This is a genomic window from Mucilaginibacter sp. SG538B, assembly GCF_013376065.1.
GTDB lineage: Bacteria > Bacteroidota > Bacteroidia > Sphingobacteriales > Sphingobacteriaceae > Mucilaginibacter > Mucilaginibacter rubeus.
Genome location: NZ_JABMJI010000005.1, coordinates 1 through 115,343 on the forward strand (window position 1 = coordinate 1; position 115,343 = coordinate 115,343).

General features: G+C 41.8%; 97 protein-coding genes and 2 pseudogenes (1 of these 99 running past the window's edge). 69 read left to right on the forward strand and 30 right to left on the reverse strand.

Annotated elements, in window-relative coordinates; genetic code table 11:
- The first annotated feature begins 281 nt into the window (after nucleotides 1–281).
- Complete coding sequence (locus FHW88_RS23500; RefSeq protein WP_176628104.1) at nucleotides 282–3,692, forward strand: ABC transporter permease; 3,411 nt, start codon at nucleotides 282–284, stop codon at nucleotides 3,690–3,692.
- A 725-nt stretch (nucleotides 3,693–4,417) separates the two neighbouring features.
- On the opposite strand, the gene FHW88_RS23505 is transcribed toward FHW88_RS23500, so the two are convergent.
- Nucleotides 4,418–4,816 carry a helix-turn-helix domain-containing protein gene (locus FHW88_RS23505; RefSeq protein ID WP_176628105.1) on the reverse strand — a complete coding sequence of 133 codons (399 nt, stop codon included), beginning with the start codon at nucleotides 4,814–4,816 and terminating at the stop codon, nucleotides 4,418–4,420.
- 839 nt (nucleotides 4,817–5,655) lie between these two features.
- On the opposite strand from FHW88_RS23505, the gene FHW88_RS23510 reads away from it, so the two are divergent.
- Complete coding sequence (locus FHW88_RS23510; RefSeq protein ID WP_176628106.1) at nucleotides 5,656–6,777, forward strand: hypothetical protein; 1,122 nt, start codon at nucleotides 5,656–5,658, stop codon at nucleotides 6,775–6,777.
- Nucleotides 6,778–7,140: 363 nt separating this feature from the next.
- Here the strand turns inward: FHW88_RS23510 and FHW88_RS23515 are convergent, their stop codons facing one another.
- Nucleotides 7,141–7,500, reverse strand: a complete 360-nt coding sequence (locus FHW88_RS23515) for a hypothetical protein (RefSeq protein ID WP_176628107.1) — start codon at nucleotides 7,498–7,500, stop codon at nucleotides 7,141–7,143.
- A gap of 492 nt (nucleotides 7,501–7,992) precedes the next feature.
- Here FHW88_RS23515 and FHW88_RS23520 point away from each other — a divergent pair, with 492 nt between their 5' ends.
- Nucleotides 7,993–8,448 carry a hypothetical protein gene (locus FHW88_RS23520; protein ID WP_176628108.1) on the forward strand — a complete coding sequence of 152 codons (456 nt, stop codon included), beginning with the start codon at nucleotides 7,993–7,995 and terminating at the stop codon, nucleotides 8,446–8,448.
- Nucleotides 8,449–8,634: 186 nt separating this feature from the next.
- Here the strand turns inward: FHW88_RS23520 and FHW88_RS23525 are convergent, their stop codons facing one another.
- Both FHW88_RS23525 and FHW88_RS23530 read right to left on the reverse strand, forming a co-directional pair.
- Nucleotides 8,635–8,904: a hypothetical protein gene (locus tag FHW88_RS23525; protein WP_317171382.1), complete on the reverse strand. Its 270-nt coding sequence runs from the start codon at nucleotides 8,902–8,904 to the stop codon at nucleotides 8,635–8,637.
- Between the two features lie 150 nt (nucleotides 8,905–9,054).
- Nucleotides 9,055–9,597 (reverse strand): UpxY family transcription antiterminator, encoded by a 543-nt coding sequence (locus FHW88_RS23530; protein ID WP_176628110.1) that lies wholly within the window; start codon nucleotides 9,595–9,597, stop codon nucleotides 9,055–9,057.
- A 439-nt stretch (nucleotides 9,598–10,036) separates the two neighbouring features.
- Between FHW88_RS23530 and FHW88_RS23535 the strand changes: the two genes are divergently transcribed.
- The 17 genes from FHW88_RS23535 to FHW88_RS23615 all read left to right on the forward strand — a co-directional run bounded on the left by FHW88_RS23535 (nucleotide 10,037) and on the right by FHW88_RS23615 (nucleotide 38,197).
- Complete coding sequence (locus FHW88_RS23535; RefSeq protein ID WP_176628111.1) at nucleotides 10,037–14,503, forward strand: Ig-like domain-containing protein; 4,467 nt, start codon at nucleotides 10,037–10,039, stop codon at nucleotides 14,501–14,503.
- 48 nt (nucleotides 14,504–14,551) lie between these two features.
- On the forward strand, nucleotides 14,552–17,392 hold the full coding sequence (locus FHW88_RS23540; protein ID WP_176628112.1) for an Ig-like domain-containing protein: 2,841 nt from the start codon (nucleotides 14,552–14,554) through the stop codon (nucleotides 17,390–17,392).
- Between the two features lie 94 nt (nucleotides 17,393–17,486).
- Nucleotides 17,487–21,335 carry a malectin domain-containing carbohydrate-binding protein gene (locus FHW88_RS23545; protein WP_176628113.1) on the forward strand — a complete coding sequence of 1,283 codons (3,849 nt, stop codon included), beginning with the start codon at nucleotides 17,487–17,489 and terminating at the stop codon, nucleotides 21,333–21,335.
- Nucleotides 21,336–21,734: 399 nt separating this feature from the next.
- Entirely contained in the window at nucleotides 21,735–22,529 is a 795-nt protein-coding gene (locus tag FHW88_RS23550) for a polysaccharide biosynthesis/export family protein (protein WP_176628114.1), read from the forward strand.
- A gap of 52 nt (nucleotides 22,530–22,581) precedes the next feature.
- Complete coding sequence (locus FHW88_RS23555; RefSeq protein ID WP_176628115.1) at nucleotides 22,582–24,876, forward strand: GumC family protein; 2,295 nt, start codon at nucleotides 22,582–22,584, stop codon at nucleotides 24,874–24,876.
- 61 nt (nucleotides 24,877–24,937) lie between these two features.
- Nucleotides 24,938–25,924: a glycosyl hydrolase gene (locus FHW88_RS23560; RefSeq protein WP_176628116.1), complete on the forward strand. Its 987-nt coding sequence runs from the start codon at nucleotides 24,938–24,940 to the stop codon at nucleotides 25,922–25,924.
- A gap of 105 nt (nucleotides 25,925–26,029) precedes the next feature.
- On the forward strand, nucleotides 26,030–27,199 hold the full coding sequence (locus tag FHW88_RS23565; protein ID WP_218117282.1) for a glycosyltransferase: 1,170 nt from the start codon (nucleotides 26,030–26,032) through the stop codon (nucleotides 27,197–27,199).
- Nucleotides 27,196–28,401 (forward strand): glycosyltransferase family 4 protein, encoded by a 1,206-nt coding sequence (locus FHW88_RS23570; RefSeq protein ID WP_176628117.1) that lies wholly within the window; start codon nucleotides 27,196–27,198, stop codon nucleotides 28,399–28,401. Before FHW88_RS23565 ends, FHW88_RS23570 begins: the two co-directional genes overlap by 4 nt.
- A gap of 43 nt (nucleotides 28,402–28,444) precedes the next feature.
- Nucleotides 28,445–29,947, forward strand: a complete 1,503-nt coding sequence (locus FHW88_RS23575) for a lipopolysaccharide biosynthesis protein (RefSeq protein WP_176628118.1) — start codon at nucleotides 28,445–28,447, stop codon at nucleotides 29,945–29,947.
- Between the two features lie 7 nt (nucleotides 29,948–29,954).
- Nucleotides 29,955–30,872: a glycosyltransferase family 2 protein gene (locus FHW88_RS23580; RefSeq protein ID WP_176628119.1), complete on the forward strand. Its 918-nt coding sequence runs from the start codon at nucleotides 29,955–29,957 to the stop codon at nucleotides 30,870–30,872.
- Nucleotides 30,873–30,895: 23 nt separating this feature from the next.
- Nucleotides 30,896–31,789 (forward strand): glycosyltransferase, encoded by an 894-nt coding sequence (locus FHW88_RS23585; protein WP_176628120.1) that lies wholly within the window; start codon nucleotides 30,896–30,898, stop codon nucleotides 31,787–31,789.
- 43 nt (nucleotides 31,790–31,832) lie between these two features.
- Complete coding sequence (locus FHW88_RS23590) at nucleotides 31,833–33,164, forward strand: UDP-glucose dehydrogenase family protein (RefSeq protein ID WP_176628121.1); 1,332 nt, start codon at nucleotides 31,833–31,835, stop codon at nucleotides 33,162–33,164.
- Nucleotides 33,165–33,423: 259 nt separating this feature from the next.
- Nucleotides 33,424–34,800, forward strand: a complete 1,377-nt coding sequence (locus FHW88_RS23595) for an undecaprenyl-phosphate glucose phosphotransferase (protein ID WP_176628122.1) — start codon at nucleotides 33,424–33,426, stop codon at nucleotides 34,798–34,800.
- 29 nt (nucleotides 34,801–34,829) lie between these two features.
- Nucleotides 34,830–35,834, forward strand: a complete 1,005-nt coding sequence (rfaE1, locus tag FHW88_RS23600; RefSeq protein WP_176628123.1) for a D-glycero-beta-D-manno-heptose-7-phosphate kinase — start codon at nucleotides 34,830–34,832, stop codon at nucleotides 35,832–35,834.
- A gap of 35 nt (nucleotides 35,835–35,869) precedes the next feature.
- The gene (locus FHW88_RS23605) at nucleotides 35,870–36,427 is read left to right on the forward strand and encodes a D-sedoheptulose 7-phosphate isomerase (RefSeq protein WP_176628124.1); all 558 of its coding nucleotides are present in this window, start codon (nucleotides 35,870–35,872) and stop codon (nucleotides 36,425–36,427) included.
- Nucleotides 36,428–36,440: 13 nt separating this feature from the next.
- A complete protein-coding gene (gene rfaE2 / locus FHW88_RS23610; protein ID WP_176628125.1) occupies nucleotides 36,441–36,947 on the forward strand; it encodes a D-glycero-beta-D-manno-heptose 1-phosphate adenylyltransferase in 507 nt (168 codons plus the stop codon).
- Nucleotides 36,948–37,033: 86 nt separating this feature from the next.
- Nucleotides 37,034–38,197 (forward strand): glycosyltransferase family 9 protein, encoded by a 1,164-nt coding sequence (locus FHW88_RS23615; protein ID WP_176628126.1) that lies wholly within the window; start codon nucleotides 37,034–37,036, stop codon nucleotides 38,195–38,197.
- On the opposite strand, the gene FHW88_RS23620 is transcribed toward FHW88_RS23615, so the two are convergent.
- Nucleotides 38,194–38,544, reverse strand: coding sequence for a hypothetical protein (locus FHW88_RS23620; RefSeq protein ID WP_176628127.1), 351 nt, complete (start codon nucleotides 38,542–38,544; stop codon nucleotides 38,194–38,196). The two genes, FHW88_RS23615 and FHW88_RS23620, sit on opposite strands and share 4 nt — an antisense overlap.
- Nucleotides 38,545–39,586: 1,042 nt before the next feature.
- Between FHW88_RS23620 and FHW88_RS23625 the strand changes: the two genes are divergently transcribed.
- The 3 genes from FHW88_RS23625 to FHW88_RS23635 all read left to right on the forward strand — a co-directional run bounded on the left by FHW88_RS23625 (nucleotide 39,587) and on the right by FHW88_RS23635 (nucleotide 42,691).
- A complete protein-coding gene (locus FHW88_RS23625) occupies nucleotides 39,587–40,087 on the forward strand; it encodes a response regulator (protein ID WP_176628128.1) in 501 nt (166 codons plus the stop codon).
- 417 nt (nucleotides 40,088–40,504) lie between these two features.
- The gene (locus FHW88_RS23630) at nucleotides 40,505–41,749 is read left to right on the forward strand and encodes an MBOAT family O-acyltransferase (RefSeq protein WP_255485415.1); all 1,245 of its coding nucleotides are present in this window, start codon (nucleotides 40,505–40,507) and stop codon (nucleotides 41,747–41,749) included.
- A 3-nt stretch (nucleotides 41,750–41,752) separates the two neighbouring features.
- A complete protein-coding gene (locus FHW88_RS23635; RefSeq protein ID WP_176628130.1) occupies nucleotides 41,753–42,691 on the forward strand; it encodes a hypothetical protein in 939 nt (312 codons plus the stop codon).
- Nucleotides 42,692–42,773: 82 nt separating this feature from the next.
- On the opposite strand, the gene FHW88_RS23640 is transcribed toward FHW88_RS23635, so the two are convergent.
- Together FHW88_RS23640 and FHW88_RS23645 are read right to left on the reverse strand one after the other, a co-directional pair.
- Nucleotides 42,774–43,757: a UDP-glucuronic acid decarboxylase family protein gene (locus tag FHW88_RS23640; RefSeq protein ID WP_176628131.1), complete on the reverse strand. Its 984-nt coding sequence runs from the start codon at nucleotides 43,755–43,757 to the stop codon at nucleotides 42,774–42,776.
- Between the two features lie 313 nt (nucleotides 43,758–44,070).
- Complete coding sequence (locus FHW88_RS23645; RefSeq protein ID WP_176628132.1) at nucleotides 44,071–44,439, reverse strand: helix-turn-helix domain-containing protein; 369 nt, start codon at nucleotides 44,437–44,439, stop codon at nucleotides 44,071–44,073.
- Nucleotides 44,440–44,839: 400 nt separating this feature from the next.
- Here FHW88_RS23645 and FHW88_RS23650 point away from each other — a divergent pair, with 400 nt between their 5' ends.
- Nucleotides 44,840–45,235, forward strand: coding sequence for a response regulator (locus FHW88_RS23650; protein ID WP_176628133.1), 396 nt, complete (start codon nucleotides 44,840–44,842; stop codon nucleotides 45,233–45,235).
- Between the two features lie 168 nt (nucleotides 45,236–45,403).
- The gene (locus FHW88_RS23655; protein ID WP_176628134.1) at nucleotides 45,404–46,498 is read left to right on the forward strand and encodes an acyltransferase family protein; all 1,095 of its coding nucleotides are present in this window, start codon (nucleotides 45,404–45,406) and stop codon (nucleotides 46,496–46,498) included.
- Nucleotides 46,499–46,754: 256 nt separating this feature from the next.
- Here the strand turns inward: FHW88_RS23655 and FHW88_RS23660 are convergent, their stop codons facing one another.
- On the reverse strand, nucleotides 46,755–47,018 hold the full coding sequence (locus tag FHW88_RS23660; RefSeq protein ID WP_176628135.1) for a hypothetical protein: 264 nt from the start codon (nucleotides 47,016–47,018) through the stop codon (nucleotides 46,755–46,757).
- Nucleotides 47,019–47,043: 25 nt separating this feature from the next.
- On the opposite strand from FHW88_RS23660, the gene FHW88_RS23665 reads away from it, so the two are divergent.
- Nucleotides 47,044–48,105, forward strand: coding sequence for a hypothetical protein (locus FHW88_RS23665; RefSeq protein ID WP_176628136.1), 1,062 nt, complete (start codon nucleotides 47,044–47,046; stop codon nucleotides 48,103–48,105).
- Between the two features lie 71 nt (nucleotides 48,106–48,176).
- On the opposite strand, the gene FHW88_RS23670 is transcribed toward FHW88_RS23665, so the two are convergent.
- Nucleotides 48,177–49,268, reverse strand: a complete 1,092-nt coding sequence (locus FHW88_RS23670; protein ID WP_176628137.1) for a glycosyl hydrolase — start codon at nucleotides 49,266–49,268, stop codon at nucleotides 48,177–48,179.
- A gap of 1,243 nt (nucleotides 49,269–50,511) precedes the next feature.
- Here FHW88_RS23670 and FHW88_RS23675 point away from each other — a divergent pair.
- Nucleotides 50,512–51,564 (forward strand): hypothetical protein, encoded by a 1,053-nt coding sequence (locus tag FHW88_RS23675; RefSeq protein WP_176628138.1) that lies wholly within the window; start codon nucleotides 50,512–50,514, stop codon nucleotides 51,562–51,564.
- A 233-nt stretch (nucleotides 51,565–51,797) separates the two neighbouring features.
- Here the strand turns inward: FHW88_RS23675 and FHW88_RS23680 are convergent, their stop codons facing one another.
- Nucleotides 51,798–52,217 (reverse strand): helix-turn-helix domain-containing protein, encoded by a 420-nt coding sequence (locus FHW88_RS23680; RefSeq protein WP_176628139.1) that lies wholly within the window; start codon nucleotides 52,215–52,217, stop codon nucleotides 51,798–51,800.
- A gap of 246 nt (nucleotides 52,218–52,463) precedes the next feature.
- On the opposite strand from FHW88_RS23680, the gene FHW88_RS23685 reads away from it, so the two are divergent.
- Complete coding sequence (locus FHW88_RS23685) at nucleotides 52,464–52,619, forward strand: Na+/H+ antiporter NhaA (RefSeq protein ID WP_255485434.1); 156 nt, start codon at nucleotides 52,464–52,466, stop codon at nucleotides 52,617–52,619.
- Nucleotides 52,620–52,780: 161 nt separating this feature from the next.
- Here the strand turns inward: FHW88_RS23685 and FHW88_RS23690 are convergent, their stop codons facing one another.
- On the reverse strand, nucleotides 52,781–53,245 hold the full coding sequence (locus tag FHW88_RS23690) for an alpha/beta hydrolase (protein WP_218117283.1): 465 nt from the start codon (nucleotides 53,243–53,245) through the stop codon (nucleotides 52,781–52,783).
- Between the two features lie 394 nt (nucleotides 53,246–53,639).
- Between FHW88_RS23690 and FHW88_RS23695 the strand changes: the two genes are divergently transcribed.
- From FHW88_RS23695 to FHW88_RS23710, 4 genes are all read left to right on the forward strand, one after another.
- The gene (locus tag FHW88_RS23695; protein WP_176628140.1) at nucleotides 53,640–53,783 is read left to right on the forward strand and encodes a hypothetical protein; all 144 of its coding nucleotides are present in this window, start codon (nucleotides 53,640–53,642) and stop codon (nucleotides 53,781–53,783) included.
- 458 nt (nucleotides 53,784–54,241) lie between these two features.
- Entirely contained in the window at nucleotides 54,242–58,477 is a 4,236-nt protein-coding gene (locus tag FHW88_RS23700) for a hybrid sensor histidine kinase/response regulator (RefSeq protein ID WP_176628141.1), read from the forward strand.
- A gap of 426 nt (nucleotides 58,478–58,903) precedes the next feature.
- Nucleotides 58,904–59,104 (forward strand): DUF72 domain-containing protein, encoded by a 201-nt coding sequence (locus FHW88_RS23705; protein WP_410505725.1) that lies wholly within the window; start codon nucleotides 58,904–58,906, stop codon nucleotides 59,102–59,104.
- Nucleotides 59,105–59,153: 49 nt separating this feature from the next.
- Nucleotides 59,154–60,047: an alpha/beta hydrolase gene (locus tag FHW88_RS23710; protein ID WP_176628143.1), complete on the forward strand. Its 894-nt coding sequence runs from the start codon at nucleotides 59,154–59,156 to the stop codon at nucleotides 60,045–60,047.
- A gap of 245 nt (nucleotides 60,048–60,292) precedes the next feature.
- Here the strand turns inward: FHW88_RS23710 and FHW88_RS23715 are convergent, their stop codons facing one another.
- The 5 genes from FHW88_RS23715 to FHW88_RS23735 all read right to left on the reverse strand — a co-directional run bounded on the left by FHW88_RS23715 (nucleotide 60,293) and on the right by FHW88_RS23735 (nucleotide 63,126).
- The gene (locus FHW88_RS23715) at nucleotides 60,293–60,826 is read right to left on the reverse strand and encodes an SDR family oxidoreductase (protein ID WP_317171387.1); all 534 of its coding nucleotides are present in this window, start codon (nucleotides 60,824–60,826) and stop codon (nucleotides 60,293–60,295) included.
- Nucleotides 60,827–60,829: 3 nt separating this feature from the next.
- Nucleotides 60,830–61,483 carry a hypothetical protein gene (locus FHW88_RS23720; protein ID WP_176628144.1) on the reverse strand — a complete coding sequence of 218 codons (654 nt, stop codon included), beginning with the start codon at nucleotides 61,481–61,483 and terminating at the stop codon, nucleotides 60,830–60,832.
- A 31-nt stretch (nucleotides 61,484–61,514) separates the two neighbouring features.
- Nucleotides 61,515–62,051, reverse strand: coding sequence for a hypothetical protein (locus tag FHW88_RS23725; protein ID WP_255485417.1), 537 nt, complete (start codon nucleotides 62,049–62,051; stop codon nucleotides 61,515–61,517).
- 91 nt (nucleotides 62,052–62,142) lie between these two features.
- Complete coding sequence (locus FHW88_RS23730) at nucleotides 62,143–62,592, reverse strand: hypothetical protein (RefSeq protein WP_176628145.1); 450 nt, start codon at nucleotides 62,590–62,592, stop codon at nucleotides 62,143–62,145.
- 57 nt (nucleotides 62,593–62,649) lie between these two features.
- Nucleotides 62,650–63,126, reverse strand: a complete 477-nt coding sequence (locus FHW88_RS23735) for a hypothetical protein (protein WP_176628146.1) — start codon at nucleotides 63,124–63,126, stop codon at nucleotides 62,650–62,652.
- A 198-nt stretch (nucleotides 63,127–63,324) separates the two neighbouring features.
- Between FHW88_RS23735 and FHW88_RS23740 the strand changes: the two genes are divergently transcribed.
- Both FHW88_RS23740 and FHW88_RS23745 read left to right on the forward strand, forming a co-directional pair.
- Entirely contained in the window at nucleotides 63,325–65,328 is a 2,004-nt protein-coding gene (locus FHW88_RS23740; RefSeq protein ID WP_176628147.1) for a sensor histidine kinase, read from the forward strand.
- Nucleotides 65,321–65,950: a response regulator gene (locus FHW88_RS23745; RefSeq protein WP_176628148.1), complete on the forward strand. Its 630-nt coding sequence runs from the start codon at nucleotides 65,321–65,323 to the stop codon at nucleotides 65,948–65,950. Before FHW88_RS23740 ends, FHW88_RS23745 begins: the two co-directional genes overlap by 8 nt.
- A 101-nt stretch (nucleotides 65,951–66,051) precedes the next feature.
- Here FHW88_RS23745 and FHW88_RS23750 read toward each other — a convergent pair whose 3' ends face one another.
- Together FHW88_RS23750 and FHW88_RS23755 are read right to left on the reverse strand one after the other, a co-directional pair.
- Entirely contained in the window at nucleotides 66,052–66,846 is a 795-nt protein-coding gene (locus FHW88_RS23750; RefSeq protein WP_176628149.1) for a hypothetical protein, read from the reverse strand.
- Nucleotides 66,771–67,292: a hypothetical protein gene (locus FHW88_RS23755; RefSeq protein WP_176628150.1), complete on the reverse strand. Its 522-nt coding sequence runs from the start codon at nucleotides 67,290–67,292 to the stop codon at nucleotides 66,771–66,773. Before FHW88_RS23755 ends, FHW88_RS23750 begins: the two co-directional genes overlap by 76 nt.
- Nucleotides 67,293–67,402: 110 nt before the next feature.
- On the opposite strand from FHW88_RS23755, the gene FHW88_RS23760 reads away from it, so the two are divergent.
- The 4 genes from FHW88_RS23760 (at nucleotide 67,403) to FHW88_RS23775 (ending at nucleotide 71,153) form a co-directional block, all read left to right on the forward strand.
- The gene (locus FHW88_RS23760) at nucleotides 67,403–68,404 is read left to right on the forward strand and encodes a sensor histidine kinase (protein WP_176628151.1); all 1,002 of its coding nucleotides are present in this window, start codon (nucleotides 67,403–67,405) and stop codon (nucleotides 68,402–68,404) included.
- A 91-nt stretch (nucleotides 68,405–68,495) separates the two neighbouring features.
- Nucleotides 68,496–69,107 (forward strand): LytR/AlgR family response regulator transcription factor, encoded by a 612-nt coding sequence (locus tag FHW88_RS23765; RefSeq protein WP_176628152.1) that lies wholly within the window; start codon nucleotides 68,496–68,498, stop codon nucleotides 69,105–69,107.
- Between the two features lie 191 nt (nucleotides 69,108–69,298).
- A complete protein-coding gene (locus tag FHW88_RS23770) occupies nucleotides 69,299–70,399 on the forward strand; it encodes a helix-turn-helix domain-containing protein (RefSeq protein ID WP_176628153.1) in 1,101 nt (366 codons plus the stop codon).
- Nucleotides 70,400–70,439: 40 nt separating this feature from the next.
- On the forward strand, nucleotides 70,440–71,153 hold the full coding sequence (locus FHW88_RS23775) for a DUF2306 domain-containing protein (RefSeq protein ID WP_255485418.1): 714 nt from the start codon (nucleotides 70,440–70,442) through the stop codon (nucleotides 71,151–71,153).
- 382 nt (nucleotides 71,154–71,535) lie between these two features.
- Here the strand turns inward: FHW88_RS23775 and FHW88_RS23780 are convergent, their stop codons facing one another.
- Complete coding sequence (locus tag FHW88_RS23780) at nucleotides 71,536–72,132, reverse strand: hypothetical protein (protein WP_176628154.1); 597 nt, start codon at nucleotides 72,130–72,132, stop codon at nucleotides 71,536–71,538.
- Nucleotides 72,133–72,348: 216 nt separating this feature from the next.
- Between FHW88_RS23780 and FHW88_RS23785 the strand changes: the two genes are divergently transcribed.
- The 5 genes and pseudogenes from FHW88_RS23785 (at nucleotide 72,349) to FHW88_RS23805 (ending at nucleotide 74,349) form a co-directional block, all read left to right on the forward strand.
- Entirely contained in the window at nucleotides 72,349–72,633 is a 285-nt protein-coding gene (locus FHW88_RS23785) for a hypothetical protein (RefSeq protein ID WP_176628155.1), read from the forward strand.
- Nucleotides 72,630–73,031, forward strand: a complete 402-nt coding sequence (locus FHW88_RS23790; RefSeq protein WP_176628156.1) for a hypothetical protein — start codon at nucleotides 72,630–72,632, stop codon at nucleotides 73,029–73,031. The genes FHW88_RS23785 and FHW88_RS23790 overlap by 4 nt, the downstream gene beginning before the upstream one ends.
- A gap of 13 nt (nucleotides 73,032–73,044) precedes the next feature.
- A pseudogene (locus FHW88_RS30035) lies at nucleotides 73,045–73,391 on the forward strand (glycoside hydrolase family 97 C-terminal domain-containing protein).
- A gap of 135 nt (nucleotides 73,392–73,526) precedes the next feature.
- Complete coding sequence (locus tag FHW88_RS23800; RefSeq protein ID WP_176628157.1) at nucleotides 73,527–74,060, forward strand: hypothetical protein; 534 nt, start codon at nucleotides 73,527–73,529, stop codon at nucleotides 74,058–74,060.
- Nucleotides 74,044–74,349 (forward strand): hypothetical protein, encoded by a 306-nt coding sequence (locus FHW88_RS23805; protein WP_176628158.1) that lies wholly within the window; start codon nucleotides 74,044–74,046, stop codon nucleotides 74,347–74,349. Before FHW88_RS23800 ends, FHW88_RS23805 begins: the two co-directional genes overlap by 17 nt.
- Before the next feature lie 214 nt (nucleotides 74,350–74,563).
- On the opposite strand, the gene FHW88_RS23810 is transcribed toward FHW88_RS23805, so the two are convergent.
- Nucleotides 74,564–77,347 (reverse strand): glycoside hydrolase family 2 protein, encoded by a 2,784-nt coding sequence (locus FHW88_RS23810; protein ID WP_218117287.1) that lies wholly within the window; start codon nucleotides 77,345–77,347, stop codon nucleotides 74,564–74,566.
- Nucleotides 77,348–78,210: 863 nt separating this feature from the next.
- On the opposite strand from FHW88_RS23810, the gene FHW88_RS23815 reads away from it, so the two are divergent.
- The gene (locus tag FHW88_RS23815) at nucleotides 78,211–78,462 is read left to right on the forward strand and encodes a hypothetical protein (RefSeq protein WP_176628159.1); all 252 of its coding nucleotides are present in this window, start codon (nucleotides 78,211–78,213) and stop codon (nucleotides 78,460–78,462) included.
- A gap of 187 nt (nucleotides 78,463–78,649) precedes the next feature.
- Here the strand turns inward: FHW88_RS23815 and FHW88_RS23820 are convergent, their stop codons facing one another.
- Both FHW88_RS23820 and FHW88_RS23825 read right to left on the reverse strand, forming a co-directional pair.
- Nucleotides 78,650–79,000, reverse strand: a complete 351-nt coding sequence (locus FHW88_RS23820; RefSeq protein WP_176628160.1) for a hypothetical protein — start codon at nucleotides 78,998–79,000, stop codon at nucleotides 78,650–78,652.
- A gap of 76 nt (nucleotides 79,001–79,076) precedes the next feature.
- Nucleotides 79,077–79,364 carry a hypothetical protein gene (locus FHW88_RS23825; RefSeq protein ID WP_176628161.1) on the reverse strand — a complete coding sequence of 96 codons (288 nt, stop codon included), beginning with the start codon at nucleotides 79,362–79,364 and terminating at the stop codon, nucleotides 79,077–79,079.
- 160 nt (nucleotides 79,365–79,524) lie between these two features.
- Between FHW88_RS23825 and FHW88_RS23830 the strand changes: the two genes are divergently transcribed.
- A complete protein-coding gene (locus FHW88_RS23830; RefSeq protein ID WP_176628162.1) occupies nucleotides 79,525–80,724 on the forward strand; it encodes a winged helix-turn-helix domain-containing protein in 1,200 nt (399 codons plus the stop codon).
- A gap of 77 nt (nucleotides 80,725–80,801) precedes the next feature.
- Here FHW88_RS23830 and FHW88_RS23835 read toward each other — a convergent pair whose 3' ends face one another.
- A complete protein-coding gene (locus FHW88_RS23835; RefSeq protein WP_176628163.1) occupies nucleotides 80,802–81,095 on the reverse strand; it encodes a hypothetical protein in 294 nt (97 codons plus the stop codon).
- A 728-nt stretch (nucleotides 81,096–81,823) separates the two neighbouring features.
- Between FHW88_RS23835 and FHW88_RS23840 the strand changes: the two genes are divergently transcribed.
- On the forward strand, nucleotides 81,824–84,841 hold the full coding sequence (locus FHW88_RS23840; RefSeq protein ID WP_176628164.1) for a right-handed parallel beta-helix repeat-containing protein: 3,018 nt from the start codon (nucleotides 81,824–81,826) through the stop codon (nucleotides 84,839–84,841).
- A 332-nt stretch (nucleotides 84,842–85,173) separates the two neighbouring features.
- Here FHW88_RS23840 and FHW88_RS23845 read toward each other — a convergent pair.
- A pseudogene (locus tag FHW88_RS23845) lies at nucleotides 85,174–86,041 on the reverse strand (DDE-type integrase/transposase/recombinase).
- Here FHW88_RS23845 and FHW88_RS30445 point away from each other — a divergent pair.
- Together FHW88_RS30445 and FHW88_RS30040 are read left to right on the forward strand one after the other, a co-directional pair.
- A complete protein-coding gene (locus tag FHW88_RS30445; protein ID WP_176628165.1) occupies nucleotides 86,034–86,297 on the forward strand; it encodes a transposase in 264 nt (87 codons plus the stop codon). The pseudogene FHW88_RS23845 and the gene FHW88_RS30445 sit on opposite strands and share 8 nt — an antisense overlap.
- Before the next feature lie 85 nt (nucleotides 86,298–86,382).
- Entirely contained in the window at nucleotides 86,383–86,886 is a 504-nt protein-coding gene (locus FHW88_RS30040) for a hypothetical protein (protein ID WP_218117302.1), read from the forward strand.
- Between the two features lie 6 nt (nucleotides 86,887–86,892).
- On the opposite strand, the gene FHW88_RS23860 is transcribed toward FHW88_RS30040, so the two are convergent.
- The 3 genes from FHW88_RS23860 to FHW88_RS23870 all read right to left on the reverse strand — a co-directional run bounded on the left by FHW88_RS23860 (nucleotide 86,893) and on the right by FHW88_RS23870 (nucleotide 89,695).
- A complete protein-coding gene (locus tag FHW88_RS23860; RefSeq protein ID WP_176628166.1) occupies nucleotides 86,893–88,260 on the reverse strand; it encodes an MFS transporter in 1,368 nt (455 codons plus the stop codon).
- Entirely contained in the window at nucleotides 88,250–88,753 is a 504-nt protein-coding gene (locus FHW88_RS23865) for a DUF2938 family protein (RefSeq protein ID WP_176628167.1), read from the reverse strand. Before FHW88_RS23865 ends, FHW88_RS23860 begins: the two co-directional genes overlap by 11 nt.
- A 78-nt stretch (nucleotides 88,754–88,831) precedes the next feature.
- Nucleotides 88,832–89,695 (reverse strand): helix-turn-helix domain-containing protein, encoded by an 864-nt coding sequence (locus FHW88_RS23870; RefSeq protein ID WP_176628168.1) that lies wholly within the window; start codon nucleotides 89,693–89,695, stop codon nucleotides 88,832–88,834.
- Between the two features lie 602 nt (nucleotides 89,696–90,297).
- Between FHW88_RS23870 and FHW88_RS23875 the strand changes: the two genes are divergently transcribed.
- From FHW88_RS23875 to FHW88_RS23895, 5 genes are all read left to right on the forward strand, one after another.
- On the forward strand, nucleotides 90,298–90,753 hold the full coding sequence (locus FHW88_RS23875) for a ferritin-like domain-containing protein (RefSeq protein WP_176628169.1): 456 nt from the start codon (nucleotides 90,298–90,300) through the stop codon (nucleotides 90,751–90,753).
- A 137-nt stretch (nucleotides 90,754–90,890) separates the two neighbouring features.
- Nucleotides 90,891–91,049: a lmo0937 family membrane protein gene (locus FHW88_RS23880; RefSeq protein ID WP_143020773.1), complete on the forward strand. Its 159-nt coding sequence runs from the start codon at nucleotides 90,891–90,893 to the stop codon at nucleotides 91,047–91,049.
- Nucleotides 91,050–91,104: 55 nt separating this feature from the next.
- On the forward strand, nucleotides 91,105–91,383 hold the full coding sequence (locus FHW88_RS23885; protein WP_176628170.1) for a hypothetical protein: 279 nt from the start codon (nucleotides 91,105–91,107) through the stop codon (nucleotides 91,381–91,383).
- Nucleotides 91,380–92,150, forward strand: a complete 771-nt coding sequence (locus FHW88_RS23890) for a Ku protein (RefSeq protein ID WP_176628171.1) — start codon at nucleotides 91,380–91,382, stop codon at nucleotides 92,148–92,150. The genes FHW88_RS23885 and FHW88_RS23890 overlap by 4 nt, the downstream gene beginning before the upstream one ends.
- A gap of 1 nt (nucleotide 92,151) precedes the next feature.
- The gene (locus FHW88_RS23895; protein WP_176628172.1) at nucleotides 92,152–92,481 is read left to right on the forward strand and encodes a cupin domain-containing protein; all 330 of its coding nucleotides are present in this window, start codon (nucleotides 92,152–92,154) and stop codon (nucleotides 92,479–92,481) included.
- An 85-nt stretch (nucleotides 92,482–92,566) separates the two neighbouring features.
- Here the strand turns inward: FHW88_RS23895 and FHW88_RS23900 are convergent, their stop codons facing one another.
- The 3 genes from FHW88_RS23900 to FHW88_RS23910 all read right to left on the reverse strand — a co-directional run bounded on the left by FHW88_RS23900 (nucleotide 92,567) and on the right by FHW88_RS23910 (nucleotide 95,233).
- A complete protein-coding gene (locus FHW88_RS23900; RefSeq protein WP_176628173.1) occupies nucleotides 92,567–93,682 on the reverse strand; it encodes a S1/P1 nuclease in 1,116 nt (371 codons plus the stop codon).
- 305 nt (nucleotides 93,683–93,987) lie between these two features.
- Entirely contained in the window at nucleotides 93,988–94,179 is a 192-nt protein-coding gene (locus tag FHW88_RS23905; RefSeq protein WP_176628174.1) for a hypothetical protein, read from the reverse strand.
- 193 nt (nucleotides 94,180–94,372) lie between these two features.
- On the reverse strand, nucleotides 94,373–95,233 hold the full coding sequence (locus FHW88_RS23910; protein ID WP_176628175.1) for a hypothetical protein: 861 nt from the start codon (nucleotides 95,231–95,233) through the stop codon (nucleotides 94,373–94,375).
- A gap of 481 nt (nucleotides 95,234–95,714) precedes the next feature.
- On the opposite strand from FHW88_RS23910, the gene FHW88_RS23915 reads away from it, so the two are divergent.
- The 16 genes from FHW88_RS23915 to FHW88_RS23990 all read left to right on the forward strand — a co-directional run.
- Nucleotides 95,715–95,873, forward strand: a complete 159-nt coding sequence (locus tag FHW88_RS23915) for a hypothetical protein (protein WP_176628176.1) — start codon at nucleotides 95,715–95,717, stop codon at nucleotides 95,871–95,873.
- 87 nt (nucleotides 95,874–95,960) lie between these two features.
- Nucleotides 95,961–97,640: a tetratricopeptide repeat protein gene (locus FHW88_RS23920; RefSeq protein ID WP_176628177.1), complete on the forward strand. Its 1,680-nt coding sequence runs from the start codon at nucleotides 95,961–95,963 to the stop codon at nucleotides 97,638–97,640.
- Between the two features lie 10 nt (nucleotides 97,641–97,650).
- Nucleotides 97,651–98,316, forward strand: a complete 666-nt coding sequence (locus FHW88_RS23925) for a response regulator transcription factor (RefSeq protein WP_176628178.1) — start codon at nucleotides 97,651–97,653, stop codon at nucleotides 98,314–98,316.
- A gap of 412 nt (nucleotides 98,317–98,728) precedes the next feature.
- Nucleotides 98,729–98,935, forward strand: a complete 207-nt coding sequence (locus FHW88_RS23930; RefSeq protein WP_176628179.1) for a hypothetical protein — start codon at nucleotides 98,729–98,731, stop codon at nucleotides 98,933–98,935.
- Between the two features lie 320 nt (nucleotides 98,936–99,255).
- Nucleotides 99,256–101,253, forward strand: a complete 1,998-nt coding sequence (locus FHW88_RS23935; RefSeq protein ID WP_176628180.1) for a phospholipase D-like domain-containing protein — start codon at nucleotides 99,256–99,258, stop codon at nucleotides 101,251–101,253.
- Nucleotides 101,246–102,247: a hypothetical protein gene (locus FHW88_RS23940; RefSeq protein WP_176628181.1), complete on the forward strand. Its 1,002-nt coding sequence runs from the start codon at nucleotides 101,246–101,248 to the stop codon at nucleotides 102,245–102,247. The genes FHW88_RS23935 and FHW88_RS23940 overlap by 8 nt, the downstream gene beginning before the upstream one ends.
- Before the next feature lie 33 nt (nucleotides 102,248–102,280).
- Entirely contained in the window at nucleotides 102,281–103,651 is a 1,371-nt protein-coding gene (locus FHW88_RS23945) for a DUF4236 domain-containing protein (RefSeq protein ID WP_176628182.1), read from the forward strand.
- Between the two features lie 85 nt (nucleotides 103,652–103,736).
- Nucleotides 103,737–104,810, forward strand: coding sequence for a type I restriction endonuclease (locus FHW88_RS23950; protein WP_176628183.1), 1,074 nt, complete (start codon nucleotides 103,737–103,739; stop codon nucleotides 104,808–104,810).
- An 11-nt stretch (nucleotides 104,811–104,821) separates the two neighbouring features.
- The gene (locus tag FHW88_RS30045) at nucleotides 104,822–105,517 is read left to right on the forward strand and encodes a hypothetical protein (protein WP_218117288.1); all 696 of its coding nucleotides are present in this window, start codon (nucleotides 104,822–104,824) and stop codon (nucleotides 105,515–105,517) included.
- A 129-nt stretch (nucleotides 105,518–105,646) separates the two neighbouring features.
- Nucleotides 105,647–106,198, forward strand: coding sequence for a hypothetical protein (locus FHW88_RS23960; protein ID WP_176628184.1), 552 nt, complete (start codon nucleotides 105,647–105,649; stop codon nucleotides 106,196–106,198).
- A gap of 70 nt (nucleotides 106,199–106,268) precedes the next feature.
- Complete coding sequence (locus tag FHW88_RS23965) at nucleotides 106,269–108,032, forward strand: ATP-dependent nuclease (RefSeq protein ID WP_176628185.1); 1,764 nt, start codon at nucleotides 106,269–106,271, stop codon at nucleotides 108,030–108,032.
- Between the two features lie 221 nt (nucleotides 108,033–108,253).
- Nucleotides 108,254–109,069: a DNA adenine methylase gene (locus FHW88_RS23970; protein WP_176628186.1), complete on the forward strand. Its 816-nt coding sequence runs from the start codon at nucleotides 108,254–108,256 to the stop codon at nucleotides 109,067–109,069.
- A 2-nt stretch (nucleotides 109,070–109,071) separates the two neighbouring features.
- Entirely contained in the window at nucleotides 109,072–111,033 is a 1,962-nt protein-coding gene (locus FHW88_RS23975) for an ATP-binding protein (protein WP_176628187.1), read from the forward strand.
- A 2-nt stretch (nucleotides 111,034–111,035) separates the two neighbouring features.
- Nucleotides 111,036–112,358, forward strand: a complete 1,323-nt coding sequence (locus tag FHW88_RS23980) for a hypothetical protein (RefSeq protein ID WP_176628188.1) — start codon at nucleotides 111,036–111,038, stop codon at nucleotides 112,356–112,358.
- The gene (locus tag FHW88_RS23985) at nucleotides 112,355–114,526 is read left to right on the forward strand and encodes an AAA family ATPase (protein ID WP_176628189.1); all 2,172 of its coding nucleotides are present in this window, start codon (nucleotides 112,355–112,357) and stop codon (nucleotides 114,524–114,526) included. The genes FHW88_RS23980 and FHW88_RS23985 overlap by 4 nt, the downstream gene beginning before the upstream one ends.
- Nucleotides 114,527–114,528: 2 nt before the next feature.
- A protein-coding gene (locus FHW88_RS23990) for a retron system putative HNH endonuclease (RefSeq protein ID WP_176628190.1) crosses the window boundary here: on the forward strand, nucleotides 114,529–115,343 show its 5' portion. 52 nt of this gene lie beyond the right edge of the window; the window shows 815 of its 867 coding nt (coding positions 1–815); its start codon is at nucleotides 114,529–114,531; the stop codon falls past the right edge of the window.

Consider the following 115,343-nt stretch of genomic DNA (forward strand, 5'->3'; position numbering starts at 1 on the left):
GGTGAATATTATTGAAAATTAATTATTTATGATAAGGTAGCAAAAACAGGTTGTAACGAAAACGGACGATTTGTGTTCGATTCCGGCAACTTCTGGATTTACTCTCAAATCTGTATAGCTATTTCAGGACGGGTCAATCATCCTATTTCAACGAACACCTATTGTGCGATTTCGTTACATTTGTCCTGAATTCATTTAATTTAAAATACTATTGATCAGGTTCTTATTAGTTTGGAATATGTCTTGACGCGAGAAAAGGAATGAACGGATACCAGTTGCATATGAATTTAGATGACATGTTGCTGGTCGGCCTGGTATTTATCGGGCTGGCTTTTGCAGCGTTGTTATGGCTGATTAAGGGGCCCGAGACAAAAGCCAACAGGTTTCTGGGGTTGGCACTTCTTGGTGTAAGCTTTTGGCTGATCCGGGTCATGGGCGGACAGCTATGGCCGCTCAAACTTTCACTGGCAATCGGGCCGCTGCTCTACTTTTATGTGCGTCAGCTAACCCAGCCGGATCAACAGAATCGCTACAAGGATTTTCTGCATTTCGTTCCTGCGCTGGCGGAACTGTCCTTGCAACTTGCAGGCCGGGACCTGAGCCCGGGCTTTACCATTTGTTCTGCCGGCGTTTATTTATACCTGTCGAGCCGTGCCGTGACTTGGTTTTATAATGCCCAGCAATTTCAGGAAGGTGACCGTTATCGTAACTGCTTGAAAAACGTTCAGATCTCGTTGGGCCTATTAGGAATTGCTGTACTATTAGCGTTAGGTTACGGTATGGTCAACCTGTTTTTTTACCGGTTAAACTTAACTTATACGCCTTGCTACCTATTACCAGCGGCAATGCTGATCCGCATGGCAGGGATGTCAATCATTAAACCGGTGACCCGGCCGGTAGCGACGGTTGTACCAGTTACCCAGCGCCGGTCGGAACTGAAGCGTGAGGCGGCCTGGTTAAAAAGGTCGGTACAAAGCGGTCACTATCACCGGAACCCGGAACTGACACTGAACAGCCTTGCCGAAAAGTTGCTGCTGACCACGCATGAACTTTCCCGGCTGATCAATCAGGGGTTGAAAAAGAGCTTTAACGATTTTATCAATGAACGCCGGGTAGCCGAAGTTATCCAAAAAATGCAGGATCCGGCTTTTGATGAGTTTACCCTGGAGGGCATAGCCTTCGATTCTGGTTTTAACTCGCCCAGCACCTTTCATCGCGCATTCAAGCAGGTGACCGGAAAAACCCCTGCGGCGTATAAAAAACAACTGTCATCTTATAACTTGACATATGGTTCCCGGCCTGCAGTGGTAATTTCGGACCAGGTAAACCGCAATCATATGTTTAAAAATTATTTGAAAATTGCCTGGCGAAATACGACCAGGAACAAAGTTTCTTCCTTCATCAATATCAGCGGCCTTGCCGTAGGGATGACTGTGGCCATGCTGATCGGTTTATGGATCTGGGACGAAGTGTCGTTCAACAAATTTAACACGAATTATAAACGAATCGTGCAAGTGCTGGCCAACAAGAACGTCAGCAGCGGCCTGGCAACGCAGGCTTCACAGCCCTTTCCGCTTTCAGCAGCATTGCGTGACCAGTATGGCAGCGACTTTAAAGCTGTCGCCGCCGCAGTGACCTACGAACAGAATATCAATTACCAAAACCACGCCTTTTCCCGTACCGGCTGTTTCGCAGAGCCTGCAATGACCGATATTATTACGCTGAATGTGGTGAAGGGATCGAAAACAGCGTTTAAGCGACCGGGTATCATACTCATCAGTGAATCGCTTGCCCGCTCGGTGTTCGGAAACGCCGATCCCATTGGCAAAATCTTAAAGATCAGCAATAATTACCTGGTCCAGATAGGTGGAGTGTATCAGGACTTGCCTCAGAATACGCAGTTTGGCAATGTTGAGTTTATAGCGCCAATCCGTCTGCTGTTTAATAGTACCAATGACATGAATAACTGGTACGACAGCTCATACCAGATTTTTGCCTTGCTGAATGAGGGAAGCCAGTTGCAGCAAGTAACACATAAAATACAATACCTCCTCAATGAACGCAGGAAAGATCCTACGAAGCCCGCGCTGACTTTATTTCCGATGCGGGCTTGGCATCTTTATGAGTTTAAGGACGGCGTTGCCGTGCCGGGAAGGCTGCAGTTCTTATGGCTTTTTGGCATTATTGGCTTATTTGTTCTGCTGCTGGCCTGCATCAATTTTATGAACCTGAGCACAGCGCGAAGCGAAAAGCGCGCAAAAGAGGTGGGCATACGCAAAGCCATTGGCTCCCTGCGCGGTCAGTTGGTGGCGCAGTTCCTAAGCGAATCCTTTTTGATTGTTGCCGTGTCATTTCTGTTCGCCATCCTGCTCGCGTGGCTCAGCCTGCCCTTGTTTAATGATATTTCGGGTAAGCGGCTGCATCTGATCTGGACAAACCCGCTGGTCTGGCTGATCTGCTTTTGTTTCTGCCTTTGTACAGGGCTTATCGCAGGCAGTTACCCGGCGCTTTACTTATCTTCATTTAACGCGGTAAAAGTATTAAAGGGCACTTTCAAAGCGGGGCCCGCTGCCGCCATGCCCCGAAAAATATTAGTGGTCATTCAATTCGCTGTGTCAGTCACCATTATCATCGGCACCATCGTAGTTTTCAAACAAATTGAATTCGCAAAAGACAGGCCGGTAGGTTATGACCGGGACCACCTGGTATCGATTCCTTATAATGCAATCAAGGAGTATAGCGCTTTCCGTCAGGAACTGATGAACACAGGCGCGGTGTCCGGCGTATCCCCATCGGGCAATCCGACGACAGGGGTCTGGTCGAGCGCGGATAACCTGAGCTGGCGAGGAAAAGACCCCAACCGACAGGAGGTATTCGGCACGGTGCTGATCGATCCGGATTTTGGCAGTGTGGTTGGCTGGAAAATGAAGGAAGGCCGGGATTTCTCCAGGCAGTTCCTGAGTGATTCCTCGGGCTTTATATTTAATGAAGCGGCCATCAGGCAAATGGGTCTAAAAGAACCGATAGGTGAAATCATCAAATGGCACGGTAAAGACTGGAAGGTACTGGGTGTGGTGAAAGACATGGTGATGAATTCGCCCTTCGACCCGGTGACACCCGTTGTATTTTTGATGGATGACCGGGAACGGTCATTCAATGTGATCAATTTAAAACTCAGGGCGGGCATGCCCGTTGCCGGTGCATTGGCCAGGATCGAAGCGGTGTTTAAAAAATTTGCGCCGGAAGCGCCTTTCAATTACAAATTCGTGGATAGTGAATATGCGCAAAAATTCTTAGCGGAAGAACGTACCGGTAAACTCGCTTCTGTCTTCGCTGTGCTAGCTATTTTCATATCCTGCCTTGGATTATTCGGTGTGGCATCATTTGTAGCCGAGCAGCGGATCAAAGAGATCGGTATCCGCAAGGTACTGGGCGCATCGGCAATGAGCATCTGGGGCTCATTGTCAAAAGAGTTTGTCATGTTGGTAGGAATCGCCCTGCTCATCGCCGGTCCGTTCTCCTGGTATTTCATGCATCAGTGGCTTCAGCGTTATACATATCGTGCCGGGTTGTCGTGGTGGGTTTGTGCATTGACCGGTGCCGGGGCGTTACTGATCACTTTGCTCACCGTTAGTTATCACAGCATCAAAGCCGCATTGACCAACCCGGTGAAAAGCCTCCGGTCGGAGTAATGATGCCACAAAGCACTTAGCGGAGGCCGGGATCTAGTTGAATCTGATGTGGTCCTGAGTGAGATACATTATTAGTGGTATACAATTTGGTAAACAGGTATTTACCAGATTGCCTACTGACAAGTTCTCATACGGCAATCCAGGCTACGACAGGGATTTATGAAAATAAAAAGCATTTGATATTTATTCAATATGAATTCACCTGGCAAATGCAATTAAGCCAGAATGCTATCTTTAGCAGGTTTTGCAGGGTCAGATAGGAAACCAAACTCACCAAAATGAAGATCATACTTGAAAAACCATAGCCTAACCAGGAATGGCTGCTAAAAGGGTGAACATTTTCAGCGTTTTCATAAGCTCGAATTTTGGTGAATGATGCATCAAAATTAGCTGGCTGAAGAAGACGCCTCAATAGAACAACGATAGAATCCTAATAGATTTTCGCGCTGTAAATGCTATCATGGACGATAACAATTTTCCAATCATTTCATAAAGTGTTGGTGCTTTTTTTGAGCAAATGCGATTTTACCCAATAAAAGTATGAATGCGATTAATAAAGATTGTTTCATGTCGGATTAATGTTGGCAAGGGTTTGCGGGGGATTATAAGAAAGTACTGGCGGAGACAGTTGCAGAAACCGAAGGTTATGACATTAATAAGCTTTTAACTCAACTAAAACATCAAATTATTCGGGGAACAAGTGATTTGTGAAACCTGTAATTTATTTATTTAAAGTCGTCCCGGGGTTTATCTGCCCCCTCATCTGCTAATTCATTAAATTCGATAGAACGCAGGTAGCTATTGAAATCGTTTAATAGCGTCTGATATTTTTTTTGCCAGTTATTTATCCTATCCGCACCATTGCAACAATTATTATTGATAAATAAATCAGATTGTTCTGAAATAACGAAGTCAGCGGGAACAAAATATTCGGGAAATTCTTTCGAAAAGTCGTGTCTTATAACAAGACCTATCTTCCGGATATTTGGCGGAGGGAGATTTTTTTGTTGAAACCAATTGTAACAAGAGCGGCGATTTATCTGTAATGCCCGTGCCAGGTCACTGATATTATAACCGTTCTTCCGTACTATGTACTCCGTAATTTGCCCGTTATGTTTCTCCATAATTATAAGTTGCATTTTTACAATACAAAATTCCGACCGAAAATGAAGAAATACCGTTTTTAAAAGCTAATGGTTTAAGATTTTTCCGTTCATTGTGTTTATTTTCTTAAAACGAAAATAAAGTTTAGTGTTTTAACGATTACCGGATCTGGTGAATGTTTTATGATACAAAAATGCCCACAAAAAAAGACTTTCCCATACATGGCGTTTTGTATATATAATATTTTGTTAATCAGTCTTTTATCTTATTTAAATAAGGAATTGACGCAAAGTAAACTGTGGGTTAATAGCTGTTTTTAACTGGGAGTTAAAAAAATAATGAATACAAACGATTCAGCTACTGGGTGTTTGCTGAATTTCATTTAACGATAATTAATTTGTTATTACTTTATTGATGTCAGGGATATTTTTAATCAAAAGATTATAAAAAAGCATACATTGAAAAAAAAAGCCTGTTATTAAAGAAAACTTACAGCAATTATATAAAATGATGTAAATTAAGTCAATTCATTTGAAACATGGAAAGACCCCGATACCAAAGCGTTACAATCCCAATAATATTGTCTTTCCTCTTGATAATTATAACGTTTTCCTATGGCATTTGCACTGCTATTGACGTCGAACAAGACGAATTGGGCGCTTTAATAAATACATTTGTTCCCCTTGTTCTTGGAGGGGTAAGTTTGGTTATTATGGCAATAGTGTTAATTTTTTCGAGGAAGGAAAGAATTGCCTTTTACACGCTGATATTTTTAGCTGCAGTTAACTTAGCTACAGCAGTTTTTCTTAAGTTCAATTTTAAAGATTTCTCACCGCTAAATTCTGATCACGGCTTAACTATGTCAAAAATTCTGCTCTCTTCGGTTTTAACACCAGTTAACGAGCGTAGCAAAATTATAATTGAAAATCTAGACGGCTTGCCTGATAATGATGTTCTCGCATTTTCATTTGTGCATAAATCCGGTATTGCCGGTAGTGATATCCGCAAAAAAACCTTCGACCATCAGGAAGTAACGGTCTGTTTAACCAATAATGCGTCTTCTGATTTGATAATCAGCAGTATGGCGCTATCTGACGATGAACTTTGGCATATTAAATCAATAAAAAAGGATGACAAAATACAAAGTACTTATCCTTTAGTAATCACGCCTTCAGGCCATGTATACATAACAGTCGAATTCACCGCAGCTAAGATCGAACAGCGCATCAAAGCCCCGTGGTGGAAATATCTGCTTAAAGCTCAAAATTTTTTGGCTGTACAATCAAGAAATTTCAATTATCAGAAATTGAGAGGCGCTACCTGTATCAATACAAACGGGCTTTTGGTTTTAAAAACCGACAGTAAAACGGAGCCATACCGTAATATTCATCTAAATGGTTTATGGCAATATAAAGTAGAGGGAGATTGGGAACCAGATTTGCAAAGAGTGGTTAATACGTTAGGCTTCGGGACCGTAATAGGCTTTAAAAATTTCGACAACGGTTTAAATGGGGATAAGCTTGTTCCTTTTTCTGACGAGGTTACAGGTAGCTGTTTCACTGTTGCCGACCAGAATAAATCCGTAAGGGTAACTAAGATAGCCGCCTATCACGGCTGTTGTTCTGTCGAGGCTCTGGATTCTGCCTGTTACTATTATCCTGCAAAAAATAAAATGTTCCCTTTGTTTGTGTCAATGCCGCGCACCGGGCAAATGCTGTTTCCTAATGGCTATAATATGGGTGTAAATTCAGTTTGTTTTAAACCGGATTATCCGTTTGTTTTAAAAGTTGGCAAATCTGATATGGAGAGAAAACGAAACTTTCAGAGTAAAATTGGATTGAGGATATGGAAAGCCCGCGATTTAAACGGCTCACCTATTTCAAACGCCTTTATTTTAGGTGCTGATCATTTAGGTGCAAAAGGCACCAATTATGATTATCAGGATGAGGTTCTTTATATAGAAAATGTTAAAATTAAGTGACGCTCTTTGTAATGGCATTGCCGGTAAAATAAAGATACTAAAGACATCAACCTCCCATAAATTAATGATTTAATAATTTATTTTACCTGACTCAATGTGTCCTCCTGGCCTTTAAACTGTTAAGTACATCGTCTGTTATAATTCTGAAATTTTTGACTGATATATTTCCTTTACAATGTTAAGCATTTTGAATTGTCTAACTTAAACATATAGCTGTCTGATGTTAGAATTATCGTAAAATTTAAAAACATTTAACACGCGTTTTACTGCTTTTTTTAACAGTTGCATACGTACTACGCAGGTTGTAATGTTACGGCTAAGCCTATCGAAAAAAACGACATTTAACTATAAATACATCGGAAACTACAGGTAAGCACGGTCTTGCAGGATCAGGTCATTGAATTCTTGTAGTAAGTGTAAATATTTCTCTTTCCAAAAATCATTTTGGCTTTGTGTAAAATTACTGATATAAATTACCGGGGCATCCTGCATTTGATGGATAGATTTAAAATCATCCCTATTGAAAAATTCCGGAAACTCGTGCGAGAAATCATGCTTTATTGTTAATCCTATCCTGAGAATGATTTCTTCCTTTAGGCGTTTAGAATTAAACCAATTGTATACTGATCTCCGATTTATGTTGCATGCTTTGGCTAAATCACTAATACAATAAGCATTTTTTCTTACTCTATATTCCACAATTTGCCCGTGATGCTTTTCCATAAATTTAAGATATTGATAGTTGGCTATAATTTGTTGTTTATAAATGGTCAAAAAAGATTTACATTACTGGTGGTTCGATAGCTAATTAAAAAATATTGGCAGACATTACGGCACATCCCTGTGTTGTTTATTATAGACATAGACAATTATATTTAATAATACTAATGATGTAACTAATGCCTCCATAAGGGTAGCGTAAAAGGTTAAAATATCAATGGAAGTCAAATTTAACTAACGCGACAACGAAAATCTACAATTTACTACCTCGCAATTTGATACAATAATATGCTCATAAATGACCCTTTTTTGTGGTGGTTTCTCGTTTTCTAAGCGGGAAGCAAGTACTAAAACTCATTATTGGTCTTCATTTATAAATACAATTAAGATATGCTGGGTTGGATTTACAATTATTCTCATAATGTTATACACTTTTGTGTATGAGGTACTTCGTTGGTTTTGATGTACTATTTTTACTAAAAAAAGATCAAGATTATGGAAATTTTAGACAAAAAATTAAAGTTAGGGATGTTAAGCCAAGGGAGTGCAAATGCTTTAAATGTAACTACATTTATTAAACGAGTGGGATGTTTATTTTTAGCGGCCGTATCGTTTTTTGCAAATTCAGGATGTAGAAAGTTATCAGATGAGGATATACAAAATAAAGGCAGCTATTATGGTTACGGCAAACTTGTAGTAACTTGCGGCGGAGAATGTAACGTGTCGTTTGGAGAAGTTGGAAAAATGAATGTCTATACTGTTAGCTCAACAACAGCTACATATAGCTTCAGGTATCAAACCAAATACCAGCTCGGAATTTCTATCACTCCGACAGATAAGGACCAAAGCATAAAAATGGATGTATATAGCAGGGAAGAGAAGCAAATTTTTCACAACACCGTCAATCAAAAGGTTAATGTTCCATGGCAATCACAGATTCTGGTACCATAATACTAAACATGGTGCTGATACCCCGAGAGTTTAATTGAAGTTTAAAATATTTTTAATAAGGTTTAATTGAATCCGCCTCCAAAGGGCCTGGTGCACAAGTATCAGGCCTTTAGAGCCTAATTAGTTGGATGGCTATAAAAAAAGGGACCCTATAAGGGTAATTGCAATTGAAATGATTATGACCGGTTAAGAATGCCGGTTACTTTCAACCCTGCTTCTCAATAGGGTATTGTATTTCTCAAGTAATTCAATGTATTTGTCCTTCCAGATAGCGTTTGCATTTTCGGACGGATAATCGCTATGAAAACCACCCAGTGTTTGCATAAAATCGCTTTTTCTAAATAATTCAGGAAACTCTGCGGAAAAATCATGCGAAATTAATATACCTATTTCATGAATAATTTCCTGCTTTAAATATTTTTGGTTGAACCAATTATAAACAGATCTTCTGTTCATGTTTGTCATTCTGGCCAGTTGGCTTATACTGACCCCTTTTTTTCTGATGACTAATTCAACTATTTGCCCATAATGCTTGTCCATGCCGGTAGAAATTTGGAGGTTAGGTTATACAAATTACTCAAATGAGTATATAAATAAAAACGCAGATCAAACTTGTTGATATGCACGGAGGTTTTGCAACGGTTCGCCAACCCGAGACAGATGCTCCGGCTTGATTTTAACAGTTAATGCAAATCCCAGACTTTTAATCGTCAAAATAACCAACCTACCGTTGTAAGCTGTTACAATACCCTGGTGATGGGATAACAAACCATCTTTAACTTTTATTTGCTCGCCTAATCTATAAGGCTGCACTGAAACAACCTCAATATCTGTATAAGTGCGTATTGTTGATTTTATATTTTCAATTTCCTGAATTGTAATAACCACCGGATTGCCGCAGTGCTTCACCACGTGTAACACACCTGATATCTGCATAATTTTAGCGATATCATAATTATTGGCTAAAACAAAGGTATAAGATGGAAAAAGTGGTATTTCCACAGATTTTAAGCGGTCTGCCCATTTTCTGGTAACGCGTAACAAGGGGCAGAATGATTTGAAGCTATGATCTTTTAAAGCCTGGTCGATTTTTTTTTCCCACCTCGGTCGTGTGTATAAAACAAGCCATTTCTTTTCAATCTGATCCATTTTTGTAAAAGATTTTATCTTTTTAAGCGATTTCCGGTTGGTTTCAAATGTGTGTTCAACTAATTCTTCACAACAATTGTTTCTAAAGATAAACGAAAACTGGTACGGGATTGTGCAAGATGGGAAATTTGTGTATGAACATGAGAAATGGTGAGAAGCAGAATAGAAAATATGTTACAGTCTATTACAAACAAAGCATTTACTACATTTCTTGTCCGGGTCGCTGTTGCTTATTAGTTTCTCACATTTATACAATTCAGCATCAACGATGCTTAATATCGGCTTTTTATGTCATTTTATAGGTAAAATTGCTATCGAGGGTATTACAAATAAAATGATTTAGCCAAGGCGGTGAAGTTATCTCTTATGCTATTGTAAAAGGTAGTTATCAATAACAACTCAAATGGGTATTAATGATCGACCATAAAAAACAGAACATATGACCAGATTTTTCCCCATATTGTTTTTGCTGCTTATAAACTTTATTCATCTCAGCGCGGCTACCGGTATTATTAATCATAAAGTTTTGCGCGGCGGGATAAAGACAAAACCGGATACCTGCAGCAGTATCAGCACATTGCCCTGTAGTGCCCTTACCGTTACCCTTCCTTTCAAATTATCATTCGATGCCTCAGTCCCCAATACTATTATTGATAGAAATGGCCAGGGAACAGGTTTTACAACGGTAAACAAGTACTCTGGTGTAAGATTGGCGGCTGATGGTAATCCGTCAAACCCAGTCATGCCTGGTTATGAAGCATCAAGAATAACCGTAATGGGCGGAATTTTACAGCTGGTTACCAATAAGGGCATTGATATATTAACTAATAACAACCAACTAAATGTTTTGGGTGTAAAGGTTAATCCGGTAAAAAAACTACAGATAGATGTGAAGGTTATCAACCCTGTGAATGGAGCACAGGCCCAGCAGGCAGGTATTTGGTTCGGATTAAATGATAAAACATATCTTAAACTGGATGTAAGCAATAATAAAATTGAATTAAGAAAAGAGATTAATGATGTTACCAGTTCAATATCTGGTATTGCTAACCCGGATCAACGTATTACGCCAACTATCACGGCTTTAAGTGCCAAAACAGTAAGCCTGAGGTTAGTGATCGATTCTGTAGCCAAAACAGCAGAAGGCTTTTATTCAACCGACGGGGTAAATTTTTTAAGCACTGGGACGGGCTATGCGGCGCCCTATATCAGTATTGATAGTACTGGTATAATTAACCATGCAAATTACGCAGGCATTTTTGGAACGCACCGTAACGCCAGCGGGGCGGTAACCTATAGTTTTGACGACTTCTCGATCACCGATATAGGTTCAAATTCAAAAGTGCTTTCCTTTTCTCAAAACATACTCAATATATCAATAATCAAAAAAGGGCTGGTATATCCGCAAACAGTGAATATTACTTCAAACGTTGCTTTGCCGGCAGCTTACACGCTAACTAAAACAGATGCAAATTGGTTGAATTTACCACAACCTAAAAATAACCTGTTAACCTTTGGTGCCAACGCAATCGATTCAAATACAAATGCAGGTAGTTATCAGGCTGTCGTTACCTGCGCCGCCACCGGTTACAAATCTGCAACATTACTGGTAAACCTTAACGTAGTTGACGGTCAATTCTCACAACCGATAAATGTTAATTTTCAAGACCCGGCAACAGTTCCGCCTGTAAATTATATGAGAGATTATGGCCAGGGCTATGCCCTGCGTACAGCGCCATTACAGGGGAGTGGGTTGGAATTTGGTTGGCGACGAAAATCTGATGGCTCGGCGATAAATATAACCGGTAATGGCCGGAATAGAAATAACCCCGAAGACGTATTGTTGGCCACCTTAATTCATATGCAAGCCAATACCATCAGCGGATCGTTTAGCGGCACCAAGGTCGAATCGTTTTGGGAAATTAAGGTTCCCAATGGTATTTATGATGTAACGGCATCTGTTGGTGATGGTTATGTGGGTTCGGCACCCGAGTTTCATTCGTTAAATATTGAAGGCGTTAATGTGATAAACCGCTTCTCGCCGATTGGTAAGGAAGGCTCGATAGGGCGATTTAAGGCCGTAACCAGCCGCATAACCGTTAATGACGAAAAACTAACTATAACAGCAGATGGCGGTACAAATACCAAAATAAACTATATTAATATAGTGCCATATTCTTTGAGTTCGTATTTGTTTTGGGGCAAGGGCAATCAAAATTTGATTGTGAATGCAGGAGCAAAAGATGTAAGCACATTCTCCATACCGTTAGGCAGCTCAAATAACCAGGCAACATCGTACACCGTTAGCGCAAGTTATACAGGCGTGAATAATAACTGGCTTACTTTTACTCCCTCGCAAACGGGCGTGCAACCCGAAGTTTTCTTTAACTATACTGCCACAAAAAACTTACCAATAGGTAATTACAAAGCCGTGATTACGGCGAAAGCGCCACAGTTTACGAGCAGTACACTTATTGTGCAGGTAAATGTTGTTGATAGTTTAAGGCCCTATGTGATATCATCATCGCCGGCCAACGGGGCAACGAAAGTGCCGTTAAATTTGGTTAGTATAGCCGCGAATAATTTACATGTGCCTGTGGCTGCCGGGTATCACGGCGGTGTGGATAACAGCACCATCACTAATAATACTGTTAAATTATTTAAACTTGTTGATACATCATATATTGAAGTGCCGGGTGTTGTGCAAGGTACCGGTGGGGGCGACGCTATCAGTATTTCGCCTTCGGCATCCTTAGATCCTAATGCCATTTATAAGTTTGTTATAACTTCGGGAGTAAAATCGTACGCAAACATCCCTTTTGTGCCTTATGAGATGACGTTTACTACCGATGCTGCGCAGGTAGATTCGTCGGCTCTTTTAAACGCTCAGTTTACCAAGGTGCCCATTGCAGGAACACAGAATAAAAAGTATAGTTCGTTAGCTATCGCCCCCGACGGTAAATTTTATGCTCTGCGCCTGGATGGAACGATCGAGCGTTATTTAATGAACCACACCGACGGATCCCTTACGCTGGATAAAACAATGAGCACCTTGGTAACCAAATATGGCGAGCGGACAGCTATTGGCTTAACCTTTGATCCTATGTCTACCTCAAGCAACGTAATTGTATGGGTTTCTCATTCTTCAGGCGGATTGACTGCGGCCCCGTCATATGATGGAAACATATCTAAATTATGGGGAGATAGTTTACAATTTGAACAGTTGGTAATAACAAAGCTGCCTCGGTCAACCCGCGACCACATGGTAAACAGCTTGGCATTCGGACCTGATCACGCACTTTATATATGCCAGGGCAGTAACAGTTCGGCCGGATCTTACGATAATGACTGGCAGCGTAATGAAACATTATTATCAGGGGCTATATTACGATTGGATTTAAACAAGCTTAATAGTTTTGTTTTACCACTAAACGTGCAAACTACCTCTAACCAAACGGTGATAAACGCCGCTCCCGGCAACACTGCTGCCATGTCTGACGGAACGTATAATCCTTATAGCACGGTTTCGCCGCTAACTATTTATGCTTCAGGGGTGCGCAACGCTTTTGATATGGTTTGGCATAGCAACGGGCAGTTGTATTTGCCAACCAATGGCTCGGGCGGTGGAGGTAATTCGCCGGCATCCGTTGCCGGTACCCGCAGACCTGACGGCAGTTTTTATCACGGGCCGGCAGTTGCCGCTACCGTTGGTGTAAAAGTACAAAACGACTGGCTGTTCAGGGTAAATCCCGATTTGCCTGTTGGTTTTTTTGGTCATCCCAATCCGTTGCGCGGCGAATATGTTATCAATAGGGGATATCCCGATAACCCGCTTTATTCACCTACGGTTAATCCCGATTCCAATTACAGGGCGGCATATAGCTTTGGTTTAAATAACTCGCCGGATGGTGCTTTGGAATATAAAAGCAACACTTTTAACGGCGCTTTAAAAGGGAAATTATTAGTATGCAGGTTTAGCGGCGGTGGTGATATCATTGTGATGGAGCCCGGCGCGATGACTAAAACTACTTACTCCGAAACTAATGATCATATCTATGATATAGTAAAAGTTACCACCGGATCAAGTAACAGTGGCTTAATAGGTATGTCGGGCTTTGCAAATCCTCTTGATATAGTGGAAGATGCAGTAAATGGGAATTTGTATGTAAACGAATTTAACTGGAATAACAATACAAATCTTATTTCGCAGATAACCTTATTAAAGGTTTCAAGCCCTGCTCCGCCAATGCCGGTTTTGGCGGTTAGTGCCGTGTCCCGCTCATCTGTTAATGATAACGATGATAAAGAATACCAGATAACACTGACTAATAAAGGAGATGGGGTATTAATGATCAAGGATATACGGCTATCGGGGCGTGATGCCGGACGTTTTGCGATCAGCAATATTCAACTGCCATCTGAACGGTCACTACTTGTGCTTAATAAAAACAGATCTTTAAGTTTCAAGGTTAACTCCAAAACTAAGCTCGATGGCAGCTTAAATGCCTTACTAAAAGTAACGAGCATTGACGATACCACTAAAACAGTTCAAATAGATAATTCTGCGCATGTAGATTCGGTTATCATCAAAAAAAGTACTGATGAATTTAAATCGGTGGCTGCAAGTGGCGACGAACGTGTGTTGCAGGCTTATCCTAACCCCATAACAAACGGAATAGCGAACGTTAAGCTATCTCATTTCAAGCCAAATGAGCCTGTATCGATTTATGTTTTTGATATGACGGGCAAGAAACTCAAAACAAACAAAGCCCAGGTAGATGAAAAAGGGTCTTTAAATACAAAATTCGAGTTGGAACAGCGGGGGCTTAATAAATTCTACATTATCAGGGCCGTATACAAATCCGGTTACAAGTATGCCAAAATAATTGTTGATGGTGGCAATTAATAAAACAGCTGCCAAATGGCAGCTATATAACTATAAAGATTGTTTTAGATGAGGCGGTTTTTAAAAAAAAGTTTAAGAGTTTATTTAATTTATTTAACAGCGTTTGGCTGTATCGTATTCCTGTTTTGCAGTAATTATGAAACAGTAATTAAGCCTTCAATTTATAAACATGATGAAAAACTTGTTTCATCACTGCTTTGCATAGCCGAGAACCCCGTTATAGAGCCTGTTAAGATAAATTTTCAGGATGAAAAAACCGTACCGCCTCCGGGGTGGCTTAAAGATTTTGGCGGCCAGTTTGAAAACAGGCCGGGTGTGTATGAGGGATCGCAGTTAATGTATGGCTGGAAACGTGTTGATAACGGGCAACCGGTAGACATAACCGGTAACGGACGTGCGAGAAATGAACCAGAAGATGTTCTGCTGTCAACCTTTGTACATATGCAGGCCAATGATATTAATACGCTGTTTTATGGAATTTTTAAGGGGAAAAAAATAGATAGCTACTGGGAGCTTAAACTGCTAAATGGAGTTTACAAAGTTACCGTAGCGGTTGGAGATGGAGAAGTTGGCAGGGCTGCCGAAAAGGATTGTATAAATGTTGAAGGCGTAAAAACGATTTATAATTTCACGCCGATGGGACGCGTTCGAAGCCCCGGGAGATTTAAAACCTCTACCGTAACTGTTACCGTAAGTGATGGCGCATTAACGATAGATGCGATAGGAGGTACCAATACCAAGATCTGTTATGTAGAAGTTGATCCCGTTAGCATATCACCATATGTTTATTTATCAGCAGGTTCTCAAAACCTTCTGGTTGATAAAAATAATAAAGACAGTAATACGATAGACGTCAATATCCATAATTCATTAAACACTAACATAAAGTACGAAGTATCAACAAGCTATGACAAGGAAAGCAATGGGGTAGGCTGGTTAAACAAATTAAAAAATGTTAAAGAGAGAGATTCAGTTATAACTTTTGATTATTCGGCAGCAAGAGCAATGCCTACAGGTACTTATACAGCCTCTGTACACGTTTCGGCCAATGGATACAGTAATGCCGTTATAAATTTAGCCTTGCGGGTTGTAGATCATAAACGGCCGTATGTTATATCCGCTACACCAATAAATGGCTCAAGCGTAACCTACAATAATATCACTATAGCGGCCAACAACCTGTTTATACCTGTTGCCAAAGGAGTAAAAGGAGGGGTTAATAATTCAACAATAACCAACGAAACCGTAAAACTCCTGAAAATAAGCAACGGTGAAAGTATAGAAGTGGCTGGAAATGTGCAAGGTACGGGTGGCGGCGATGCGATCAGTTTTGCGCCTGCAAAGCCGCTTGAACCCAACACCATTTATAAGTTTGTTATCACAAGCGGCGTAAAGTCATATGCGGGAACATCTTTTATGCCTTTTGAAACTGCTTTTTCAACTGCTTCAGCGCCCGTTGATTCTGCCAATCTTCTGAATGCTTCTTTTACCAAAATTTCTATCCCCGGCACACAGAATAAAAAATACACCTCGCTAACTTTTGGGCCCGACGGGAAGTTTTACGCCTTGAAAATGGACGGAAGCATAGAGCGGTTTGACGTAGACCATACAAGTGGAATGTTAACCAACATGACACTCATCAATACGCTTGTCGCAAAATATGGTGAAATAACCGCCATCGGATTAACATTCGATCCGGGTTCAACGTCATCAAACCTTGTAGCTTGGGTTTCTTTTTCCTCATCGGGCCTTACGGCAGCCCCGGTTTTTGATGGTAACATAACCAGGCTAAGCGGTAATGCTCTGAAAGATGAGCAGCTTATGGTTACCAGGTTGCCACGCTCAACACGTGATCATATGGTAAATAGTATGGCTTTTGGTCCGGATGGCGCTTTGTATATATCAGTAGGCAGCAATAGTTCGGCCGGCGAATATGACAAGGGATGGCAAAGGGATGAAACGTTGCTGGCCGGAGCAATTTTAAGGCTTGATTTAAAAAAAATAAGAGATGTAAAGTTGCCGCTTAATGTACAAACAACTGCTAATCAGGGCCTGATAAACCAGGCATCTGATCTGGCCTTGAAGTTACCAGACGGTACTTATAATCCTTATTGCTTAACAGCGCCGCTTACAATCTTTGCTTCAGGCATACGTAACGCGTATGATATGGTTTGGCATACCAACGGCCAGTTATATGTCCCGGCGAATGGGTCAGGCGGTGGTGGTAATTCACCAGCATCTGTAAAAGGAACCAGGAGACCGGATGGTACATACTACACCGGTGCCGAAATACCTTCTACCAGGAGCGTGCCGGTTCAGCATGATTGGTTATTCAGGGTAAATCCTAACAAACCGGTTGGTTTCTTCGGGCATCCTAACCCTTTAAGAGGCGAATATGTAATTAACCGTGGTTCGGTGGATAATCCTAATTACCAGTCAAACACAAAGCCTGATATCAATTACAGGGGTGCTGCATACGATTTTGGGTTTAATAAATCGCCAAATGGTGTGATCGAATACCGGAGCAACAATTTTAACGGGGCCCTTAAAGGTAAATTATTGGTTTGCAGGTTTAGCGGTGGTGGCGATATTATGGTTTTAGAGCCGGGATCGATGCTAAAGCAAAATAACAAAGGGGCATCTAACGATGATCACATTTATGACATAACTCATGCTGCAACCGGTGCAAGTAACTATGGGCTTGAAGGGATGAACGGATTTGCCAATCCGTTGGATTTAGTAGAAGATACCATAACCGGCAATTTATATATCAGTGAGTTTAACTGGAATGAGAACCCAAACTCTATTTCACAAATAACTCTGTTAAAAGCTAATAAAAAAGATATAGAACAATCCAAACCCACTGTGTATGCGTCGGGTAAGCGTTGATCTTGTGGCGTGTGGATAGCATTAAAGCAATTTGTAATGTTTTTTAGTCAATAATTATCATAAGATACGCTAATAAATTTAAATCTCCTTTTTCATGGAAAAACACAGGTACATTTTAATTGACAGCTCAATAAGTAAGCGGTGTTACAGTGTTTTAATTTTATTATGCCTCGGGATAGGCATTGCTTATGGAGCAGATAGAACAGCAGTGAAAGACTCTGTCAAAGGTATTACCGATCGCGTTTTGATTCAGGCAGCTGATGGGTGCATACCTATTAGTACGCTGCCATGTTCGGCAATTACAGTGAGTTTGCCATATAGCTTGTCATTTACCAGCAGCGTAGCCTCCTCCATTGTTGATAAAAATGGTTTAGGTACAGGCTTTACTACGGTTAATAGTTATTCAGGTACACGATTATCTGAAGATGGTACACCTACTGATCCATCGGTTCCGGGCTATGTACCTTCAAAGATAACTGTAACAGGAGGCAGGCTTCAACTGGTTACCAATAAAGGCATAGACATGCTTACTAACAATAACCAGTTGAATGTACTTGGGGTTAAAATTGTTGCAGTATCAAAATTGCGATTAGACGTAAAAATAATAAATCCCGCAAATGGTACCCAATCACAACAGGCGGGGTTGTGGTATGGGCTAAATGATAAAACCTATCTCAAACTGGATATTAGCGGCAATAAAATAGAGTTAAGAAAAGAATTTAACGATGTTTCCAGTTCAGTATCCGGCACCACTAACCCGGACCAACGGATCACGTCAGTAATTAGCGGATTGAACACTCAAACTGTTAGCTTAAGGCTAATAATCGATTCGACAACCAATACGGCGGAGGGCTTTTACTCTGTAGACGGCGTAAATTATTTAAGCACGGGCGCCGCTTATTCAATTGCAGGGTTAAATATTGCCGGAACAGGCTTAACAACAGGGGAGCAATTTGCAGGCGTTTTTGCAACCCATCGTAATTCATCAACGGCACTTACATATACTTTTGACGATTTTGCAGTGAGTAGCATTGCGGTTCCAATCACCACTAATATTGATTTTTTACCTGCCGGTTCAACTGCTCCGGCAGGTTTCACTGCAGATAATGGCTTGCCTTATGATGCGACAAGAAAATACGGGTGGGTTAACCCGGTAACAAAGGTTCCTATAGATCTAAGTGCCAATATGCGCTTGCGTACAGGCACAACCGATGCAAAACTGCGGTCTGTAGTTCAGATGCAAGCCAGCACCAACGGGCAAAATCCGGGTACCTGGGAATATGTTGTTCCAAACGGAAAGTATAATGTAACAGTAAGCGCGGGCGATGATGGCTATTACGACAGCAACCATCAAATTAATGTAGAAGGTTTACCTACAATAAGCGACTTCACGCCTTCAGCTTCAAATAAGTACAAATCAGGAAATGCAACTGTGCAGGTAAGCGATGGGAAATTGACTATCGATGCCAATGGCGGTACTAATACCAAAATGAACTATCTGACATTTGCTCCATTTAGTGCCGTAACGGATAACACGGCGCCTACAGCCAGTGTCAGAACGGTTGGTTCGCTAAAGTCAACCGGCGTTTACTATGACCTGGTGCGGGTTTACATCACAGCGGGCGATGTTGGTGGATCGGGCTTAAGTTCATTGCAATATTCAATAAATAATGGTGCCTATGTTAATTATACGGTGCCATTTTTCTTAACAGCTACCGGTGCCTACAAAATACAGGTAAAAGCTACGGATGGTAACAATAACCAGGTAATTACAAACGCCTACAACTTTAGTATCGTCCCTTCTTCGGGTGCATTTATGGTATTGAACAACCCGGATGCTTTTCCAAGCAATGATCGTTTGGTGTTTTCACGTATTCAAACGCCATGGAGAAGAACCAGCCCGGATACCACTGCTTATAATGCCAATCACGATAAAGTGAAGTTACGGATAAACAATAAAGGTACAGGCAACCTGGTGTTAAGTAACCTTACTTTATCAAATAGTACAGCCTGGAAAATAGCATCTGTTAATACAGATACAAACAGTGTTGTCCCTATAAGTATAGCGCCTTTATCGTATGCGGATGTTACTGTGCAATTCATAGCCCAAAATGCGGCCACAAGGCTTAAAGTATTTAATGATACTTTAACTATAGCGAGTAATGATAGTATCAGTCCGCAAAAAAAGGTTGTCTTAGGTGGGATATGGCAAGTGGCAGGGGAGAGTACTAACGAACCCTATGCGCAGCAAATAATAACGGCGTTTGGTTTTAATACCAGTACAGGCTATGGGCATGATGACGGCGATATAGACGGCACAACAAGGGTTCCTAATTCGAGCGAAGTAAACGCGGGGTATTTTGTAATTGCAGATCCAAGTAAGCCGATAACGGTTCATCAACTTGCTGCTTATCACGGTTGCTGCTCGGCGGTAGAAACTTTTGCCTATTACAAAAAAGGATCGAACACGCTTACCACATTGTTTACGCATAGTAATTTGGATGGGCAATCTGTTTTGCCGCGATTAACAAATACAACAAAAGGGTCGGCACAAGGTTCGTTCACCATATCGGGATCTTTTGGAATTAAAGTTGGTACATCATATTCTGATCGTACTAAAAATTTCAACGGCCTTATAGGCATAAGATTTTTAAAGGTATATGGACCTGATGGTAACATTGTTCCGGATGCCTATATTTTAGATTGCGATTATTTAGGTACATCTGCCACCAATTATGATTACCAGGACAATGTTTATTACGTTGATAATATTAAACCGGATTCTGGTTCGCTGCATCATTCTGAATTGGCGGCCTTACCCAACACGGCTGTTAATTTCGACCCCATTAAAACCGGTACATCTTCATCATTTGTAGTAACGATAAAAAATCAGGGTATTACCTATCCGGACGGCACCGGCGATTCGCCAATTACATTAAAAAGCGCGGTTATATCAGGGCCGGATGCTTCGGAGTTTACTGTAAGTGCATTAAAAACTGCTACTTTGGCCGAGCAGGCGACTACCACGCTTACCGTTAAATACACACCTGCTTCTGTTGGTATTAAAAATGCTGCCTTGCTTGTAAATTATAATAGTAATGCTTCACCATTGAGGGTGCCATTATACGCTATAGCCAATAATGCAAATAGCACGGTTAGTATTGTAAAACGCATTAAAGGGGGCTCTGACGTAAACCTGACTATCGGCAATCAGGTTTATGAAGCTGACAAAAATTATCGTTCCGGATCGATCAAATTTGATTCCCAACAGGTACTTACCGGGGTTGCCGGAACTGATATCGATTCATTGTATATAAGTTATTTGTCGGCAGCGGCAGATCAAGCACAAACGAGATATGAGATCCCGGTAACAAATGGGGATTACTTACTAAGGTTACATTTTGTAGAGAACTTTTGGACGGCACCCGGCTCACGGATCTTTAATACGACAATAGAAAATAAAGTAGGATTGCAAAATTTTGATATTTTTAGTGAGGTTGGATACCGTACGGCATTGGTTAAAGATTTTACTACCACTGTAACCGACGGTTCATTAAGTGTAAAATTTGACCCGACCGCAAATAGGGTTGCGTTGGCCGGTCTTGAGCTGTTTAAGGTGAGCACACAGGCTGCCTCATTGGCATCCACATTTATCGCGCCTGCGGGACCACCTATCACCACCAAAAAAATTGTTGTGTTCCCTAACCCAAATTTCGGAGCATCATTTAGTCTTAACGCTGCAAATTTCCCCGTGAATGAACCAGTTCAATTATCGATAAGTAATATAAGCGGTAAATTGATCCAAACACAAACGTTTACGACCGATAAGTTTGGCGCTGCGGGGATACAAGTTACTTTTAATAATAAGTTGGAACGGGGTGTATATATAATTAATACACATTCTTCTTCCGGAAATCTTTATTCGAAATTGCTGGTTCAATAGCCAGGTGATTTTTAATAATCATCGAGTTGAATTTGGCAGGAAACCTGTCAGATTCAACTTTTTTTTTTTGAGGATTTTCAATTAAAAAGATGCCAATAAAACCGCTGTGCTACCTGTACATTATCGCTGGTTTTCACACCTATTCTCACAATTCTACATTAAAGTATCAATGCTCAAAACCAGGCCTTAATAATTGATATTTTGATAATATTTGTTGGAGATCAATGAGGAAATGCTTCAATAACTCATGAAATATTAAATTGATCGTAACTGATAGCCAAAACCTTACACGCTGTAAGCGAGATGGCAACGCTGTATCGAATCAATAACAATATATATATTTTACAAAACTATACAGATTAATAAGTAAAACGAGAAATGATTATAAAATACCTATACATGAAAAATAACCGTTACTTCCTTGCTTCAATAGTTGCACTTGTTGGCTTCATGTTATGTTCATGCGGAAGCACAAAAAAGCTAATTTACGCGCAAGACGTTTCACAGGCGTCTACGCCAACTTCCCTGGCACTTGGTAACTATACAGAGCCTGTAATTCAGCCGGATGATATCCTGGCGATAAATATAAATACAACCGACCCAAATGCGACCTTGAGCATCAATAATAAAAATGGTGTTTATGCAAACGGCGGCACCTCAACCAATGGCTCTTCAAATCCGCTCGCGGGTTATTTGGTAGCAAAGGATGGAAATGTTGATATCCCGGTTCTGGGAACAGTGAAACTTGCCGGTTTAACAACGTTTGAAGCTCGTAAGACGCTAAAGGCTGTTGCTAAAAAATCCTTTGAGAACCCAACCGTTGATGTTAGGTTTTCGAACTTTAAGATCACTGTTTTAGGCGAAGTGAATCATCCTGCGGCTTATATCGTGCCTAACGAGCAAGTGACAATTTTAGATGCCTTAGGATATGCCGGTGACTTGACAATTTACGGACGCCGCACAAACGTATTGCTTATACGCAAAAACCCCAATGGCAATGACTTTTCTGTAAGGCTGGATATGACGAGAAAGGAATTTTTGAACTCGCCATACTACTACCTGAAGCAAAACGATGTATTATACGTGGAACCGCTTAAAACAAAGGTTCTTAACAATGATAATAATCTGGTTAAATACTTGTCGTTGGCAGCTACCTTACTTACTGCTGCAATATTTGCAAAACGCTATTTGTAGGAACTGTTTAACGCAAGTTAATTCTCTATCTATAATTCACCCCAGGAAACAAATGAAAACAAGATATTTAAACGGGAACGATAAAAATGACAATAAGTTACTGTCGCAACTAAAGTCCTATTGGTATTTATTCTTACTATGCCCGATACTATTTGTGGCATTGGCATATTTTTTTACCATTTATGCCACTCAACAGTACCTTGTAAGCAGTTCGATGTTATTGCAGCAGCAGCCTAATAATCCAGATGCCAGCTCCGCATATGCAAACGGCGGCGCAACATCTGCATTAAACCTGAATGAGATTATAAAAAATGAAGGTGATGTGCTCCGGTCACGCAACCTGATTCAGGAAGTGGAGCAAAAGCTGCACCTCAACATTAAACTGTTAGCTAATAGTGGATTGTTCGCAACAGAGATCTATGAAGAATCGCCTTTTGAGGTAAAAATAGCCAAAACTAAAGTCGACTCTTTGAAAAGGCGGGAGTACGTAATTACTCCGGTGGATGGTACCCATTTAAACATTGCCAACTCAAAAGAGAACGTAAACTTAAATGTAAGCTACGGAGCTGCTATCAAATTGCCCCAGTATGACCTGATAGTTAACAAGAAACCGAACGTGCCGGTTTTGTTAAGCGAATATTCTACACAAATTGTATCTGATGATGACGCCATAGCGGATATTACCCGCAACTACGACGCGGAGTTTATCGATAAAGGTACTACCACCGTTGCGCTAACGCTATATTATCCAAATTCAAAGAAAGGTGAAGTGATATTGCAATCTTTAATGAATCAATATCTTGAGGATAATCTTACACAGAAAAAAGCATCTATCGATAGTACTATTAACTTTATTAACTCTCGCCTGGGGGTTGTGGAAGATGAGTTAACTAACGTTGAGAAAAACTATCAAAACTACCGTAGCAGTAATAATATCGCGGATCTTGATGAACAGTCGAAAGTTTTGGTTGGCTCCGCAAGCGAAAACACCAATAAATACCAGCAACAACAAATTCAGTTATCTATAATTAAGGATATAAAAAGCAGGCTCGACGATCCTAACAATAAGCAGGTTATTCCAAGCTCGTTGAATATCCAAAATGCTTCGTTTGCAGCAAGCTTATCCCAGTACAACAATTTGTTGAATGAAAGGATAAAACAGCGTTTATCCTTCACAGAAACCAATCCGGTTATCGTTAATATAGATCAACAGATACAAACAGTACGGCATAATTTGTTGCAAAGCATTGACAGTTACAAAAATGAAATGGTTTTGAACAGCTCAGGAATTAATGCTCAAACTAATATACTGAGTAACAACATCAAACAGGTTCCGGGCAAGCAACGTACTATTATGGATTTTAACAGGCAGCAGGAGCTTAAACAGCAACTATATGTATACCTGTTACAAAAAAGAGAAGAAACTTCGATGGCCAAGGCCGCCAATATATCTTATTCCAGGGTAATTGATAACGCGAAAAGTTCAAAAGATCCTGTTAAACCTATCAAGCCGCTTATTTACGCCATGGGCTTTTTTTTGGGGCTGATAGTGCCTTTCGGTATAGTTAATTCTAAAAAGCTGATACAGTCAAAAGTTGTTTCTGAGGGAGATATAGAGCAACAAACCGATGTTGCGATTATAGGTAAAATTGGGCATCAATCGCTAAAACTCAATTCAAAATCAGATCAATTGGCCCGGACACAGGTTACAGAAAGCATGCGCACATTGCGAACTAAGCTTAGGAATATATTGGATAGCGGCCAGTCCAGTGTGATAATGGTTACCTCGAGTGTAAACGGCGAAGGGAAAACTTTTCTGACCAAGAACCTGGGTGGCACTTTTGCAATGGCCGGGAAAAAAGTATTACTGATGGAATTAGACCTCCGGAAACCGAAGCTCTCATCCGTATTGAATGTTGATAACGCAGACCTCGGTTTTTCCAACTACGTTTTAGAAAACATCAATGCCGATGATCTTATCAAGCCCAGCGGATTTGATGATAACTGCTTTGTAATAACATCGGGACCGGTTGTTTCAAATGCCAGTGAACTTTTGTTGACAGATAAATTGGGTGAACTTATAACCGAAATGAGAAATAAGTTTGATTACGTTATTATCGATAGTTCGCCGGTAGGGCTGGTATCAGATGCCCTTGTGATCCAAAAGCATGTTGATATGACCATTTATGTTTGCCGTCATAATTACACAAATAAATCCCAGATTGAAATCATAAACGAAATTAAGGAGAAGGATAACGTGGATAACCTGTACCTGGTTATTAATGACGTTAATTTTTCGAAAGCAGGTTATTTCGGGTATGGATACGGTATTGGCTACGGCGATTGATCTACTGATATAGTCTCATTAATATAAAAAGCTTCAATACATCTTTTAAAAGCTCGTTTTTATGATGAAAGTATCATTTGTGGTTACCACGTGCGTGTTGCTGTTTTACACATGCCGTGCGCAAAGCCCTAAATCTCAGTTTGTATGGGGTATAAATGGGCATCCCTTAACACAAAAGGACTATAGTAATAATTTAGATGACCAAATAACAGCTTTAAAAGATTTGAATGTTTCCAGCTATCGTTTTGACGTAATCCTCACCAAGGATGGTTATGCAAAAAATCAGCCGGCGTTCATAAAATTGCTTCAAGCGCTTAAGCAAAACAATATTTTGCCTTTTGCCGCCGTGATGCAAACAGGTGTTGGCGGGATGCTACCAGATTCCGTCTATCAAATCGCGTTTTCACAGGGGAAGAATTTTGGTGTAGCCTACGGTGATTATTTTACCGTGCTTGAAGTAAACAACGAAGTTGATAACAAGATCAGGGTAAGAAATGTACCGGACGGAGTTAGTCCTGATGCCGGGTATGATATCGAAAAAAGTAAGCGTTTCATGGCGCAGATATCAGGCTTTATAGATGGTGTCAAAACGGTTAAGCCCTCTATAAAGATCTCGCTGTCAGTTAGCTTTACCCATTTTTACTATCTGGAGCTATTGAAGGAAAACAAAGTGAACTATGATATAATTGGCTGCCATTGGTATTCCAACATGGGAGACATGCTTGCTCAAAAACTACCAATAGCAAATGTGCTTTCCTATATACAAGGGCATTTCAATAAACCGATCTGGATTACGGAGTTTAATAAGTTTAAAGGCACAGGGGCAGTGAGTTTTGCTATGCAAAGCCAATACATAACCGATAATATCCCTAAGCTGATAGCGCAGAAGAAAATAGGTGCATTTTTCGTTTACGAGCTTTTTGATGAACAGTCTTTATCCGCAAAATTCCCGTTAGAAGCAAACTATGGTATCATGTATAAGGATGCTTCGGGTAATTATGTAAAAAAAGATTCTTACTATGGTTATAAAGGATTGATATATAAGTAAATAAATAGAGTGTTGAAAGTGGTTGACTGCGGCTCTGATATCACCAGGCTGCTAACCACCTCCCAATAATTTAAGTATTGCGTTAAAATTACAAATCTCACAGCTATGAAAATCGCAATTGTACATGATGACTTGGTGCGTAAAGGTGGCGCAGAACAGGTGGCTTTAAGTTTTCACCATGCATACCCGTCGGCACCAATTTATACGCTTTCTTATGATGCCGCCAATACTTATCCGGAGTTCAGATCTTGTGATATCAGGACAAGCTGGTTTGGTAAGTTCATAAAAAAAGAAAAAAACATGAAGCGTTTTTTCTATCCTCTTGGGGTGATGGCCATGCAAAGACTGGATTTAACTGACTATGACGTTATACTTCAATCAACAACACATTGCGCTAAATATGTCAAAGCGGGTGCTAATACACTGGTAATTACCTATTGCCACAATCCCTTCAGATTGGTTTGGAGCCCAGATTCTTACGAAAAAGTTAGAGAATCAGGCAACCTAAAAAGGAGGTTATTAAACAAGGTGCTGGCCACTTTGAAAAGCATCGATATTGAGGCGGCCGATCGTACAGACTGGTTTATCACAAATGCAAGGGAGGTTGTATCAAGAATTGAGAAAGCTTACCACCCAAAAAATCCAATAGTGGTTATCAACCCTCCCGTGCGGATTGAGAATTTCTATGTTTCAAATTCCGTGAGCGATTATTTTTTGGTGGTTTCCCGTTTCGAGTCCTATAAAAAAGTAGACCTGGTAATTGAGACATTCAACCAGATGCCAAACAAAAAACTTTTGATTGTAGGCAAAGGCTCAAGAGAAAAGGAACTAAAGGAAATAGCCAATAGTAATATAACATTTTTGAGCGGGCTTGATGCCCGCAACCTTGCCAAGCTTTATGCTAATTGTAAAGCGTTCATTTTTCCACAATTGGAAGATTATGGTATAACCCCCTTAGAAGCAAATGCATCGGGCAGGCCCGTTATAGCTTATAACAAGGGGGGAGTATTGGATACAATGATCCCCTATACCGATAATCCGAAGAAATCAACAGCAATTTTCTTTGAACACCAGACTGTCGAATCGTTAAAAGAAGCCATTTTATTATTTGAGCAATTGGAGTTTGATACCGCCTTTATAAGCGCGCACGCGCGCGGTTTTGATGAAAATCATTTTATTGAAAAAATAAGGGCCTTTGTTTCAGAAAAATATAGCGGCAGCACTGGTGAACCAAGCTTCAAAGAGACGATAAAAGTGGAGAAAGTTCGTATATGAGAGTTTTGCTAACAAACAGTTTTTATTACCCTGCTTTTGTGGGCGGTGCCGAAGTTTCTGTTAAAATTCTGGCAGAAGGTCTTGTAAATGCCGGTCACCAGGTATATGTATTAACAACCGGATTGGATGATCAGGTTTACCGGGTAAATGGAGTAATTGTAATCAGCCTGAAACAACGAAATATTTTCTCAATATATGGCGGTACTGACGGCGTCTCTAATCTGAAGAAAAGCATTTGGCATTTAATTGATTCTTGTAACCTGTTTTATCACACCCGGATCACCTCTATATTAAAAAGGATCTCGCCCGATATAGTAAATACAAATACCATACAGGGTTTTTCACCGGTCTTGTGGCCTACAATCAAAAAGCTCAAAATCCCGCTGGTACACACCATGCGCGATTATTATTTATTGTGTCACAAATGCAGCATGTTTAACAACGGTAATTGTGCCACTTTATGTGCACCATGCAAGGTTACCCATCAGGTAAAAAAAAACTTTTTATCATACCCAGACCATTACATTGCTATCAGTGATTTCATTTTGAGAAAGCACCGTCAGTTTTTCAATATAGCAGATGGCCACGCTACTACAATTTACAATGCGGTATTAAAGGCTGGAAACACTAAGCACAACACCGAAACCGGAAAGTTCAGGTTAGGCTATATAGGAAGGGTGGCAGCTGATAAAGGGGTGAGATACCTTGTTGATGAGTTGTTAAAGCTTCCTGATGACAAAAAAGATATGCTAAAAATTATTTTCGCCGGAAAAGGCGACCCCGAATTTGTAGCACAATTACAAATTGAACTTACAGGAATTGAACATGCGTTTCTGGGCGTTATAAGTCCAGCCGATTTTTATGGGCGTATTGATACCCTGATCGTCCCGGCGCTTTGGAACGAGCCTTTCGGCCGTACGGTAATTGAGTCCCTATCTTTTGGCGTGCCAGTATGCCAAAGCGACAGGGGAGGCCTGGAGGAGATTTTTAGTGCTGATTGCTCCTGGCTGTTTTCACCGGATGAGGGTAACCTTTTAGACTTACTTCAGTATGTTTTAGATAACCGTGATGAGGTAGAGCGAAAAAAGCAAAATTGCATCCGTCGGTCACGTGATTTTTCGGCAGATAACTATATCAAAAATTACCTGGAATTATATCATAAAATACTTGTACCCTCGGCCTTACTCCAATCTGCAAATTGATTTACTGCCGGCGATAAAACACCGTCCTATTTTTTTAACTTATATGGATAATGCAATTCTATCAAACGAAAACACACAAGAACTCAATATCAAAAAAACAGGATCTGACAAAAAAGTTGTAGTGTCCGGTATCTTTTGGAATTTTGTTCAGTTAGTCGTTAATCAATCCTTCAATTTTCTGCTAAAACTGGTATTAGCAAAATTGCTTTTTCCCGGCGAGTTTGGAATAGTAGGCATGGCAACCGTGTTTACGGGCTTTGTACAGGTATTGAATGATTTGGGCGTTGGTGCAGCGTTGGTACAGAAAAAAGAAGACACTTTACGCGCGGAGCATTATCATACCGCCTTTTGGACCGGGGTTGGCTGGTCGCTGTTTTTGTTTCTGGTGATGAGTTTTGCGGTAGCGCCCCTGGCTGCAATATTTTATAACAAACCTATTCTCGAATCAGTAATACCGGTACTTAGTATAGGTATTTTAATAAGCCCGGTTAATTTAGTTCATAAGGCCCAGCTTACAAAGCAAATGGCTTTTAAAAAGCTGGCTTATATTGATAATGTATCAAATATTGTAGTTGGTTTGATAGCCCTGGTAATGGCGTTTAAAGGGGCCGGGGTTTGGGCTTTGGTTTTTAACTCAGTTGGTAATGTGTTTTTTGCCATGCCTTTGTTTTTCAGGGCAACCAGGTGGAAACCGGCCTTCATTTGCGAAAAAAAAGCATTTAAGGAAATATTTGGATTTGGTGTTTACACAACCGGCTCCAATATCTTAAACTATTTATACAATAACATTGATTATTTGTTAATCGGCAAGCTTTTAGGCGCATCTGCCCTGGGTTTGTATACGTTGGCTTTTGTGCTTACAGATACTTTTCGCGGAAGGTTGATGGCTGTTATCAATAACGTGATGTATCCTATTTATGGAAAAAAGCAAAACGATCTGGTGGCAATTAAAAAGTATTATCTAAAAGTAGTTTTATTCAATTGTTTACTGGTTTTTCCGGTAATGATCTTTTTTATCGTAAATGGTGAGCCCTTTATTATCCATGTTTTTGGTGCCAAATGGCACGACACCGTAGCTCCTTTACAGATTTTATCGGGTTCTGTCATGCTGCATATTCTCGTTAGCGGGAACACTTCTTTGTTGAGAGGTTTAGGACGGCCAGGCATGGAGATGAAGCAGCAGCTTCTAAAAGCCGCGATATTTCTCCCTTCTCTGGCATTTGGGATATACTACGATGGACTTGTTGGAGCAGCCTGGGCAATTTTAATCAATAAACTTTTTGTAGTGCTTATAGCACAATATGGGTTTAGCTTTTTATTGACGGTTAAAATTTCTGTAAAAGACTTTTTTACAGAATTAAAGGTTCCGTTCATCGCGGCGGCGGTTTCATTCATCACCATTTATTTGTTAAAAATGGTTGGGGTAAACTTTATTATAAACGGTATTTGCCTTTGCATAGTGTACTTCGGCCTGGTTTATTTGCTGATGGGCGATGAGTTAAAGAGACTTTATCAAGGATTTAAAACGAAGAGGACACAATCTTAAATTTATAATGATATCTGTTATAATACCATGTCATAATGCTGCAAGGTTTGTTGAACGGGCCATTAGGAGTGTATTGGTTCAAAGTTATAAACACATCGAAATTATCCTGGTAAATAATAATTCGACGGATAATACTTTGCAGATATTAGAGCGTTATGCTGCCTCTTATCCCGGTAAAGTATGGGTTTTAGACGAGAAGAAACCAGGTGCACCGGCAGCGCGCAATACCGGCCTTAAAAAAGCTCGTGGTGAATGGATTCAGTACTTGGACGCGGATGATGAACTGATGCCCAGTAAACTCAGCCATCAGTTCAATATTACCGCACTACACCCGGAGGCGGGTGTTATTGCAGGTGGGTGCATACTGAATTATTATAATACCGGTAATCCGGAGGAAATCATGAGGACTGTTGATCACCACATTTGGCGGGGGCTGATCAACTCTAACTTGGGTATCACCAGTTCCAACCTTTGGAACAGGGCAGCTTTAAATGACGCAGGCGGCTGGGATGAGAATATTACATCGTCGCAAGAATATGATTTACTGTTTAGATTGCTAAAAAATGGAGTTGTAATAATTACAGATCCTGGTGTTAATACGATAATACATTTTTCAGATAATTCCATCTCTAAAAGCAAGGACAAAGAAAAAATCAAAAGGATTTTAGATAACCGTATCAACTTCCGGATCCGGATCCGAACAGAACTTAAGTCGATTGGTATGTTAACTGCCGAATTAGAGGAATGCATTGACAACTACATCTACATGGAAATTATGCGCAATTACTTTGATGTGCCTGCTTACGCTAAAGTTTTGCTTAAGAAATTCCCTTATAGAATACCTTTTCACCGTGCCGCTTTACTTAAATCAAAAATGCAGGTTAAGCGGCTGCGAACACGAATTAGAAATTACATCATCCGCTAATATCTCAATCACATTTTGCCTGTATGAACAATAAAAAAGTTACGATAATAATTCCAACTTATAAAGACTGGAGTAGATTGTCGTTGTGCTTAAACGCCCTTGAGGCACAAACCTATGATCACGATTTATTTGAAATCATTGTTGTTAATAATTACCCAAACGACAAAATACCTGCTGATTATTTTATACCTCAGAATTGCAAGATCATTGTTGAAGGCAAGCCAGGCTCATACGCTGCCCGGAATGCCGGAATCGCAATGTCTACCGGCAATATCATCGGTTTTACTGACTCTGACTGTATCCCCGATATAAACTGGGTAAAAAATGCTGTTACCTTTATGGAAGCAAATCCCGATTGCGATAGAATAGCCGGCAGTATAAAGCTATACTACCATTCAAATAAACTTACAGAAGCCGAATTGTACGAGAAAATTTATGCCTTTAACCAGGACATCTATGTCCATAGGGATGGAACCGGTGTTACAGGAAACATGTATAGCTATCGCCATGTATTTGATGCTGTTGGCATTTTTAAGGATGATTTAATGTCGGGTGGCGATTATGAGTGGTCGATAAGGGCAAGGGATGCCGGGTATAAAATCAAATACGCCGAGGATGTTATAGTAAATCATCCGGCAAGGAAAAATATATCTGAACTGATAAATAAGGCCAAGCGAGTTGGTGGAGGACAATCCGGGTTTAATTCGACCTCTGGCAAAAACAAGTTCAAAACCATTGTTAGCTTCCTTTATGATCTGAGGCCTCCAATTAAAAGCATAAAACTGATAGTGAAGAAAGGCAAAGATCTTCATTTAACACAAAAGCTTACCGTGTTTTATATCCGTTATTACCTTTCAATTATCACTGCACGCGAAAAATTTATGGTAAGCCTCGGCAAAAGTGCCCAACGCCAATAAATATTATAACTCATTTAAATAATAACCTTAAAAAAACATCATTATGAAAATTGCTATTGTCGGAACCGGCTATGTTGGATTAGTAACCGGAACATGTTTATCAGAAACTGGAAATGATGTAACCTGCGTTGATATAAACAAACAAAAGGTTATGATGATGCAGCAAGGTCAGCTGCCAATTTATGAGCCCGGATTAGAGGCATTGTTCCAAAGAAACATCATTCATGAAAGATTACGTTTTACAGACAACCTGAACGAAGCGATAGAACACGCCGAGGTAATATTTCTCGCGTTGCCAACCCCTCCGGGCGGAGACGGATCAGCAGATTTAAGCTATGTGCTGGGCGCAGCTAAAGATATTGCTAATTTGATAACCGATTACAAAGTAATAGTCACAAAATCAACGGTGCCGGTTGGCACAGCCGATAAAGTAAGGGCCGTTTTCAAACAGCATACTGATATTGAAGTCGCTGTGGTATCTAATCCGGAATTTTTAAGGGAGGGCGTTGCCGTTGAAGACTTTATGAAGCCTGACCGCGTTGTCGTTGGCACGACGGATGAAAGGGCCAGAAAATTGATGGCGGAATTATACGCGCCATATGTAAGGCAAGGTAACCCCATAATTTTCATGGATGAGAGATCATCTGAATTAACAAAATATGCAGCTAATTCATTTTTAGCCACAAAAATCACTTTCATGAATGAAATAGCCAATTTGTGCGAGCTTGTTGGTGCCAACGTGGATATGGTACGATTGGGGGTTGGCTCGGATGATCGTATTGGCAAGCGCTTTTTATTTCCGGGTATAGGATACGGCGGTAGCTGCTTTCCAAAAGACGTTCAGGCGCTTGCAAAGTCGGCAGAAGACAATGATTATCATTTCCGGATATTGAATGCCGTTATGGAAACGAATACCATACAGAAAAAAGTTATGGTTGAGAAGTTAAAAAAGTACTATAACGATGATTTGAAAGGCAGAAAGTTTGCTATCTGGGGGCTTGCTTTTAAACCCGAGACTGACGATATCAGAGAAGCTCCAGCCCTGGAAATTATTGGCGAATTGCTTCATGAAGGCGCTCAAATTGTAGCGTTCGACCCGGAAGCCGCCAATAACGTAAAATACCTGCTTGGTGATAAGATCGAATATGTTTATGACCATTATGATGCACTGGCAGATGCAGACGCCTTGTTAATATTAACTGAGTGGAGTATTTTCAGGAACCCGGACTTTGCGCTAATCCAAAAAAGCTTGAAAGCGAAAGTGATTTTCGATGGCCGGAATCTCTACGACCTTGATAAAATGACCGAATTAGGATTCTATTATAACAGTATTGGGCGGAAAACTATTAACGATTCTGTGCCTTCTGTTGCGTAATGGCAGCGTGGTGATTATACCTTCATTCAACCACGATTTACCGTAACAATTTGAGATTGCACAGTTTTATACATATTAGTGCCAGAATCATAATTTGCCTGAAAGAGTAGCGTGTATATTGTATTATTGTTAAAGAATTCGCCATTAGTTTGTTAACTTTTTCTATTTGAGTTGTTAAGCTTATTATTTTTTTATTTTAAATATTTAGGCGAAGTTAATTTGAAAGCATTCTAAACATGGTATTTTAAAAAACACTCCTATGAAGACACGCTACCTTTTTTTAATTTATTTTGTGATGGCCGCCACCGATCTTGCTGTAATTAACCTGTCATTTTTGCTGGTCGTTGATTTGCTGGGTTATGATAAGACAGGTGTTGATATTGGATCGATGATGAGTGCAAACTACCTGTGGTTGCTCGCAGCCCTGTTGTCCGGCCTTTATACGAGTAAATCAATTCATCGTCTTGACAATATTTACCGGTTAACAGTAAAGAGCTTCATTGTATTTTCTGTGCTGTTTTCGTCATTCATCGTATTGTCAAAAGCGCATCAATTCTCCTTCACTTTAATTTTCCTGTTTTATTTACTGGTTCTGGTAGGCCTCGCGTTGAGCCGGGTTTTAGGAGCCGCTTTTGAACGGACACTTAAAAAGAATTTCAACATCACGCGATCTGTCGCTGTAATAGGTTTGAATTCGATGGGGCTTCGGTTGGCCGGCTTTTTTCAAGATACTGATAATCACTTTTCCTTTCAGGGATTTTTAAACCAGGAGGATAACTCAATACTTGATAAAGGCGGTGAGCTGTTGGAATCTGTTAAAGAGCAGATTGTTAGCGCAGCAAATTCTGGCATAAGAGATGTTTACGTGTCCCTATCCCCAGAGCGTATCACTGAATATAATAAACTACAAGAGGAGGCGGATAAATCCTGCCTTAGGTTAAAACTTGTACCGGATATATCAAATTCAACTGTGAATAGCTTGAAACTAAGTTACATGGGGGATTTTGCGGTATTAAGTAATCGTAACGAGCCATTGGAAGAGATTGAAAACCGTTTTAAAAAGAGGGTTTTTGATATTTTGTTCAGTTTGTTGGTCATTGTCTTTTTGTTAAGTTGGTTATACCCACTTATCGGGCTGCTGATCAAGCTTGAAAGCCGCGGTCCGGTGATGTTTAAACAGTTAAGAAGCGGCAGGGACAACAAGTCATTTTTGTGTTATAAGTTCAGGAGCATGAAAGTGAATAACCAGGCAGATTTACAAGCCACTAAAAATGATAGCCGGGTTACGAAAATAGGAACTTTCCTGCGGCGTACCAGCCTCGATGAGTTACCACAGTTTTTTAATGTATTGCTTGGCGATATGAGCGTTGTTGGCCCGCGTCCGCATCCGCTTAACATGACAAAGCAATATAGCCAGATCATTGATAAATATATGGTAAGGCATTTTCTAAAAGCTGGGATAACCGGCTGGGCCCAGGTAAATGGTTTCAGAGGTGAAACCCACGATCCTGCCCTGATGGAACAGCGAGTTAAACACGATATCTGGTACCTGGAAAATTGGTCGATGTGGCTCGAGTTGAAAATAGTTTATAAAACCGTTTACAACATTATAAAAGGCGAGGAAAACGCCTACTAACAAAATTTTTAACTTAAAAGCCAAGCTTTATGTTAACACAAAAACTATCAGAGATACAATTCAAACAAAAACCTAAAATATTGGTAGTTGGCGATTTGATGATTGACCGTTACATATATGGTAGTTCGAGCCGGTTATCGCCCGAGGCACCCGTTCCAATTGTTAATGTTCAAAATGAATCGATTACACTGGGCGGTGCTGCTAATGTGATCCAAAACCTGGTTAGTTTAGGCGCAAATGTTAGCGTAGCCGGAATGATTGGGAATGATAATGCCGGTGTTCAGTTAATTGACCGTTTAAAGATCGATTTTTTAGAAACAGACCTTATAGTAAAAGATAACACCAGGGTTACCACGTTAAAAACGAGGGTTTTGGTTGGAAACCATCAGTTGCTCAGGCTTGACAACGAAGTTGTCCATCCGATTTCCACAGCGCTTGAGAATGAATTGATAGACAAAATCAATGATGCGGTTCAGGAAACCGATCTGGTCGTGCTATCCGATTATAATAAGGGATTGTTTACAGAATCTTTCACAAACCGCGTTGTTGCATTGGCCACACAGCATGGCAAACGAGTTATTGTTGATCCCAAAGGCCTTGATTACAAAAAGTACAAAGGGGCCTTCCTTATAAAACCAAATAGAAAAGAACTTGCTGAAGCTTCAAAATCTGAAAATATTAATTCAATTGAAAAGCTGAAGAATGCAGCTAACGTTATATTCGATCAAACCGAAGTGCCTTACCTGGTAGTTACACTATCAGAACAGGGGATGGTTCTCCTCTCGCCCGACTCGCATGTTGAGCTGCCGGTAAAAGCTACAGAAGTTTTTGATGTTACCGGTGCCGGAGATACCGTAATTGCCTGTATAGCTTACTTCATTTCATTAGGCATGGATTTGGCGGATGCCTGCGAACTTGCCAATCATGCGGCTGCTATTGTAATTCGTCGTTTAGGCGCGGTTACTACTACGGTTGAGGAGATCCTGGCAAATCTTACCCAAAGAGGAGTGCAAGGCGTTCAGCTGGTACCTTAAATCTTTACATTATAACATCTACAACTTAAATTATCATGATTTCTGATGAATTAAAAGATCACGGTGACGTTATCACGAAGGTGATTGACAACCTTGTTCCTGATATTGAAGCCGCCTGTGCCATAATTTGTGAAGTTATTAAGGCCGGTAATAAAGTTTTACTTGCCGGAAATGGCGGAAGTGCTGCCGATGCGCAGCACATTGCCGCCGAACTTACAGGCCGGTTTGTTAAAGAGCGAAAACCATTACCCGGTATAGCACTTACTACCGATACTTCTGCACTCACAGCTATAGCCAATGATTACGGTTATGATCAGGTTTTTTCCAGGCAATTAGAAGGCTTGGCGTCTGCAGGTGATTTATTTATTGGCATATCAACGAGTGGTAACAGTGCTGGTATTATTAAGGCTTTTGACGTAGCCAGGGCTTTAAATTGTAAAACCTTAGGCTTATCTGGCCGTGATGGAGGAAAAATGAATGATTGTTGTGACCTGAATATCATTGTCCCTTCAGTCGTTACTGCCAGAATACAGGAAATGCACATTTTAATTGGGCATATTTTATGCAAAGCAGTCGATAATTTATTCGAATAATATCCTGTAAACAATGGAAAACAGCCTTTCTGCATTATTAAGCAAAAAAGTATATAATTTACCGGCATTACTGCAGCAGGTAACAAACTGGAAAGATGAAGGTCAACAAATTGTTTTTACAAACGGAGTTTTTGATGTTCTACATATTGGACATGTTAGTTACTTGCTCAAGGCTAAGGAATTAGGAGATAAACTTATTATCGGCCTTAATTCTGATACCTCTGTTAGCCGGCTGAAAGGGCCTAATCGCCCTATAAACAACCAGCACGACAGGGCGGCTCTGTTATCCGCATTATATTTTGTTGATGCCATAGTTGGATTTGAAGATGATACCCCACTTAACCTGATCACCAATATCAATCCTGATATACTTGTAAAAGGAGGGGATTACACTGTGGAAAACATAGTTGGAAGCCAGGAAGTGCAAGCCAGGGGGGGGCGGGTAGAAACAATCATTTTTGTTGAGGGCGTTTCATCAACGAAAATTATTGAAAAACTTCAGGCCCAGGCTTCTGAATGACAATCGAGGCCACACAATTTCCTGCTTACCTGGGAATGTGACAATACCGTTTCTTTATTAAATATTTTAAAAGCGAAAACACAACAATGAAAACGCCGGTTAATTATCGATTCTATCCTGATTCGTCAGAAAGATCTATCAAGATCATTAAGTTGATCGACCGGATAACCTATTTTTTTAAAAGCGAAAACGATCATAGATTTAAGGGTGATGAAAAAGAAGAGATCACACTTGTACAGTTAGCTCATATTGGTGATATGATATTAATGCTACCCGCCATAAAGGCTTTAAAAATTATGACGGGGGCCAAAATAAGCCTGGTAGTTAGCAGCGGAAATTTTAAAATAGCTACCAAAGTGCCTTTTATAGATGCGGTGTATGTTGCCGACGCCCCTTATTTTTCAAGAGACAAAAAAATATCCTATCTGAAATTTTTGGATCAACTACGCAGAATAAAGACAGGGATACTGTTTGACGTGAGAGGGGATCTAAGAAATAATTTATTTTTAAAGCTTTTTGCAAAAAAAAAAATATTTGCCGGTTATAACGTTGGGGGCGGCGGTGCTTTACTGGATGCAGAATTACCTTATGTGCACCGAGGGCATGTATCAAAAAGGATTAATCCGCTTTTTAACTATCTGAATTTGCCCGATCCCGTGTTTTCAGAATACTGGGAACCGAACGATTTACCCTGTGTTCCCATTGAAGACGTAACATTACCCGAAAAATTTGTGTTGGTGCATTTAGGCACTGGAGCACAGGCGCGGAAATGGCCGGTCCAAAATTTTATTCAGGTAATTAAAGGGATAGCGTTATACTTTCCAGTATATGTGATGGGAACAGAGGCTGATTTATCGCCAGATGAAATGACGGAGATTTCCCTGCTTAATAATGTCACCAACTGTGTTGGCAAATTTTCAATGTTACAGTCAATTTCCATCGTTAAAAGATGCACATTGTTTTTAGGTTTAGATTCGGGCTTTTCACATATAGCAGCGTTGCTTTATCGAAAAATAGTTTTAATATTTAGCGGGACGGTTAATGTCGATGAGTGGAAACCAATATCCTTATACAAGGATCAGGTAACTATTATAAAAGAAACTGTTGATTGTGATTTTACTACCGGCTGCGGGAAATTAAAATGCAGCCATAATATATGTATGACTCGTATATCGCCACATAGGGTTGGTGAAGCAGTACTACGTAATGCACACGAAGCACCTGCTATAAATAAACGTGAAATAAATTAACCAGTCCGCTGATCTGTATTGAAAGAACCGGTATCCACGTCGCTGCTACTGTCTACCTTCTTAATAAGAAGGTCTAACTCTTGATGATAATTATCGAGGCTCATTTTTGCCTTGCCCATCTTATCAAACAATGATTCCAACTCAATTTTGAGTAGCTCATTTTTATTGAGGCCGTCAATTACTTTAAGCGTACCCATGGAGTAAGAAATGAATTCAGGTTCCTGGAAAAAATTAAGTTCTTTTTTAAGGTATTCAATTTTTTCTTTTTCGAGCTTAACCAAGTTCAAAACCGCTAAGTTTTTTTTGGTTCGGATAATGTTCAAAGCGCGTTTTCGTTGGTTGCTCATTTTATAATGTCTAAAAGGAGGTGCATTTTTTGATAAACATCGTGAGTTTCTTGCTGTATGTATTTATACGCAATCAATTGGTGTTTGTTGTGTTTATTTAAAAATAATCAGTAATAATAACTAAAAAAAAGCACTAATTTTCAATGAAAAAAAATGGACAAACTGCAGGCAAATGACCTTCGCAATACACTCTTGCAAAGCTGGTTTATAATCATGAAGAATGAATGAATTCATTGTTTACTTGTTGGCAACCTCCCGAACAATTTCTAATTTAAATTCGGCCCGATTTTTTCCTCATCGCGGCGGTTTTACCGGAATTCTTAAATAAATTAGCCCTTCGATCGGGCAAGCGCCGGGCCGCCTGCGCAGGTACCGATAGAATCCGCAGGCCTCCGTATCGCTGATGCGTAATTTCCAGGCAACATTCACCAGGCTAATTGGACTAACCGTTCTCTATTTTCATAGATTTACCCTATGTCCGGGTGATCAAGAAAATATATTGAAACAAAAAGGCATGTTAAAATGAGTTTATCTTTCGTGATATCAGCAATTGGATACTATTCAAAGTAATTAGCATTCGAGGTGCTTTGATTTAGAGGTATCTTGTTTGTATATTAGTTTTAGTATTTAAGCTGGATTTGTATAGGGCTATGTTAAATTTGTTGCTTTTTAAAGTTGGATAAATGCAAAAAAACATATATCGCCTGGGGCTAATAAAGAAAACAATCAGTAATCCAATAACTCAATAAATTAATATAAAGAAATGAGCATATGTGTGTAATATATTGTGTACCAGTGAGAAGGTTATTGCCGCCCCCTTTTATTACTTTTGAAAGTGGATTTTTAAATTGTGATTTATACGATATAGAATAGGCCCTGAAGGGCTTATTCTATTTTTTAAGTAAAGAGATAGGAAAAACCCTGGTTTGAGCTTTTACTCAGATAAGTTGTTGTGATGAAAAATTCGACATTTACAATTTGTTATTGCTTTAATAAAGACTGTCCGAATTCGGTATACGGTTACCAATGTGTGCCCGTTAAATTGAGTGAGGAAGCGGTGCTTACTCAATCGTTCGGTTGTGCTACTTGTGGTTCCGAACTTTTATCTTCTGTCACGCTCGATTTGCAAATTAAGCTTTTTTCGATGCTAAATCACAGGCCAATAAAATCAATAGCGATAGTCGATGACGACCTGATCTATCATTATTCTGTTAAGAACCTGCTTCGAAATGCGCCTTTTATCAAAGCAGATTTTTATAAAAATGGAAAAATGCTTCTCCATGACCTGGAAATTAATTTAAAAAACAAAAGTGGTTTACCCGCGATTATATTTTTAGATATACACATGCCGGTTATGGATGGTTGGGAGTTTCTTGAACATTTTGAAAAAATTAATAACAATTTAGTTGTTCCTATACACGTTCATCTCGTTTCAAATTCAATTGAACCTTTAGATAATATTATAAATCAGCGTTACCCTTTTATTAAAAGCTATATACCCAAACCTTTAACAATGCAATTGTTAACACAAGTGTTAACCTGAAGCATTAAAATCCGTGCCACATCTCTTACTATTATATGCGCTTGGTTTTTGCGCATAATTGCTCACAATTTGTGCATTAAACTGTCGCTTCAAAAAAGCTTTTTGTTAATATAATCCTACTATTTTTATCGATAGCAAAAGGAGCTAAAATGAATTCGATTTTCGATGCAATCAATTTATATTTAGCTACTTAGCTGGTTGTATTTAAAATAATAGCCTATGCTTTTTAATTCACTTAACTTCGCCTTTTTTTTACCAATCATTTTCTGTTTATACTGGTTAACAAATAAAAATGGATTAAAAATTCAAAATATACTTTTGTTAGCAGCCAGCTATTATTTTTATTCTTGCTGGGACTACAGGTTTCTTTTTTTACTGATCTTTTCAACCTTACTTGATTATTTCACCGGGTTGAAAATGGAGGACGCAAAGAGCTTAAAACTAAAGCGGTTTTGGTTTTGGCTAAGTGTAACCGTTAACCTTGGTTTTTTAGGTGTATTTAAATACTATAACTTTTTCGCTGAATCGTTGATTTCAAGTTTCAGCCATTTCGGAATAAAGCTTCATGCTTCTACAATTAATGTAATTCTACCGGTAGGTATTTCGTTTTACACATTTCATGGACTATCCTATGTTATCGATATATATAAAGGACGGATCAAACCGGAGCGTAATTTTGTAGATTATTCCTTATTCGTGAGTTTTTTCCCACTGCTGGTAGCAGGCCCAATTGAAAGGGCGACTCATTTATTACCGCAAATAAAGCAGAAAAGGGTTTTTGATTACAGTAAGGCAATAGACGGATGCCGGCAAATTTTGTGGGGACTTTTCAAGAAAGTGATTATCGCCGACAATTGCGCCGAATATGCCAATATGGTTTTTAATCATTCTTCAAATTATACAGGCAGTACGTTAGCATTAGGGGCCTTGATGTTTACGTTTCAAATATATGGCGATTTTTCAGGCTACTCAGATATCGCTATCGGAACGGCTAAGCTCTTTGGCATTGACCTGCTTCGGAATTTTGCGTTTCCTTACTTTTCGCGCGATATGGCAGAATTCTGGAGACGATGGCATATCTCGTTATCAAGCTGGTTTAAGGATTATTTGTATATCCCTTTAGGCGGAAGCAAAGGAAACCTTTGGATGCGGATAAGAAACACTTTTATCATATTTATAGTAAGTGGTTTCTGGCATGGCGCAAACTGGACATTTATAATCTGGGGTTTTTTAAACGCGTTGTTTATCATACCATCCATAGTGATGAAAACAAACCGGAGCAATCTCGAAATCGTAGCCCAGGGTCGTTTGCTACCATCATTTAAGGAATTAATGCAAATGGTTGCCACATTTTCGTTAACTGTAATTGCGTGGATATTTTTCCGATCAGCCAGTATTGGCCAGGCTTTTCAAATTATAAGAGACCTTTTTAACCGCACCTTGTTCACTGCTCCCCATAATCCTCCCCGCCCGGTAATGTTATTGATCCTGGTTGTTTTTATGGCGATTGAATGGATTGGAAGGGAGGGTAGATATGCTATAGAGAATGTTGGTTTGAGATGGCCACCCATTTTGCGTTGGAGCTTTTATTCAATTATCATAGTTTTTATAGGAATGTACATGCAAACGGGTGGTTCTGATTTTATTTATTTTCAGTTTTAGATCATGAAAAAATTTGTATTCAGATTTTTCTTTTTTTCTGTGTTTTGCAGTTTATTTTATGTTGTACTAATACTATTATATGGCACGATAGTGCCTGCATCATTTGCAGTGAATTTTAATTATTTCGGTGGGATGGGGTTTACCAGGCAACGATTTGATGAAGTTTCGAAAATAAAAAATGTTGATTTGGTGGTAGCCGGGTCGTCGCACGCTTATCGCGGGTACGATCCCAGGATATTCAAAAAATCGGGGATATCAATGTTTAATTTAGGGTCAAGCTCGCAATCGCCCTTACAAACGCGTTATGTTTTAGGTAAGTACGTAACAAAATTAAAACCTAAATTGGTTATTGTTGATGTTTATCCGGTTTTGTTCGGCGTTGATGGGCTTGAATCGCAAATAGACCTCATATCAAGCGGGCTAATAGATAAAGATATTGTTGCTTTATCCTTTAAAATTAACAACATCAAATTATACAATACCTTACTGTTTGGTGCTTTCAACAATGAATTTCACATAAAAAAGCAGAAGCTATCAGACAATCAAGGAGATACCTACATACCCGGAGGATATGTCCAATCTTTCAGGCATTTGCAATTCAAAAAAACAAGATTTAAACAAAACGTTAATATCTCTGCCACACAGTTGGAAGCTTTTAAAGCAGGCTTAAATGAGTTGCGGTCGCAACAAATAAAATTCGTAATTATCCAGGCACCCTTTTCAAGAAGCAATTATGCTTCATATCAAAATAATGATGAAATAGATAGGGTATTTTCCAGCCTTGGTGAATACTATAATTTCAATAAAATATTAAACCTTCCGGATAGCATGTACTATGATGATAGCCATCTAAACCAACGGGGGGTAAATATTTACAATGCTAAACTTATTGATACACTGTCAAAAAGAGGGCACTTTCGAAAGTTGTCAATGAATAATTAGCCGTCGTACGATGATATAATGCAGGGACTTCATAAATAGCATAATGCCGGTAAGCCAAAAGCACACCGGCATTGTTATTTTGTTATTTGTTATAGTAGTAAAAATCCTTATGCTCAATCTCCATTTTTGAAAGAGATTTGAAATACTCAAGCGTTATTTTTAATCCTTCGCTTCGTGAAACCTGCGGCTCCCATCCCAATATAGCTTTAGCTTTTGTAATATCGGGCCTGCGTTGTTTCGGATCATCGGTCGGCAATGGTAAACAAATGAGTTCCTGGTCGCTCCCCGTTAATTTAAGTATTTCTTCTCCAAACTGGCGTATCGTTATTTCATCGGGGTTACCGATATTCATGGGTTGAACATAGCTGCTATGCAGGAGGCGATATATTCCTTCAATCAAATCATCGACATAGCAAAAAGAACGGGTTTGCGAACCATCGCCAAATATAGTTAAAGGCTCTTCCCGTAAAGCCTGCCCAATAAAGGCTGGCAGCACGCGGCCGTCATTTAATCTCATCCTTGGCCCATATGTGTTAAATATCCTCACAATTCTTGTTTCCACACCATGAAATGTATGGTACGCCATTGTAATGGCCTCCTGAAAACGTTTCGCTTCATCATAAACGCCTCTTGGTCCCACAGGATTTACATTGCCCCAATATTCTTCGGGCTGGGGGTTAACGGAAGGATCTCCATATACCTCAGAGGTTGAAGCTATAAGAATCCTGGCATTTTTAGCCCGGGCTAATCCCAATAAATTGTGAGTGCCCAGCGAGCCCACTTTTAAAGTCTGTATGGGGATTTTTAAGTAATCAATAGGACTTGCTGGTGATGCAAAATGTAAAATATAATCTAATTCTCCCGGAACGAAAATGAATTTAGATACGTCATGGTGATAAAATTCAAAGTTTTCCAGTTTGAACAGGTGTTCTATGTTGCGGAGTTCCCCGGTAATTAAATTGTCCATCCCTATAACATGATAATCCTCCAGGATAAATCTATCACAGAGATGAGAGCCTAAAAAACCTGCGGCTCCGGTGATCAAAATTCTTTTTTGTTTTCCCATTTTGCTGAATTTCCAGCTATTTTAACAAAAAAAAATGCCGTTACAGCTGCTGAAATGAGATTGCGGTTTTATTGAGAATAATTGAGCAAATGTGTACAACAGCGCGTGGTGATTTAAAATCAGTCTCTTTTATATTGTGTGGGGGGGTATCGTAGCATTTATAAAATACTATAATAGAGGTATTTATTCGGCCTGAAACGCGCAGTTATGAGGCGGAAAGTTTCTCAGTTATGTGTATTTAGCATAAAATTATACACAATAACTTTAATAATAAAGTTGATGGAAGAGCTATTTGTCGGCGAAAAAAGAAAATTTATTTTACGTTCACTAATCGCTTTTTGTCGGCAATTAGTACTGCGGTATCATATTCTTCTAGCAGGCGTAAATATTTTTCCTTCCAATCCGTTAACTGTTGTGGAGTGGTTGAAACCAAGATGTTATCAGCATAACGTTGATCGATAAACTTAAAATCATCTTTAGTAAACATATCAGGAAATTCAATTGAAAAATCATGCCGTATAACATTTCCAATTTTAAAGATATGTGCGGCACTCAGGTCCTTTTGATTAAACCAGTTATACAACGATCTTCTGTTGATGTCTAAACTTCGGGCCAGATCGCTTATATTAAAGCCTTTTTTCCTGATAACGTATTCAATTATTTGTCCGTAATGTTTTTCCATATGTCAATAAAGTTTAGTTGTTTAATATCCAAGTTAGAAGTAGGTTAACAAGTGAATATATTCTCCAAGATAAGCTATTTTTTTCTTAATGTGAAAAAGATTATGAACAATTTGCGAGTTTCGTAGTCAAATAGTTACCGGCAGAGGTAAATTTTAACCCAAATCGAGATTATTTTATAAAAATTTAGCAATTAAAGAATGAAAAAACCTCTTAATATCAGATTGGCATTGATTCGGTAAATGTTGCTATAAAAAGCGGCGTTATTATCACAATATTTAGCCAATTATTTCACTAAAAATGAGCATTTTATGGTTTTTAGAAGTAGCAGCATTAAACATTTCGGATAAATTGATAGGTTAGTATCGTTGAAGATTAGGGTGTTGTACAGGCTTTTAATATATGTTGAAAAATGTCTTATATATTGATGATAATCAGTTGGATCTTTATATTCTGACACTTCTGCAAAGAAAGTATCATTTATTTAAATCCTGTATAACAACAGCAGATGCGGTTGGCGCACTTCGGGAATTAAAAGAATGTGCTACTGATAAAGATCATTTGCCTGAAATTATATTTTTGGACTTGTACATGCCTAAGTTTAATGGCTATCAATTTTTGGATAAGTTTGAGCAGATTTATCCCTTGTTTACAAAAAATATTGAAGTTCATATATTATCATCGTCAATGAGTCCTAAGGATATGCAACGATGTATGCTGTACCCGCATGTTTGCGCATATCATGTAAAACCCATAACCATCGAACAGCTTTTAAGTGTTATCGGAAGTAAACCATAACTGTTTCTATAAAATAATGTTAAGCAGATCCCGAAAGTGAGTGGCTGTATTCTGTTTATTAATTCTTAATATCTCATAAATACACATTTTAGTATCAATTGTATTTAAGTGAGATTAACTTTAGTTAAAACCCGTTAGTTTAGTTTTTTCGCAAACAGAAAATTTTATATGCAGAGCTACATCCAAGCACGAACACCAGGGGTAACTAAGCTCCATAACCTAAGCGATAGATTGTTGTGGGTTGATTATGCTAAAGGAGTGGGGATTGTGTTGGTTGTTTACGGCCATGTGTTGCGCGAGATCAGGCCGGTAAAAGGATTGTTTAATCAATATGCAAGCTTCTTTGAGTTGTCTGATAAATTTATCTATAGCTTTCATATGCCTTTGTTTTTTATGTTGTCCGGATACTTTTTCATGTCGTCGTTATACAAAAAGGATTTTCTGTTCGACAAAATTAGGGGATTGGTTTATCCGTTTATTATCTGGTCTATACTGCAAACATCGGCCGAGATCCTAATTTCTACCATGAGCCCCTATACCAATACGCAAACACCCTTAACCGAATTAATTACCTGCGTTATAATACCAAGGGATCAGTTCTGGTTTTTATATGCATTGTTTTTCATAACAATGATTAATTATTTTTTATTCCGGATAAACGCTGCGGCCGGGATCTATTTTTCGACAGCATTATGGGTTGCATATGTTTTATTCAGGCAGTTTGTGCCCGAAACATTTAATAACACTTTTCAATTTTTAATATTTTTCAATATAGGGATATTATTTTCTCAAAGCCGGAGGTTTATTTTAATAATAGGGCAGTGGAGTTTTTTGTTGGTAGGGATAATTGCTTTTGCGACAACGGAATACTTTTATTTATCCGGAATTTCTCCTTTCCATTCAACAATCTTGTCGAAATTTTTAGTGGGTGTCGCAGGATCGGTGTTGGTAGTTCAGCTTTCAAGGCTTGCAATAGCAGCAAATTTTCTTTCGATACTTAGTTATATCGGAAAACGGTCACTGCCTATTTACCTTGCCCATATGCTTGTTGCAAGTGGAACGCGCATTTTTTTATTGAAAATTTTAAAAGTAGATAATCTTGCTGTTAATTGTGTTGCAGGTACATTAGCGGGCATATTTATACCTCTGTTTTTGTATAAGGTAACAGTGAAAAACGAGTACACCGCCTGGTTATTTATATTCCCCAAAAAAATCGACAAAAAGCGCGAGTCAATAAGGCAAACTATTATAAAAACCGCCTGAATCTATGGGTTTGGTGTTTTTGTAATTGCCGGTACCATCAAAGGCGGTAAGGGCTAACAGTAGGAGGGAATTTAAATTTAGCACACTGTTATACAATGTTTCACATAAAGCGCCCAATCAATCAAGTCCGGTTATTAATGGATAAAACTTTGCAATATTTGCTTAAATACTTATTTAACAAGTATTGCGCAATGAGACAAATGCTTCGGCTGATTCAATTATAGCACATGAGGAACTTAATGATAAATGGGCCAACCTATATGTTGGATACCGATGCTGATGCAGCTTTTGTAAAGAGATGCGTTAATTTTTTGATGCTTTTTTTTCCGATTACAACCTTCGTGCTTGTACCCTCAATACCTGGTACTACTATTATAACAGTTTTTGCGGGTTTGCTATTTCCGTTTATTCCGCTGTTGCCATCAGTAGCAAGTAAAAGGCGTTTTTTCCGGGAATTCGCCTGTTTTTTTTGCGTAATATTAATATTCGCCTTTTCATCACAATTGATCAACTTGCTCATAAATTTAAAATTAACTAACGACCTGTTGCTGATCAACAAAAATAATTTTACTAAAACTTTCTTTCGTACCTCGTTAATTACCCAATCGCTATCATTAATAGTCGGGTTTGTTATTTATTTGTACGTCAAGAATTTTTCTAATGATAAGATAATCAATTTTATATACTTCGGATTAAGATTGTTGTGTTTTTATGCGTTATATGAATTTGTGCTTTATGCGGCAACAGGTATAAATGGTGATTTTATGGTTAATCGAACTTTTGGAGACGACGCCTCATCGGGTTCCTTGTTTCAAACAGTTAGCCTTGGCGGCATAGGGCTGATGAGGTTAAAAGGCTATACCGGTGAGCCCTCTATGTTTGTTTATACCGTCTTCCCGTTTTGGGTGTTAGCGTTTGGCTTAAAAAGGAATTACGATATCTGGCTCCTATTTACTTGCTTGCTATTTACCTTTTCAACAACCGCATATGCATCAATGCTATTGTTTTTGGTTTTTTGGGTATTGTATAAAAGAAATTTTCAAATATTCTTCTATGCATGTGGTCTTATGGTTATAGTATGCGCGGTACTGCAAATGGACAGATTTCAGCACCTTTTGGATAGTCTATATGATTTTACATTTGGAAACAAATTGGGCGGTCAAAGTTCGTCTTCTGAATCAAGAGGTAAGGATTTTGTTAATCATATTTCGTTTTGGGCTAACCTCAACGGTTGGAGCCAGGCTTTAGGTATCGGCTTTGGTTATGTTCGCTCCGGAGACTATTTTTCAACCTTAATGCTTAATAATGGCATTATAGGGTTTTTAGTATTTAGCTGGTTTGTTCTAAGGAATATGTTTCTGTCGATTCCGATTAAGTTGGTTTCAATTGGATATAAATTAGGTTTGGTGATGGTTTTCCTGATCTTAATGACCACGGTACCTGAATTTGCCTACCCATCCTTTTGGATATATTTAGCCTTGGGCTTTGTGTTGGAGCGTCTGGATGTACCGCGTAAAACAAGCGGTAAACAAACAACCGTGCACCCATCAAAAAGTGTTACACTTGTAATAGCTAACAATGAAAAAGTGGCTGTTTCTACCGTATGAGATCAGCCACTTTTTCTGTTCTTTTATTTTGGCCTAACCTTCAAAATGTTTGAAAGCGGATAATGGCCATCTTAGTAAATGGTTAAGTTGCTCGCTACCAGTTTCTTTGCCCAGCTGGTATAAGGAGTGGTCCATTTCAAAAATCCGTAGCTACCTTCCTGCGCGCTTTTTAAAGGCTCATCAAATAATTCGTAAAACATCAACACTTTAACCTGGGGGTTGGCTTTACATTTGGCTACAAAGTTGGCTACGAAAGTATTTTGATTTTGCTCTTTTTCGCTTTGTGTCTGGGTGCTGCTGTACCTGATGTTAGATTCTGTGATCCAGATTGGTTTTTTAGGGAATAAACTTCCAAGCTTCACTGTAATGTCGTTTATCTTGTAGTTAGGAGCAAGCCTTTCCATTTCTGAGTACCAATGGTAAGCTACCACGTTAAATTTTACGCCATAGGTGTCGCACATTCTTAAAAACGCGTATTGTAACCAACCAGCAGAAATCATAGTTTTTGCATTAGGGTCTTGAGATTTTAAACCCTCATCCATACCTTTTAGATATGCTGCCGTTCTGTTAAATTTCGTCCTGTCAAAATCGTACTGACTCCAGCCTACTTTACCTGGAAGCAACAAATCTAAGGTAAGGTCGTTTCCAAGGTCATAGTACTCAAAGTTTTGCGCATACTTGGCACCAAAATTAGTCCCCAGTTTTTTGCCAGCCTCGTAATTGTAGCTTTGGCTTTTGGTTAGATCCATGGTTCTGGTGTAAAGCATTGGTAAAATGTTTACTTTACCGGCTGCGGCGGCATCTAACAAAGGGCTTAACAGGTGTGGTACGGTAATCGTACCGTCAGATTGTGCCATGCAATCTATCCTGTACCAGTTCATACCCATCCCCTTTAAAATTGAAATTTGTTTGGTAGCGGGAGTTTGGATGTAAGGCTGATCGCCAAGCGGGTGGCCGTTGATGCCTAATTGGAGTGTTGAGCCGGCAACGGTAATTTTTGATGAAACCGTGGTAGTTGCCGTGCTTGCGAAAACCGTTGATTGATTTTCAGGGATTGTAGCCATGTGGGCGGGTTGTACGTCATCTTTAATTGAACAAGATGTCAGACAACATCCGGCCGTGACGCCAATTGCCCATAGTTTTGTACGATCGAACTTTAACATAATATGGGATTTAATTAATAGTTAGGGGTCAAACGGTGATTTTGTTATAGATGTTGCATTGATTCTGGTAATTATTTGAAAAAAATGAATTAATTGGAACCTTAATGATAATTGTTTGCTTTTTTATTAGTTGTTATTGCTTGTTTTTGAGTTAGTTATATTGTTACATAGTGTAATGGAATTGTTGCAAACAAAAAATAAAAAATTCATATTTTTTTTGCATTAAATGATGATGTTAACTAGTGGGCAATAGTTTTTCAGGGAATTTATCCCCAAAAACTTAATTGTCAGCATTGACGCCGGCATGTCTTTCAAACATAATGCATTCAAGTCAGGCTGCGAGCTTAGCCTATGACCGGTATCGGCTTGGATGCGCCCGTATAGTGTTATAACTACACAAAGATAGGCCGAAACCCTAAAAACATAATGTGGCTTTTTGACCAAAAAAAACACATTTTTTGGTCAAGAATAATGAAATTGTGAAATTTTCTGTGTATTTGAAAGGTTTTGCTCCTTTTTCCAAAATGGTGTTAAACGTTAAATGACGCTTTGGTTTTTTAAAAAACACATGATGTCCACAATATATCTTGTGTGTGGATTAGGCCATAGAAAAATGGCGCTTCGAATTTAGGTTATTTCTCATTGATACACAAATTGTTATACGTTTGTAACCTACATGCAATCGCCTGTTAAATACTTTGTAATATTGCCGCATGTAAACCTACAATTCGGCTATAGGTAAGAAAAAAAATAATGTTATTGCGTTTGGTTGCGTTTTGCTGGTTGTAGAACAGGCCGTGTTAAGACCGTAACTCCCCCTGATATTAATGCGTCACTGGCTGTAAAGAAATCCCTGTGTACCAGAAATTAAGGTGGGAGTCATAGCCGGAAATTTATTTCAGTAGGCAGGTGCCCATTTAATTAAACAGGTCGGACCCGACGCTAAATTTTGGAATCATTTGCCACATGAATAGGTATTGATGGAAGCATATACACAGCCGACTTTTTGGACGGCTAATAAGAATAGAGATATCAGTACCAACAACGTATCAACCACGGCGGTACCTAATGCCTTTCCACCGTTACGAGAAAATAGTGAATTGGGGGTGATGGCATCTTTTATATTGTATCGGCAGGGCAGGCGGTCGGGATTTACAACGGAAAATCGAATTGATTTAACAAAAGTATTGGCAATGCTAATTCGGATTTGGATATTAAATGGATGACAATTAATTGAATATAAATGAGGTATTTAACCATTTGCTTGACGTTTTGCATGTTGCTTTGCGTTATCGTTTCCTGTAAAAAGAATTCGGAGTATGCTCCGGGCAATTTAGCATTAACTAACACCGCCGAGGCCGTTTTTACGTCAAAAACCAGTAATACACTTGCTGTTACGACAATTGCCGGCACATTTAATACAGAAGGATATCGGGACGGTGTGGGGAAGAACGCGTTATTTATGTCGACGGTTGGGATTGAACTGGCAAATGATGGAAGCCTTTTGGTGGCTGATACAAGAAACAATAAAATCAGGAAGATCACGCAAGAAGGGGATGTATCTACCTTGGGTGTGCCGCACGCTAGAGACGGATCAAGATTAATTAATCCCTATTTTGTTAAACAGGCAAATGATGGAACAATTACAATTTTTGCCAAGCAAGTTGATTTGGATTTAAAATATAAATTTTGGGTATGGAAACCAGGAGGCTTGACTATAGCTGTTAAGGCAAATAAAAATGCTGATTACGGTGGCTGGTCAAGTGACCCGTTTAATGACTATTACTGGACTTGCGGTTTGGAGTATACCGAGGCCGGGTTTAAAGGATTTATTGAACAGTTTCTGCCTGGCGGAAGGCAGGGTGTAAATCCATATTATTTAGCTGAATCTTTGCTACTCCCCGCCGATCAAAAATTTCCGGTTGTTTCTAAAATCTTTTCTGCCTATAATGGTGTAAAATATTTGGTGGTTAATAACACGCATATTTACAAATATACTTCATCCGGCGAATTGACCCGACTTGCCACGCCCGTTGCTTTTGGTATAATAGACGATATTATAGCAAATAAAGATAGCAGAACCATATACTTTACATCTGGAGGCCGAATTTATGGCCTTTTTAACGGTGAGGTACATTACCTGGTGGGGCCACATATGCCGGAGGATGGGCATGACGGCATTGGTAATGGTGCAGACGTGCACGCGTTTAACCTGGCGCTATCCAAAGATGAAAATACGCTTTATTTTACTGATAATAGAACTGTTCGTAAATTGATCCTCAAAGCAATCCGATGATGTCAATAAAAAGAGTGGGTGAAGTGGATGTTCGTTGATTCGCTGGGTGTAGTAGATGAGTAAGTTGGCTATTAGTTGTTTAGTTGGCAAAGATGATTCAGCCGGTCTGTATTATACTGCAAGCTACGTGAATTGTGATACCATTGATTGAACGATGTAACCTGCCATATCTAAAGTTAACCTATCCACCTTTGCCAGACATCCTTCCATGCAGCTAACCAAAGCGATTGGCTTCAATCCATTTTACAATTTAGAGTTTCGTTATATCTCTCCAGCAAGCGAATATATTTTTCCATCCAGTAATATACCGCCTCCTGTTCTTTATCAGTGTAAAAAGCTTTAGTTCCCTGGATTTTCAAGCCTGATAGGCTTTTCTCATTGATCTCAGAAGGAAATTCTTTTAAAAAGTTGTGATTTTTAGCAAGGCCGGCCTTCATCATATTGCTCGTCTCAAGGTCTTCTTTTTCAAACCAGTTATACAATGTCCCCCGGCTGACGCCGACTTTTCGCGAGATTTCGCTCAAACCCATTGATTGACGACGTATAGTAAGTTCTACAATTTTACCGCGGTGGGGATTCCGCTCTTTCCTTGTTTCAGCCTGCTTTGTTAATCTGCCAGGCGTGCTAATCATTAGACTGACCACTTTTGCCATATCACTACTTGTTTTTAAATTAACTAAAACTACCGGTTAATAAAGATGCTAATTCAGTAGCCATTTCGTTCTGTTACTTCCTTACACAGAATGGAGCTTTAAATAATTATTTGTTAATATTTTGACTGCTAATTTAAATGTCATCAAAGATGATGCTTGCTGGATAGTATGATTGTATACCGAAATGTATATCAGTTGGGAAGTTTTTGCGAGCCACGTACGTTAGCGCCAATTATCATCCGCATGATGATAAAGGCCAGGAGCATCCGGCCGGTAAGCAAATTTATTCACTTGGAGTATACAAGTGGGATGGTTTTATTCTTGGCGGTAGTGCTTGCTATCATCTGGGTTAATTCCCCTTTTGCGGATGCTTACCATCACAAGCTCAAGTTTCACGCTTAACCTTTATGATCTTCCTTAAAGTCCGGTAGCACCGAAAATAGCCAGCTGCTAATCGCCTGGTGAAGGGTCAGTATCTTTTCCGCGTACGTCCACCTGCTCCTAAATGTTCGGGGGGGGATAAAATGACCTTCAGCTAATGCACGCTCGATGCCGAACCGTTTTCATGAAATTATTTGTTTTGTATCTGTAGCAGCTGCAATAATCAACTGAGCTACCTCTTTAGCGTGCGAAATGTAAACGGAATGGCCGGCTCCTTCTATTTCCACAACATGACTTTTTGCACGTTTTGCGTACATCCGTTCAAGATCCGGGTTGATGATACGGTCTGACTTAGCTACCATATACCAGCTTGGCTTCATTTTCCCGGCAGGATTGCGGATGATCGCATGGAATACGGTATCTGCTGTTGGCGGTTGCGAGTTAGCCAAAAAATTAGCTCTTGAAGCTGGCAGATCCCCTGAAAAGTCAGCTGCGAAAAATTTTGGGTCGATATAATCCCAGCCGGCCTTGCCCTTGATCAGCGACCTGTAAGCGGAAGGATGCATCTTACCGTGATTTGCCTCCGACTCCCCATCATCAGGGGGCATGCGCAGCGATATATACCAAGCCGGCCACTTTGGGGTCATTGCCGGCTACAGTGATAACGGCTCCCCCGTAGCTATGGCCAACCAGGATACAGTGACATTTTGGGTATCATTCAGTTGTTTTTTTATTTTGGGGCTGCTGGGATGATGTAAGGACTAAAGCATAGCAAGTCATTGTCTTTCTCCGTCGCTGCTGCTACCCCAACAGGTCCTGCCGTTTGCGGGGTTCAGCCCAGCTTTCGAAGAACCAGCCATCCAGCCAGGCGATACCTTCCACTGGCAACAGTTCAAGCGGGCAAGCCGGCATGCTCGAATTCGGAGATCAGCGCGGACGACGATGATAAAATGTTGCAGGCTGCATGCCGGGAACACCCGGAGCCGGCCGATGAATTCCTGATACTAACTATGCTCTGCACATAGCTGACACATCTGGGTTATGGATCAGGCTGCTTTGCAACGCCGCTACCAGGGATGCGGAATGGGTGATAGCAGACTTCAGCAGAACACCGTTACTTTTCAATATCCTACCGGCTTCCCACAGGTGAGCAATACGGTCTGCTTATTGCTGCAAATGGTATAAGGACATGCAGGCCATCAGGTCCTGGCTTTTATCCGCTAAAGGCAGATTATATATCGACAGTATATATGGGTACCCAAAAGGCAAATCATCCTCATATGAGCAGCCCCGGAAGTTGTAACCCTTTTTGTTTGTTTTTCGTTATAGGATAAAAACAGCGCATGGAAAAAACAGCGTTGATGTAAATTGTTATTTTCCTGTTAATTAATTCCGGGATTGACAGTATATCTGCGCTTGTCTGCCTGGTATTGTTCGGGGCACTGACGGCAAATTTATACAGCAGGGCCTGCTTACCGGTGTTTACATCAAACAGTTAATTCAGGATTGCGAAACCCGGATGGAATCACTCAATATGTTGCTCAAAAAAAGTTGAAACTTAACTTAAACATGACTATCCTGTTAATGACGGACCTTTGTAGAAATGCGTCACGTATAACAAGTGTCCGCTCAATTTTACTGGCATGCGCAAAATAACCGCAGGTTATCTTACCCTATTTGTATTACTCTTTATTATCCGGCCTGTAAAAGCTCAAAAGCCGGTTTTAAATTTTTCTATCTTAACCAGCTCCGATGGTTTATCGCAGAATAGTGTGCAATGCCTGTTGAAAGATAGCTATGGTTTTTTGTGGGTTGGAACACAAAACGGGCTCAATAAATATGATGGATACAGCTTTATTGTTTACAAGCACAAGTTCGGCGACAACCATAGTGTTAATGCCAATGGGATCAATTGCCTGGCAGAGGACCACGAAGGGAATATCTGGATTGGTACACGTCTTGGCGGTCTGAGTAAATATGACCGGAAATTAAATACATTTACAAATTATCGACACAGCTCAAGTGATGCGTCAAGCCTTTCCAACAATAATGTTAATTGCATTCTGGAAGATAAGGATCAGCAAATATGGGTCGGGACAGAGGATGGTCTGAACAGATTAAATGTTGGAACAAGCCGGTTCGACCGTTTTTCCGGTAAACGCGGGCTGTCGAGTAATTGGATCACTTGTCTTTTCCAGGATAAAGACGGTCTTTTATGGGTTGGTACAGACTTTGGCTTGAATTTGTACAATTCCAGGGCCGGTTCTTTTTCATCTTACCGGCATCATCAATACGGTTCTAAAAGTATCAGTGACAATATGGTAGCGCATATCAATACTGATTTTCGTGGCAATTTATGGATAGCAACCTATCATGGTTTAAATCGGTTCAACAAAAAAGACAAATCTTTCGAGAGATACTATCCGTTGGCAGATAGAAATTCAGTAACCGGCAAGAATCCAATATATAGTATCAGGCGAAAAGGTTCTGCGCACGCATTTTGGGTTGCCACCAACACGACCATTCAAATATTCGACCTGGATACAAAGAGGTTTCATTCATTGGGTAAAGAATACGTACTGGGGACTGTTGAACCTGATGATGCACAAAATGATATTATTGAGGATAAAAACGGGATACTTTGGGTAGCCACTTCCTCTCTGGGTATCTATAAGTTCGATAGCCACCTGACTTATTTCCCATCTTATAAATACGCCCGCAACAACGCACCTTCAGCAGCAAATATTATCCGTGGAATCGCTGCCGATAACAACCAGGGACTTTACCTGGCTACAGATTCGGGGGTAGATTATCTGAACAAACTGACCGGATACAGCAGGCATTTTAGCCATCATGCGGAGGATGCAGCCAGCCTATCCAATAACTACACGCTGTCCGTCCTGGTGAACAGGCAAAATACTAAGGTTTGGATAGGGACATATACGTCAGGGCTAAATTGTTTGGATATCAAATCCGGCAAAATAAAGCGCTTTGTGAAGGGGAACAAGTCGTATAACCTGAACAATAATTCTGTTTACGCTTTGCTGGAAGACAGCGAAGGCATGATTTGGGCGGGCACAGCAAGCGGTGGTATAAATGTGTTTGACCCTCGGGCAAGAAAATTCATTAAAATCGTAAATGACGCCCATGATGAACACAGCCTCGGAGATAATGGGGTAGACGCCCTTTACGAGGATAAAGCAGGGAATATTTGGGTCGGCGGTTATTCCAACGGTATCAGTATCTTCAACAGGCAGACCCGGAAATTTACCAGGTATAATATGGGTAATAGCGGATTAAACTGCAATACAATCAATTGTTTTTTTGAAGATGATCAGGGCCGTATGTGGATCGGTACGATGGAGGGTGGGTTAAACCTTTTCGACAGGCATTCGAAATCGTTCAAACATTATACTGAAAGGGACGGGCTCGCCGATAATGATGTCAATTATATCAGCCGGGACCACACAGGTAAAATCTGGCTAAGTACTTTGAAAGGCATTTCTCAGTTTGATCCCGCTAATCAGAAATTCAGGAATTTTAATCGTTACAACGGGTTGAAGAGCGAAGAATTCAATCCGGGTGCGGGCATTAAGGTGCCCACGGGAGAAATTGCTTTTGGCAGCATCAACGGTTTTGTGGTTGTCCGCCCGGAAGATGTGTTTCTAAATTATAATAAGCCCGCGGTCGTATTAACAGGACTTGAAATATTCAATAAGTCCGAAGACTTTGGTGAACGGAATTCACCTTTGAAACAAAGCATATCGACCACCAGCGAGTTGGTATTGCCTTATGCACAGGCGGTGATTACATTCAAATATTCTGCACTGAATTTTACGGTGACGCCGCTGAACCGATACGCCTATAAGCTGGAAGGTTTTGACAAGGAATGGGTGTATGCAGGCGAACAGCGGCAGGCTACCTATACTAACCTTGATCCGGGCACCTATTTTTTCAAAGTCAGGGCAGCAAATAATGATGGTGTATGGAGTACCAGGCCGCTCATGCTCAAGCTTGTCATTGTCCCCCCGTTCTACCTGACATGGTGGTTTCGGCTAATGTTTTTTAGCGCGATTCTTCTCGGTGCATACGGCCTTAACCGTTATCGTCTGCGGGAAGTAAGGCTTCAGAATGACAAGCTGGAATCGCTGGTGAAAATCCGGACGGATGAAGTTCAGGCCCAGTCCCGGGAAATTCAGGCCCAGTCTGAAGAACTGATGTCCATCAATGAAGAACTAAAGGCCCAGTCTGAGGAGTTGCTGGAACAAAAGGCCGAGGAATTGAAATCCCGGCGGAAAGCGGAAGAAGCAAGACTGGAGGCTGAGCGGGCTAACGAGGCGAAGACTGCATTTCTTTCCACGATGAGCCATGAAATACGCACGCCGCTCAATGGTGTGATCGGTATGTCTTCCTTGCTGGCCGAGACAAGGCTTAATGAAGAGCAAAAGGAATATACTGCTATGATCCTGGCAAGTGGAGAAACGTTATTGAACGTCATTAATGATGTTCTCGATTTTTCAAAAATTGAGGCGGGCCAAATGGAAGTTGAGCACCATGTTTTTAATTTAAGAACTTGCGTCGAAGAAGTAATTGATCTGTTTCTTCAGAAAACCATGAATTCGCCGATCGATCTGATATATATGATCGATCGTAGTGTGCCCGAAAGTATCGTTGGGGACAGTTTCCATCTAAAACAAATCCTGACCAATTTAATAGGAAACGCATTTAAGTTTACGACAGAAGGTGATATCTATATCGGCATAAGTGCTGTCAGCCGAAACGACGGCACGCACTTGCTTAAAGTCGAAGTCAGGGATACCGGCATAGGTATAGCTGAAGAAAAGGTTGATAAATTATTCAAGTCATTTTCGCAGGTCGACTCGTCTACGACCAGAAAATATGGCGGGTCTGGTCTTGGACTGGCCATATGCCAGCGACTCGTCACGTTGATGGGAGGGACTATTAATGTCAAAAGTATCCCAGGGAAAGGAACTGCTTTCTTTTTTGAGGTATCCTATTCGGTGCCTGTTGGGCTGCCCGTAGCATCCCTGCTGAAAAATTTCCAGTTTGACAGGGAACGAAAAGTTTTGATTATCGACGACAACCTAACCCAACTGGAAACATTAGCCAAACAACTGACAGACTGGAAATTGAAGTGTATAATTACCCAATCCCCGATACAGGCATTGCAAATTCTCCGTGAAAGCGAAGCCTTTGATGTGGTGATTACCGATTACAGTATGCAGGAAATGGATGGAGTAATCCTGGCATCGAGGATCAGGGAACTTTATCCGCAGGTCCCTGTGATATTGTTAAACCCTCTAGGTGGTCAGACAGGCAAAATAAACATGGCTATCTTTTCTGGTATAGTCAGCAAGCCCATTAAACAGCGTCAGCTATTTAATACGCTTGAAGGAGTGCTAACAAGGACTGCGACGAACATCCTGTCTGGTGGAACTGATAGAAAGCGATTGAGCGAACCTTTTGCAGTAGATCATCCTTTTGATATCCTGATCGCTGAGGATAATATCATTAATCAAAAATTAATCGTCAGAATCTTATCAAAGCTGGGTTATAGTCCTGATACTGCAGCTGACGGTGTCGAAGTATTAAACATGCTGGAAAAGAAAAAGTATGATTTAATTTTAATGGATATCCAAATGCCTCATATGGATGGCATCGAAGCTGCCGGTGCGATTCGCAGGAATTATGTACAAATGCCTTTTATAGTAGCAATGACCGCGAACGCTTTTGACGAAGACCGGGAACGTTGCCTGAAAGCCGGCATGGACGACTATATAGCAAAACCGTTTAAACTAGAGGTGCTCTTAACTGTGCTGACAAGGTTGTCGCTCAAAAAAAATACTATATATATATAATCCAAGCCAAAATCCCGATATGGCTATCAGAAGAAATAACTTGCAGGCCGTTTGGTTAAGATAACATGCCTGACAATGCCTATCTGCGAATTAGCGTCAAAGAGACTTTTAATTAAAGCGGCTTTTCTACCAAAAAAACAAGCGGGAGAGAACATGAATATAAACCTGTGCGGTCATGCAAAGCGACGGAAGCGTGTTAATGCTGCTTCACGCTAACGTGTTTCACGCGGATATGCCAGCATGTTGACCATACCGTTCGGGCCATCAGACCAATGTGTTGTTGCGTAGTCATTTTCAAATATCTGGTTTAGAAAAGCAGCATGGTCAACATGTAACGGAACGCCCTGAATTCCTATCTGGAACGCATGGATCGCGCCGGATCGACTGGCAAGGGTGTTGGATCAGCTCGATCCGGGGTTTGATAATGTGCTGGAATTTCGCCATCCGGGCTGGTGGCGGGAAGAGGTTTACAGCGCTTTACGACAGCGGGGTGTGGCCTTTTGCGGGATAAGCCACCCGGAATTGCTGGACGAAGCGATGGTGACCGGCCGGTGGCCTATTACCGTTTTCACGGCGCGCCCGACCTGTACCGTTCGTTTTACAGTGATGAGGCGCTGGCTGGATTAAAACAAATCAGCAATCAGCATAGTTTTGTTAATATCATTTACAAATTACAATGCCTGAAATAAAATATGCTGTTACCCCGGCGCTTAAAATTGCCTATTCGGAGTTTGGTTCTGCACAGGGCTGGCCGGTCGTCCTGACCCACGGGTTTCCCTACGACGTTCACGCATTTGACGAGGTAGCTGCCATTCTTGTGAACAATGGCGCCAGGGTAATCCTGCCGTATATTCGCGGATTTGGCCCGACAAGCTTTATTTCAGCAGAAATAATTCGCAGCGGTCAGCAGGCCGCAAGAGGCAGCGATCTGATCAGGCTGATTGAGGTGCTGGGGTTAACAAAGCCCATCATAGGAGGTTATGACTGGGGCGGCAATGCGTCCTGCGTTGCCGCCGCATTATGGCCGGATCATATCGGTGGCCTTGTTTCCTACGCAGGTTATGACATTATTGATATCGTCGAACAGCAGCATGCGTTTCCCGCGTCCCTGGAACGAATATGCTGGTATCAGCACCTCTTCCAAACTGAGCGTGGGCGCGAATGTCTGAACCAAGACCGTCACGCTTTATGCCGTATCTTATGGCAGGAATGGTCTCCGGAATGGGCCTTTGACGAGGATATATTCGAGCGGTCTGCTGCTTCGTTCGATAATCCTGATTTTGTGGATGTCGTGCTACATAGTTACAGACACATGCACGGTTCGGAAAAGGGTGATCCGCAATTTGAATCGCTGGAAATAATTCTCGCCGGAAAGCCTCCGATCAGTATTCCTTCAATAACGCTCGACGGCCATTCCGACCCGCTGAAGCCTGGAGGAACCGCAGATCACGCGAAGTATTTTTCAGGACAATACGAGCATCGCTCATTTGCCTGCGGCCATAATTTTCCGCAGGAAGAGCCAACCGGATTTGCCGAAGCCGTGCTCACTGTAAGGGATTGGATAAGCTAGAACGAAATGCAAGCCCTGACCAATTGCATCAGATAACCCGGAAATTTATTGAGTGCAAGGTATTGGCATGAGGCACGACCCTTGCTCATAAGGCGTGAGTTTATGACCTGTAAAACGGCCGGCAGGTTAAAGGAAAGCTGTTTAATTCGATTGTGCAGCGTTTACCTGGTGGATGAACAGGCATGTTAACGGCAAAAAGCAGCAAGCCGGAATGCCGGGCTTGCTGCACATTAAGGCGTTCGATCTTAACCAAACATAGTTATGTTAGTCACACCACCATCTGAAATGAGTTCGGTGCCAACTACAAATGTGGAATCGTCCGAAGCAAGAAACACTGCGGCATTACCTAAATCTGATGGTTGCCCGATACGTCCTGCGGGAATAAGGTCAGTCCAGATTTTTTTAACGGCATTAACCTGTTCTTCCGGAATGAACTTGTCGAACACAGGTGTATCAATCGTACCTGGTGACAAGGTATTAACCCGGATCTTCCTGTCCAGCAGATCTAACGAAAATCCTCTCGCGAAGGAAATCACGGCGGCTTTCGATGCACCATAAACTGGCACGCCGGGGAAGGCCCGGTGCCCTGCTATTGAACCGACCAATATGATCGAAGCACCATCGTTCATGTGTGGCAGTGCTTTATGCACTGTGAAATAAACACTCTTTATGTTGAGGTCGATGTAGGCGTTAAAATCAGCCTCACCGGCATCAGCAACTGAACCCATTTTCGTCTTCTGTTTAAAAGCTAAACGGTTACCTTCTCGCTGTATAGAAATCGATCACGAACCGGCAATTTTTAGATTGCTGATAAATAATTTTGCACCGTTTTCAGATTGATTAGGGCCGCTGATATAAAAATACCTGGCTGATCCGGCTTGAAAAAGGATAGTGTCTGACAACTTGGTGTTATCCAAATATACGGCCATCTGAGTGCCACTTACCACTAGCTTGACATGCAGTGGACGATTAGCCGTCGCAGAAAGATCAAATTTCGTATTTGCCTCCTTGCTTAGGTCGTAGTTACCAATGTTCACAGCGTCCGCATCATAATAATGCAGTTGCACAAAAGCCCCGCCATTGCTGATGTACTCCCGGGCGGCATTGTCTTTTACAAAACCGAATGATATCGGCGACATATCCTTGATTTGCTCCGCCTGTGCCAGTATATCAAACTCAAAAATAAAGCTCTTGGGAAGGGAAGCAGGCCGGTTAAGCTTATAGGTGATGTTATCCTGAAGTGACAGCCATTTACCTTCCTGGCCGGCGGGCCGGGCAATCGTGGCCGCGCCATTTGTTTTAATACTGCGCGGGGTAGCGCCGATTTGGTACTTAGAGAAATCTTCGCTAAAATCGATATTTTGCGCCGCCGCCCGAAATACTGCAAGGCTGCTAAAAACAATAACCAGTCCCGTGATTAAAAAATATTTTTTCATAGATGAGATACATGAAAGATCAAGTAAAAAATCAATTATAGGGTGCTGAGAATTTACCTTCTGTAACCGTAAGATATTCTTCGCCACCGAGCAGTTTTAGCTTTCCTGAAAAGGTTCCTTTAACACCCCATTTCGTTAAACTGGTTATGGTTAAGGTAAAGCTGCTTCCATCAAGGTCCCCGCCATTATAGATAGTAGTACCCACGATTTTACCATCCTTCATATTCTGGATGTAGTATTTACCAGCAAGTAACAGGTCGCTTGCATCGTTGGCAGTGTAGGTAGTCTCCTTCGCACCTTCCTTCAGGTGCATGTCTATGCCAAATCCGGTAACCATGTCCTGCTTTTCCCATCCGCCAATTACTACAAAATGTACGGTGTCCGTAGCAGGTTTATCATTGGCATTCACACTGTAATTAAACTCGTGCAACTTGCCGTTGATCTTACAGGTAAGATATTTTTCGCCGTCTCCCGCTACTGCACCACCGTTCTTTTTGCAGGCAGACAGACCCATTATGACCAGCGCCATGAGGCAGGCAAGTTGAGCCTTCCTTATTGTATTTTTCATATGGTGTTAATTTGATTTAAATAAGCTGTTCGATGAAGATGATCAGGTTCAGCAAACAGCAAGTCCGGTATAATCCCTGGTCCGGTGATGGTTATTTCAGTTTAATGGATATCTCACCGTCATCCATGCCCTCAATATTTTTTTCCGCAAACACTTCCGGAGAAACTTTTTGGAGGGTTTTAAGAATGTCTGATGTAGAACCCGAATGCTGAAGCGTAATCGAAGACCCCGATGCGCCGTATTTCATCTTGGTGCTTTCAATCCCTTTCGCTGCCTGCAGTTTATCATTAATGTTCCGTAAGGTTGCAAAGTCAACGCCGCTAATTTTCACTGTAGTTTTTGTTTCTGATGAAGAGCCGTTCTTCTTTTTTCCAAAAAAACCCAGGATTTTGTCGCCGGTACTTTTTGTTTTGTCTGCGGTATGACCCGCACGGCCGGCTTTGTCGTTTGCCCTGTCGATTTTATCCAAAACTGCTTGTGCCCTGGTTGTTGTGAAGCTGAATAACAGCAGCGCCGAACAAATGATCATGATCTTTTTCATCGTTGTTTATTTTAGTGTAGATGTTAGCTATTAAACCATTGTATGGTATTCACTTTTTTAATAGGTATAATCGTGGGTAAAATCTGTGCTTTTGGTAACCGTAAAATCTTTTTCATCGTTTTTAACCTCACCGTTTATTTCTGCTTTGTAACTAATTTTGTAAGGCGAGTTTTCCACGTTTAAACACTGCACTCCTACACTGATCGCACTTAATGGCTTAATAGATTCAATGACATAAGTTTTAGTAGTTCCGCTAAAGTTATTTTTACCGAGGCTAACTGAATTCTCGCTGTTTTGTACCACACCGTTTACTTTCCAAACAGTACCTTCTTTCGGGTCGTTGGTTAAACCCACCATTACAAAGGAGATATAAGCGGATGACGGTGCGCCGGTCACGGTAACCGTAAACTTGGCATTACGCCCGTCTGACGGTGTAGGATCGCCGCTGCTTTTTTTGCTGCATGATGAGAAACCTGCAAACAAAACGGCACAAATAGTAAAGGCAATTAAATTTTTAAAAATGGCTTTTTTCATAGTTATTTGATTAAGATAATAGATAGACCGCAAAGCTATTCGTTGGCCTTAGCACTTAAAATCCCCTAATTGGTGGTTTTTTTTCTCCTGATTTTTAGGTATTTTATCAACAGCGGCCGTAACTTTTAGCAGGTTCTGAATTTTTAGCTGCATATTTAAAACCGGCAGGCCATATCTGTTGACCTGCCGGTGATTGAAATGAAGAAGATTTATCTGATGCCAGTCTGCCTGCTGATAACCGTCTACGCTTTAGCGCAGCAACAGATCCCTCTAAATGAAAGACAGCACGTCGACAGTTTGGAAAAAGTCCTGCGGTCAAATGGACCGGATAGTGCAAAGGCCAATGCTAATTTCCAATTGGTGGAATACTGGAAATTCAGGGATACCGTGAAAAGTAAAACGTATTTAATGCGCGGCAAACAACTTGCAGCGAAATATCCCTATTTTAAAGCATTGGCGCATTTTTATGAAGGGCAGTATTATTTTAACTGGAACGCGGCTAAAGCTGCTGCTGCCTTTAAAAAAGCGGAAGAGGCCTTTTCGGCGTTTAACACCCCGAAAGCACACGGCAGGCGTGCAGCTGCATGGTTCAATTACGCTATAATGAACAGGGAAACTAAAGGATACGAGTTTATTACCCGCATTATACTTGAAAAAGTTCTGCCGGAAGCGGAAAAAGCTGGTGAAAAAGTAATGCTGGCGCATTTCTACACGCAGCTCTCTACCGTATTGATGAACAATTACCAGTTCGCCACGGCGGCGACCTATAATCAAAAGGCAATTGAGCTGTTGCAGACCGAAAGCCCGCGCTCAACCAATCTTTTGTTTGCTTATCTGAGTGGTGTAAGTATCTATTGCTATGACGGCAAACCAGCAAAGGCAAAGGCTTTGTTAGCAAAAGCTAAAGCGATAATAAGTGCCTATCCCGAATCCGTAAACTATCCGCTGTATTATTATAACGAAGCTTTATACTATTTTACTGTTAAATCTTTTGAACAGTCGCTGATAAGCGCTGATAAGGGAATTGTTCTTGCAAAAAAATACAATCAGAAACAATTGCATCAGCAGTTCCTGTTCAGAAAATATGAAGTCTACGGACAGCAGAAAGCGTATGCCAAAGCCAGACAAATTTTACTGGATATTGCGAAGGATGGCACGCTTATGGCAACCGCTAATGATAAGGCGACGATTTACGCAGAATTGTCAAAAACCAGCAAAAACCTGAATGACTACAAAGCCGCTTACTTCTGGATGAATAAGTATCAGGTATTAACAGATAGTATCCACAAGGACCAGACCGCGCTAAAGATCAATGAACTGGAGACCAAATACCGCACTGCGGAAAACCATCAGAAAATTGCTGCTTTACAGGCGCAAAACAAACAAGCAGCCCTGAAAGCCAGGAATGAGCATTTATACAACTGGCTGCTGGCCATCGGTTGTTTATCGCTGCTCATTACGCTTGGACTGGTGATCCTGAATGCGAAAAACAACCGGAAACTTGCGGCTCAAAAGGAGATCAACTACCAGCAGCAACTCCATGAACTGGAGCAAAAGCAACAGCTTAAAGTAACCAAGGCCATGCTGGATGGCGAAGAGCATGAACGGGAACGCGTTGCCCGCGACCTTCATGACGGACTGGGCGGAATGCTGGCGGGTGTAAAAATAGGTTTATCGGGTTGGTCAAACAATAACTCGGACCTATCCGGGGACAAAGACCTGAACCACATTATTGGCCAACTGGACTCTTCGGTTTCGGAGCTGAGGCGTATCGCCCGTAATTTGTTACCGGAAACGCTTCTGAAGTTTGGGCTGGAAGTGGCGTTGAAAGACTTGTGTGAGTTTTATATGCGCGATGAGTTACACATTGATTTTCAGGCTTTTCATATCCAAAAAAATATCGCTTTGAGTATTCAGCTGAATATTTATCGCATCATTCAGGAACTGATCTCCAATGCTGTTAAACATGCCGGGGCATCAAATATCATGTTGCAGTGCAGCCAGAATGATGGCGTTTTTTTTGTCACCTTTGAAGATGATGGCTGCGGATTCGATACGGCTATGCTGGAAAATAAGAAGGGTATGGGTTTAGATAACCTTAAAAACCGGATCACTTTCTTAAATGGCAGGTTTGAGCTAAAATCTGTGATTGGCGAGGGAACTACCATTAATATAGAGCTTAATACAAACGTCGATGGCTAAACTACTGACCGCTATAGTTGATGATCATCCTATTGTGATCGAAGGATTAAAGGTTCTGCTTCAGCATGAGGAAAACCTGCAACTTGTTGGCGGATTCTGCAGCGGATCGGCTATTCTGTCTTACCTAAACATCAACCGGGTTGACCTTATTCTACTTGATATTACGTTGCCCGATATCAATGGCATTGAGCTGTGTCAACGAATAAAAGAAGTATCTGTAGCAACTGTCGTCCTCATCTTGAGCAATCATACCGAAAGGAGTATTATTATGCAGACGATTCAAAACGGAGCAAGCGGCTATCTGCTTAAAAATAGTTCCATTGATGAATTGCGGCATTGCATCTCAGAAGGGCTTAAGGGTAATATCTGCTACACTAAAGAGGTCATGGAAATTATCAGCAGGCCTTCTAAAAATCAAATACAGGGCATGCCCCGTCTTACACGCCGGGAAAAGGAGATACTGGCCTTAATCGCAGCAGGTAAGACCAGTCAGGTGATCGGCCAGGAATTATTTCTGAGCCCGCTGACCATAGATACGCACCGTAAAAACCTGATCCAGAAATTTGGTGTGAAAAATGTTGCTGAACTGATCATGGCTGCTACACAACAGCAAATACTGTAGATTACCCGGCTACTGATGTCATACCCGGTTCTTTTATGACAGGAAAAACAATCAAATCGCGCGCAGCCGGGCGTTACGTCTACCCAACAGCTTGCGGTTTGTCAATTTGAACTAAGCATGTAATGCAAGTCGTCGTTTTTGACAAGGTGCCAGCCGTCCGCCAGATCCAGCACCCAACCGTCACCCTCTAAGCTCCGGGCGGCCAGATCCAGCTGGCCGCTTACTGGTACGCTTACGATGTGCCAATCTTTGAGCAACATTCCGCCTTTATTTACTTTGAGGTGTCCCCAGTTATCTTTAACCTCACCCGTTGGGTAGATGGTACCGTAAGTGCCGAGATCGAAAAGTGTGTTGGGGTTGAAGATCACGCTCATTTTGACCAATGTAATGCGCAGCACCGGCCTTTGCGTAAAAGTTTCGGTATAGGCGGCCACAGTTTCCAGACGAATGGTTTCTTTGTGTTGTTCGGATGATCGGATGACCGTCCCATTATAGATCGATTCGTCCGGCGCGTTGCTGGCTTTGACCTGGTAATAGCGGCTGATGAGGTCCGGGAAATCAGCATTGGAGTCGATCTGCTGTGTCCAGTGCCTCGCTTTTTCCTGTAAGAGCAGGCCATAGATTGGCCCGGTTAGATAGGCAAAGGAACGGATCAGCGACTTTCGGTTAGCGGCCGTATCGCTCTGTGCATACAAATGCGGTCGCAGATCGCTGCGGCCAAGCGATGCGCCTGTGTATTCGGCCAGCCCTTCGTTCATTTCCAGCATACGTTCATTGGCAAACGCTTTGGGAAACAATCGTTCCCGGTTTTGACGGAAAGCTAAAGCATTAGCCAGGTCTGTTTGCCTGCGATTGACCGGTTTCTGCAGCGCCGCTTTAAGTGCTTGCAGCTCCAAAAGAAATATATGCGTCCCTCCATAGTGCTTAAATGATCGGCGGTCGGGCTTTTAGCGGGGAAACCGGTCTGTTCCTGGATGCGGTGAAAAGATTCATGTAACAGCAAGTTAACCCGTTCATTGCGGCCTTCCGGCAAAGGCCATAATAGCACCGACCAGCTGCGGCCGCCCCACTGAATGGACGTATTGGCGACCATCACATCTTTTGGCAGCGAACCGACATAAATCCCGCTATCTGATTTCAGTATTCCAGCGCTGTCGGGCATATTGGCGTAAGTGAGCCGGCTTTGCTGATCGACAAAGAGCATCGGGCCGTAGAGCGGTACTTTCCATAACTGTTGTTTTTGAGCGGCGGCGGCCACTTCCTTGAAATAGGATGCAGCCAAAGGCACCTGTGCAACAGCGGTACCGGCGAAAAACAGTAAACAGATCAATAGCTTTTTCATGGCACCAAAATAATGGCTTGTTATGAGCGGGTGCCACGTTATTATACCAATGGTGCTAAATTTTATACGAGCGGTAAGACGCCTTTGGCTGATGATGCGTACTTTAGACCATGCGTAAATTTGGGGTGCATGCGGGCTTTTGGCTGTTGTTCTTTTTGATCTGGGACCGGCTTTTGTATTTTTATGTCAATAACGAATGGAACCGGCTGTATTTTTCGGCCCTGGATACCGGGCTTATACTGCTGACCTTTTATGCGATGTATACTTATTTGATGCCCGATTATTTTCGGCGAAAGAGTCTGGGCAGGTTGATCATATTGTCGGTTTTGCTGGTGTTGGTTTTGGCGGGCCTGGCTGCGTGGATCATGGGGTTGCTGTTGCAAAACATGATCGTGCCCATCCATTTTGATTTTAGCTGGACATACAAGGATATGCAGTATAACCGGTTGTTCATGGCGTTTTTAGGTGTACTGGCTGGTATATTCGTTAAACTGGCGCTGGACCGTTTTGAGTTGCGGCGCAGTTTAGCGGCGCTGGAAAAAGAACGCAGCGCGGCGGAATTGACCTATCTGAAAAACCAGCTAAACCCGCATTTCCTGTTTAATTCACTCAATAGCCTGTACAGCCAACTGGAACTTGGAACAGGTGATCCGAAGCAGACGTTGTCGGCACTAGCCGATATGCTGCGGTACCAGTTGTATGATTCGGGGCAGGACCTGGCCTCTTTAAATAAGGAACTGGCTTATTTAGCCGATTATATCGCTTTGCAAAAGATGCGGATGGATAATTGCGCGGTCACTTACGCCGTAGCCGGCGATATAACAAGTCAGGGAATCGCGCCGCTTTTACTGATCACCTTTGTAGAAAATGCATTCAAGCACGTTTCCGATAATTTGATCGAAAACTTTATTAATATCCAAGTTCAGATCAGTGGAAGTCAACTCGATTTCAATTGCCGGAATAGCTATGAAGCCGGTGCTACAGGCAAGGGTATTGGACTGGACAATGTGCGTAAGCGCCTGTCAATGATCTATGGTGAGCACCAGCAATTGCAGATCAGGGAAGAGAATAATGTTTATGAGGTAAAATTATCGCTATGCTTAAAGTCCTGATCGTTGATGATGAACCGCTGGCGCGGCAGCAACTGGAAGCCTACGTCAACCGTCTGCCCTTCCTGCAATTGGCGGGGGGGCACGTAATACGGTGGTAGCAAACGGTATTTTGCATAGTACGCCGGTCGACCTGATCTTTTTGGATATCCAGATGCCGCAAACGAGCGGAATTGAATTTCTAAAAAGTCAGGAGATCGTACAGCAAGTCATCCTGGTCACGGCTTTTCCCGAATACGCGATAGAAGGTTTCGAACTGGCAGTTACGGATTATTTATTGAAGCCGGTGACTTTCGAGCGTTTCACCATGGCCTGTGAACGGGCTCTGGTCAATGTCAGCGGCCAGGGTCATGTGAATTTATTAAAACAACAGCCTGGCTATTTATATATCAGATATGATCAGCGCCTGCAAAAGATCCGCATTGCCGATATCCTGTTTATAGAGGCGATGGCCAACTATGTGCATATAGTTTTAGGGGATCAAAAGTACACGGTCTATTCCAGCTTAAAGGGTTTGGAAGCTCAACTACCGGCCGGCGCTTTTGTCCTGACCCACCGGTCTTTCTTAGCGGCGGTCAGTCATATTGATAATGTGGGCCGGGCAGAAGTCTCAATCGGCGAACATCGCCTGCCACTCAGCCGTTCGCAGCGCAAACTCGTGCAGTTGCTTATTCTTAAAAAAAACGTCATCAGGTCAAAGCGCTGATTAGCGATCAGGGCAGCCACTTATTGATGCTCTTATTGATCTGCATACCTCTCAACAAAGCTCATAAACATGATAAACGCTATTTGTTTTTCCGGATCAAAGCATGAGTTTGGAAACAGTAGCTAACCGCTGAATTCATGCATCTACATTTGTTTATCGTTTATATTTGAAGAATAATTACCTGTTACCGCATGTTGCATATCACCGGAATAATTATTTCCTTGTTTCTTTCCATCCTTCTTTTTACCAAAAAAGGTAAATCTGGAGCAGATTTGCTACTGGCTTTCTGGCTGCTATTAATTTCATTGCACCTGGTCACTTATTATCTGTTAGCCACAGGAAAGTTCATCGAATTTCCTTATTTATTGGGTGTTGAAATTGCTTTTCCGTTTATTCACGGCCCTTTTTTATATCTGTATACCTCCCTTCTAACGGGAAAGAAAATCACTAATCTAAAGTTCGGTCTTCATTTTATCCCAACATTATTAGTATACGTGGTATTATTAAAATTCTTCCTGTTACCTATAGCTGAAAAAATTCTCGTTTATGAAAATCAGGGCGCCGGTTATACAACCATATTAAAAATCATCCATTTTGCCGTAATACCTTCGGGAGTTGTATATATCGTGCTTTCGTTATTGTTGTTAAAAGAACATCGCAGAATCATTTCAAATCAGCTTTCCGCTGTAGAGAAAATCAATTTAAATTGGTTAAGCAAGCCAATGATTGGTATGGGCCTGATCTGGCTGTCTGTTCTTTTTGGCAACGATAGGACTACTTTTACCTGTGTCGATTTATTTATCCTGTACATTGGCTATTTTGGTGTGAAACAGGTGGGCATCTTTACCAATAAAATAGATGAGCAGCCACTCCCTCATGAAGAGATCGCATTCCCGGTCAAATATCAGAAATCAGCCATCGGAGAAGTGCTTTTGTCAGAGATACATGCTGAGCTTTTAAAACTAATGGAGCAAAAAAAACTCTTTAGAGATCCGGAGTTAAGTTTGAACGAACTCGCTAAACAGCTGGGCGTGCATCCAAATAGCTTATCCCAGGTTATCAATACTCTGGAGCACAAGAATTTTTACGATTATATCAATGCGCTAAGAATAAATGAGTTTAAAACAATCATGCTTTTTCCTGAGAATCAAAAGTTCACCATGCTGTCACTAGCTTATGAAGTTGGTTTTAACTCGAAAACTTCCTTCAACAGAAATTTCAAAAAGATCACAGGATTATCGCCAACAGCGTATTTAAAACAACATAAAATCCGGCTCCAAGTCACAATTTAAACAGCAAATAAGTGCCACCTTACAAAGTGGAACTATTTAAATGCCAACAAGACACATCTTTGTGCATAATGTTGGTCAGGCTTATGTTATGAGTTGCCTGTCTGGTTTAAATAGATTAATTGAAATGAAAAAAAAGATTTTTTGGATTCCGTTTGCTGTATTGTCTGTCCTTATTGGGCTATATCCGCTTAAATATCTTTTAAATGCGGGGAAAATTGGGATATTAAATGGCAAACCGGACTGGCTCTTAAATAGTGAAACCTGGAAGCTTTCCTTTTATACACATATTGTTTTGGGCGGAGTGGCATTACTTATCGGATGGATCCAGTTCAATAAGAAGCTCAGACTCCATAAGCCTTATGTTCATCAATTCATCGGCAAAATATATGTTGTGTCGGTTTTACTAAGTTCCTTTTCGGGCTTTTATATTGCCCTGTTTGCAGACCAGGGGCTGTGGGCTTCACTTGGCTTCATCTGCCTGGCTGTAATTTGGTTCTATACTACCTTGATCGCTTATTTAACAGTAAGAAATAAACAGTTTTTAAGACATCAAAATATGATGATCTATAGCTATGCAGCCTGTTTTGCAGCTGTAACACTGAGGATTTGGTTACCTGTTTTAATTATCATTATTGGTGACTATGGCACATGCTATATTATTGTGGCCTGGTTATCCTGGATTCCCAATCTGTTTGTTGCTTATTTAATTGTAAAAAGAGCAGCGTTCAACAATATTCTTATCGCTAAATCTTAAATCATTACATCTTGCCTCCAGAATGTCCAATATAATCGATCAAAATATCAAATCCACTCCTGTACTTAAATAATCGTGATAGCGTTCTTTGTCAAATTTATACATTCATCTTGGGTTATAACATGATGAAAAAGCGATTGATGGCCGTAATAAAACCGCTTGCCAATAAAAAACAGTACAAATATGAGATTGAGTGATAAAGAAACTATTAGCAGACCTCTTTTGAAGCTATTATTAAACATCAATGGTATATTATTATAAACGAAGATATAACTTATTGCCTCCAAGTAAGCTCTCATTATCATGCATCTAACCGCTATTATATTTAAGACGTTCGACGCTGTCTTCGTTAACGCGGGCATTTGAAAATTACCTCCTGTACTTATACCTGAAAGCTTTGATGCAACGCTGTTTTTACCTTTTCCATATCGCTTGCCAGGATCTCGTATATTTTATCATACTGATTGCACAAATCAAATATGCCTACGCTGTATTGACCAAGATACCTCTCGCTGTCTTCTTCGTTATCTGCGGCCCGTAATTTACTCCCGATATCCAATATCTTCAAATACAACTCATGTGATTTATTATTGGCGGCAATCAGTTCATCATAGGATAAAGTGACATCGAAGTAAAGCCCGATAAGGTTATGCCTCCAGTTAGCGACATTCATTTGTTTTAGCCGGGCATCAGCTTCTGCTAAACTTTCTGTCATCGATTTATAACTTGCCTCGCTTCGTTGTATATTTCTACCCTTCCATAGTTGAATGCTTTTTTTTAGGATAGACATCGTTTCGCCCGTCACATAATAATAATGCTCCGCTATCTCGACCTTTTTTGCCCTGTAATCTTTCTTAATTTCAATATCAGCCTTTCTTTTATCACCAACGTAAGCAAATAAGCCAGTTAAAGCTTGTGTTATTAAAGCGCCTGCAAGACCTGAGAATGCGCTGACAATTAGGGTTGTGTTTTCTGCCATGTTAATTTATATGTTTATTACAGATTGGCGAGTGAAACCTTTCGGCATTTTGATAAATTTCGCTGACTTTCGGATATGATTTTCTTAATTAAAACAACCGTTATAAAATCAGCAGATGAATCGGCGATTGATGGTTACAATGCCGGTTAAGTCACCTTTGGTGAAACAATTGTTTAGCCGTTTGGTTCAAATTAATATAATCAACGGCTAACGGCCATGAGACGGCACCAGATTCCTCAAAAGCAAATTGACATTATGCGGCGGCAGTTCATACGAGGGGATGAAACAGGCTACCGGATCGCAAAAAAACTGGGCATTTCGACGGTTACTTCCTGGAGATACATGACTGAGTTTAAGCGTATCAAAGCAGCTTACCCGGAAAAACTAAACAATATGAAGTTTTTTATGCCCGAAGAACCTAAGCAGCATAGAATGACTCCATTGTATGTCCAATTCCTCAGAGTTTTACCACGTCTATTAGCGGACGAGGACCTGGAGTGAAAGCGAAAACCGTTTGGCGGAAATACCGAAAGTTATACCCTGCAGGCTACGCCTATTTACCGTTCACTGAATTATTTTACATATGGATTAAAGAAAACGATGTGCCGGGAAAACCTAAGATAATTCAATCTTTACCGGAGAAAGACCTGAAGGTTTTGAAAAAATGGAAGCATTCGGCAATTCGAAGGAATTGGCAAATCGCTACTACACTGCTCATGGCGCTGGAAACTTCCTGTTACAAGGATATCACTGATAAAACAGAGGCAACATTTCAAACGATAAAAAGCTGGATCAGTACCTACGAAGAGAAAGGCTTAAGCGCATTTGCGTTGCCTAAGCACAAAATCTTCCCTACCGTAATCAAGCGGATGAACGCGCGTGCAGATGATGTGCGATAACCCGACAGCCTATATGAAAGAACAGGAGAGTACCGATTTTATAACTAAGGTACCTGTAACATTTGATGAAACCATTGCGCTTGATGGAAAAGTTGGTGAATATGTTGCTATTGCACGCAAAAAAGGTAGTACATGGTATGCAGGGGGGCTAACTACTGGTCGGAGCGGGATATAACACTGGATCTGTCATTTTTGGAAAAAGGCAGTTACGTAGCCGAAGTTTTTAAAGATGGAATGAACGCCGAAAAAGATGCGACCGATTATAAGGGGTATTCAGTTAAAGTAAATGCCGGGGAAAAGTTGCCGCTTCACATGGCGCCCGGAGGTGGTTTTGCAATCAGGTTTGACTCTGTAAAGTAAAACAGCACATGAATTGTTATCTCTACTATTGTATGTTAGGTCATTGAAAATGAGCATGCTTAAAAACTGTACGTTTTTATCTGTGCATTCCCCTAACGGCAATGCTACATTGATGAGAACCGATACGCCGCGAAAATGTCGCCCTTTTTAAAAGTCAACAAAATCCCTGAAGCCAACGAGCCGACATATGCGATAACGGCCAATATTGACAGCCTGGTTAATCGCGCCCGGAGAATAGCTCCCGGTTTTCAGCCGATTGCTGTTAATATTCCAACCGTAAAAGGAGCGGATGGGGTAGTTCGTGGCCGGATGCCTGCAATTACCTTTTTTCTGCTGCAGGGTAAAGCAAGCGGAATCTCTTTCAATGCATTAACCGGGAGTATTAAATATTCACATAGGTGTTATGATCAAGAGAACGCTTCATTTCAGCAATCCAGCTTATCTAAGTCTGAAAAACGGACAGATGATGATCGATCTGCCCCATTTAAAACACTTGGCGATAAAGATTCGAAAAAAACAGTGCCAATAGAGGATGTTGGAATTATAGTGTTGGATCACCAACAAATTACCATTACACATGGCTGTAAAGCGGTATTACTGGATAACAAGGCTGCTATAGTAACTTGTGATAAACACACATCATCCAACGGGCATGATGCTACCGATTGATGGTCACGACACACAAAGTGAAAGATTCCGTTATCAGATAGATGCATCCCAACCACTAAAAAAACAGTTATGGCAACAAACAATACAGGCAAAAATTTTAAATCAGGCTGCGGTATTAGCCGAGAGGAGCATTGAACATGAAAACATGCTGTATTGGGCAAAGTCAGTACGTTCAGGCGACCCTGACAATTACGAAGGCCGGGCAACGGCCTATTACTGGAGAAATGTATTTCCGAAAAATGTTGAGTTCTTTCGTGGGCGGGATGGTGATTCACCAAACAACTTCTAAATTACGGCTAGGTTAATAGCAGATCGAAGTACCATAATAATTCATTTGATACAAAAAAAAAATAAAAAATTGTTTTTTAGTAAAATACAATTTTATTCGGTAGGAAAATACAACTACGAATAATCGATAGATAACTCAGCTTTAGTTTGAATTTGATGCCCTCGGCTTTTATATTTCCTGAATTCTCAGGCTGCCATTTATTTGCTTTATCATTTTATCGAAAATCAAACCACAAGGTTCCCTTTATTGGCGTATAATTTAGCTGAATATTCTTTTGACTTTGCGGGCCTAACTGATCCGCCCGCTGGAATTTGGTGCCTATAGCGTCTATACTGTTCAGAAATCCCAGGCTCCCGTCAGGAAAGGGCGGATTGGTATTTTCGTTCGTAGCCCCGGCAGGTTTAACTGGTTTTAACATTTGAAAAAACAGGTTCTCATCATCGCTATAAACGGTAAAGGGGCTCTGTTTATTTTCGATAGTCACCCAATATACACTGGCATGAAATCCCTTAAATTCCGGGTAATCCCAGCTTTCGCCGGTTACGGTATTGTTGTAGTCCTTGTGCCAGACACCAAATTGTTGACCCTTAAGCCTGTTTTTCCAAACACGGTATGGACCACGACCCTCCCATTTCATTCCGGTTATTTTTTCCTCGGGATAATCAAATGTAATACCCGAAAAATCAAACTCCCCTTGTTGGCTGTAGCTGTAATTTAATTTCGCAGGCCTACCAGGACTGAATGTCCATTTCACATTAAACTGTTGTCCGCCTTCATATTCCGGCTCAACAATATAGTCATCCCCTGAAAAATAATGGTTCAGTGTTTTAAGCGCGTATTTTGCGCCCGCCAGTATAGGTCCTTTGGATAGAGAGAGTTCGCCTTTTTGTGTGCTCACCTTTTGCAAATACCCGGTTTGACTATCAAAATAATAGCCAATATTATCGGCCTTTACAATCAGTCCCCCAGCTTGCACTATCACTTCAATTTTGGAAGATGATGCATCAGATTGCCTTTTAAAGGTATTCGCGGGCGACTTAAGCGGCCAGCTCCAGGTGAAAATCTCTTTACCATACTGATCATTCGCCGTTAAATACAACACATCGCTCTGTTTCTTATTAACCGGTAGATTAAGCTGTAAAAAGCCCTTAGCCCCGGGCTCCAGACTGATGGGTTCAGCATGCCCGGATGCATTTATTTTAGCTTTCAGACCTTGCCCGCCCGGTAGCTGTAATGTCGCTAATTTCCAGTTGAATGTACATTTGCTTAAATTGGTATAGATATAACGATTCTCTACCGAAAGCCGGCCGTCAAATTTTTCGGGGATATAGCTCGTTTCAATAGCTACTGGCGACCATATTTCTTTGATGGTATAAAAACTGCCTTCCTTTTCCCGGTGTGGCCCTAATATGCCGTCGGGTGCCGCATTGCCCTGTATATCTATTTGTCCGTTTCTATCCGTGCGGGCCACGCCCTCGTCATGGAACGACCATAAAAAGCCGCCTGCCGTATGCGGATGCTTCATCATCAGCCGCCAGAAATCATCTAATCCTGCACCTTGCCCTCCATCCTGTAGACCATGCATAAATTCCGTGGGGAAAAAGACTTCATTACCATATAACACTGAATTTTCAACATAATTGTAATCAGGATAGTGTTTGGTATCGGTTCCATTGAATTTTTCCCACGGGTGGATAACCAATCGTTGCTGCGGATCATATTTGGCGTATTCCGTATCCAGATCTGTATTAAAGCCACCTTCGTTGCCATTATCCCATATTACAATACTGGGATGATTTACATCACGTACCACCAGTTCCTTTACCAGCTTTTTGCCAACTTCTGTATCATATTTAGCTTGCCAGCCCGTTAATTCATCCAATACAAAAAGGCCGAGTGAATCACAAACATCCAAAAAGTGCTGATCCGGAGGGTAATGTGACATCCTCACCGCATTCATATTCATTTCCTTCATAAGTTTAACATCAAGCAGGCTGATATCCTTGCTCAAGGTGCGGCCTGACTCAGGCCACTCACTGTGCCTGCAAACACCTTTGAAAATCACTTTTTTCCCGTTCACATAAAAGCCATCGTGCTGCCTTAGTTCCGCTGTGCGAAAACCAAACCGTTGCTTTACGCGGTGAATCATCCCTTTACCATCTCCAACAGCTACCACCAGGTTATACAAATTGGGAGATTCGGGGTTCCAGGGTAAAATATGATTTACCCGTTGTTTCAGCGTTACCTTTTGCTGCCCCGTACGTACCTGCGTACTGAACGGTAAACCAACCGGCTGACCGTTCAGTGCTTGCACCTGAGCAGTTACTTTATGATTGCTGTTCGCGTTATTGATGAATACATCCAACGCTAAAGCGCCGTTTGCGCTGGCGTCAATAGCAATCCTGTCTATATAAGTTTTAGGGACAATCTCCAGGTAAACGGGACGGAAGATGCCACCAAATAGCCAGAAATCAGCTTTACGCTCCGCCTGGTTTACTGACTCGTTGCCAGATCTTTTGCGTACTGCTACCTCTAACAAATTATCGCCATCGTGGTTAATTAAATGGGTTATATCATATTTAAACCGGTAAAAACCTCCCTGGTGTACGGGGCCGGCAAGTTGCCCGTTAATTTTAACCTCTGTTTCGGTCATCGAGGCTTCAAAAACTATAAAAACATTTTTATTCTTTACTGATGGGGCTAACTTAAAATGGTATTTGTATTTACCCTGTTCCTCTGGGTTTTGCGTGTCTTTATAATAATTGTACGTTCCGAACCCCTGCTGTTCCCAATTAGAAGGAACAGCTATTTTTTGCCATGAGCCACTTTTTTGCCCGCTATTGATATAAAAATCCCAGTCTACGGTGTGGTCCTTATCTGTACCGGATAAATATTGATATTGTGTTCCCTGGCCCCATGCCTTTAGAGAACCGACTAAAAACAGCAAAAAGAAAATTCCTGGAGTATAAATTTTAAACGTACTATATTGTTTCATCATTTCATTTATAGAGACCTGCTCCCCAAAGCGTAATTATGGACATTTTTCTTTTACAACAAAAATGATCCTGCCATGGGTTTTTGAAAGGTTAAATTTATTAAAGCTTTACCATATTGATTATGAAAACATCGTTCTCACTGATCTAAGTTTTTTGAAAAAGTTCCTTCATCATTAACGGTGGTATTTTCTTTCAAAATTGCAGCGCCATCATTCTGCTTTAAGCAAGTCGGTTTGGGTTTTACTACGCTGGCCAAGCTTATTAAATGATAGATAGCTGGTATATCTATCGTTCACTTTGTAGCCTGTTGATAGATCTCCAGCCTGTATTTTCCACTCGGCATATCGATTAACATCAGTTCAACTTTTTAAAATAAAGGCTGATTTTTCTAATGGCTTTGGGCGTTTTGTTTAGATTGTTACTTTGGGCAAAAACATTACAATGAAGCAAGCAACCTAAAATAATTGGTGAAATTTTCTTTTTCGAATTGATCATTATATGCTTTCCTATACCGGGAGACAACTGATAGTTGGGTTTTTATTTCTGATTCATTATGTAGTACTAAAAGCACCTTTTCATAATTTCAATTGGTACTTCGTCATTGTAAGGGTAATTCATCATCCTTAGTTTTGCATCTATGAGATAATCGGATCGGCCGGTTTTCGCCGGTATATTGCAATTCTGTACGAAAGCACTCAAAAAAGTACATATACACAATTACATACTTTAAGAAAGTATAATTGAATAGTTTATAATATAAGGTTGGTTCCGAACAGTAAACGGAGCTCTTAATTAAATTAGACAAGATAATCGAAGATTTCTGAGTTTTTAATGTGGCAAAACTAAGAAGTATAAACGCAATCGATTGTTTACAAATAGGGGCACGAATGTTTATCATCTACAATTAGTAGGTTATTTTGAGGCAAGCGTATCTGCTCTGAATTCTAAACAAACGATTCGTAAAAACTTTCCGGATACCATCACTGAAAAGGAACGCGGTTTTCTGCAGGTGCACCTGCAGAAACAAACCTTGATACTTAGTGGTGAACCTATTCTTAAAGCCGAGCTCGATAAACGCAAAACCTATTATGTCGATAGTCAGGAATTGTTTGAATAAGGGTTCAGATTGACCTGCCACAATAGTAACGGCATTTAGAAACGAGGCAAGAGGATTAGGCTGGTGAAGGGAAAAACCAAGGGCGAAAAACGGTACTGCCTCGCTTTTCGCTGAGCATCAGGAGAAAGTGAAAGCATTGACAAATAACCACAGGATTACTTTTACGCAAGTTGATCATTACGAATGGCTATCGGGGCGCTGTATTTTTCTTCATGATAAAAACAATGCCTGTAGTGCCGCCTGTTCCCGAATAGGCTTCCGTGTATCCGAGCGTTTGGACGAGTTCGAATTTGTTTTGGACCATGAAATTTAAGATAGCAGCATATGACTTTTTACCTGTAAGCTTATCGGAATACTCCTTTCCGGCCTTCAACTGCTCCGGGGTATCTCCAAAATCAACATCCACTTTTAGTTTTTTCGAAAGTAATTTACCTTCAATTTGAATGTAAGCATAGGTGAACATCGCATTTCGCGAAAGATTTGCAAGACTATCAGATGGTACCTCCTGAGAAAATGCTTTTATCGGGAGTATTGTCAAAATAAGATGGACAGTATAAGCCTTATGATTGATTAAAAAATTACGATCTGACTCAGTTTTCAGATCGCAGCCTAATTTAAAACATTTTTGAGGCTATGCCGATGATGCCGGTGAATTTTTCCAGGTAATATTGGATCGTCTTTAACTTAAAGTCTTCCCAGTACCCTGACAAAGGAAACAGGACCGGGTCCATAGCTTCGAGTTTATCCAGGACAAAACCCTGGGTATCCTGCTGCTGTTCAGCGGCAAGCCTCAGCTTTTCCTCATGGATAATGCCGGGGAATTTCGACAGAAATAACAATTGTACAGAAATCTTGTCGGCGTATGCTCCTTTGGCACTAAAGTGCAAATGCAGGCAGTTCAAGAGATCAAGGGTGTAGCCAATGGAAGCTTATCGTTACGCTCTACAGTGTATTGATTTTAAAAGACCTGCAAAGTCAATAGTTAAAGTGACCATATAGCTGTCGGTTTTTAACTCCTCCAAATTTTTAATACATTCGATATTGGTCTTTTGGATCCGTCTGATGAATAACAAAGTAATATTGACTAAAGCACAGGTACGAAAGATCGTACTACATGCTGCGGGACTTGCGCGAAAAGCGCAGTTTGGTACGGGGATCGACGCTGTTTATAGTGTGATCGATCATTTGGGTTTTGTGCAACTGGATACGAATTTCGTCGTGGAGCGGGCTCATCACCAGGTCATGTTCGCGCGTATCCCTGATTATGAAACGCAATGGCTGGCAGAACTGGTTGAAGAAGGACTGGTCTTCGAGTATTTCACCTCTGATGCAGGCTATCTCCCCATGCATGATTTTAGATATTCCTTGCCGGTCAAGGAAAGTTTTGCAAATAACGGAAAGCCCCTAAGCCCAGCGGAATCCCGTTTGATGAGGAGCGTCCTGGACCGGGTGGAAAGAGAGGGTTCGCTGACCGTGGGCGATTTTGATGATGACCGTGTTGAAGCGAGTACCGGCTGGTGGGACTGGCGCCCGGCTAAGGTAGCGCTCGAAAGACTTTATTTTGAAGGTAAGCTTATGGTTGTGCGCGGCAAGAACTTTAAAAAAAAGTATGACCTGCCGCTAAACCTGGTTCCCGCAGAAACCGATCAGACCGTACCCGCTGCTGAAGAATTTGCCCGGTATATCATCCGCCGTACACTGGGAGGACTTGGGGTGGCTTACGCGAAAGAGATCGCCTGGCGGGCGCGTCGTGTAAAGGGCAACGTGGTTAAAAAGGTATTGGAGGAAATGGTGGTGAACGGCGAGTTAAGAAACGTCATCGTAGATGGGCTGAAGACCGCTCCCCTGTATATGTTGAGCAACCAGGCCACAGACATAGAAATAGCAGGCGATGTTTTCATTCTTTCTCCCTTCGATATTCTGAATGTCTTTCGTCATCGTTTAAAGGACTTTTTTGATTTTGATTACCAGATTGAATGTTTCGTTCCTGCACCTAAACGCAAATATGGTTATTTCTCCTTACCGGTACTGGCCGGTGACACTTTTATTGCCCGGATGGATGCCAAAGCCGACCGGAAACAAAAAATACTGATTGTTCATAACCTTCATTTTGAAGACGTCAGTCTGAACGGCGAGCTCATCGGTAAATTTGTGGAGGCATTGAAAGCTTTTGTCCTGTTCAACCAGTGCCGGGATATCAGATTCGTTAGAACGAACAACGACGGATGCTTGGATGTTATCAGGCAAATGCTTTCGGAGTAATGGCTCTTTTTACTTGATCGAGGTTGGTCTCTATAGTTTGTGTCGTTCGGGCTATTGCGCGGAGACCCTCCTTCGGATCAGTATTCCGGTAGTGCGGCATACCGGCCATCCTCATAGCCGAAGCTGAAAGTGCCGCTCTGGCTGCTGCGCTCCTGCTCCTTGATCTGGTCGTAAAGCTCTCCCCGCGAGAAGCGGGTAACGATCTTTGGATTCAGAAGTTTGTTCAGGTCATCCAGCGCCCCCAGACTTGACAGCGTAGTGATCGCCAGGATATCCAGCACCAAAGGTCTACCGGCTTTGATCAGCCGTCCGGCGATCAGCAGTTCTTCGTTTGGCCCTCTGGTTAATACGCCGAGCGTCGGATTGGCCATGTAATGCGCCCGGGCCCGGATAGGCGAAATCCTTTTGAAACTCGCCGCAGCACCGGTGGGCAGGTAAGCACTGAAGGTTGCGGCAAGCGGCTACATTACATCACGCACTTCGCTTCGGGTTCCATTGCGCCGCCAGCCGCGCCGCCGCGCGTGTAGGAGTGTATTCGTTTCTCATACACACCTGCCTTCCCCGCCCACAGAATATTGAATAGTCATAGCACCGCGGTCACGAAATTACCTACGCATTAAGGTCCCAGTTGTTAAGCGGTGATATGACTGGGGGGTAGGTGTACCAACAATTAATAGGTCTACGCCAGAAATATTCGCCACAAGCTTATAGATGCCATGAGAATTTTGTATATATGTTTGTAAACTTCCTTTCACGGAAGTATCTTTATGGATATCAAATAAACCTAAATTAACTGTCTTATGGTAGCATCTTATTACAAATTTGCGTTACAAAAATCTTCTCCCCTCAACAAGCGGGTTCGGTGAAGTTATCGGTAATTTAAAGGTATTATTCTAAGATAAACGCTTACAAAGCTTCCAGCTTTTTTGAGAATCAATCGAAAGAATAATTAATCACGATAACAAGCGATCGTTTATTGAGTTCTTATTCAGGTTATCGGGATAAAAAAGAGCGGCGCCAAATTTGGTTAGCACTTATTAAACGCTATTGTATCAAGCGACTAATTAGAAATACACTATCAAGATTAACAATCATAAAAATGGCAAATTATTTTGTAGCAAATTCGGGTTCGGATTCCAATATAGGAACATCAAGCACACAGCCTTGGAAAACGATTAATAAAATTAATAGCATTACGCTCTCACCTGGAGATGCGGTTTACTTTAATCGTGGTGATATATGGAATGAAAAACTTGTCATAAAAGATTCTGGTGACGTTAATAACATGATAAACTGGGGCGCATACAGTGATACCGGAGTTACAACGCCACCGATAATAAGCGGATTTATACCAACTTTGCCAGCATGGTCTCCGGCAGGTAATTTAGCATCTTTGACCTTATCCGCAGCAATAGCAGGACTCAATATGGTTACTTTTAAAGGTGCAAATCAGCCGATAGGTCGGTTTCCATCACTGAGAAATACGAAACATGTTTGTTCTACTATGACCATAGGTAACTCACCGGTGTTTATCACGGCGGCTATCCACGGATTCGTTGTAAATGATATAGTAACCTTTTCAACTACCGGAACTTTGCCTTTTGGGCTAGTCGCTGATGCGGGGTACTATGTGATCGCGTCCGGTTTAACTTCAAATTCATTTCAATTAGCTGCCTCCCCGGGTGGCACATCAATAACTACTTCAGAATCATATTATGGCACGATAACGATCACGCGATCAAATTTCAAAAAAGCCACAAGTTTGTCTCTGATTAATTTCACTGCCACCAGCGGTCAATCAGTGTTCACTGCATCCGATGATATTAGCGGATTTGTTGCGGGTGTTTCCACCGTAAGGTTATCAGCTACAGGCGTTCTACCGTCGGGTTTATCTGCTAATACACTATATTATATAAAGTCGCTGACTGTATCAACAAACAATTTTGAACTTTCTTTAACGCCAGGCGGTCCAGCTATTGTTCCTGGGAATAACGGAACCGCTCCTTATTCTCTTATTGCAGGAATAACGGACAGTTCACTTTCATCTGATTTTAACGGGGGGCAAATAGTCACACGTAAACAACGCTGGATCTATGATCGTGGAACGATCTGGAAAAATACATCAGCAGGAATCATAAATTTTAATAGCGATCCTAAAGGTAATAACTATAACCCGATAGCCGGTTACGGATACTTTATTCAAAATCACGTCGGGTGTTTAAACTCTTTAGGTGATTGGTGTTACAACGGCGTTACCAAAGTAATTACCATGTACTTTGGGGTTATGAACCCGTCGTCATGCCAGATTGGCGTTCCTAATATAGATAGCAACGTATCTTTTCTGTCGGGAAAAGGATACCATACGATCACTGGAATTAATTTTGAAGGAGCAAACCAATTCGGAATAAATGGAGGTAACGGATGTTCCAACATCAAAATTTTGAACTGCGGCTTCAATAACATCGGACAAGACGCTATTAACTTCGATACACCATCAAATTTGACCATATCCGGCTGCACGATAAGCAACTGCAACAATAATGGTATTACTCTTTTCGCCCCAACCAACTGTACGATAACCGGTAATATAATTAATGACATCCATACTATTGCGGGAATGGGGCAATCAGGAGATGGTAACGGGATGGGTATATCTACGACTAACCAGGACCCTTTGCAGAATTTTAACAATATCATTTCTCTAAACACAATCTTAAGGTGCGGTTATAATGCGATTAGTTTTCAGGGAGCCAGCTACACAATTGAAAAAAATTACATCGATACATTTTGTGTTAATAAAGACGATGGCGGTGGCATCTATACATTCAATAGCACTTCCGCTCCTTTTAGCTATGAAGGCCTTTCTCGCACTATTAATAAAAATATTATACTAAACGGAGTTGGATATACCGATGGTATTTATGACAATACCCCCAAAGCACATGGTATTTATGCCGATAATGGAAGCAGAGAAATCGTGATGTCCAATAATACAGTCAGTAATTGCATTGCATCTGGCATTCTACTACATTCATCAACCAATATTGACGTCGAAAACAACACTATTTATAATTGTCCGAATGTTCACAACACATCCTATGCAGGTGGTTTATATATTCTAAATTCAGGACAAACCAGTCCCTCTGGTGATAGCAGTATCATAACGTTTAATGGCAATATTATTTGGACTACATTCCCCAATAATTATCTAGTTGAAGTAAGTAACATCAATCAGCCGACAGTTCTGACGTTATCGGGCGATAAAAACTATTATCAAAGGCCGATGGGAAAAGATAATTTTTTCTTTTATCGAAGGATAGTAAGTGGTTCCAACCTTACACAAACCATAACCGATTTAGAAGGATGGAAGGCTTTATACAGCGTAGACGCAGGTTCCTCGGAGGCCGAATGGCCGGTGCCACCTGTTTATGCAGCAGGATCGGTAAAATCTATGTTTTCGCCGGCAACTCAAACTTTTGACGATGCGACAAGCATAAATCTGTCGACTGCTGCCGGAAAAATACGAAGCCTTAATGCGGGTTCGTCTACTGTAAGCTGGCAAAATAGCGATCCAGTCGGATCTCCAGGAAGCACTTTAGACGGCGGTACATTAATAGTGACACCTACAGTAAATACAGCGGACGCCTTTGTAATCTTCAATGCTGTAAATCCAACAGAGAGCCTTGTTGCCGGAAAGCAATATTTGCTCAAGTTTAGTTTTTTTGCTGCCCATAATGGAGTTCTTGCTATATACTTCCAGCGGCAAGGCACCCCGGCGATCATTCTTAATGCAACAGAATTCAACTATTTAAGAATTAAAGCAGGCTTGCGTATGGAAAACAGCATTATACTACAAGCGCCGTTTGATATGGCTGGGGGGCTTTTGGTGTTTAGAATACTGGCAAATACCGGACCTGTATCGTTGGATAACATAAATCTTTCCGAAGCTGCTGTAACACCACCAGACCTAAGCGGTGTGCTTTTTTATATCAATGCAACAATTAGTGCACAAACCTATACATTGACAAAAGCTTACAACGATGGAAAAAATGATCCGCACGGTGCCGGGCCCCTCGTTTTGCAACCATTCGAATCCATTATACTATATCCTGCCTAATTAGAAATGAAATAAATCGCTGTCGCTAATCAATTTGAAGACAATAGTAGAAACAATCACGGCTGGATTAACGAGCGATCCTGTTACTTTAATGCTAAGGCGGAGAGGGCGGTGGAAAAGCAAAATATAATTGCACTAGCGATAGCTATTGTCGATCAACAGAGAAACACCAAAGAAGCACGTGCAGGAGTATATTCGTTCCTCATACACACCTGCCTTTCCCGCCCGCGGGTTACCGGTTAGTCACAGCGCCGCGGTCACAAAATTAGCTACGCCGGAAAACAGTCAAGCACAAATTACACAAATAAACGCCAGACCTAAATGTGTGAGATTTACAGACATCGTTTCACTTATATAGCTTAGAATCAAGCCAATAATTTTGGACTTTAATTCTTTCTTTCAAAGGATCATACATGCTACTAACCTCATCCCATACAGGTGTTTTATCAGCTAGTTCATTAACCACTTGTATTGGGGATTTTCCTTTTAAAGAGCTGTGTGCCCTAAACCAATTATAGTGAAATTGCCATTGTGAAAGCAGATTAGGCAGGTCTGGATCTTTAATATCAACGGTAGAATAAAATTCATCAAGATCAGTTCTTTGGGTTCTTTCGACTTTCCCATTGAGGTGGGGAGATCGTGGTTTTATCGGCCGGAACTTAATGCCGTACTCCATAAGCCTTTCCTGAAATGAATAGGCGAAAAACTCATTACCTCTATCGTTTGAATACGTTGTATAGGGAAAGGCATCTGTTCGATTACTGTTCAAGGAACCTCAAAGTATTAGATGCTGTTCGTCTGGAGAAGAGTTCAACAGCCTTAAAACGGCTGCAATCATCGATTGCAGTTTTTTGATAAAGCTTGCCCGCTATTTGCAAACATCCATTTGAACGCGGTCGCCAGGTACAAGGAGCGATCATATAAACGCTTCATTTCGTTGGCAATGCTACGGTGACCGAGCTTTCGATTATCTCTTAAATCAAGAACTCGGTGCTCATCTTCTAAGGTTATCTGAGTGTATATTTTATGTGGTCTTCTACTGTGTTCATTAAGGCCGTCAATACCAAATTCCTTATATCTTTTAATCCATTTTCGAAGTGTTGGACGGCTGATAACGCAACGCATGCAAACAACACCTGCCACGCCAATGGATTCGTAAAGCTTAACCCAGTCAAGGCGTTTTTTTACTTCATTGTTCATTGTTGTTATTGCTGATAACGGTTATCGGGGCGCGTTAATTGATAAAGTAAAGAAGATGTTCAAAATAGTTTTTGAGGTGATCAAAAGAAGCGAATTACACTTCTTCAAAGTACTTCCTAAACGATGGATTGTTGAACGAACTTTCGCCTGGATCGATACCAATCGCAGAGCAGCTAAAAATTATGAGCGATTCAACTCTACAAGTGCTGCAATTATTCATTTATCCGCCATAAGAATTATGTTGAACCGTTTTTAAACAGGCTCTTACATTTCTAAAAAATATCCGTGCTTTTTATTTAGCAAAGATGGCTGGGATGACTATGGCCATTATATACTTTACGATGTTGCCGGTTATAGTGCCTTTTACAATCCCGTTGATCTGGGTAACATTAAAAAATTATTCGCTCTTTAGGCTCTTTACCGGATTGGTCAACGCCGCCTTGATCGCCTTTGAGCTGACAGTGGTGGAATCCCTGGATAAAGCGATTGCTTTTTTTAGCGAAATCGGTTTGAAACTGGAGGGACGGATGGTCGTTGAAGGTGAATGGGCGGGCCGGATCACAGGCCTCCCTGACCAGCGGGTAGAGATTGGAGCTGTCACTGGCATTGTACATGCGGTAACACATCCAGTCCAAACGGCCAAGGCTCTAATGTACAGAATGGATCCCGAGACAATGGTTAATACTTCCCGGGCCATAGACAATACCGCAACTAAATTAAAAACTGGAACAAACGTCGAGAAAGCCGGAATCTATGGAATGATTACGGGAGAAATAGTACAATTAGCAGGAGGCGAAATTACCCAAGCCGGCGACATTGATCTGTTTATTAATTTCATTAAATGATGCGAACTATCTCTTTTTTAAAAACGCTTTTACCAATATCAGAAGGATAAAAAGGGATGCCGTGAGGAAAGTGATTTCCATTCCAAAAAAAATCCTGTCCGTTTTATTTATTGACCCAGGTGCGTTTTTCGTAGTCATGGAGAATACGCCTCCCATCAGCGATGCTCCGGTAATTAAACCCGCGTTCCTGAATAAGTTGAGTACTCCGGAAACAATGCCACTCTGTTTTTCCCCGATCGCGGTCATCACCGAAGTATTATTGGCGGCCTGGAACAATTGGTACCCTGGCGTGAGCAATAGAATACCGAAAACATAACCGGTCCATCCCCAGTTAGCTGGTAGAAAAGCCAATGCAATGGTGCCTGTAAGCATGAGAAGCATGCTGGCCCGCATCGTCAGTTTTGCCCCTGATTTATCTACGATTTTACCGGAAGGGATGCCGGTCAGAATGGAAATAACCGGTCCGGCTGTCATGGTCAAGCCTACTGTCAACTCATTAAACCGCAATCCGGCACTCAGAAAAAATGGTCCCACAATGAGCGTGGTCATCATCACAGTAGCTACGATGAAATTTGCGAATAGAGAACTTATAAGTGTCTTATTTTTCAGCGCTGTGGTATCGATCAGAAACTGGCTGCTACGTTGCTGGATCTGAAAAAAGCACCAGGCTAAAATTACGGAAAGTATGATCAGTACAAGAGTATTAATTGTAAACCTGTCTTTGCTTATGGTCATCGCGAGGGCATAAGTACCTGTTGACAACAAAAGCAGGACCAGGGCCATAAAGTTGATAGGCGAGCCCTGCTTATTCATACGATCTTTATTTTTGACGAATCGCATTGCCAGGAGCAAAACAGATAATCCAAGGGTCGCCAGGAAAAAAAATATGGCCGGCCAACCAAAATTGGCCAATAACACACCGCCAACCGAAGGTCCCATTGCTGTTCCGATCGCCGAAGAGGTTCCCAGCATTCCCATGGCGAAACCCATTTTTACTTTGTTCATACTATTTCTTACCATTACCATACTTACCGTTGACAGGACGGCAGCGCCTATTCCCTGAACCCCTCGCAGCATAATGAGCAGCAAAATATCTTTTGCAAATGCTGATGAGAATGAAGAAAGCGTGAATAGCGTAATTCCGGAAAGTAAAACCCGTCGATGCCCATATTGGTCTACCAGCTTTCCGGCGACGGTCACAAAAACGGTAATTGCAATCAGATACGCGATCACGGTCCATTGCACATATTGAAAGCTTGCTGAAAAATAAGTGATGAAAGACGGAAGCGCTATATTGACGATGCTGGTTCCCAGCGATGCCAATAGTACCGAGAGTGAGACGACAGTCAGTATTCCTTGATTTTTATTTTCCATGTTGAAGTTCGCATTCGAGATTTGATGGAGCGTTTTTCTTTTTCAACGCACGGAGGAATGCATAAACACCCAGACTATAGATAAGGTGAAAAGCAAGGACCTTGAGCAGTATTACCGGCTGTGTCCGAAATTTGGAAAATGCAATACCAAAGTTCAGCATGGGTTGAATAATGAATAGACTGATGACAAACGTCACAAGGGCTAAAACCAGCGCAGAAAAAGCAGTAGGTTGCCGGAACCATTTTTTTCCATACATCGGGATAAGAAGGAATGCAAAGGAAATGCCCAGGAGATAATGGGCTGTCCAGCCAATTAACAATTCTTTACCAGCTAATTGACCTTGCAACACGGAAGGCAGATGTGATTTTACCCACAGGCCCACCAGCAATAATCCGTGAGAATGCACTCCGAATAGCCTCAGAAGAAATGTCCATATATCTGTCGCGAACGTGCCGGCAATACCTGCAATAACAACCTTTACCATAATGTTCATACACTTCGTATTTTATTAATACAAAGGTATTTGCAAGGATTGCGACGTGGATAGGACGAAAATCAAGTTGTACAGGACTTACTTGAAATTATTCCGGAAAGCTTCGGGTGAAAAGCCGGTATGCTTTTTAAAGAAACGAATAAAATAAGAAACGTCTTCGTAGCCAAGATGCCAGGAGATCTGGTTTACCCGGTTGTTGGTTGCAAGAAGATACCGCTTTGTTTCAAGCAGTATATAATCGTTGATCACCTCAGCACTTGATTTGCCTAAAGTTATTTTCGTGATGGTATTTAACTGGTAGGTTGACAGGTTCATTTTCCCTGCATACCAAAGAACCTGTTTTTGATTTGCAATATTGTCCGTGATCAAGTCCTGGAATTGTTCTAATTTTTCCAGATGATAGGAGACTTTTTCATCGAATGTGCCTTCAAACTTATTCTTTTGGCGCAACAGTTCCACGAACAATAACTGCAGATTTGATAGTACAGCATAATGATACATTTCCCTTTTTTCAAAGATTTCCCGTATTGTGGTTCTTATGATGGAAAAGATCTTTTGCGACGTAGCCGTATCCGTAGGGTAAAAATTCTTCCGGCTGATCTTTTTCAGGATATGTTTTGTTGTTTCGTCAAAATGTGAGCAAAGTTCATCGGTTAATTGAAGCATATAGCCTTCAGATCTCGAATGCAATTTAAGCCCGTGAACCTGTCCGGGCCTAATTATAAAGATGTTTTGATCGGAAACAGGGTGGCTGGTGAAGTCAATAATATGCTCACCGTTCCCTTTGTCAATGATGAGCATTAAGTAGAAGCTATGCCGATGAATTTCCTGAACCATATCTTCACCGCCCAGCAATTCCCTCAAACTCCAGATATTGAGTTTTGAGTTAATATCCGGATCGTTTAGATCTGACTTTAAATGTCTGACTGGTATCTTCTGCATTTTAGCGAAGCATATTATTTACTGTAAATTTAGAAAATCCTACCAGTTCAGTAAAAAAGACGCCATTTGTTTATATCAATGATTTTTTCAATGACGGGCGGTTTGACCGCTGGCTTTTCAACTTTGTCACTATTGTTATATTATTCGCCCTGTATAAAATGGCCGTTAAATACTTATCTGGAACAGGAAGTCATGAAGACACAGCAAGGCTTCAACGCGATCTGGATTTGATCGTCATCCATAACCGGATCAGGGATGAGTTTACCTGTTAGTTTTTAGATCATGTGCATGTGTTTTAAAATCGGAGCATGGTTGACGGCTGACAAACACCCATGTTTACGGCTTCTGATAAGGTGTTGTTCTCCTTTTCACCCGCCAAAAAACACGTATAATTTCGCGTCAACAAGCCAGCCGGGGCCTGATGGCCGCCGGCCTACCCGGTGAAATGTTTGAGGTGGCGGGCGGGTCTGATCAGACATTCAGTTCGTTTAGAAAAAAATACACCGCAAGTACTTTAATTGAAATTTCTTACTGATTAAATTTATTTCTTATAAATGGCACGGTATTGGAGATAAGTCAAGCCTATCAAAAAGAAAAACATGATGAGTACGACAACAGCAGCAACAGGCGTAATGAATGACCTGATCGAGATCAACAATGACCGCGTAGCCGGTTTTGAAAAAGCAATCGCGGATATCAAAGACGAAAATATTGACCTTAAGGAACTGTTTCAGGGTTATGCTGCACAGAGCCGCAAAAACAGCCAGGAACTGGCGGCGCTGGTAGGTAACGTCGGTGACGTAGAAACCGGTAACAGTGTTAGCGGTACTTTGCACCGCGCCTGGATCGATGTCAAATCCTTATTTGGTGGCAGCGACCGTGCCGGAATCTTATCGGAAGCCGAAAGGGGTGAGGATGCTATCAAAAAAGCCTATCAGGATGCTTTGAACAGTGAAGACCTGCCGGTAAACGCCCGCGAAACAGTCAGCAGTCAGGCACAGGAGATCAGTGCTGCACATGATCAGATCAAAGCCTTGCGGGATGCCGCAAAAATCTAATTTCCGTGTAGTTTTTATAGGGCTGTCTTTAGGGACAGCTTTTTTATCATGCTATGCGGCGATAGAAAATTTTTACCAGGCAAGCAATTGAAACGGCTTTGCCTGTTTATCATATCATCTACTTAAAGAAAAATAAAATGAGATCATTACTGTACATCGTAGCTGTCATCCTTATCATCGGATGGGCTATCGGAACATTCGCTTACGCAGCCGGCGGGCTGATCCACGTATTATTGGTTATTGCTATTATTTCACTGATCCTGGGATTCCTCAGGAGGGATACCACGGTAGTTTAATTTATTGACAACAAAATAACCCGGTCATGTACCGGGTTATTTATTATGAAACCTTATGGCCAATTACCCGATCACTATAACATTAGATAAAGAGGTTCATCACTTTGAGGTCGGAGAATATCCGCACCACGACGAAATCCGGTGCCGTTACCAGGTCTACGAGGGCGGTAGCATGGTAGCCAGTTTTGAACCGGATGCACAGGATTTCCTTCATATATGCCAGAACAAAGCCGGGTTAAAAGAAGAATTACTTTATTTGCTGGCTGACCAGATTGAAGCTCAATTACAGCATCCCGGCAATAAGCACCTGGACTTTAAAAACAAGGAGCAATGAGATCAATCTGGACAGGATCAATCGGTTTCGGGCTCGTAAGTATCCCGATCAAGCTTTTCTCCGCTGTGCAGGAAACAAGGCTTGACCTGGATATGCTAGACAGCCGTGACCATGCGAACATCAAATTCATGCGGGTCAATGAAAACACCAGGAAGGAAGTTCCCTACGACAAAATTGTCAAAGGCTATAAATATGATGATGATTACGTAATCATCGAAGAGGCAGACTTTGAGGCGGCAGCGCCGGAGAAAACGAAAGTGATCGAGATCGAAAATTTTGTCGATCTGGCTTCGGTCAACCCGATGTATTATGAAAGTTCCTATTATACCCAGCCCGCTACGAAGAAAAACAAGGCATACGCATTGTTGCTGGAGGCGCTGAAAAAGTCGGGCAAGGCAGGCTTAGCGCGTTTCGTGCTGAGGAGCACGGAGAGCCTTTGCATCGTACACCCGGTGGATAGGGATATCGTAGTTACCCGTATCCGCTTCCAGCAACAGATCCGGGACCAGCAGGAGTTGTCACTCGATGATGATATCACCGTGAGTAAAAAAGAACTGGACATGGGCCTGGCGCTCATCAACCAATATGCAGAGCCGCTGGACCTGTCCAAATATAAAGATCAGTACCATGATGAGTTGATGAAGATCATTGAGGCAAAGGCGAAAGGTAAACGGCCGACGATCAAAAAGCTTAAACCAAAAGCTGCTAAGAGCGATGATCTTTATGACCAGCTGATGAGCAGTTTGAAAGCAAAAAAGGGGGCCTGATATGAGGATGCAATTGATCGATCCGCTTTCGTTGTCGGCAGCCAACAGTAGCCCATATTTCAATACGGCCATCAGCGAGCTAAATGACCATGTGGTGCGCATGGGGGTAATGACAGCACCCTACCCCTGGCATTATCATCCGAATTCGGACGAAACCTTTATCGGCTCGGAAGGCGTGGTCATCATTGAAACACCAAACCGGATTTTTGAGTTATCGCCCGGTATGGTGCTCACCATCCCCCAAGGTGTCCCTCACTGTACAAGGCCGAAGGGCGAACACAGCGTTAATTTAACGATAGAGCGTTCGGATATGGAAACAGTATTTACCTGAAACAATTGAACGAAAACATATAAAATAAACGCCAGACCTAATCAGCCTGACGTTTCCTGTTCCGAAATACTATAGCCTCGTCAAATCAATTTTCAATACTTAAAGCGTGCGTATCCTCAACAACAATCTCAGGCTTGCCCTGATATTCAATTATCTTTCCCTGCACTGTTATAGTTCTATTTGCTATTTGAGATGTTAATTGCCTGGCATCGCCCTTTAACACCACGGTCAGCAGCTGCTTGGGATAAGGCGCACCGAGGTTAACCAACACCATGCTCTTGATATCTTTGCTACTAAACACTTTCCCGGTAACAGAAACAGCTCTCCCAACATTATTTTTTACATCCTCAAGTTTGATCTGCTGAGCCGGAGCTGCATTGTTTGACAGCGCAGGGGCACTAATCGGTTCAGCTTTAATCGCCTTCTCTTTGGTATCATTAAATAACTTATTCAGTTCTCCCGCCAATCTTATGCCAGCCTGACCGATCCGTAAGTGTACGGTTGGCATGTACTTTTTATAATAGGCTTCATCAATATGCTGTCCTGATTTAATATCCGCGTAAAGTTCAGAACTGATCTGATAGCTCTCCCAAAGCCATTCCATTGGGCTGGCAGCCTGCCATTTCTCGATTTGCGCATCATTGGCCCAGTCATATTGTTTGGCGATCTCTTCCTCACTTAATCCCTCATGATCGATTAACTTGCTGTCCCACAAACTGTGCAGGTTAGTGCCTGCATGATCAAACCGCACCTGGATCGTATTGCCTCCCTTATCTTCGGCACGGCTGACATGCATAGGCTGATGCGCATCACCGACTAAATGGATCAGGTATTTAAGCGCGCTGTTTTTTTGATCCGGTGTTGAAGCCTGATCTTTTAAAATAGCTTCCTCTTTAAGTATGGCCCCGTAAACATTATCATTGCTTTGCTGATTAACAAAGTCAACAAATTGCTGGTGGCTTAGGCCCAAAGGGAGGTTTAAAAAGTGCCATTTACTTGTTGTAGGGTTGCGATGGTCATCAGCCCAGGTACTCACATCCGCCATGCTTTCGCCTTTCAAATAAGCGGAAACCGCATAGGCGGTATTTGGAGTTAAATGCTTTTGTGCTATCGTCGCTACAGCCCTGTGCCCTTTGTATCCCCATGAAATTAAAGCTGCCGATATCGCTATCAATGCTCCTGATAATACTTGTTTTTTCATGTGGCAAATGTAGGAAAGCAAATGACAGGTAAAGATCTTTATTTGAAATTTTGCTAATTAATTTAGTATGTTCTTTCTGAAATCAGAAGTCACGACGGCAAAAAGCCCGGAAAAGGGTTTAAAATTCAGACTTGATAAACGTATTTTAATGAAGCTAAGTATTTGTTTATCAAATGACTTTGACAGGTTTGATTTGTCAGGTGGGTTTGGTAAGTTTAGGAACCCAAAACTGAATGATCATGAAAAGACACCTGGTCCTGCTGTTCCTGGTTGCCGGGACGTTATTGTGTAAAGCAAGCTTTAATTTAACTGTCAAGGCCTCCAATAGCAGCTTCGCTACCTGCAAGGGAGAGAACCCATGCAGGGCCTGCAAGAATTGTAAATATTGTAAGCGCTGTGCCAAGCAGGGGCTGACCTGCGGGGTTTGCAAAAAATAGGCTGAACGACTTAACCGGATACAAGGCCGGCTGCCCGGGTTGTTGGTTGTAGCAGGGCATGCTTTTGCGGGATTTTGACTGGTGGGAGGCCTGTCAACGCCCGTTTTCCTTATAGAAGTATCGGCGAAGGCTAGAGGTTGATGGCAATTATATCCGCTTTCCTGCCTGTCTGGTAATCGTACATCCAGGCCGGCATTTGTTGCTGTTGCCGTGTTGGAAGCGAAGCGCCTTCCATGCTGATGAAAGCTTGCCGCTAGTTCTTTGCCACCGTTACCGGCACAGCGTGGCTGGCGTATTTGTTCAGGATGTATATGGTCAATGGCTTCAGCCTGCGTTCCCGGTGGACCGGGTGAAAGCCGCCCGCGGTATAAAATTCGACATCTCCCTCGATTTTGGAATACCAGACATGGCCCAGTGACCTTTGGCTGAGCGTGTCCGGCTTGGTGATCTTTCTGAAATGGGCCATTTGCAGGCTGTCCATCCCAAAAATATCCGAACCGCTCAATTTCTCCCGGCAGGAGATGGAACGGTAATGGTCCCCTGCCCAGCACATGCACTGTTCCTTACTTTTCTTCGCATTCCAGGCCCAAAAGATCCCTCCGCCTGAAGCACACAATAACAACAGCAAAACAGCTGTATTTCTTAACCTTGAGTTTCGGGCAGTTTTAACCGGGAGCGGACGAAGAACAGCCTGGTCATGCGTTTCCGCTGCGTGGTGACCGGGCAACTGATTTTTTGTTTTTGCAGGTACACCGGGCGTAGTCATGACAGTCGGCCCTTCCTTTTCTTCTTCCCGATTTTCCTCTTCTAAGATCCTCCCCGGTAAATTCATTTGTCCGGCTTCAGGATGATGTACCCTTTCTAATTCCACATAGGAACGGTCCCACGCGTAGGGGCGGGGGCTGAAGTCGATCAGCCAGGCCAAAAGCTCGATGTTTTTTTCCTGGGTTACGGAGGTACCCCCCTTTAAAAAATTATCAAGCGGTTTGAATTTCTCTGCTTTAAGATTGGTGATCGCCCGCATATACGCGGCGGCATCTTCGCGATGCCCGAAGAATTGCCGGAGTATTTTTTCGTCATGATGGTGGTCGTAACGCGCGGTAAAAACGGTCATACATTCCTCCCGCAACCTGCCGGGCGTGGTATGGACCAAATTGGGCGAAAGCCGGTTCGCCGTTTTCTTTTCGTGATAGGTCAGCAGGACTTGCTTTTGATAATCAGCAAACATTTTCCAAAAAAATTTAAAGTAAAACTAAGGGAATTTTCGGAATTCCGGCAGCATTTACGGAATCCTGCCGGAATGAGCGGAATTACCGGAATTCCTTGCAGCAAAGCGGTTTAGGCCGCTATACATTTGCTTTCGTAATCAGACGGGCAACCCGATAGCTAAGGGAAAACCTACCCGGCAGGTTTCAAAAAAAGAGCAGCGAAAGCGGCGGCCGCTAACCGGCTTGGGAAGCGGTAACCCGGCTCCCGCGATCGTTGCCCGCACTTCCCAAAAAAATGTAAGAAGCGCTTCTTACGCAGTTTGCCAGGCCCGGGACCGATCCCCCCGGGTGCCGGCCATTAGCTTACTTATTTAAATTTTTTGGAAAATGTTTAATCTATTCTTTGCAATATTTATGGCATTCGCATGCCCTGCACATAACCATCAGACCGGAACAGGCACCGGCACAGTAACGATTAATGCCGACAGCGGCGGCGATAACGGGCACCTGCCCCCTCCGCCACCTCCGCCGCCAGGTGGTTTTTAAATACTGTTATCAAGGCAGGCCCGGAAGGCCTGCCTTTTTTGTTTCCGTCCTGTAGTACTTCAAAGCTTTTTCCTACATTTAGCTCCCATGATCACACCGGGAAAGCTGTCTTTATGCATAGGCCTCTGCCTGGCGGTACTGTGTTCCTGCCGGGAAGCCAAACGGCCGGTTCCGAAGGCGAACTGGGATACTTACCGGAAAGCCTACGCTTTCCTTTCCAGCCGGCCAGACTCCGCTTTTTACTATTTCAATGAGGTCGTATCGGCTTCCAAAGACAGCCAGCAGGTGGCCATGGCCTATACCAATATGGGGATGATCCAGTCGGAAGCGGGAGATGATTTTGGTGCGCAGGAAAGCCTGCTGCTCTCGCTGAAGTTCCTGGATGAAAAGGATGGCAAGGACCACAGCAGCCTGGTCAATGATTACAACGAGCTGGGCCTGACCAGCTTCAACCTCAAGAACTACGCTGCTGCAATCAGCTTTTATGACCGGGCGCTCGCTGCCACTGCCGATGAGCAGCTGAAGCTGGTGATCCTGAACAATAAGGCCAATGCTTACCGGGAGCAGAAAGTTTATGGCCCCGCGCTGAACATCTATCGGACAATTACGGGGAAAACCGGGAAGGATAAGGGTGCTTACGCGCGGGCGCTGACCAATATGGCGGCCACCCAATGGCTGCGTGATCCCCGTTATGATGCCGCACCCGAACTGTTAAAAGCGCTGGCCATCCGGGTGAAAGAAAAAGATGAATGGGGGCAGAACTCGAGTTTCGCGCACCTGGCGGATTATTATGCCCCTAGCCGCCCGGATTTGGCGTTAAGTTACGCCCGCAGGCTTTATACTATGGCGCAGCGGCTCCAAAGCCCGGATAACCGGCTGGACGCCCTGGAAAAACTGGTCAGGCTGGCGCCCCCGAAAGAAAGCAGGGGCTATTTTGTAAAATACCGGGAGCTCGGGGATAGTATACAAGCCGCACGCAATGCGTCCAAGAACCAGTTCGCCCTGATCCGTTATAACGTACAGAAAGAACGGGCGGACAAGCTCAAGCTGCAAAAAGAAAATACGGAGAAAAAGTACCAGATCGACCGGCAAAGGGCGGTCATTGTAGGGACTTTTGTCCTGATCATTTTGGGCGGGTTCTTTTTGCGGTTCTGGTATCGTAAAAGGAAACAGCAGTCGGAGATGAAAGCGCAGCAGGCCATCAGGGAAAGCGAGCTGAAAACCTCCAAAAAAGTACACGATGTGGTGGCCAACGGCCTTTACCGGATCATGAAGGAAGTCGAAAACGGGTCCGGAATAGACAAGGCGGTGCTGCTGGACAGTATCGACAACCTGTATGAAAAGTCCAGGGATATTTCCTATGAGGATCAAAGGCCCCAGGTAACACCCTTCCATCAGCGTGTCGCCGCCATGCTGAATTCCTTTGCCACAGACCGGATCCGGGTGCTGTCCGCGGGCAATACGGAAAGTTTCTGGGCTCATACCGGTCCGGAACAGCAGGATGAACTCTGGGCTGTCCTGCAGGAGCTTTTGGTCAATATGCGCAAACACAGCCAGGCAGAAAATATAGCCCTCCGGTTCAATGTCGACGGCAAAAAAATACATATCCACTACACCGACGACGGCAGGGGCATCAGCGGCACCCTGAAAAAAAAGAACGGCCTGCGGAATACGGGAAACCGTATCAAAAGCATTGGCGGGGAACTTAACTTTGACACCGACCAGGAAAAGGGCCTGAAAATCCATATCACTTTCCCGGCCATCTAAAAGCTGTATGATGTTTAAAAACGTATTGATCGCCGAAGACCATGAAAGTGCCAGCATTTCCGTCAGGAAGACGCTGGCGGATTTGGGGGTGCCGGACCCGGACTTTGCTTATTACTGTGACGAGGCCCTGAAACGGGTGACGATTGAACTAAGGAACAAACGGCCTTACGGGCTGTTGGTTACGGACCTGTTTTTTGAACCGGATGATAACCCGCAGCGGTTGGCGGATGGTGAAGCGCTGATCACGGCGGTGCGGCAGGTGCAGCCGGACCTGAAGGTATTGGTGTTTTCAGCGGAACACAGGGCGGGGGTGATCGAACCGTTATTCGAAGAACTGAAGATCGACGGCTATGTCCGCAAGGCACGTCATGATGCCCAGGAGCTGCGCACCGCTATTGAAACCATTTTTTCCGGGAAAGTACATTACCCCGCACACCTCCGGCAGGTTGCAGCCCGCAAGAATGCCTATGATTTCACGGAACTGGACGTAATGATCATCACCCTGTTGTCCCGGGGGGTGCTTCAGAAAAATATCCCTGATTATTTGCAACAAAAAAACATGCAGCCCTCGGCTTTGCGAAGTGTCGAAAAGCGACTGAAGCAAATGCGGGACGCCCTGAACTTTTCGAAGAACGAGCAGCTCGTGATTTTCTGCAAGGATATGGGCATCATCTGAAATAAGCAACAATTACGCAGCTCATACCAGCGCCTGATAAACTATTAAAAATAACAGGGGACGCAGCATCGCGCCCGTCCCCTGTACCTAAACCTTATCACAAATCGGGCCGGACGGCCCTTTTCTTTTGCTAAAGTAATCAATTTCACGAGTAAATAAAGCCTTTTACCATTATGGCAGTAAAGGCTGCTGTTGAAGACCTTCGGGGCACCCGCGATGTTTTTTGGTATCAGCTTCTTTTTTTTAAGTATAGTCCCCAATTTCATTTTCTTCCTTTCAGGCCTGCCCGGTTAGCCCTGTGATCCCACATTGGCCGGATGAACTGCAAAGCCCTAATGCCGTGCGGTTTCCCGCAAAAAAGGGGGCTCCGGGAGCGCTAATTTTGAACAGACACTAATTAACGAACATGGTTATGAAAACTTATTACGTAAATACCAGGCCCCAGGCTAACGGGGATCATGAGGTTCATCAGGATGATTGCCGGTTCCTGCCGGCTTTTCCGAACCGGAAATACCTGGGCGTCTTCGCTTCGTGTAAAGGGGCGGTTGCTGAGGCAAAGAAAACTTATCCCACAGCGGATGGCTGTGCTTTTTGTTCGCCGGATTGTAATAAAGGATAATATCCTGCGATTGCTGATCCCCTCTTTCCGGTATTGATAAAGTTGTAAACGATTGTCAAACCCCTTCAACAAAGGAGATGAAATCATTTTCACTTGCTTTTATTCCTTACTGACGCAGGATGTAAAGGTTTGGATATCGTATCGGTTTGCGTGGCAGTTTACATACGGCAAGCAACGCTACAACGCAGATTGCCGGGACTTGAGCTTTTTTTGACAAATTATAAAACGACGCAGGGAAAGGCGGGTAACAACGTTTGCGACCCGGAAAAATAGCTTTTGGGAGCGCATGATACATCATAAAATTAAAATCTTAAATTTCAATGGAGCTGATCGATCAACAGGTTATCAACGATAACAAGGACATTTATGCCAGGATACAGACAGAGTTGCTCAAAGCAGAATTCGAGATCCTTATCGCAACGGCCTGGTTTACGGACGAGGATCTCTTTAATATCCTGGTCGCCAAACTATCCGAAGGTATTCACCTCGAAATCATTGTTGCTGATAATCAGGAAAATGAAAAGCTGGATTTTAGCCTATTGAGTTCAAAAGGAGCCATTGTCCACAAGATCAAAAATATTGGCTACGGCATCATGAATCAGAAGTTCTGTGTGATCGATAAACGGATCGCCCTGCACGGTTCTTATAACTGGACGGTGAACGCCCGGAAAAACAACCATGAAAGTATCATTAGTACGAACCACCTGGAAACCGTAGCTTCTCTGATTGAGAATTTTGAGGCTATAAAAAAGAAAATTGAAGAGGTAAAAGGGGAGACTGCTGATGGGCGATCTCCTGTTGCCAAAAATGAAAGACCAAAGGGGATTCCCATCGAAGTTCCGGCAAAGGTAGGCGCGGAGTTCGAAAAGGTGCTGGATTCGATGATCGCGGCTGAAGTAGGAAGTTTCGACAGGCGGTTATTGCGGGAACAGGGATACGAACGGTGCAGCGCAAACAATGGAGACCACCAGGTATTGCACAAGGCTTTTGATACGCTGTATTCTGTTTTTATCAACGATATTGATGTGATTGACGATAAAAAGAAACGTTTATTGACCAAGATCGAGGAACACCGCGTAAAAAACCTGGACCTTCTGGCGAAAAATTGTGAACTCCAGATTGATTTTCTGCAGCGGGAGCATGAGATCAGTAAGTCGAACCTGGAAACCAGGCGTACCGGATTGGAAGTTGAAGCGGATGTTGCTTTAAAAAATATCGATGACCTGAAGCTCATCAAAATACCCTTTCTCGAAAACAAGAATGCGGAGCTCGATCAGCAGATCAAAATGTCGGAGCGGGAATTTATCAGACCAAAGTTTAAATGGTTTGACTTTATTCCTACGGCTATATTCAATCTGACGCTGCTGGTTTACCTGATCGTTTTTTATTCTTCTGCGGCTTATATTTTACTGTTCAGCGTCGCTGATGCTAAGGAGGCGGAAGCGCAGGGCATGCCAATTGCCGCTGCCCAGATTTTTAATCCGGACGCAATGGGTAAAGCCCTTCATAAAAGTGGTACCGCCCCGCTCTTTATTTTTTTATTTGTGATTATACCGCTTGCTTTTGCGGTCATCGATCGTTTTCTGACCAACAAGTGGGCTGTGATCGCCGGGTCTATTTTCGGCATCATCTTACTGGACGGGGCTGTTGCTTTCAAAGTTACGCAGGCGGTATATGAGGTCAACTTTGCAAGGGGGAACGTCACGGAAGCCTGGCGCAATGGAATGGCTTTTACAGATACTAATTTCTATCTCGTATTTGTTTTCGGCGCATTTGGCCTTTTTCTGTTCAAGCTCGCTTTTAAAAAGCTGATGGGGATTTTCGAAGACCGGAACCCGGACATTTCAATGCAGCGTAATCAGTTGCTTATTGCGCACCTGCGGGAAGAAATCAACCTTAACGGTGAAAAGATAATGCAGCTCAAAGAGGATGTATCCGCTTTGGAAAAGAAGATCATTCAGTTTAAAGCCGACATTAAGCTCAGTGAAAACGAGCTGGCGGGTTTGCCTGTAATCCTGAACCAGAACCTGCAAAAGAAAAAAAGCCAGCTGATCACAGACAACAATATCATAGACCAGATCGCTGCCATTTATACGGTACATATCCAGTCAGATAACCTGCCTATTTCGGTTGACGCATTGAAGGACCGTATTAATGTTTTTCTGGAGGGTTGGAACGATTTTCTGTTTAATGAATACGCCATAGCAAAAGCATCCTTGAAAACTTCCGAGGCAGCAGGCGTCGCGCTTGCCTGGCAGAACGAAAAACTAAATATGAACAAACTCGACAAGAGGGTAAAATTAAACACAGGTGAATAAGCTTATCATTTCAGGGGTTATCGCGCTGCTTTCGCTGAACTGCAGCAGCCCGTTAAAAAGCGAAAAAGAGCCGGCCGCGCCGTCAAAAAAAAATTATGTGATCACGCATTACAATATCACTTTTGCGCCGGATCTGTCTAACCGGGTCAACCCTAACTTATACAGGCGACCGCTCAACGATGTACAGATCCTGAACATCATCGCGGGCGATCTGTACCCGCAGATTCTGCGTACCCACCGGTCGGAAAACCAAAAGGATAAGCTGCTTGTCGATTTTGTCAATAAAGGGCTGATCACCGAGTACGCCGTACATACCGATAAGCTGTTCATTGATTTCGGGCGTTTCCCAAACCAGATCGAACGCATAAGTTATATCTTAAACAAGGTACCTGCCAAGCCTACTTTAAAACAGGATATCGGTAAAATGTCGGCTGAGTTCACGCGGATCAATCAGGCGGCTGGCAGCAAGAATTTCGGCGCGGATATCTGGACTTATTTCAACCAGGGAATCGATGACAAACGCGTGCTCCCGGCAGAGGCGCCCAGGAAGGATGAGGAACTGACCGTTGTGAATACTTATCGCAACGTGTTGGTTTTGACAACAGACGGTTACATCGAGGCGGGAATATTCGGGAAAGGTTTCGATCTGAGCCAGAAAACCATAAACGGTTTCAGAAAGGCTTTCCTGGCCTCCGGTGAAAATGATATCAAAGTTTTTTTCCGGAAAAACAAATCGTTCCGGATCAGGCCGGTCAATAATGAGAACCTGAAAAACCTGGAGGTGCTGATCATGGAGCTTTATGACCGCTCGATGTCGAAAGGGGGCAGTGCGACCGTTCAGCCGACAGATATGGAGATCATGAAACTTTTCTGGACGGACTGGCTGGAGCAATCCAGGGTAAAGCGCTTCGAACTGCACCCATACGCTAATTCCGCAGGTGAGGCTGAACAGATCATTCTGAATTTTCTTGGCGTTAGCAAAATTCAATCTTGAACTTATTAATGAACAACCTAAACCTTATCAAATATGAGCTGGTCATATCGTAAGTCTTTCGGATCGGGGCCATTCCGGGTCAATTTTTCTAAAAGCGGTATCAGCTATTCTATGGGTGTGAAAGGGGCCCGCGTTAGCGTCGGGCCCAAAGGCACCTTCGTCAGCCTGAGTGCACATGGTATTACTTACCGGCGGAAGTTACAGGGGCCGGCATCGGCAGGGGCACCTGGAGGGTATCGGGCATTACCTCCTGTAGTTGATGAAGGCCATGATATCGCTTCCGCAGCTATCGGGCAACTGACAGATACGGATTCCATGGACTTCGTAGCTGAACTGACCCGAAAAGCGGGCTTGATACCTTATGTGAACTGGCTGGGTATTCTGCCGCTCCTGATTTTTATTGCGGCCATGCTGTGGACTTCTTTTGGCAGCCGTACTGTGGTCAGGCGGCCTGCAAGGGATAGTATCTCTGTTATAGTAACCTCCTATGAAGGTGTAAACATCCGGAAGCGCGCGGATGCCGGTTCTGACATTGTCAGAGCGGCAGTTTACGACGAAGCTTTTCGTTTGACCGATTCGACCAATACAAAATGGGTTGGTGTGGGCTTCCATGATTCAACCGGATATATCAACCGGCGTTTTGTGCGTATAGATCATGTGCCATTGGAAGAGGTTGCAGAAACGCAGGTCTTCCTGGCCAACCCATATGCCGTTTATGAATTCCTGTTGGGCATCCTTGTTTTTACGGTACTTATCCGCTGGTTGAGGAAGTTGGACAAAGAGCGCTTTGAGATGGAACTGCATTACGATATGGATCCGCAGTTTCGAAAGGTTTATGAACAGTTTGGTGTTCATTTTGCCCGGTTTTCCGGTTCAGCAAAAATCTGGCAGTATCTGAACGCACAACAAACCAGTGATTATAAACGGAATGCCGGAGCGGGTAAGCTCATCAAACGTAAACCATTACGGGGTGTATTCACCAATAAACCTCCGCTTCCGTATTTCATCACCAACGTATCCACGCCCTGCCTTAAACTGAACGCCCTTGAATTTTATTTTCTGCCGGAAAGGCTGCTGATCAGGGAAGAAAACAAATTCGCGGCGGTGTTCTATAAAAATCTGCGGATAACCGGGTATACGACGCGTTTTATTGAAAGTGAGTGGCTGCCGCCGGATGCACAGGTAATTGATCAAACCTGGCGGTATGTCAATAAACGCGGAGGACCGGACAGGCGTTTTAACAATAACCGGCAAATCCCCGTTTGCGCTTATTCTGAGTATACCCTGACTTCCGATACCGGGATTTACGAAATAATCTCCACCTCGAAGAAAGGTGCGATGGACGATTTCGCAAGCTTTCTGGGGGAGATCGGCAACCTTCAGGCAAGGATGGCCATGGGGTAAGCCGAAGGCTCGAAGCCAATCAGGCCGATGAAAAGTGCTGGGAACTAATGATTCAATTTTGCTATAGCTAAAACTTAATACGATAATGGATTTTAAAGATCAGATACTGCAATTAGCCTCCCGTGTCGAGAAATTGCTTCCACAGCTCAAGACCGAGGAGGCAACTAAGAATGCCCTTATTATGCCTTTCATACAGGTATTGGGTTACGACGTATTTAACCCCTTCGAGGTCAACCCCGAATTTATCGCGGATATCGGGATCAAGAAAGGGGAGAAGGTGGACTACGCCATTATGAAGGATGGTGAACCGGCGATCCTGATCGAGTGCAAGCATCACCTGGAAGACCTGGATCCACACAATTCGCAGCTGTTCCGCTATTTCCATACTACCAAAGCGAAGTTCGGGCTGCTGACGAACGGGTTGAACTACCGGTTCTATACGGACCTGGTGGAAAAGAACAAGATGGATGCGACGCCTTTCTTTGAATTCAATATCACGGAGATCAAGGAAACGGAGATCGTGGAACTGAAAAAGTTTCACAAATCTTATTTTGATGTGGAAAGCATCACCAATACGGCCAGTGAGCTGAAGTACCTGAATGAACTAAAAGGCCTGCTGAATAAAGAGATGATCCTGCCTTCGGAGGCATTTGTGACTTTTCTGACCAAACAGGTTTATTCAGGGGTGATCACGACCAAGGTGAAGGAACAGTTTACCCCGATCGTCAAGCGTTCGCTGAACCTGCTGGTCAGCGATACGATCAATGAGCGGCTGAAGTCTGCATTGAACCAGGAGAAGCAAATGGACGTCGCCGATGCTGTGAAAATGGAAGAAGCCGTAGCTGAGCCGCAGAACGGGATTGTGACGACGGAAGAAGAAATTGAAGGTTTCCATATTGTAAAATCGATGCTCCGGCAGCATGTGGGAGCGAACCGGATTACTTACAGGGATGCACTTTCCTATTTCGCGATCCTGCTGGATGATAACAACCGCAAGACCATTTGCCGGCTTTACCTGGGAACAGGCAGAAAATTCCTCGTGGTACTGGATGAAGCGAAGAAAGAAGTCAGGCATGAGATTCAGTCCGTAGATGAGATCTACGGCTACCTGGACGCATTGCTGGTGGTTATCCAAAGGTTGGAAAAAGTTAAAGTTTAAATCTTGTCGAGATGCCTTACCGGTTTGAAGAGTATAGGGCCGCGGTGCTCCGGGATTACGAGGAGCAAAAAGCGTCGGGCAAACTGCCGCTGAAGCTTGCCTTTCCCACAGTGGTTAATTTAAAAGAACATGCGCTTTCAGCCTGTAAAGAACGGTTTCTGCGCCAGGATGAGAACGTGCTGATTTCATTCTTTGAGCGACAGTCAGATCCGGACGCATATATAGATGCAATCAATAAGGCTGATGCTGACATTTTCCGGCCGGTGAACTATTTTTTAAAAGGGAGGACACAAAGCCCGGAGGAAAAGCAGATCGAACTACTGGCCTGGTTAACCGATTTCGAAAACCGGCCGTACTCGAATTACATTTCGAAAGTGGAAGAAAAAAAAGGAGTCCGGACTTTCATAAATCATATTGGATCCATTCCCCAAGCACTTTGGGAACGTATCCCCAAAAAGTATTTAAAGCTTTGCATGTATGTAATAATACCGGTTCTTTTTTTAACCCTCTTCCTGTTGAAGAATACAGATGGACCAGAGCACTCTGTACCCGGGTTTGTCTACGTTTGCGAAAGCTCAACCGCAATAAGATATCATCTGCGGAATAACTGTATAGGCTTACGTAATTGTCAACATCGCATTATAAAAATCAGCCTGAACGAAGCAAAGAAAACCGGGCGGACGCTTTGCCATCTGGAAGGTGGTTAGCGACAAACTATAAAAAAACAGGTTGGATATTTTCAACACACTTTAATGACAGGTGAAAAAGTGCCTGATAGTTTTTGTTACCATCACTGCGCCGTCAAATATAAAAATCAACTATTCAAAAAACATACTATGAATATTAAACCTGCATACATCTTTGCAATCATTGCAATTTTCCTATCATCTTGTGCTAATAATAACACCCAGATCGCGGAGAACACTTTTATTCACGGCGATAAGATCTATAAACTGATCGATAATGAATTAAGGGAGATTGGCGATCTGAATGCCAAAGAGATTAAAAAGTTCGAGATCTCAAAACCTAAACAACGGGATTTAGGTTCGGCTTCTTTGAGCTTTGTTAAAAAGGGGGCCTATACAACACTCAAAGCCTTGTACCGGGGCAACTATTTATACTATACGTTGAAAGTGCAAGGGTTGAACGATCTGCGCGATAATTACCAGCCCGGACGGATCACCGTAGAATTTATCGACGAATTTGGCTTTATCCTCCATTCGACCGAAATACCGGTTTCAGATCTGACCGCGATGGTAGGTGATGATGGTAAACCGACGGAGTTCGTCTATAATGGTAAGACCGAAATGAGCACAGAAATAAACGCTGCCATCAAATCTTACGATGTTACGGCGGGTATAAGACGTAAATCCTTTTATGGCTATTAACGAACTCAACCCTGGAGATCACGATATAGCTGTTAAATTAAAATAAACCAATAAAATAAACTTTATAACAATGGCAAAACCAAAGGCTACAGCAACAGAAGAAGTATTGCTGGATTCCGGTAATCCAGCAATAAACAGGCCAAGACTTACCAAACTCATTATTAAAAACTTTCGGGCTATTGGCAATAAACCGGTTGAGATAGATCTCAATGATATCGTAGTCTTGGTTGGTGGAAATAATGTCGGTAAAAGCACCATATTAAAGGCCTATGAAATTGCCATGTGTCAGGGCTCAAGTAATGGGATACTCTCCATAGATGATTTTCCACGGGGAGAGGTGACTTTAGATGAGCTGCCTGAGATTGAAATTCAAACTGTTGTATTTGACAATGCGCCCGGGGAAGAATGGATTACCGTGACAGATCAGGGTGAAAGGTTAGTACGAGAGAAATTTACATGGTCGGAACCGGGAAAGCCTTCCAAAAGACAAGGATGGGATTCGAAGAAGGAGATCTGGAGCGAAAAGGTCCCCTGGGGGGCGCCTAATGTTGCTAACTCCAGGAGACCCGAACCACACCGGGTTGACGCTTTTGATGATCCTGCAAAACAGGCGGAAGAAATTAAGAAACTTCTCAAAAAGGTACTTGATGATAAAGTAAAGCAACATAAAGGGTTTGAGGATCAGGAGAGCGTGTATAATTCATTATTAAAACAGGTGGAAACGCTGCAGCGTGCTATAGTCGCCGAAGCTGAAAGTGAAATAAAGGAAATCAACCACGAATTATCGCGCATGATCGGTCAGGTCTTCCCTAACTATAAAGTTGACTTTGATCCGAGGACGACTGATGGAATCGATAAGACGATCAGTTTATTTAAAGGCGAGGCGCAATTGTTGATGGGGCCCGAAGACGGTTACATGAGCAGCATAGAAAAACAGGGAAGCGGTGCCAGGAGAACATTGCTTTGGTCGGCATTGAAATATATTTCAGAAACGAAATCAAAGAAGAACGACGATGGAACACCAGTTCGTCCGCATTTGCTGTTATTAGACGAACCCGAAATTTGTTTGCATCCGAACGCCATCCGGGAGGCCTGTAATGTGCTTTACAATTTGCCAAATAACCATTGGCAGGTAATGGTGACTACCCATTCGCCTATTTTTATTGACCTTTCTAAGGATAACACAACAATTGTAAAGGTAGAACGTAAAGCGGATGATTCTATCGTTGGTACAACCGTTTACAGGCCCGACCGCTTAAAATTAAGTCCGGATGATAGATTAAATCTCAAATTATTAAACATTTTCGACCCTTACGTCGCCGAGTTTTTCTTCGGAGGTAAAACTATTATCGTGGAGGGGGATACGGAGTTTACTGCCTTCAAGTATGTCATACAAAGGAAGCCCGAAGCATATAAGGATATCCATATCATAAGGGCGAGGGGTAAAGCTACTATTGTTTCAATGACAAAGGTTTTGAACCAGTTCGGGGCGGATTATGCTATTCTTCATGATGCTGATTCGAAACTGGCAAGCAATGGCAATGCTAATCCGGCCTGGAAGATTAATGAAAATATCCTGAACGAAGTACAACTAAGGCCGGAAGGTGTTAAAGTAAGATTACTTTCCTCTATTACAACTTTTGAGGCTGCGTACTTTGATGAAGAGATAAAAAGTGAAAAGCCTTATAACGCTTTGCAACAGCTGAGCACAAACCCGGTTTTTTTTAACCGGATTGAACGGTTGTTGTTGTGCCTCATTGATCATGCTGCAAGTCCACCCGAAAAGTGTATGGAATGGAAATCAATGGAAGAACTTGAAATTGCTTGTCAATAAATGGCTTAGCTACGAAGTTAGCTTAACTATGTTACATCGTGTTTTAAATGATAATAAATAGTTATCCATTGTTGAAAATGAACTAATTTATTTCGATGTCTAAATGCTATACAATCGGAGAGACTTTGTATTCAGATTAATTAAATTCCATGCTATGTCATTTATATTAGCTTAAATATAATTACTTTGCACAGTCTTTATCACATGACCCTGACCAATATATGAGTATTCAGAAAGAAAATTTTAGATTCTTACGCTACCCTGGCGGGAAAACCAAATTGCTTTCTTATTTATCTGAGTTTTTACCTAAAAACATAGAAGGAAAATATATAGAGCCGTTCGTGGGCGGTGGTGCTGTGTATATGTTCTTAAGTCCAGAAAAAGCCTTGTTGGCGGATTTAAACAGTGACTTAATCGACCTTTACCGCGGAATTAAAAATTATCCTCATAAAGTCTGGGAAACTTATTACACCTTTCCTGCCGGCAAATCTGGTTATTATAAAATCAGAAACGAAAAGGATATTAAAGCACCTCTATATTACCGGGCTGCCAAAACCTTGTATCTTAATAGGACTTGTTTTAAAGGAATGTGGCGTCATAACTTGCAGGGCGATTTTAACGTAGGTTACGGAGGTGAGGAACGCCGTTGGGTAATCTCGCACAAAAACCTTATTGATCTTTCCAAGCTCCTTCGGAAATCTGAGATTACTTCTGCTGATTTCCATAAAACACTGGCAAACGTTGCAACAGGGGACTTTATCTTTCTGGATCCGCCGTACAAACCTGGTGAAAAAGAGATGGATCACGCGCATTACATTAATGGTCGTTTTACTTTCGAGGAACAGAAACGGTTGGCAGATCGCTTAAAAGAGGTGTCAGCTAATCATGATATCAAATGGTTAATGACCAACTCATCACACCCCTCCATTCGGGACCTTTACCAAGATTTTACCATTAGAACTATACCTAAAGGCACCAGTAACATAGTGGGTGTCTTTTCAGAGAATTCAAATGAAGTACTAATTTCAAATTACTAGGTATGGAGAATTTTTTTGAACAAGCAGGGAACCTGGTAAATCCTTTGCGTGACTTAACGGAGTTTCTAAAAAAAGAAAAACAGTTTGAAATAGCCAAAGCGTACGATATGCTGAGGTTTGTAGGTTACGTATTAGATATCGGATATGATAAAATCAAGATCACCACAACCGATAACTTTAAAGTAAATGTCGGCGGGATACCGCGAAATTCTTTATTAGTGATGTGCCCGGATAGCTATGATTATAATAATAAAACTCTTCCGCCTCATTTCACAATTTTACGAGTTTTGGATGCAGCGCCAACTCCGTTATCTAGTGAAGATCAGCAAACATTCTTTGAGTTACATAAACGCTCTATGCCTGAATTGGATGTGTTTACGGAAAATCAACTGCAATGGGGGGCGTTAATGACAGAAGTGTTAGGCATGTTTTACGTCAACCCGGTAGATAACACTCAAATTGAATTTTCTGGAGACTTAAATAATTATGTAAGCGCGCATAAATACAAAATCTATGCCCCGGATGACAATTTATTATTCCTGATAAATAACGCAATAGTTCCTGTAAAAAACCGTTTCCAAATCGGTAAGCTAAGGCTGACTGAATCGCGTTTGCCTCTCCCCGGCAAAACGCAGCCGGATGTTAAAATCTACCTATCAACCAATGATTTCCGCGGATGCCGTACAGCGATGTTTGGCAAAACTCGATTAGGCAAAAGCAATGTGGTTAAATTGATTACACAGAGTATTATTGAAACGTCTAATAATAAAGTTGGCCAGTTGATTTTTGATATCAATGGAGAGTATGCTAATGATAATCCGCAGGACAATAACCTATCAATACGAGGCGTATATCCCAATGTCTGTACTGTATATGCGCTAACGAAAAAAACGCAAACTCCATCCAAACCGCTCAAAATTAATTTTTACGAACACCCCGAAAGCTCGCATCGAATCATAGGAACTTTATTAAGTGACGCTGGAAAAAACTCCATTTATATTCAGCGTTTTTTGTCTGTAGACATGCCTTCACTGCAACAATTGAGCGAAATGCAAGCGAACGAAAAATTACGTGCAAAAAGAAAAATACTGATTTATTGGGCAATACTGAATAAAGCGGGATTTACTGCTAATGAGCCAGCATTAAAAGGTAAGCTTTTTTTGGATATGGAATTAAGTGCAGATGTCTGTAAAATCGTATTTGGTGATGATAAAAGTAAATGGCCCAAGGTATCCGGCTTGGATGATTTGGTTGCTTCTCTCAAACCAGTAATAGAAAAAGACCGCGAAACAAAACTAAAAAATTCGAGTAAAACCAAAGACCTTTTTGATGCTGATGATACTGCTTTGTTTGATTTTCTGCAACCTATTTCCTCTGTTAGTGCCGGCCCCGGTTTGCTACAATCATTAAGAAAATATCACGACCACAACGCTGGAAACTTTGTCACCGAGATCTTAACAGAACTTGATGCTGGGCGGACAATAATTCTTGATTTAGGGAATGCTAACGAAGAAGTTATGAGATATTTTTCCCGTGAGCTTTCTACAGCAGTCTTTAATCATCAAACCACTAAGTTCACAAATAACGAACTTGGCGACCATTTTATTCAACTTTATTTTGAAGAAGCACATAATCTATTTGGTTATAATGATAATAGTGACGATACAAAAATTTATCGGCGCTTTGCGAAAGAGGGAGCTAAATATCACATTGGAATGGTTTACTCTACACAATCACCTTCAACAGTCAATTCTGATCTATTGGCTCAAACTGAAAACTTTTTCGTGCTTCATTTAGCTTCCACGGACGATGTAAATCGGTTAGCAAAAGTTAATGTTGCCTATGGCTCAATCAAAGAAGACATACTCAAGGCAAAGACTGTTGGTTTTGTCAGAATGCTAACACGTTCTCATCGCTTTGTTGTGTCGATGCAGGCTTTAATGTTCGAGCCTAAAACAAAGTAAGTATGGGACAGGCGAAGTCATTTACGGAAAAAAAAAGTAAGCTTGGCCATTTGGAGGTAATCAGCAGCCCGTTGGTCAAAAAGTTATGTTCTAATTTTGAAGATGCGATTTATACAGACCAACAATCCAAAACCAATTGGCAGTCCCTTCCCGAACCTGGAAAGCCCTTAAGCATTATCTTTTCGTCAAGCAGTGCTTACAAAGCGATCGAGTCGTTAAAGCCGCCGCATAAGGCGATAGCTTTTGTAAAATCAGCCTTATTGCGATTAGATCAATATGCAATAGCGAAGCTCGATCAGCGAAATCCAAGCCCATTTGCGATTAGAGATTTAATGAAAGACTCAGCCTTATTTCATTCTACAGCTTTTCCACTACGCCATGTATTTATACCCGGTAAAAGCTTATTGGACAGCATTCGTGAAATAATTTTTGAATCCGTCAAAGATCCGGGACTAAATAATTCTTTAAGCGGCGATATGATGAAGACTCTTAAATGGATTGCCTATGAAAAGTGGTCTGAAGATCAACAAAAAGGGCTGACACCCTTTGGTTGCCCCCACTGCGCAGAAAATGTAGCGACCCTAGCTTATGATCAAGAAAAAGGCGAATGCCCAAATTGTAAAAATGAAATACTAATTACTGATATATTTGGTCTGCATTTTAACATTACCCAGGATGACTATGCACCAAACCAAGTAGCAACCGATTATATGGCGGTTTGTGAAACATTGATGATTTTTTCACCAATTCGCTATTTCTGGGAAAATAACAAAGCCAACCTGAACAGCAGTCTAATGATCAAGGAAGGCCCATTATCTTTACGTGCGACTCTGTCAAAGTTGAAGGCACCAATTCAACGTTTTTTTAGATTTGCTAAAAAAAGCGGTTATGAAGTTGCCATGGTTGGTTACGAAAAGTCTGGTGTCTTCTATGATCATTTCAATCTTATAGCTGAATCAGCCCCTGACGGATCAATCTTCATACCTGACAGTGAGTATATCAAGAACGAAGTGTTTCATACCAACACTAATAGTGTTTACGGAGAATATACCAATTATGGAGCTAAAGTTTTCATCAAGTTCGATAGCTTCCATAAATTATTGATAAATGTTCCTACTGGTGAAAAGTATGAAAATGTGCTTTCACCTTCTATTGATAAACTAATAGCAATCGATAAAATTGTTGCAACCTTACCGCAAATTTTGAGTAACAAATATGAAGGTGCCTTATTACCGATGGAATTGGTAGATGGGATTGCATCATTATCTACCTATCCTTCGGCTAAAGCGCTCGATTTATTTTCTCAGCAAAATAAGGATTCATGATTAATCATCGTCGTTCAGATATCCCGAAATCGTTTACTAGCTCAACTATTCTTCAGTTGAAAGAGATCGTCAGAGATTTCTACAGTCGCAATTTTAACGAGCGCAAACAAGATAATTTTAGGTTTCCTGAACTTCCTTCCGATAGTAGGTCTGCTGTAGAGAATGAGTTTGGTCAAAAATGTGCTTATTGTGAATCTAAATTAGGATCATTTTCGCCATCTGCCATTGACAATTTTCGGCCACAACGTGGTGCTCGCGGTTTAAAGCGCGATTTTTATGATGATCTTTACTGGTGGTTAGCTTATGAGTGGGAAAACACTTATCTAGCTTGTCCTGAATGCAGTTATCAAAAAGGGACATGGTTTCCCATCGCTAACAAAAGGGCCCTTGCCGGTACATTTGGGCTTGACCTTTTAACAGAAAAACCATCACTCATCGACCCCTGTCACGATAATCCCGCTAAACATTTTTCATTTAGTGAAGAAGGCGAAATGATTCCAGCGACAAAACGGGGAGAAATAACGATTGAAATCTTAAAATTAAATCGCGAAAATTTAGTTAAGGCCCGCAAAGAGGCGTTAAAACAGTTTAAACTTGAATATGATTTGCTGCGCACTGCGGCCTTAATATATCAGCACGAGCCGACGACTATCATTGAGGAAAAACAGCCTCAACTCCGGTGTTTGGAAGTTTTTAAAATTAATTGTGTACTACCCTATTGTGGCATAAAACGATTTTTCTTTTTAAAATGGTCTAGTGATAATCTCGATATAGGTAGATACGTTATTCGTTTTTTAAAAGAGAACCCATCATTGAGCGTACATTTAGGATGGCGTATAGACAATATTCGCTCTTGGCAGAAAATGGCCTCGTCTTCGAATTTCTCGGATACACTGATGAATGAACAGGTTTTTGATAAGCTGGACAGTGTTGAGCGAATTCAAATCAAAAATTTTAAAAATGTCAGGAAATTAGATCTTAACTTTTCCCAGCTTCAAGGTGAGCGAGCACGTTGGCTGCTACTTTTGGGTGAAAATGGTCTAGGCAAAAGTTCTATATTGCAAGCAATTGCATTGACATTAGCAGGAAAAGAATATTGTCAGCGTTTATCATTGAATCCCAGCTCTTTCTTAAGTCGAGATAGTGAAAAGGGGTATGTAAAAATTAAGCTGACCGGAAGGAAAGAGTTCATAAAATTGAGTTATAACACTCAATCATTTACCTATACAAAAGCGCACTTTCGAAACTATTTATTAGCCTATGGCTCCACCAGGCTTATGCGCCAAGGTAATTTACAATCTGAGTTGAGTGAGGGAGTTGCGCGTATTCAAAATTTATTTGATCCTACCATTGCATTACACGATGCCAGCTCCTGGCTATATCAATTGCCAGAAGATAGATTTGAATACATGGCTCGGGCCTTGAAAAAGGCTTTAATATTGCATAATGAAGATATCATCAGTAAAGCCGTGGATGCCAACGAGATTCTAATAAAGCAGAATGGTTCGTCTCACACCTTGGGAAAAATGAGCGATGGTTATAAAAGTGTAATCGCTTTAGTTGTGGATATCATGCAAATTTTGGAGCGCGACGGTGCAACAATGGAAGAAGCCCAGGGTGTTGTGCTTGTAGATGAGTTAGAAACCCATCTACATCCAAGATGGAAAATGCGCATCGTCGAGCAATTACGCGATATCTTTCCCAGAGTTCAGTTTATTGTGACCAGTCACGATCCACTTTGTCTTCGGGGATTAAAAAAAAACGAGACCGTTGTTTTAAAACGGGAAGAAGATACTCAGGAAATAATTTACTTGAAAGACCTTCCGTCCCCAGAAGCATTCCGGGTTGATCAATTACTTACTTCCGAGTTTTTCGGATTGTTCAGTACGAATGACCCTGCTACTGAGGCTTTATTTAATCAGTACTATAAACTATTGGCCAAAGACAAATTGACACCTGAAGAAATGCAACTCTTAGAAAAATTGACAGCTGAGCTCGCAGGAATGCATCATTTTGGAAACACCTTAAGGGAAGAAATGATGTATACGGTAATAGACGCGCTTTTAGCCAAGGCTTACGATAGCGAAAGAATCATTGACCGGTCTAAATTAAGTGAAGCAATTATCGAAAATGTAAAGCGCGTTTGGGAAAGCGCCGGTATTATTTAATTATGATTTTTGTAGACCGAACTCTAGCAACTGTTCCAGCATCATTGACTCAAAAAGGCGGGCGCGCAAGGACGGAAACACTTCGCGCCATATTGCTTTACCGTCTTGCAGCTAATGCGAATCAGACGTTAAATTTTTCAGCTTACAAAGCGGCAGACGTAAAGAAACAAATCAAAAAGTTGTTCAATGGAAAATGTGCCTATTGCGAAGCCCGGTTAGTTACCGTGACGACCGGGGATATTGAACATTTCCGTCCTAAGGGCGGTTATGGACCGGATGGACAGGTAGTGAAGCCGGGGTATTACTGGCTTGCCGCAAAATGGGAAAATCTATTGTTGTCTTGTTCGAACTGCAATCGAAAAAACACTTTCGAACTTGTCGGTATTGGGGAAAAAGTGACGGGTAAAATGAATCAATTCCCGCTATCTGATGACCAATTCAGACTCAAAACACCGACTTGCGATTTTGCTGCCGAAGAGCGCGTCCGTTACCTTATAGATCCTTGTGCTGAAGATCCTATTTTATTTCTCTACTTTAAGCCCAACGGACTGATTAAGTCAAAAAAAATCAATCGGATAGAAAACCCCAAAGGCGCTCATACCATTGACATATGCGCTCTTCAGCGAAAAGACCTTGTCGATGACCGTGCGTTGTTAATCACCAAAATTAAAGCCCAAATGAAGTCTGTACAAAACTGTATTACTTTGCAAAGTAATCTGGGAATTGGTACTAATCAACTAGTGGATAACATGGTTCACCAGGAAGTAACCAAGTTAAAGGCGTTTCTGGATCCTAATGAACCATTTTTGAGTGTCGC

Bases quoted from the DNA above. Each gene is read 5' to 3' on its own strand.
- FHW88_RS23500 (WP_176628104.1), top strand. From the start codon at position 282: ATGAATTTAGATGACATGTTGCTGGTCGGCCTGGTATTTATCGGGCTG.
- FHW88_RS23505 (WP_176628105.1), bottom strand. From the start codon at position 4,816: ATGGAGAAACATAACGGGCAAATTACGGAGTACATAGTACGGAAGAAC.
- FHW88_RS23510 (WP_176628106.1), top strand. From the start codon at position 5,656: ATGTCAAAAATTCTGCTCTCTTCGGTTTTAACACCAGTTAACGAGCGT.
- FHW88_RS23515 (WP_176628107.1), bottom strand. From the start codon at position 7,500: ATGGAAAAGCATCACGGGCAAATTGTGGAATATAGAGTAAGAAAAAAT.
- FHW88_RS23520 (WP_176628108.1), top strand. From the start codon at position 7,993: ATGGAAATTTTAGACAAAAAATTAAAGTTAGGGATGTTAAGCCAAGGG.
- FHW88_RS23525 (WP_317171382.1), bottom strand. From the start codon at position 8,904: ATGAACAGAAGATCTGTTTATAATTGGTTCAACCAAAAATATTTAAAG.
- FHW88_RS23530 (WP_176628110.1), bottom strand. From the start codon at position 9,597: ATGGATCAGATTGAAAAGAAATGGCTTGTTTTATACACACGACCGAGG.
- FHW88_RS23535 (WP_176628111.1), top strand. From the start codon at position 10,037: ATGACCAGATTTTTCCCCATATTGTTTTTGCTGCTTATAAACTTTATT.
- FHW88_RS23540 (WP_176628112.1), top strand. From the start codon at position 14,552: ATGAGGCGGTTTTTAAAAAAAAGTTTAAGAGTTTATTTAATTTATTTA.
- FHW88_RS23545 (WP_176628113.1), top strand. From the start codon at position 17,487: ATGGAAAAACACAGGTACATTTTAATTGACAGCTCAATAAGTAAGCGG.
- FHW88_RS23550 (WP_176628114.1), top strand. From the start codon at position 21,735: ATGAAAAATAACCGTTACTTCCTTGCTTCAATAGTTGCACTTGTTGGC.
- FHW88_RS23555 (WP_176628115.1), top strand. From the start codon at position 22,582: ATGAAAACAAGATATTTAAACGGGAACGATAAAAATGACAATAAGTTA.
- FHW88_RS23560 (WP_176628116.1), top strand. From the start codon at position 24,938: ATGATGAAAGTATCATTTGTGGTTACCACGTGCGTGTTGCTGTTTTAC.
- FHW88_RS23565 (WP_218117282.1), top strand. From the start codon at position 26,030: ATGAAAATCGCAATTGTACATGATGACTTGGTGCGTAAAGGTGGCGCA.
- FHW88_RS23570 (WP_176628117.1), top strand. From the start codon at position 27,196: ATGAGAGTTTTGCTAACAAACAGTTTTTATTACCCTGCTTTTGTGGGC.
- FHW88_RS23575 (WP_176628118.1), top strand. From the start codon at position 28,445: ATGGATAATGCAATTCTATCAAACGAAAACACACAAGAACTCAATATC.
- FHW88_RS23580 (WP_176628119.1), top strand. From the start codon at position 29,955: ATGATATCTGTTATAATACCATGTCATAATGCTGCAAGGTTTGTTGAA.
- FHW88_RS23585 (WP_176628120.1), top strand. From the start codon at position 30,896: ATGAACAATAAAAAAGTTACGATAATAATTCCAACTTATAAAGACTGG.
- FHW88_RS23590 (WP_176628121.1), top strand. From the start codon at position 31,833: ATGAAAATTGCTATTGTCGGAACCGGCTATGTTGGATTAGTAACCGGA.
- FHW88_RS23595 (WP_176628122.1), top strand. From the start codon at position 33,424: ATGAAGACACGCTACCTTTTTTTAATTTATTTTGTGATGGCCGCCACC.
- rfaE1 (WP_176628123.1), top strand. From the start codon at position 34,830: ATGTTAACACAAAAACTATCAGAGATACAATTCAAACAAAAACCTAAA.
- FHW88_RS23605 (WP_176628124.1), top strand. From the start codon at position 35,870: ATGATTTCTGATGAATTAAAAGATCACGGTGACGTTATCACGAAGGTG.
- rfaE2 (WP_176628125.1), top strand. From the start codon at position 36,441: ATGGAAAACAGCCTTTCTGCATTATTAAGCAAAAAAGTATATAATTTA.
- FHW88_RS23615 (WP_176628126.1), top strand. From the start codon at position 37,034: ATGAAAACGCCGGTTAATTATCGATTCTATCCTGATTCGTCAGAAAGA.
- FHW88_RS23620 (WP_176628127.1), bottom strand. From the start codon at position 38,544: ATGAGCAACCAACGAAAACGCGCTTTGAACATTATCCGAACCAAAAAA.
- FHW88_RS23630 (WP_255485415.1), top strand. From the start codon at position 40,505: ATGGAGGACGCAAAGAGCTTAAAACTAAAGCGGTTTTGGTTTTGGCTA.
- FHW88_RS23635 (WP_176628130.1), top strand. From the start codon at position 41,753: ATGAAAAAATTTGTATTCAGATTTTTCTTTTTTTCTGTGTTTTGCAGT.
- FHW88_RS23640 (WP_176628131.1), bottom strand. From the start codon at position 43,757: ATGGGAAAACAAAAAAGAATTTTGATCACCGGAGCCGCAGGTTTTTTA.
- FHW88_RS23645 (WP_176628132.1), bottom strand. From the start codon at position 44,439: ATGGAAAAACATTACGGACAAATAATTGAATACGTTATCAGGAAAAAA.
- FHW88_RS23650 (WP_176628133.1), top strand. From the start codon at position 44,840: ATGTTGAAAAATGTCTTATATATTGATGATAATCAGTTGGATCTTTAT.
- FHW88_RS23655 (WP_176628134.1), top strand. From the start codon at position 45,404: ATGCAGAGCTACATCCAAGCACGAACACCAGGGGTAACTAAGCTCCAT.
- FHW88_RS23660 (WP_176628135.1), bottom strand. From the start codon at position 47,018: ATGAGCAAGTTGATCAATTGTGATGAAAAGGCGAATATTAATATTACG.
- FHW88_RS23670 (WP_176628137.1), bottom strand. From the start codon at position 49,268: ATGTTAAAGTTCGATCGTACAAAACTATGGGCAATTGGCGTCACGGCC.
- FHW88_RS23675 (WP_176628138.1), top strand. From the start codon at position 50,512: ATGAGGTATTTAACCATTTGCTTGACGTTTTGCATGTTGCTTTGCGTT.
- FHW88_RS23680 (WP_176628139.1), bottom strand. From the start codon at position 52,217: ATGGCAAAAGTGGTCAGTCTAATGATTAGCACGCCTGGCAGATTAACA.
- FHW88_RS23685 (WP_255485434.1), top strand. From the start codon at position 52,464: ATGATAAAGGCCAGGAGCATCCGGCCGGTAAGCAAATTTATTCACTTG.
- FHW88_RS23690 (WP_218117283.1), bottom strand. From the start codon at position 53,245: ATGACCCCAAAGTGGCCGGCTTGGTATATATCGCTGCGCATGCCCCCT.
- FHW88_RS23695 (WP_176628140.1), top strand. From the start codon at position 53,640: ATGGATCAGGCTGCTTTGCAACGCCGCTACCAGGGATGCGGAATGGGT.
- FHW88_RS23700 (WP_176628141.1), top strand. From the start codon at position 54,242: ATGCGCAAAATAACCGCAGGTTATCTTACCCTATTTGTATTACTCTTT.
- FHW88_RS23710 (WP_176628143.1), top strand. From the start codon at position 59,154: ATGCCTGAAATAAAATATGCTGTTACCCCGGCGCTTAAAATTGCCTAT.
- FHW88_RS23720 (WP_176628144.1), bottom strand. From the start codon at position 61,483: ATGAAAAAATATTTTTTAATCACGGGACTGGTTATTGTTTTTAGCAGC.
- FHW88_RS23725 (WP_255485417.1), bottom strand. From the start codon at position 62,051: ATGAAAAATACAATAAGGAAGGCTCAACTTGCCTGCCTCATGGCGCTG.
- FHW88_RS23730 (WP_176628145.1), bottom strand. From the start codon at position 62,592: ATGAAAAAGATCATGATCATTTGTTCGGCGCTGCTGTTATTCAGCTTC.
- FHW88_RS23735 (WP_176628146.1), bottom strand. From the start codon at position 63,126: ATGAAAAAAGCCATTTTTAAAAATTTAATTGCCTTTACTATTTGTGCC.
- FHW88_RS23740 (WP_176628147.1), top strand. From the start codon at position 63,325: ATGAAGAAGATTTATCTGATGCCAGTCTGCCTGCTGATAACCGTCTAC.
- FHW88_RS23745 (WP_176628148.1), top strand. From the start codon at position 65,321: ATGGCTAAACTACTGACCGCTATAGTTGATGATCATCCTATTGTGATC.
- FHW88_RS23755 (WP_176628150.1), bottom strand. From the start codon at position 67,292: ATGAAAAAGCTATTGATCTGTTTACTGTTTTTCGCCGGTACCGCTGTT.
- FHW88_RS23760 (WP_176628151.1), top strand. From the start codon at position 67,403: ATGCGTAAATTTGGGGTGCATGCGGGCTTTTGGCTGTTGTTCTTTTTG.
- FHW88_RS23770 (WP_176628153.1), top strand. From the start codon at position 69,299: ATGTTGCATATCACCGGAATAATTATTTCCTTGTTTCTTTCCATCCTT.
- FHW88_RS23775 (WP_255485418.1), top strand. From the start codon at position 70,440: ATGCCAACAAGACACATCTTTGTGCATAATGTTGGTCAGGCTTATGTT.
- FHW88_RS23780 (WP_176628154.1), bottom strand. From the start codon at position 72,132: ATGGCAGAAAACACAACCCTAATTGTCAGCGCATTCTCAGGTCTTGCA.
- FHW88_RS23785 (WP_176628155.1), top strand. From the start codon at position 72,349: ATGAGACGGCACCAGATTCCTCAAAAGCAAATTGACATTATGCGGCGG.
- FHW88_RS23800 (WP_176628157.1), top strand. From the start codon at position 73,527: ATGTCGCCCTTTTTAAAAGTCAACAAAATCCCTGAAGCCAACGAGCCG.
- FHW88_RS23805 (WP_176628158.1), top strand. From the start codon at position 74,044: ATGATGCTACCGATTGATGGTCACGACACACAAAGTGAAAGATTCCGT.
- FHW88_RS23810 (WP_218117287.1), bottom strand. From the start codon at position 77,347: ATGATGAAACAATATAGTACGTTTAAAATTTATACTCCAGGAATTTTC.
- FHW88_RS23830 (WP_176628162.1), top strand. From the start codon at position 79,525: ATGAATAACAAAGTAATATTGACTAAAGCACAGGTACGAAAGATCGTA.
- FHW88_RS23835 (WP_176628163.1), bottom strand. From the start codon at position 81,095: ATGGCCAATCCGACGCTCGGCGTATTAACCAGAGGGCCAAACGAAGAA.
- FHW88_RS23840 (WP_176628164.1), top strand. From the start codon at position 81,824: ATGGCAAATTATTTTGTAGCAAATTCGGGTTCGGATTCCAATATAGGA.
- FHW88_RS30040 (WP_218117302.1), top strand. From the start codon at position 86,383: ATGTTGCCGGTTATAGTGCCTTTTACAATCCCGTTGATCTGGGTAACA.
- FHW88_RS23860 (WP_176628166.1), bottom strand. From the start codon at position 88,260: ATGGAAAATAAAAATCAAGGAATACTGACTGTCGTCTCACTCTCGGTA.
- FHW88_RS23865 (WP_176628167.1), bottom strand. From the start codon at position 88,753: ATGAACATTATGGTAAAGGTTGTTATTGCAGGTATTGCCGGCACGTTC.
- FHW88_RS23870 (WP_176628168.1), bottom strand. From the start codon at position 89,695: ATGCAGAAGATACCAGTCAGACATTTAAAGTCAGATCTAAACGATCCG.
- FHW88_RS23875 (WP_176628169.1), top strand. From the start codon at position 90,298: ATGAGTACGACAACAGCAGCAACAGGCGTAATGAATGACCTGATCGAG.
- FHW88_RS23880 (WP_143020773.1), top strand. From the start codon at position 90,891: ATGAGATCATTACTGTACATCGTAGCTGTCATCCTTATCATCGGATGG.
- FHW88_RS23885 (WP_176628170.1), top strand. From the start codon at position 91,105: ATGGCCAATTACCCGATCACTATAACATTAGATAAAGAGGTTCATCAC.
- FHW88_RS23890 (WP_176628171.1), top strand. From the start codon at position 91,380: ATGAGATCAATCTGGACAGGATCAATCGGTTTCGGGCTCGTAAGTATC.
- FHW88_RS23895 (WP_176628172.1), top strand. From the start codon at position 92,152: ATGAGGATGCAATTGATCGATCCGCTTTCGTTGTCGGCAGCCAACAGT.
- FHW88_RS23900 (WP_176628173.1), bottom strand. From the start codon at position 93,682: ATGAAAAAACAAGTATTATCAGGAGCATTGATAGCGATATCGGCAGCT.
- FHW88_RS23905 (WP_176628174.1), bottom strand. From the start codon at position 94,179: ATGCCCTGCTACAACCAACAACCCGGGCAGCCGGCCTTGTATCCGGTT.
- FHW88_RS23910 (WP_176628175.1), bottom strand. From the start codon at position 95,233: ATGACCGTTTTTACCGCGCGTTACGACCACCATCATGACGAAAAAATA.
- FHW88_RS23915 (WP_176628176.1), top strand. From the start codon at position 95,715: ATGTTTAATCTATTCTTTGCAATATTTATGGCATTCGCATGCCCTGCA.
- FHW88_RS23920 (WP_176628177.1), top strand. From the start codon at position 95,961: ATGATCACACCGGGAAAGCTGTCTTTATGCATAGGCCTCTGCCTGGCG.
- FHW88_RS23925 (WP_176628178.1), top strand. From the start codon at position 97,651: ATGTTTAAAAACGTATTGATCGCCGAAGACCATGAAAGTGCCAGCATT.
- FHW88_RS23930 (WP_176628179.1), top strand. From the start codon at position 98,729: ATGAAAACTTATTACGTAAATACCAGGCCCCAGGCTAACGGGGATCAT.
- FHW88_RS23935 (WP_176628180.1), top strand. From the start codon at position 99,256: ATGGAGCTGATCGATCAACAGGTTATCAACGATAACAAGGACATTTAT.
- FHW88_RS23945 (WP_176628182.1), top strand. From the start codon at position 102,281: ATGAGCTGGTCATATCGTAAGTCTTTCGGATCGGGGCCATTCCGGGTC.
- FHW88_RS23950 (WP_176628183.1), top strand. From the start codon at position 103,737: ATGGATTTTAAAGATCAGATACTGCAATTAGCCTCCCGTGTCGAGAAA.
- FHW88_RS30045 (WP_218117288.1), top strand. From the start codon at position 104,822: ATGCCTTACCGGTTTGAAGAGTATAGGGCCGCGGTGCTCCGGGATTAC.
- FHW88_RS23960 (WP_176628184.1), top strand. From the start codon at position 105,647: ATGAATATTAAACCTGCATACATCTTTGCAATCATTGCAATTTTCCTA.
- FHW88_RS23965 (WP_176628185.1), top strand. From the start codon at position 106,269: ATGGCAAAACCAAAGGCTACAGCAACAGAAGAAGTATTGCTGGATTCC.
- FHW88_RS23970 (WP_176628186.1), top strand. From the start codon at position 108,254: ATGAGTATTCAGAAAGAAAATTTTAGATTCTTACGCTACCCTGGCGGG.
- FHW88_RS23975 (WP_176628187.1), top strand. From the start codon at position 109,072: ATGGAGAATTTTTTTGAACAAGCAGGGAACCTGGTAAATCCTTTGCGT.
- FHW88_RS23980 (WP_176628188.1), top strand. From the start codon at position 111,036: ATGGGACAGGCGAAGTCATTTACGGAAAAAAAAAGTAAGCTTGGCCAT.
- FHW88_RS23985 (WP_176628189.1), top strand. From the start codon at position 112,355: ATGATTAATCATCGTCGTTCAGATATCCCGAAATCGTTTACTAGCTCA.